100 protein-coding genes, 1 tRNA gene and 4 pseudogenes (1 of these 105 running past the window's edge) are annotated in these 114,449 nt (G+C 71.1%); 48 read left to right on the forward strand and 57 right to left on the reverse strand.

All coding sequences use genetic code 11. The features are described 5' to 3' along the window. Window positions 1-183 precede the first annotated feature (183 nt). Window positions 184-552: a hypothetical protein gene (locus tag LXN57_RS31095; protein ID WP_251801745.1), complete on the forward strand. Its 369-nt coding sequence runs from the start codon at window positions 184-186 to the stop codon at window positions 550-552. A gap of 93 nt (window positions 553-645) precedes the next feature. Here the strand turns inward: LXN57_RS31095 and LXN57_RS31100 are convergent, their stop codons facing one another. Next, entirely contained in the window at window positions 646-1,041 is a 396-nt protein-coding gene (locus LXN57_RS31100; RefSeq protein WP_251801746.1) for an ATP-binding protein, read from the reverse strand. Then, entirely contained in the window at window positions 1,038-1,370 is a 333-nt protein-coding gene (locus tag LXN57_RS31105) for an STAS domain-containing protein (RefSeq protein ID WP_251801747.1), read from the reverse strand. Before LXN57_RS31105 ends, LXN57_RS31100 begins: the two co-directional genes overlap by 4 nt. Before the next feature lie 165 nt (window positions 1,371-1,535). Here LXN57_RS31105 and LXN57_RS31110 point away from each other — a divergent pair, with 165 nt between their 5' ends. Both LXN57_RS31110 and LXN57_RS31115 read left to right on the forward strand, forming a co-directional pair. Next, complete coding sequence (locus tag LXN57_RS31110; protein WP_251801748.1) at window positions 1,536-2,255, forward strand: laminin G domain-containing protein; 720 nt, start codon at window positions 1,536-1,538, stop codon at window positions 2,253-2,255. Window positions 2,256-2,297: 42 nt separating this feature from the next. Then, a complete protein-coding gene (locus LXN57_RS31115) occupies window positions 2,298-3,872 on the forward strand; it encodes a serine/threonine-protein kinase (protein ID WP_251801749.1) in 1,575 nt (524 codons plus the stop codon). A 6-nt stretch (window positions 3,873-3,878) separates the two neighbouring features. On the opposite strand, the gene LXN57_RS31120 is transcribed toward LXN57_RS31115, so the two are convergent. From LXN57_RS31120 to LXN57_RS31145, 6 genes are all read right to left on the reverse strand, one after another. After that, window positions 3,879-4,295, reverse strand: a complete 417-nt coding sequence (locus tag LXN57_RS31120) for a hypothetical protein (RefSeq protein ID WP_251801750.1) — start codon at window positions 4,293-4,295, stop codon at window positions 3,879-3,881. 93 nt (window positions 4,296-4,388) lie between these two features. Beyond that, window positions 4,389-5,399 carry a LacI family DNA-binding transcriptional regulator gene (locus tag LXN57_RS31125; protein WP_221380020.1) on the reverse strand — a complete coding sequence of 337 codons (1,011 nt, stop codon included), beginning with the start codon at window positions 5,397-5,399 and terminating at the stop codon, window positions 4,389-4,391. 205 nt (window positions 5,400-5,604) lie between these two features. Beyond that, a complete protein-coding gene (locus LXN57_RS31130; protein ID WP_251801751.1) occupies window positions 5,605-6,822 on the reverse strand; it encodes an MFS transporter in 1,218 nt (405 codons plus the stop codon). Next, window positions 6,819-7,283, reverse strand: coding sequence for a MarR family winged helix-turn-helix transcriptional regulator (locus LXN57_RS31135; protein WP_251801752.1), 465 nt, complete (start codon window positions 7,281-7,283; stop codon window positions 6,819-6,821). Before LXN57_RS31135 ends, LXN57_RS31130 begins: the two co-directional genes overlap by 4 nt. A 19-nt stretch (window positions 7,284-7,302) precedes the next feature. Continuing rightward, window positions 7,303-8,526 (reverse strand): GAF domain-containing sensor histidine kinase, encoded by a 1,224-nt coding sequence (locus LXN57_RS31140; RefSeq protein WP_251801753.1) that lies wholly within the window; start codon window positions 8,524-8,526, stop codon window positions 7,303-7,305. 252 nt (window positions 8,527-8,778) lie between these two features. Further along, window positions 8,779-9,249 (reverse strand): Lrp/AsnC family transcriptional regulator, encoded by a 471-nt coding sequence (locus tag LXN57_RS31145; RefSeq protein WP_251801754.1) that lies wholly within the window; start codon window positions 9,247-9,249, stop codon window positions 8,779-8,781. 123 nt (window positions 9,250-9,372) lie between these two features. Between LXN57_RS31145 and ald the strand changes: the two genes are divergently transcribed. Beyond that, the gene (gene ald, locus LXN57_RS31150; protein ID WP_251801755.1) at window positions 9,373-10,488 is read left to right on the forward strand and encodes an alanine dehydrogenase; all 1,116 of its coding nucleotides are present in this window, start codon (window positions 9,373-9,375) and stop codon (window positions 10,486-10,488) included. A 52-nt stretch (window positions 10,489-10,540) separates the two neighbouring features. Here the strand turns inward: ald and LXN57_RS31155 are convergent, their stop codons facing one another. After that, a complete protein-coding gene (locus LXN57_RS31155; protein ID WP_251801756.1) occupies window positions 10,541-11,590 on the reverse strand; it encodes an aldo/keto reductase in 1,050 nt (349 codons plus the stop codon). Between the two features lie 319 nt (window positions 11,591-11,909). On the opposite strand from LXN57_RS31155, the gene LXN57_RS31160 reads away from it, so the two are divergent. After that, the gene (locus LXN57_RS31160; RefSeq protein WP_251801757.1) at window positions 11,910-12,206 is read left to right on the forward strand and encodes a hypothetical protein; all 297 of its coding nucleotides are present in this window, start codon (window positions 11,910-11,912) and stop codon (window positions 12,204-12,206) included. 67 nt (window positions 12,207-12,273) lie between these two features. Here LXN57_RS31160 and LXN57_RS48390 read toward each other — a convergent pair. From LXN57_RS48390 to LXN57_RS31185, 5 genes and pseudogenes are all read right to left on the reverse strand, one after another. Beyond that, window positions 12,274-13,071 (reverse strand): annotated as a pseudogene (locus LXN57_RS48390) (DUF6082 family protein); the annotation flags it as partial. 166 nt (window positions 13,072-13,237) lie between these two features. Beyond that, complete coding sequence (locus tag LXN57_RS31170; RefSeq protein WP_251801759.1) at window positions 13,238-13,441, reverse strand: hypothetical protein; 204 nt, start codon at window positions 13,439-13,441, stop codon at window positions 13,238-13,240. 2 nt (window positions 13,442-13,443) lie between these two features. After that, window positions 13,444-13,614 carry a hypothetical protein gene (locus LXN57_RS31175; RefSeq protein ID WP_251801760.1) on the reverse strand — a complete coding sequence of 57 codons (171 nt, stop codon included), beginning with the start codon at window positions 13,612-13,614 and terminating at the stop codon, window positions 13,444-13,446. Window positions 13,615-13,786: 172 nt separating this feature from the next. Further along, on the reverse strand, window positions 13,787-14,185 hold the full coding sequence (locus tag LXN57_RS31180; protein WP_251801761.1) for an SRPBCC family protein: 399 nt from the start codon (window positions 14,183-14,185) through the stop codon (window positions 13,787-13,789). 24 nt (window positions 14,186-14,209) lie between these two features. Then, the gene (locus tag LXN57_RS31185; RefSeq protein WP_251801762.1) at window positions 14,210-15,553 is read right to left on the reverse strand and encodes a ferredoxin reductase family protein; all 1,344 of its coding nucleotides are present in this window, start codon (window positions 15,551-15,553) and stop codon (window positions 14,210-14,212) included. A gap of 1,932 nt (window positions 15,554-17,485) precedes the next feature. Here LXN57_RS31185 and LXN57_RS31190 point away from each other — a divergent pair. Continuing rightward, complete coding sequence (locus tag LXN57_RS31190; RefSeq protein ID WP_251801763.1) at window positions 17,486-18,655, forward strand: D-alanyl-D-alanine carboxypeptidase family protein; 1,170 nt, start codon at window positions 17,486-17,488, stop codon at window positions 18,653-18,655. Here LXN57_RS31190 and LXN57_RS31195 read toward each other — a convergent pair. From LXN57_RS31195 to LXN57_RS31220, 7 genes are read right to left on the reverse strand one after another with little or no spacing between them, the layout of a single operon-like run. Continuing rightward, the gene (locus tag LXN57_RS31195; RefSeq protein ID WP_251801764.1) at window positions 18,652-19,065 is read right to left on the reverse strand and encodes an HIT family protein; all 414 of its coding nucleotides are present in this window, start codon (window positions 19,063-19,065) and stop codon (window positions 18,652-18,654) included. The two genes, LXN57_RS31190 and LXN57_RS31195, sit on opposite strands and share 4 nt — an antisense overlap. 4 nt (window positions 19,066-19,069) lie before the next feature. Then, window positions 19,070-19,531 (reverse strand): hypothetical protein, encoded by a 462-nt coding sequence (locus LXN57_RS31200; protein WP_251801765.1) that lies wholly within the window; start codon window positions 19,529-19,531, stop codon window positions 19,070-19,072. 35 nt (window positions 19,532-19,566) lie between these two features. Continuing rightward, window positions 19,567-20,757, reverse strand: coding sequence for an MFS transporter (locus LXN57_RS31205; protein WP_251801766.1), 1,191 nt, complete (start codon window positions 20,755-20,757; stop codon window positions 19,567-19,569). A gap of 45 nt (window positions 20,758-20,802) precedes the next feature. Then, the gene (locus LXN57_RS31210; protein ID WP_251801767.1) at window positions 20,803-21,465 is read right to left on the reverse strand and encodes a phosphoribosyltransferase; all 663 of its coding nucleotides are present in this window, start codon (window positions 21,463-21,465) and stop codon (window positions 20,803-20,805) included. Beyond that, window positions 21,444-22,070: a dienelactone hydrolase family protein gene (locus LXN57_RS31215; RefSeq protein ID WP_251801768.1), complete on the reverse strand. Its 627-nt coding sequence runs from the start codon at window positions 22,068-22,070 to the stop codon at window positions 21,444-21,446. Before LXN57_RS31215 ends, LXN57_RS31210 begins: the two co-directional genes overlap by 22 nt. A 45-nt stretch (window positions 22,071-22,115) precedes the next feature. Then, window positions 22,116-22,241 carry a hypothetical protein gene (locus LXN57_RS48025; RefSeq protein ID WP_285904695.1) on the reverse strand — a complete coding sequence of 42 codons (126 nt, stop codon included), beginning with the start codon at window positions 22,239-22,241 and terminating at the stop codon, window positions 22,116-22,118. Continuing rightward, window positions 22,234-24,960, reverse strand: coding sequence for an AfsR/SARP family transcriptional regulator (locus LXN57_RS31220; RefSeq protein WP_251801769.1), 2,727 nt, complete (start codon window positions 24,958-24,960; stop codon window positions 22,234-22,236). The genes LXN57_RS48025 and LXN57_RS31220 overlap by 8 nt, the downstream gene beginning before the upstream one ends. Window positions 24,961-25,128: 168 nt before the next feature. On the opposite strand from LXN57_RS31220, the pseudogene selA reads away from it, so the two are divergent. Continuing rightward, window positions 25,129-26,409: pseudogene (selA, locus tag LXN57_RS31225) on the forward strand (L-seryl-tRNA(Sec) selenium transferase); the annotation flags it as partial. Window positions 26,410-26,639: 230 nt separating this feature from the next. Further along, window positions 26,640-28,529, forward strand: a complete 1,890-nt coding sequence (selB, locus tag LXN57_RS31230; protein WP_251801891.1) for a selenocysteine-specific translation elongation factor — start codon at window positions 26,640-26,642, stop codon at window positions 28,527-28,529. Window positions 28,530-28,694: 165 nt separating this feature from the next. Here the strand turns inward: selB and LXN57_RS31235 are convergent, their stop codons facing one another. Then, entirely contained in the window at window positions 28,695-29,111 is a 417-nt protein-coding gene (locus tag LXN57_RS31235) for a RidA family protein (RefSeq protein WP_251801770.1), read from the reverse strand. Between the two features lie 71 nt (window positions 29,112-29,182). Between LXN57_RS31235 and LXN57_RS31240 the strand changes: the two genes are divergently transcribed. Continuing rightward, window positions 29,183-30,085, forward strand: a complete 903-nt coding sequence (locus LXN57_RS31240) for a LysR family transcriptional regulator (protein ID WP_251801771.1) — start codon at window positions 29,183-29,185, stop codon at window positions 30,083-30,085. Between the two features lie 220 nt (window positions 30,086-30,305). On the opposite strand, the gene LXN57_RS31245 is transcribed toward LXN57_RS31240, so the two are convergent. From LXN57_RS31245 to LXN57_RS31255, 3 genes are all read right to left on the reverse strand, one after another. Next, window positions 30,306-31,007 carry a hypothetical protein gene (locus LXN57_RS31245; RefSeq protein ID WP_251801772.1) on the reverse strand — a complete coding sequence of 234 codons (702 nt, stop codon included), beginning with the start codon at window positions 31,005-31,007 and terminating at the stop codon, window positions 30,306-30,308. A 34-nt stretch (window positions 31,008-31,041) separates the two neighbouring features. Beyond that, window positions 31,042-31,545, reverse strand: a complete 504-nt coding sequence (locus LXN57_RS31250; protein WP_251801773.1) for a sigma-70 family RNA polymerase sigma factor — start codon at window positions 31,543-31,545, stop codon at window positions 31,042-31,044. Window positions 31,546-32,192: 647 nt separating this feature from the next. Continuing rightward, window positions 32,193-32,285: transfer RNA gene (locus LXN57_RS31255), tRNA-Sec, on the reverse strand. Window positions 32,286-32,344: 59 nt separating this feature from the next. Between LXN57_RS31255 and selD the strand changes: the two genes are divergently transcribed. After that, window positions 32,345-33,355 carry a selenide, water dikinase SelD gene (selD, locus tag LXN57_RS31260; protein ID WP_251801774.1) on the forward strand — a complete coding sequence of 337 codons (1,011 nt, stop codon included), beginning with the start codon at window positions 32,345-32,347 and terminating at the stop codon, window positions 33,353-33,355. A gap of 33 nt (window positions 33,356-33,388) precedes the next feature. Then, window positions 33,389-33,916 carry a MerR family transcriptional regulator gene (locus LXN57_RS31265; protein WP_251801775.1) on the forward strand — a complete coding sequence of 176 codons (528 nt, stop codon included), beginning with the start codon at window positions 33,389-33,391 and terminating at the stop codon, window positions 33,914-33,916. 202 nt (window positions 33,917-34,118) lie between these two features. Here the strand turns inward: LXN57_RS31265 and nrfD are convergent, their stop codons facing one another. Together nrfD and LXN57_RS31275 are read right to left on the reverse strand one after the other, a co-directional pair. Further along, complete coding sequence (nrfD, locus tag LXN57_RS31270) at window positions 34,119-35,102, reverse strand: NrfD/PsrC family molybdoenzyme membrane anchor subunit (RefSeq protein ID WP_251801776.1); 984 nt, start codon at window positions 35,100-35,102, stop codon at window positions 34,119-34,121. Between the two features lie 326 nt (window positions 35,103-35,428). Continuing rightward, a pseudogene (locus LXN57_RS31275) lies at window positions 35,429-36,067 on the reverse strand (4Fe-4S dicluster domain-containing protein); the annotation flags it as partial. A gap of 253 nt (window positions 36,068-36,320) precedes the next feature. Here LXN57_RS31275 and LXN57_RS31280 point away from each other — a divergent pair. Continuing rightward, a complete protein-coding gene (locus LXN57_RS31280) occupies window positions 36,321-36,575 on the forward strand; it encodes a hypothetical protein (protein ID WP_251801778.1) in 255 nt (84 codons plus the stop codon). Window positions 36,576-36,743: 168 nt separating this feature from the next. Here the strand turns inward: LXN57_RS31280 and fdh are convergent. Next, window positions 36,744-40,004: pseudogene (gene fdh, locus LXN57_RS31285) on the reverse strand (formate dehydrogenase); the annotation flags it as partial. A gap of 126 nt (window positions 40,005-40,130) precedes the next feature. On the opposite strand from fdh, the gene LXN57_RS31290 reads away from it, so the two are divergent. From LXN57_RS31290 to LXN57_RS31305, 4 genes are all read left to right on the forward strand, one after another. Then, window positions 40,131-40,382 (forward strand): hypothetical protein, encoded by a 252-nt coding sequence (locus tag LXN57_RS31290; RefSeq protein ID WP_251801780.1) that lies wholly within the window; start codon window positions 40,131-40,133, stop codon window positions 40,380-40,382. 134 nt (window positions 40,383-40,516) lie between these two features. After that, the gene (locus tag LXN57_RS31295; protein ID WP_251801781.1) at window positions 40,517-42,169 is read left to right on the forward strand and encodes a VWA domain-containing protein; all 1,653 of its coding nucleotides are present in this window, start codon (window positions 40,517-40,519) and stop codon (window positions 42,167-42,169) included. 141 nt (window positions 42,170-42,310) lie between these two features. Further along, window positions 42,311-42,727: a superoxide dismutase, Ni gene (gene sodN, locus LXN57_RS31300; protein WP_251801782.1), complete on the forward strand. Its 417-nt coding sequence runs from the start codon at window positions 42,311-42,313 to the stop codon at window positions 42,725-42,727. A gap of 12 nt (window positions 42,728-42,739) precedes the next feature. Beyond that, window positions 42,740-44,089 carry an FAD-dependent oxidoreductase gene (locus tag LXN57_RS31305; protein WP_251801783.1) on the forward strand — a complete coding sequence of 450 codons (1,350 nt, stop codon included), beginning with the start codon at window positions 42,740-42,742 and terminating at the stop codon, window positions 44,087-44,089. 152 nt (window positions 44,090-44,241) lie between these two features. Here LXN57_RS31305 and LXN57_RS31310 read toward each other — a convergent pair whose 3' ends face one another. Then, window positions 44,242-44,706, reverse strand: coding sequence for a nitroreductase/quinone reductase family protein (locus LXN57_RS31310; RefSeq protein WP_251801784.1), 465 nt, complete (start codon window positions 44,704-44,706; stop codon window positions 44,242-44,244). A gap of 145 nt (window positions 44,707-44,851) precedes the next feature. Here LXN57_RS31310 and LXN57_RS31315 point away from each other — a divergent pair, with 145 nt between their 5' ends. After that, on the forward strand, window positions 44,852-45,139 hold the full coding sequence (locus LXN57_RS31315) for a DUF4287 domain-containing protein (protein ID WP_251801785.1): 288 nt from the start codon (window positions 44,852-44,854) through the stop codon (window positions 45,137-45,139). A gap of 5 nt (window positions 45,140-45,144) precedes the next feature. On the opposite strand, the gene LXN57_RS31320 is transcribed toward LXN57_RS31315, so the two are convergent. Continuing rightward, window positions 45,145-47,352 carry a beta-galactosidase gene (locus LXN57_RS31320; protein ID WP_251801786.1) on the reverse strand — a complete coding sequence of 736 codons (2,208 nt, stop codon included), beginning with the start codon at window positions 47,350-47,352 and terminating at the stop codon, window positions 45,145-45,147. Window positions 47,353-47,523: 171 nt separating this feature from the next. On the opposite strand from LXN57_RS31320, the gene LXN57_RS31325 reads away from it, so the two are divergent. From LXN57_RS31325 to LXN57_RS31355, 7 genes are all read left to right on the forward strand, one after another. After that, complete coding sequence (locus tag LXN57_RS31325; RefSeq protein ID WP_251801787.1) at window positions 47,524-48,834, forward strand: ABC transporter substrate-binding protein; 1,311 nt, start codon at window positions 47,524-47,526, stop codon at window positions 48,832-48,834. Continuing rightward, window positions 48,831-49,727, forward strand: coding sequence for a carbohydrate ABC transporter permease (locus LXN57_RS31330; RefSeq protein ID WP_251801788.1), 897 nt, complete (start codon window positions 48,831-48,833; stop codon window positions 49,725-49,727). The genes LXN57_RS31325 and LXN57_RS31330 overlap by 4 nt, the downstream gene beginning before the upstream one ends. A gap of 3 nt (window positions 49,728-49,730) precedes the next feature. After that, on the forward strand, window positions 49,731-50,615 hold the full coding sequence (locus LXN57_RS31335) for a carbohydrate ABC transporter permease (RefSeq protein WP_251801789.1): 885 nt from the start codon (window positions 49,731-49,733) through the stop codon (window positions 50,613-50,615). A gap of 103 nt (window positions 50,616-50,718) precedes the next feature. After that, entirely contained in the window at window positions 50,719-51,765 is a 1,047-nt protein-coding gene (locus LXN57_RS31340) for a LacI family DNA-binding transcriptional regulator (protein WP_438872934.1), read from the forward strand. A 59-nt stretch (window positions 51,766-51,824) separates the two neighbouring features. Then, the gene (locus tag LXN57_RS31345) at window positions 51,825-52,931 is read left to right on the forward strand and encodes a glycoside hydrolase family 53 protein (RefSeq protein WP_251801791.1); all 1,107 of its coding nucleotides are present in this window, start codon (window positions 51,825-51,827) and stop codon (window positions 52,929-52,931) included. 154 nt (window positions 52,932-53,085) lie between these two features. Further along, window positions 53,086-53,478 carry a type II toxin-antitoxin system RelE/ParE family toxin gene (locus tag LXN57_RS31350; protein WP_251801792.1) on the forward strand — a complete coding sequence of 131 codons (393 nt, stop codon included), beginning with the start codon at window positions 53,086-53,088 and terminating at the stop codon, window positions 53,476-53,478. Beyond that, window positions 53,475-53,789 (forward strand): transcriptional regulator, encoded by a 315-nt coding sequence (locus LXN57_RS31355; protein WP_251801793.1) that lies wholly within the window; start codon window positions 53,475-53,477, stop codon window positions 53,787-53,789. Before LXN57_RS31350 ends, LXN57_RS31355 begins: the two co-directional genes overlap by 4 nt. On the opposite strand, the gene LXN57_RS31360 is transcribed toward LXN57_RS31355, so the two are convergent. Then, window positions 53,749-54,057 (reverse strand): DUF899 family protein, encoded by a 309-nt coding sequence (locus LXN57_RS31360; RefSeq protein WP_251801794.1) that lies wholly within the window; start codon window positions 54,055-54,057, stop codon window positions 53,749-53,751. The genes LXN57_RS31355 and LXN57_RS31360 overlap by 41 nt on opposite strands. A gap of 20 nt (window positions 54,058-54,077) precedes the next feature. On the opposite strand from LXN57_RS31360, the gene LXN57_RS31365 reads away from it, so the two are divergent. Next, entirely contained in the window at window positions 54,078-54,551 is a 474-nt protein-coding gene (locus LXN57_RS31365) for an SRPBCC family protein (protein WP_251801795.1), read from the forward strand. A 103-nt stretch (window positions 54,552-54,654) separates the two neighbouring features. Here the strand turns inward: LXN57_RS31365 and LXN57_RS31370 are convergent, their stop codons facing one another. Beyond that, window positions 54,655-55,365, reverse strand: a complete 711-nt coding sequence (locus LXN57_RS31370; protein ID WP_251801796.1) for an SDR family oxidoreductase — start codon at window positions 55,363-55,365, stop codon at window positions 54,655-54,657. Between the two features lie 58 nt (window positions 55,366-55,423). On the opposite strand from LXN57_RS31370, the gene LXN57_RS31375 reads away from it, so the two are divergent. After that, entirely contained in the window at window positions 55,424-55,786 is a 363-nt protein-coding gene (locus LXN57_RS31375) for a MerR family transcriptional regulator (RefSeq protein WP_251801797.1), read from the forward strand. A 238-nt stretch (window positions 55,787-56,024) separates the two neighbouring features. Beyond that, entirely contained in the window at window positions 56,025-57,461 is a 1,437-nt protein-coding gene (locus LXN57_RS31380; RefSeq protein WP_251801798.1) for an NAD(P)/FAD-dependent oxidoreductase, read from the forward strand. Between the two features lie 4 nt (window positions 57,462-57,465). Here the strand turns inward: LXN57_RS31380 and LXN57_RS31385 are convergent, their stop codons facing one another. From LXN57_RS31385 to LXN57_RS31405, 5 genes are all read right to left on the reverse strand, one after another. Continuing rightward, a complete protein-coding gene (locus LXN57_RS31385; RefSeq protein ID WP_251801799.1) occupies window positions 57,466-58,287 on the reverse strand; it encodes an ATP-binding protein in 822 nt (273 codons plus the stop codon). Window positions 58,288-58,353: 66 nt separating this feature from the next. After that, the gene (locus LXN57_RS31390; RefSeq protein WP_251801800.1) at window positions 58,354-63,138 is read right to left on the reverse strand and encodes a PDDEXK-like endonuclease domain-containing protein; all 4,785 of its coding nucleotides are present in this window, start codon (window positions 63,136-63,138) and stop codon (window positions 58,354-58,356) included. A gap of 264 nt (window positions 63,139-63,402) precedes the next feature. After that, window positions 63,403-65,580 (reverse strand): MMPL family transporter, encoded by a 2,178-nt coding sequence (locus LXN57_RS31395; protein ID WP_251801801.1) that lies wholly within the window; start codon window positions 65,578-65,580, stop codon window positions 63,403-63,405. Window position 65,581: 1 nt separating this feature from the next. Further along, window positions 65,582-66,169, reverse strand: a complete 588-nt coding sequence (locus tag LXN57_RS31400) for a TetR/AcrR family transcriptional regulator (RefSeq protein WP_251801802.1) — start codon at window positions 66,167-66,169, stop codon at window positions 65,582-65,584. A gap of 148 nt (window positions 66,170-66,317) precedes the next feature. Then, window positions 66,318-67,085, reverse strand: coding sequence for a S1 family peptidase (locus LXN57_RS31405; protein ID WP_251801803.1), 768 nt, complete (start codon window positions 67,083-67,085; stop codon window positions 66,318-66,320). A 229-nt stretch (window positions 67,086-67,314) separates the two neighbouring features. On the opposite strand from LXN57_RS31405, the gene LXN57_RS31410 reads away from it, so the two are divergent. Then, complete coding sequence (locus LXN57_RS31410) at window positions 67,315-69,522, forward strand: MMPL family transporter (RefSeq protein ID WP_251801804.1); 2,208 nt, start codon at window positions 67,315-67,317, stop codon at window positions 69,520-69,522. A gap of 106 nt (window positions 69,523-69,628) precedes the next feature. On the opposite strand, the gene LXN57_RS31415 is transcribed toward LXN57_RS31410, so the two are convergent. From LXN57_RS31415 to LXN57_RS31435, 5 genes are all read right to left on the reverse strand, one after another. Next, entirely contained in the window at window positions 69,629-70,462 is an 834-nt protein-coding gene (locus tag LXN57_RS31415; RefSeq protein ID WP_251801805.1) for a PHP domain-containing protein, read from the reverse strand. Between the two features lie 136 nt (window positions 70,463-70,598). Next, on the reverse strand, window positions 70,599-71,162 hold the full coding sequence (locus LXN57_RS31420; protein WP_251801892.1) for a DUF1990 domain-containing protein: 564 nt from the start codon (window positions 71,160-71,162) through the stop codon (window positions 70,599-70,601). Between the two features lie 123 nt (window positions 71,163-71,285). Continuing rightward, window positions 71,286-73,346: an ATP-dependent zinc metalloprotease FtsH gene (gene ftsH, locus LXN57_RS31425; RefSeq protein WP_251801806.1), complete on the reverse strand. Its 2,061-nt coding sequence runs from the start codon at window positions 73,344-73,346 to the stop codon at window positions 71,286-71,288. Between the two features lie 197 nt (window positions 73,347-73,543). Next, window positions 73,544-74,752 (reverse strand): hypothetical protein, encoded by a 1,209-nt coding sequence (locus tag LXN57_RS31430; protein WP_251801807.1) that lies wholly within the window; start codon window positions 74,750-74,752, stop codon window positions 73,544-73,546. Between the two features lie 1,010 nt (window positions 74,753-75,762). Then, window positions 75,763-77,004, reverse strand: coding sequence for an FAD-binding protein (locus LXN57_RS31435; protein WP_251801808.1), 1,242 nt, complete (start codon window positions 77,002-77,004; stop codon window positions 75,763-75,765). A 250-nt stretch (window positions 77,005-77,254) separates the two neighbouring features. On the opposite strand from LXN57_RS31435, the gene LXN57_RS31440 reads away from it, so the two are divergent. Next, window positions 77,255-77,689, forward strand: a complete 435-nt coding sequence (locus tag LXN57_RS31440; protein ID WP_251801809.1) for an STAS domain-containing protein — start codon at window positions 77,255-77,257, stop codon at window positions 77,687-77,689. Here the strand turns inward: LXN57_RS31440 and LXN57_RS31445 are convergent. Next, on the reverse strand, window positions 77,600-78,574 hold the full coding sequence (locus tag LXN57_RS31445; RefSeq protein ID WP_251801810.1) for a sigma-70 family RNA polymerase sigma factor: 975 nt from the start codon (window positions 78,572-78,574) through the stop codon (window positions 77,600-77,602). The genes LXN57_RS31440 and LXN57_RS31445 overlap by 90 nt on opposite strands. 119 nt (window positions 78,575-78,693) lie before the next feature. Here LXN57_RS31445 and LXN57_RS31450 point away from each other — a divergent pair, with 119 nt between their 5' ends. The 3 genes from LXN57_RS31450 (at window position 78,694) to LXN57_RS31460 (ending at window position 81,718) form a co-directional block, all read left to right on the forward strand. Next, entirely contained in the window at window positions 78,694-79,518 is an 825-nt protein-coding gene (locus LXN57_RS31450; RefSeq protein WP_251801811.1) for an alpha/beta fold hydrolase, read from the forward strand. Window positions 79,519-79,598: 80 nt separating this feature from the next. Beyond that, a complete protein-coding gene (locus LXN57_RS31455; protein ID WP_251801893.1) occupies window positions 79,599-80,273 on the forward strand; it encodes a response regulator transcription factor in 675 nt (224 codons plus the stop codon). A gap of 74 nt (window positions 80,274-80,347) precedes the next feature. Next, on the forward strand, window positions 80,348-81,718 hold the full coding sequence (locus LXN57_RS31460) for a HAMP domain-containing sensor histidine kinase (RefSeq protein WP_251801812.1): 1,371 nt from the start codon (window positions 80,348-80,350) through the stop codon (window positions 81,716-81,718). Window positions 81,719-81,825: 107 nt separating this feature from the next. Here LXN57_RS31460 and LXN57_RS31465 read toward each other — a convergent pair whose 3' ends face one another. The 6 genes from LXN57_RS31465 to LXN57_RS31490 form a co-directional block, all read right to left on the reverse strand. Beyond that, window positions 81,826-83,976 (reverse strand): MMPL family transporter, encoded by a 2,151-nt coding sequence (locus tag LXN57_RS31465; RefSeq protein WP_251801813.1) that lies wholly within the window; start codon window positions 83,974-83,976, stop codon window positions 81,826-81,828. A gap of 152 nt (window positions 83,977-84,128) precedes the next feature. Next, window positions 84,129-84,710, reverse strand: a complete 582-nt coding sequence (locus tag LXN57_RS31470) for a hypothetical protein (protein ID WP_251801814.1) — start codon at window positions 84,708-84,710, stop codon at window positions 84,129-84,131. A 6-nt stretch (window positions 84,711-84,716) separates the two neighbouring features. Beyond that, complete coding sequence (locus tag LXN57_RS31475; RefSeq protein ID WP_221380086.1) at window positions 84,717-85,547, reverse strand: carbohydrate ABC transporter permease; 831 nt, start codon at window positions 85,545-85,547, stop codon at window positions 84,717-84,719. After that, on the reverse strand, window positions 85,547-86,497 hold the full coding sequence (locus LXN57_RS31480; RefSeq protein ID WP_438872935.1) for a carbohydrate ABC transporter permease: 951 nt from the start codon (window positions 86,495-86,497) through the stop codon (window positions 85,547-85,549). The genes LXN57_RS31475 and LXN57_RS31480 overlap by 1 nt, the downstream gene beginning before the upstream one ends. An 11-nt stretch (window positions 86,498-86,508) precedes the next feature. Then, entirely contained in the window at window positions 86,509-87,828 is a 1,320-nt protein-coding gene (locus tag LXN57_RS31485) for an ABC transporter substrate-binding protein (RefSeq protein WP_251801815.1), read from the reverse strand. 12 nt (window positions 87,829-87,840) lie between these two features. Continuing rightward, on the reverse strand, window positions 87,841-88,875 hold the full coding sequence (locus LXN57_RS31490) for a LacI family DNA-binding transcriptional regulator (protein ID WP_251801816.1): 1,035 nt from the start codon (window positions 88,873-88,875) through the stop codon (window positions 87,841-87,843). A 229-nt stretch (window positions 88,876-89,104) separates the two neighbouring features. On the opposite strand from LXN57_RS31490, the gene LXN57_RS31495 reads away from it, so the two are divergent. From LXN57_RS31495 to LXN57_RS31530, 8 genes are all read left to right on the forward strand, one after another. Then, complete coding sequence (locus LXN57_RS31495; RefSeq protein WP_251801817.1) at window positions 89,105-90,340, forward strand: Gfo/Idh/MocA family protein; 1,236 nt, start codon at window positions 89,105-89,107, stop codon at window positions 90,338-90,340. Next, complete coding sequence (gene uxaC / locus LXN57_RS31500) at window positions 90,337-91,737, forward strand: glucuronate isomerase (RefSeq protein ID WP_438872936.1); 1,401 nt, start codon at window positions 90,337-90,339, stop codon at window positions 91,735-91,737. The genes LXN57_RS31495 and uxaC overlap by 4 nt, the downstream gene beginning before the upstream one ends. Beyond that, complete coding sequence (locus LXN57_RS31505; protein ID WP_251801819.1) at window positions 91,734-93,011, forward strand: enolase C-terminal domain-like protein; 1,278 nt, start codon at window positions 91,734-91,736, stop codon at window positions 93,009-93,011. Before uxaC ends, LXN57_RS31505 begins: the two co-directional genes overlap by 4 nt. Beyond that, complete coding sequence (locus LXN57_RS31510) at window positions 93,002-94,450, forward strand: mannitol dehydrogenase family protein (RefSeq protein ID WP_251801820.1); 1,449 nt, start codon at window positions 93,002-93,004, stop codon at window positions 94,448-94,450. Before LXN57_RS31505 ends, LXN57_RS31510 begins: the two co-directional genes overlap by 10 nt. Before the next feature lie 76 nt (window positions 94,451-94,526). Further along, a complete protein-coding gene (locus LXN57_RS31515; RefSeq protein ID WP_251801821.1) occupies window positions 94,527-95,708 on the forward strand; it encodes a Gfo/Idh/MocA family protein in 1,182 nt (393 codons plus the stop codon). Between the two features lie 134 nt (window positions 95,709-95,842). Continuing rightward, entirely contained in the window at window positions 95,843-97,717 is a 1,875-nt protein-coding gene (locus tag LXN57_RS31520; RefSeq protein WP_251801822.1) for a S41 family peptidase, read from the forward strand. A 76-nt stretch (window positions 97,718-97,793) separates the two neighbouring features. Continuing rightward, window positions 97,794-98,675, forward strand: coding sequence for an endonuclease/exonuclease/phosphatase family protein (locus LXN57_RS31525; RefSeq protein ID WP_251801823.1), 882 nt, complete (start codon window positions 97,794-97,796; stop codon window positions 98,673-98,675). 81 nt (window positions 98,676-98,756) lie between these two features. After that, window positions 98,757-99,029, forward strand: coding sequence for a hypothetical protein (locus tag LXN57_RS31530; RefSeq protein ID WP_251801824.1), 273 nt, complete (start codon window positions 98,757-98,759; stop codon window positions 99,027-99,029). Here LXN57_RS31530 and LXN57_RS31535 read toward each other — a convergent pair. From LXN57_RS31535 to LXN57_RS31550, 4 genes are read right to left on the reverse strand one after another with little or no spacing between them, the layout of a single operon-like run. Next, window positions 98,987-99,745: a DUF6807 domain-containing protein gene (locus LXN57_RS31535; protein WP_251801895.1), complete on the reverse strand. Its 759-nt coding sequence runs from the start codon at window positions 99,743-99,745 to the stop codon at window positions 98,987-98,989. The genes LXN57_RS31530 and LXN57_RS31535 overlap by 43 nt on opposite strands. A gap of 2 nt (window positions 99,746-99,747) precedes the next feature. Further along, window positions 99,748-100,551 (reverse strand): sugar phosphate isomerase/epimerase family protein, encoded by an 804-nt coding sequence (locus LXN57_RS31540; RefSeq protein ID WP_251801825.1) that lies wholly within the window; start codon window positions 100,549-100,551, stop codon window positions 99,748-99,750. Continuing rightward, entirely contained in the window at window positions 100,548-101,645 is a 1,098-nt protein-coding gene (locus LXN57_RS31545) for a DUF993 family protein (RefSeq protein WP_251801826.1), read from the reverse strand. The genes LXN57_RS31540 and LXN57_RS31545 overlap by 4 nt, the downstream gene beginning before the upstream one ends. After that, window positions 101,642-102,793 carry a Gfo/Idh/MocA family protein gene (locus LXN57_RS31550; protein WP_251801827.1) on the reverse strand — a complete coding sequence of 384 codons (1,152 nt, stop codon included), beginning with the start codon at window positions 102,791-102,793 and terminating at the stop codon, window positions 101,642-101,644. Before LXN57_RS31550 ends, LXN57_RS31545 begins: the two co-directional genes overlap by 4 nt. A gap of 131 nt (window positions 102,794-102,924) precedes the next feature. Here LXN57_RS31550 and LXN57_RS31555 point away from each other — a divergent pair, with 131 nt between their 5' ends. Then, a complete protein-coding gene (locus LXN57_RS31555; protein WP_251801828.1) occupies window positions 102,925-103,923 on the forward strand; it encodes a LacI family DNA-binding transcriptional regulator in 999 nt (332 codons plus the stop codon). A 169-nt stretch (window positions 103,924-104,092) separates the two neighbouring features. Here the strand turns inward: LXN57_RS31555 and LXN57_RS31560 are convergent, their stop codons facing one another. Both LXN57_RS31560 and LXN57_RS31565 read right to left on the reverse strand, forming a co-directional pair. Further along, window positions 104,093-105,064, reverse strand: a complete 972-nt coding sequence (locus LXN57_RS31560) for a CPBP family intramembrane glutamic endopeptidase (protein ID WP_251801829.1) — start codon at window positions 105,062-105,064, stop codon at window positions 104,093-104,095. A gap of 85 nt (window positions 105,065-105,149) precedes the next feature. Next, window positions 105,150-105,830 carry a hypothetical protein gene (locus LXN57_RS31565; RefSeq protein ID WP_251801830.1) on the reverse strand — a complete coding sequence of 227 codons (681 nt, stop codon included), beginning with the start codon at window positions 105,828-105,830 and terminating at the stop codon, window positions 105,150-105,152. Window positions 105,831-105,898: 68 nt separating this feature from the next. On the opposite strand from LXN57_RS31565, the gene LXN57_RS31570 reads away from it, so the two are divergent. From LXN57_RS31570 to LXN57_RS31585, 4 genes are all read left to right on the forward strand, one after another. Beyond that, window positions 105,899-106,501 (forward strand): TetR/AcrR family transcriptional regulator, encoded by a 603-nt coding sequence (locus LXN57_RS31570; RefSeq protein ID WP_251801831.1) that lies wholly within the window; start codon window positions 105,899-105,901, stop codon window positions 106,499-106,501. Between the two features lie 399 nt (window positions 106,502-106,900). Next, complete coding sequence (locus LXN57_RS31575; RefSeq protein ID WP_251801832.1) at window positions 106,901-107,968, forward strand: pectinesterase family protein; 1,068 nt, start codon at window positions 106,901-106,903, stop codon at window positions 107,966-107,968. Between the two features lie 423 nt (window positions 107,969-108,391). After that, complete coding sequence (locus LXN57_RS31580; RefSeq protein WP_251801833.1) at window positions 108,392-109,714, forward strand: pectate lyase family protein; 1,323 nt, start codon at window positions 108,392-108,394, stop codon at window positions 109,712-109,714. 330 nt (window positions 109,715-110,044) lie between these two features. Next, window positions 110,045-110,662 carry an NADPH-dependent F420 reductase gene (locus LXN57_RS31585; RefSeq protein ID WP_251801834.1) on the forward strand — a complete coding sequence of 206 codons (618 nt, stop codon included), beginning with the start codon at window positions 110,045-110,047 and terminating at the stop codon, window positions 110,660-110,662. Between the two features lie 71 nt (window positions 110,663-110,733). Here the strand turns inward: LXN57_RS31585 and LXN57_RS31590 are convergent, their stop codons facing one another. Next, window positions 110,734-111,453 (reverse strand): anti-sigma factor family protein, encoded by a 720-nt coding sequence (locus LXN57_RS31590; protein ID WP_251801835.1) that lies wholly within the window; start codon window positions 111,451-111,453, stop codon window positions 110,734-110,736. Beyond that, window positions 111,450-111,983, reverse strand: coding sequence for a sigma-70 family RNA polymerase sigma factor (locus tag LXN57_RS31595; RefSeq protein ID WP_221380126.1), 534 nt, complete (start codon window positions 111,981-111,983; stop codon window positions 111,450-111,452). The genes LXN57_RS31590 and LXN57_RS31595 overlap by 4 nt, the downstream gene beginning before the upstream one ends. Window positions 111,984-112,207: 224 nt before the next feature. Between LXN57_RS31595 and LXN57_RS31600 the strand changes: the two genes are divergently transcribed. From LXN57_RS31600 to LXN57_RS31610, 3 genes are all read left to right on the forward strand, one after another. After that, window positions 112,208-112,978 (forward strand): COG4315 family predicted lipoprotein, encoded by a 771-nt coding sequence (locus tag LXN57_RS31600; protein ID WP_251801836.1) that lies wholly within the window; start codon window positions 112,208-112,210, stop codon window positions 112,976-112,978. Window positions 112,979-113,131: 153 nt separating this feature from the next. Then, entirely contained in the window at window positions 113,132-113,908 is a 777-nt protein-coding gene (locus LXN57_RS31605) for an inositol monophosphatase family protein (RefSeq protein ID WP_251801837.1), read from the forward strand. 277 nt (window positions 113,909-114,185) lie between these two features. Further along, a protein-coding gene (locus tag LXN57_RS31610; protein ID WP_251801838.1) for a SigB/SigF/SigG family RNA polymerase sigma factor crosses the window boundary here: on the forward strand, window positions 114,186-114,449 show its start. The gene runs 507 nt beyond the window's last position; the window shows 264 of its 771 coding nt (coding positions 1-264); it begins with the start codon at window positions 114,186-114,188; its stop codon lies beyond the right edge, outside the window.

Here is a 114,449-nt window from a genome sequence, read left to right on the forward strand (position 1 = left end):
TGCACGTCCGGCTCGATCATCGCCTCGAAGGCCCGCCGGGTGAGCGGCACGCCGGGGGGGGGGCGGGGGGGGGGCCGCCCGCGCGGGGGGGGGGGGGGGTGGGGGGGCGGGCGGGGGGGCGCGCGGCCGGCGGGGGCGGCCGCCCCGCGACCTCAGGAAGCGGCCCGGGTCGAGGACCTCGGCGTGGGCTCGATAGTGGCCGTCCGGGGCGAGGGTCCGGCGGTCACCGGCGCCGGGGACGCGGAAGGCGCCGGTTCCGCCGTCGCGGGCGCCTTGGACGAGGAGGGCGTCGGCTCGACCTTCACCGGCGCCCTGGACGCGGAAGGGGCGGGCTCGGCGGTCGCAACCGGCGACCTGGTCGCGGCCGGCGACGCGGTCCCAACCGGCGACGCGGTTGCGGCGGGCGACGCGGTTGCCGCGGGCGACGTGGTCGCAACTGGCGCGGGAGTCGCGTCGTCGGCGAAGGCCGCCGCGGCGGACACCCCGCCGATGACGACGACGACCACGGCTCCGGCGGCGACCGCGAGGGTCCGGGTGGATCTGCGCATCTAGGGCTCCAGCTGTCAGTCGGTGCACTGTCGCCTGAGAGGACGCGCGAACCCGGAAAAGGTTGGCGGCTCCGCGGTGATCCACGACACACCGACCTCAGTTGGGCGACTCCAGGTCGAGGAACAGGCGCACCCGGGTGCCGCCGGGGGCCGTGTCGACGCCGACCTCGTCGCAGACGCGTTCGACGATGGCCAGGCCTCGGCCCCGGAGGGCGTCGGCCGCGGGCATGGCTCGGCCCAGCGCCCGGACCGAGCCGCCGTCGATCACGTCGCAGACGATGCGGCCGCCGGCGCTGTGCAGGCGGACCAGGCCGCCCCCGGCGGTGTGCTGCAGGGTGTTGGTGGCCAGTTCGCTGACGGCCAGAGTGAGCAGCTCGGCTCGATGTTCGGGCAGGCCGAGGCGGGTGGCGCCGGTGCGGACGAACTCACGGACGTGGGCCAGGTCGCCGGGTTCGGCGTACGGGAATTCCGAGTCGGGAGTGTCGCCGTTCATCCGCCCGCCGTTTTTCCGTCGCTGACCGAACCCAGCAGGGTGCCGACGCCGGTGATGTCGAGGACAGCGGCGACGGCGCCACTCGGGTTGAGCAGCGCGACCCGGCCACCCCGGGACTGGGCCTCGAGGTGGGCGGCGACCAGGCCGTGAACGCCGCTGGAGTCGAGGAAGTCGAGCGCGCCGAGGTCGACGATCACCAGCGGGGCCGTGCGGACGGCGGTCTCGAGCACCGCGTGCAGCTCGTCGCGGACCGCCAGATCGCACTCGCCGGCCAGGGTCACCCGCACATGGCCGGCTTCCTGTCGCGTTGTCGCCTCGAAGTTCGGCATTGCCTCCCCTTGCGTGCCGGGTCACATCATGACATCCACGACGCGGGTTCCCAACGATGTCCGGCGGGCGGGCGAATCCCCGGCCGTTCTCTTGCGCGGGGAAAAGGCGCTCTGCGTAGGATTAAACCGTCAAATACGGCAATAAACCGCATACGGGGATGAACCATGCGAATGAAGCGTCTGTGGCTTGTCTCTGTCGCGGCGGCCGGCCTGCTCGCCTCCACGGGCGGCGCGGCCACCGCCTCCCCCGATCACGAGCTGGCGTACTGGACCATGAACGAATCGCCCGGCGCCCGTACGATGCGCGACGTCAGCGGGCACGGCTTCCACGGGCGGATCGGCCGGGAGGTCGCGGTCGGCATCCGGTCGGACGGCCGGACCGCGTACGGCTTCGAACGCCTCGAACCCGACACCCCGCCCACCCGGCCCGGGCACCTGGTGATCGTCCCCGACGACTCGCGGCTCGACCCCGGCAGCCGCGACTACGGCATCGAGATGCGGCTGCGCACCCGCGACCACTTCGGCAACGTCGTGCAGAAGGGGCAGGCCACGGTCCGCGGCGGCAGTTTCAAGCTGCAGATCCCCAACGGCCGGGTGCAGTGCTGGTTCCGGGGTTCGAACACGTCGCTGCTCGTGACGGCGCCCCAGCCCATCAACGACGGACGCTGGCACACCGTACGGTGTGAACGAACCGGCGACGGCGTGAGCCTGGCCATCGACGGGCGCACGGTGGCCGAGCGTTCCGGCTGGACCGGCCCGATCGCCAACTCGTGGCCCATCGCGATCGGCGGGAAGTCGGAGTGTGACCAGGTGGACGTGGGCTGTGACTACTTCGCCGGGGACATCGACTACATCGCGATCGACGTGGAAGATCCCGGCTGGTAACAGGTGTTGACACCCGTCCCGATCCTCCGCGATTGTTCCCTGGTGAGCGACGAGTGGCCGATTGCGGGAACCCTGCTGGCGGCAAGATACCGGCTGGTCACGCTCCTGGAGACGGGTGGCATGGCCCAGATCTGGCGGGCCGACGACGAGTTGCTGGCCCGCCCGGTCGCGGTCAAACTGCCCAAGGGCTCGCAGGTGGTCTGGCGCGAGGCGCGCATGGCCGCGAAGCTTCAGCACCCGAACATCGCGGCCGTCCACGACTACCGCGAGGCGGTCCGGGCCGACGGCACGGTGGCGCCGTTCGTGGTGATGGAGCTGCTGGCCGGCGAGAGCGTGGCGGCCCGGCTCGAACGGGAGCCGATCGAGCTGCCCGAGGCGGCCCGCATCGGCGCCGCGGTGGCCGACGCGCTGGCCGCGGCCCACGCCAACGGGGTCGTGCACCGCGACATCAAGCCCGGCAACGTCATGCTCACCCCGACCGGCGTGAAGATCCTCGACTTCGGCATCAGCGCCACAGCCGGCGAGCCGGACGACGACGACACCGGTTCGACGTTCGGCACGCCGGCCTACGTGGCGCCGGAACGGTTGGACGGCATGCCGGCCGAGCCGGCGACCGATGTGTACGGCCTCGGCGTGCTGCTGTTCGAGATGGTGACCGGGGATCCGCCGTACCCGGTGGACACGTGGGAGGAACTGGCGGAAGCACGGGCCACCGGGCCGAACGTGCTGCCGCCGGATCTGCCCGCCGCCTTCCGGTCGCTGGTCGACCGCTGCCTGGCCGACGACCCGGAGATGCGTCCCGGCGCCGAAGAGATCCGCTTCGACCTGACCGCCCTGTGGCTCAAGGTCGATGACCCGCCGGCCGCCGAGCCGCCGGCCGCATCCGCCGTGGGCGGCCGCGGCGGTGTCGGCGGCGGTGCCGCCCGCGCTGATTCCCGGGTGGCCGGCCCGGCGCGATCGAGGCCGGCGACGGGGCCGGGGGGCGAGCGTCCCGCCGACGGCCGGCCCGGCACCCACCCGGACGGTCGCGGCGGCACCCCGGCCGGCCGGTCGCCGCGGGGCGCCCGGCCCACCGCGCCGCAGCAGCGCGCGTACGCCGCCGGCCGGGCTCCCGCCGTGACCCTTGCCCTGACTCCGGCCCCGACCCGGCGCTGGGTGCTGGGCGTGACGGTGGTGGCGCTGCTGGCCGCGGTCGGTGGCGCCGTGCTCGCCGTCAACTGGCCGAGGCCGACCAACGAGGCCGCCCCCGAGTTGCCGCCCCCGCCCGTCGTCGTGTCGGAGTCTCCGGCGCCGTCCCGCACACCAGCAGGCACACCGCCGACGACCCCCCGCTACTCCCCCACGCCGAAGCGGGTGGCCCCCACGCTGACCTTCGACGACGCGGTGGGCCGCTTCCGCAACGCCGTGGAACAGGCCGACATCCGCTCCGATGTGGCTCTCGACCTGCTCAACCTGCTGCGCCCGCTGGCCAACGGCGACGGCGACAACGTCGGCGGCCAGGTCGACGCCCTGCGCCGCAAGATCAACGACCGGGCGGGCGAGGGCAGTGTGTCCCCGGCCCAGGCCACCCTGCTGCGTTCCCGCCTGGCCGACGTGAACCGGGCCGCGGGCACCTGACCACGGTCAGGCGTCCAGGCAGCGACCGTCCGGCAGCAGGCCCGCGTACCACTCGTGCCAGCGCTCGTCCGGGGGCGGAGTCACGTCGCCCAGCACGCAGACGTCGCCGACCCGCACGGCGTAGAGCAGCGCGCCCGGCACAGTGGAGTCGCTGTCGCGCGCGAGCCGCACGGTGACCTCGGCGTAGTCCCCGGCGGCCAGCGCCTGTCGCACCTTGGCCGCGTCGGCCTCGGTGGCCGACAGCTCACCCGCGCCGGCGTCGTGCACCCTGAGGTGCACGGCCACGGCGGCCTCGTCGAGCGCATCGTTCTCGCCGATGCGCGGCACACCCGTACGCCGATGGCTGTCCTTCAGCTCGAACGCGCAGTGCCCGTCCTCGTCGTTGACCGGATCCGAACAGGTCGCGGTGCTGGCAGCGCCCACGACCGGATCCTTTCCCGGCGCACCGCACGACGTGACCAGCGTCAGGGTCGCGGCCGACGCGACCAGTCCCCACCGAGATCTCACGCCGGTGGATCAGGCCGAGCCGCGGATCACGAGCCGCGTCGGCAGGACGATCTCGGCGTCACCCGGCTCGCTGCCGTCGATCTTGGCCAGGAGCAGGCGGACCATCTCGCGGCCCATCTCCGCGATGGGCTGGTCGACGCTGGTCAGCGGCGGATCGGTGTGGCGGGCGATCACCGAGTCGTCGAAGCCGATCACGGCCACGTCCTCGGGCGTCCGGCGGCCGTACCGGCGCAGCACCTGCAGGGCGCCCGCGGCCATCATGTCGGAGGCGGCGAACACCGCGTCCAGGTCGGGGAACTGCTCGAGGAGGCGGTGCATGGCGTCGGCGCCGCTCTCCTCGCTGAAGTCGCCGAAGGCCACGGGTCCGTCGCCGACCACGTCGCGGTAGCCCTCGAGGCGGGCGATGCCGGCTGCCATGTCGAGCGGGCCGGTGATGGCGGCGATGCGGCGGCGGCCCTGCGACCACAGGTACGACACGGCCTCGCGGGCGCCGGCCCGGTTGTCGGCATCGACGTAGGTGCCTCGTTCGGCGTACATGGGACGGCCGACCCGCACGGTCGCGACGCCCCTCTCCTCGAGGACGGAGGGCAGCGGGTCGTCGCCGTGCAGCGAGAGCAGCAGAGCGCCGTCGACGTGCTGCCGGGTCAGGTAGCCCTCGAGCCGGCGGCGTTCCTCGGGGGCCTGCGCGATCATCAGGACCATCTGGAGGTTGCGGGCGACCAGCACCGACGAGATCGACTGCACGATGCGCCCGAAGAACGGCTCGGCGAAGAACCGCTCGCCCGACTCGAAGATGACCAGGGCGATCGAATCGGTACGCTGGGTGACCAGCGTGCGGGCGGCGCGGTTGGGCACGTAGCCCAGTTCCTGGATCGCGTCCTCCACGGCCTGCCGCGCCCGCGGGCTGACCTGCTGCGACCCGTTCACCACGCGGGACACGGTGCCCCGGCCGACACCGGCGCGCACCGCGACCTCTTCCAAGGTCGGCCGGCCGCTCGCCCGGTTCCGCTCCGTCGTCATCGATGGCACCTCTCCGGCGCGCTCGACACAAGCACGCCCGACACCGGCGTGTCCCTGTTCGTCACGCCGGAAGGAGCGCAACCGGTGGTCGCGCCCGACACAAGGTACCTGCCCGGCGCTTGCGGCAACATGATCGTTACGGTCAATCCCGGGACGGAGTGTCGCCGAATTACCGCAACTGGGACATGAATCCCGGGATCCGGCGCTACGGAGCGTGGCGGAAGCGGCGGAGCTGAGGCGTGGACGCGGCGATGGTGGCCGTGGCGACGACGGCGGTGAGCCCACCCAGAGCGAGCGCGGCCCCGCCCGAGGTGCCGGCCGCCACCAGTCCCGCACGCAGGTTCCCGAGTTGGGGGCCGGCCGCGCCCGCGATGTGTTCCAGCGACGAGATCCGGCCGCGGAAGCCGGGTGGCGTCACCGTCTGGACGACCGTGCCGCGGGAGACGACCGCCCACGTGTCGGCGGCGCCCGCAACCGCGATCAGCGCCAGGAAGACCACCAGGCTGCCGGTCAGCCCAGCCAGCCCGAGGGCGACCGCCCACACCGCGCCGCAGATCAGCATCAGCCGGCCGGGACGCGGCTGCCGGGTGGCCGCTCCGGACAGGATCATCGCCAGCACGCCGCCCACGGCGAGCGCCGTCGTGAACAGGCCCAGCACCTCGGGCCGGCCCCCGAACTTCTCGTCGTTCACCACCGGGAACAGCGCCACGGGCATGGCCAGCAGGGTGGCGGCCAGATCGGCCAGCAGGGCACCGCGTACGGCGGGTGTTCTCCCCGCGTACGCCAGACCGGCCCGCACCGACCGCCAGCCGGGCGCCCCCTCGGCCGCCGGCACCCCGGACGGCAGCCCGGCCAGACCGATCAGCGCCGCCGCGAAGGTGAGCGTGTCGACGGCCAGGCACCAGCCCACCCCGGCCGCAGCCGTCAGCACACCCGCGGCGGCCGGGCCGAGCAGCATCGCCAGCTGGAACGAGAGGTGATTGAGGGCCAGGCCGGCGGCGAGCCTGTCCCCGCTCAGCAGCAGGGGCACGAACGTCTGGCGGGCCGGGCCGATCAGGCCGCCCAGAGCCGCCTGCGATGCCACCAGCAGCAGCATCGCGGGCACGCCGCCGACGTCGGTGAACGCCACGAAGGTCATCGCGGCCGACAGCACGATCTGGGCCACCGTGCAGCGCAGGGCCAGCCGGCGCCGGTCGACGTGGTCGGTGAACGCGCTGCCGGCCAGGGCGACGACGATCAGCGGCAGGCCGGTGGCCAGCCCGACCAGGCCGACCGCGGCGGCACTGTGCGTACGGTCCCAGACATAGAAGACGACGGCGAACGCGCCGAACTGACCGCCGAAACCGGACGCCGTCGTGCCCAGCCAGAGCCGCCGGAAGGCCGGGTTCTCGCGCAGCGGCCGCAGGTCGGTCAGGACCCTCATCGATCGACGGGGCGGAGCCGCTCCGCGAACGACCGGGCGGCCAGCAGGGCCCGCAGGTCGGCCACCACCTGGGTCATCGGGTAGGGCAGCTCCTCGTCGAGCTGCCGCACCGCCGCCTCGGTCGACCGCCACTCCGCGACCAGGAACGGCATGATCTCGCGCGACCGGGCGGTGAGGCCGATGGGCCGCGTACGCCCGTCGTCCCCCGCCGCGCTCTCGACGAACCCGGCCCGGGCCATCGCCGCCGCGGTCTGGCTCATCGCCGAGTGCGAGACCCCGCGCCGGGCCGCGAGCTCGCGGATCGTCATCGGGCCGAACCGGTGCAGGGCGATGAGCGGCCCCACGAACCGGGTGCGCATGCCGTCGATGCCGGCCTCGGTGTAGAGGGCGGCGATGTCGCGATCGAGATCCGCCAGCAGGGCGTGAAGGTCACTCCAGTGATTGCTGTCGAGCAGGTCCACCGGAGCAATGTAACAGCGCTTATATAATCCCGGAAACGCCCGGCAGGCTGACGATGATCGTCGCGCCCCGCCCGGGTTCACTCTCGATGCGCATCGAGCCGCCGTGCCCGTCGACGATGGCCTTGACGATGCTCAGGCCCAAGCCGGCCCCCTGCACCTCGGCCCGTTCGGCGTAGGCCGAGCGGCGGAACGGGGCGAGCACGCGTTCCCGGTCGCCCGGCTCGATCCCGACGCCGGTGTCACGTACCGTCAGTTCGACCTGGTCACCCCGGGCCGTGGCGCCGACCGTGATGCCACCACGGGGCGTGAACTTCACCGCGTTGAGCACCAGCCGTTCGATCACCTGGACGAGCCGGATCTCGTCGGCCTCGACCAGAACCGGCTCGGGGGCGTCGGCCCGGATCTCGAGCCCGCGACCGGCGGCGAGGACCTGATTGCGTACGACCGCCGCCCGCGAAAGCTCGGCCAGGTCGAGCCGGCGCTTGGTGAGCCGCAGCTGGTCCTGCCCGGCCTGGGCCGCCAGCAGCATGTCGTCGACGAGCGCCATCAGCCGGTCGGAGTTGCGCCGGATCCGGGTCAGGAAATCGATCCCCGTGGCCGGCTCCACGTCGTCGTCGGCCAGCATCTCGAGGTACCCGTTGATCGAGGTCAGCGGCGTCCGCAGCTCGTGCGTGACCCGCGACACGAACTCGTCCCTGATCTTGTCGGCCTCGCGCAGCCGCTCGTTGGCGGCGTCGACCCCGCGGGCGTACTGCCGCAGCTCGAGCTGGGCGATCACATGCCGGGCCAGCGTGCGCAGGCCTTGGCACTCGGCCGGGGTGAGCAGGCGCGGCTCGTGGTCCATGACGCACAGGCTGCCCAGCACCTCGCCGGTCGAGGTGACCAGCGGCGCGCCGGCGTAGAAGACGATGTTCGGCTCACCGGTGACCAGCGGGTTGTCCTGGAACCGCGGGTCGAGGCGGGCGTCGGGCACCTGCATGACGTCGACGGCGTACATGGCGTGCGCGCAGAACGAGTCCTCCCGGGCCGTCGCGCACAGCCGCAGGCCGACCCGGGCCTTGAACCACTGACGGTCGGCGTCGACCAGACTGACCAGGGCGATCGGCGCCCGGCACAACTGCGCGGCAAGCACCGCGATGTCGTCGAAATCGCTCTCGGGTGCTGTGTCCAGCACACCGTAGTCGCGCAACGCCGCGAGACGCCGCTGCTCGGCGGCGTCCGCGTGAACCAGGGTGACCGGCATGTCCCGCGCCCCTCGTCGATGTGCCTGGATTGCTCCCGTCGGCGGTTAACGGTCGGCGTCGGCCTCAGCGGCCTGAGCGGTCTTCCGGGTGCAGGGCGGTGATCAGGGTTGCCTCTGCGGTGCCTTTTCGGGGCGCCGTCTCTCGCCTTCTCGCGGCGCGGCTCCTCACGGCGCGGCTCCTCACGGCGCGGCTCCTCACGGCGCGGCTCCTCACAGCGCGGCTCCTCACGGCGCGGCTCCTCACGGCGCGGCTCAGGGGTTGCCGCGGCGGTGCTCGAAGATGAGGTACGTCTCGGTGCCGGCGATCAGGCGGGTGCCGCTGAGCCGCTCGGTGATCACCTCGCGCAGATCCTCGACGTCCGCCGTGGCCACGTGCAGCAGGAAGTCGTAGGAGCCGGAAACGAAATACACATCCCGTACGGCCGGGATGCCGGCCAGCGATTCGGCGAACTTGCCGATCGCGTCGCGCGACTCCGACCGGATCCGGACGGCGATCATGGCTTGGATGGGCCGCCCGATCCAGGCCGGGTCGACGTCGGCGTGGAAGCCACGGATCGCGCCCAGCTCACGCAGCCGGCGGATCCGCGTCAGGCAGGTCGACGGGGCGATGCCGACCCGCTCGGCCAGGGCGTTGTTCGGCATGCGGCCGTCGACCTCGAGCAGGGCCAGCAGGTCGCGGTCGATGTGATCCAGACCTCGAAGATCCTTCGGTACGTCGGTCATTTCCACCCCGCCTGTCGCAGCTTCTTCGGCCCAAGCCTCTGAATCAGAATCTTATGCGACGGTGTTGCGATCAAACTGCACATCGTTTCACGCTGTGCCGGACGCGTGACGAGAGGACCTGAGATGCACATCGGCGTGCCGGCTGAGATCAAGAACCACGAGTACCGGGTGGCGATCACCCCCGCGGGCGTCGCCGAGTTCGTGCGCCGCGGCCACAGCGTGCTCGTCGAGGCCGGCGCGGGCGCCGGCTCAGCCATCACCGACCAGGACTTCGTGGCCGCCGGCGCCGAAATCGCGCCCGACGCCGACACCGTGTGGCGGAGCGCCGACCTCCTGCTCAAGGTCAAGGAGCCGATCGCCGCCGAGTACCACCGCCTGCGAGCAGGCCAGGTCCTCTTCACCTACCTGCACCTGGCCGCCGACGCCGAGGGCACCAAGGCGCTGCTGGCCAGCGGCACCACCGCCGTCGCGTACGAGACGGTGCAGCTCACCGACGGCTCGCTGCCCCTGCTGGCCCCGATGAGCGAGGTCGCCGGCCGGCTCGCCCCGCAGGTAGGCGCGTACAGCCTGATGCGCAACTCGGGCGGCCGCGGCGTCCTGCCCGGCGGCGTGCCCGGCGTCAGCCCCGCCAAGGTGACCGTCATTGGCGGTGGCGTCTCCGGCGTCAACGCGGCGACGATCGCGCTGGGCATGGGGGCCGACGTCACCGTGCTGGACCTCAACATCTCCCGCCTGCGCCAGATCGACGCCCAGTTCGGCGGCCGGGTCAAGACGCTGGTCTCCTCGGCCTACGCGCTGGAGCAGTCCTGCATCGAGGCCGACATGGTGATCGGCGCGGTACTGGTGCCCGGAGCCAAGGCGCCCAAGCTGGTCTCGAACGACCTGGTGAAGCGGATGAAGCCCGGCTCGGTGCTGGTGGACATCGCCATCGACCAGGGCGGCTGCTTCGAGGACTCGCGGCCCACCACCCACGAGAACCCGGTCTACAAGGTGCACGAGTCGGTCTTCTACTGCGTAGCCAACATGCCGGGCGCGGTGCCCAACACCTCGACGTACGCCCTGACCAACGCCACCCTGCCGTACGCCCTGAAGCTCGCTGACCTGGGCTGGAAGGCCGCTCTGAAGGCCGACCCGGCACTCGCGATGGGCCTGAACGTGCACGACGGCAAGCTCACGAACGAGTCCGTCGGGACCGCGCTGGGCCTCCCCGCAGTCGAGATCGCAACTGTCTTGGCCTGACCCACCAAGCAGAACGGGCCGCCCTGCGGAAGGCGGCCCGTTTCGTTCCCGCTTACAGGTAGTTCGAGATGTGGGACAGGTCGGCCGCGCTCAGGCGGTCGGTGCTGGTGTTGCGCTGGTGCCAGTACGGGTAGCGCAGGTTGTCGCCGCTGGCGTCGTCGAGCGCCTTGACCTCGTCGGCGGTCAGCTCGAGGTTGGCCGCGGCCAGGTTGTCGCGCAGCTGCTCGGTGGTGCGGGCCCCGACGATCAGCGAGGTGATGCCCGGCTTCTGGGCGATGTAGGCCAGCGACACCTGCGCCGCCGACACGTTGTGCGACTCGCCGATCTTCACGGCGACCTCGATCGAGTCGTACAGCTTGTCCTCGTCGTAGATCGGCGGCTCGCTCCACTCGGAAAGGTGCCGGCTGCCCTCGGGCGCCGTCACCCCGCGCCGGTACTTGCCCGACACCAGGCCACCCGCGAGCGGGCTCCATACGAGGATGCCGACGCCCTGGTCGAGCGCGGCCGGCACGATCTCGGCCTCGATGTCACGGTTGGCCAGCGAGTAGAAGACCTGGGTGCTGGCGAACCGCTCGAGCTGCCGGGCGTCGGCGATGCCGAGCGCCTTGACCATGTGCCAGGCCGAGTAGTTGGAGCACCCGATGTAGCGGACCTTGCCGCTGCGCACCAGGTCGTCCAGCGCCGTCAGGGTCTCTTCGAGCGGGGTCTGCCCGTCCCACTCGTGCACCTGATAGAGGTCGATGTAGTCGGTGCCGAGCCGGCGCAGGCTCGCCTCGGCCCCGCGGATGATGTGATGCCGGGAGAGCCCGGCGTCGTTCGGCCCGTCCCCCATCGGCATCCGGACCTTGGTGGCGATCAGCACGTCGTCACGGCTGTCCCCGAGGGCCTCGCCGAGGATCTCCTCGCTGAGACCGTTCGAGTAGACGTCGGCCGTGTCGATGAGGTTGACGCCGGCGTCCCGGGCAATCGCGATCTGCTCGCGGGCCCCCGCCACGTCGATCTTGCCGACCGGAGACGCCCAGCCGGTGCCGCCGAAGCCCATCGTGCCCAGGGTGAACGTGGAGACCCTCAGACCCGTGCGGCCTAGCTGCCGGTACTGCATCCTGATTCCCTCTTCCTTACCGTCGGTAGTGCTCCGGACAGCCTTACCCGCCCACGGACGGCTGTCCACCGGAACGGGCTCCGGCCGCGTGTGATCTCCGGCAACGGCGACACTCCGAGGCGTGGAATCGAACTCCCCGCGATCGCGCGAACGGTTATAGTCTCATTCAGAGTCGGATATATCCGACTTCGCCCTTGCAAAGTACGCGTCCGAGCCACTAGGAATTACAGCCGTGTCATCTACGCCGCCGGCCGCTGGCGCCCTGCCCGCATCCCGCATCGACCGCCGCGTAGGACCGCCCCCGAAGTGCTCCACCAATGTGACCTGCCCAGCGATCTTCCAGCTGGCAGACGGCAACTTCGCCCTCATCGGCACCCACCACACCGATACGCTCCAGCCCCAACTGCCGGCCGACGCCGGAGTGGCCGACTACGAGCGCATCATCGTCGTCCCGAAGGCGGTCATGCTGGGGGCGACGAAGGTTCTGGTGCTGGCTCTGGCGGGGACGCTGGTGGGGTCCGTCGTGGCGGGGTTGCTGCTGGCCCTGACCCACGCCGGCCAGGCCTCGCTGTCCAACTGGAGCCATTTGGGTCTTCCCTCGAAGACCCGCGTCTAGCGCCGGCGTCCTTGGGCGGCTCGGCGGAACAGGCTAGGACGGCCTCGCACTGGCGCCAGATCTCGTCGGCCACGGCGATCAATTCTGACTGCTCCGTATTTTCCGCATAGATGCTGCGGCGACTGTTCTCGGTATCACTCCAGAACGCCCGCACGGCCGGGCTGGCCATCAGATACCGAACATTGTTGACCATTTGGTTCCGGGTCGTTTTGCCGCTGGAATACTCGAGCCAGACGTGCTGCAGGATCAGATTTGCATACATATGCTGCGATTCCACCAGCGCGTCGACGCCGGCGATCCGGGGCCACACTTCGGCCAGATGCGGCCGCTCGAGCGCCAATCGCATCAGGTCCACGTGCATCTTGCGGAGTTCGAGGTCGGCTCGGCGCTCCTCCATCACGCGCTGCTCGGCCCCTTCCGCGCGCTGCTCGCGGAGGAGCTTGTACTGCGACGTCCAGGTCACGACGACCGCTGCCACGGCAAGCACGGAGATCAGCGAGTTGACCACGCCGAACGACTCGCCGACGCTGCTCCACCGGCTCCACGTGACGTCGTCGCCGCGCCGCGCCAGAACCGCGACCAAGCCGATGCCGGCGAAAACCGCGCCCGCACTCACCAGCAGAACGAGGCCCAATATCCAGAGCGTGATTTTTGTGTACGCCAGGGATCTGCCACTGAGAGAGTCATCGCTCATCCCCGTAACCCCCTCGGCCGATCCGGAAACACCGATACCGCCCGCCTTGCGATCAAGGACTGGGCGGTGTCGAATTTTATGGCGCAAGACGATTGTGCCGCGACGACGCAATGTCCCGTCAAGCTCCCGGGCATGAGTGAGCGAATGCTCCCACCTCGCGATACGTGGCATTCGGCTAGGTGGCAAAAAGCTGAATAGCACAACGCAACTTGCTTTTCTCGAATATTACCGAGTATCCATCACAGTCATTCTGACGGTCGAGGCCCCGATCCTGCGAGCGGCCGCACGAACCGGGACGCCGAGCGCCGCTGTACCGGTTCCAGTTCCGGCCGACCGGTCAGCATGTGCCGCCTACGCTCACCTCGGCTCGTTGCTCGCGGCCGTCGGCCCGCACGGTCAGCGCGACGCAGGTCGGCTCGGTGACCGTGTAGCCACCGGCGAAGGCCAGCCAGCCGTTGGCGCTCGGGCAGGCCGGCACCCGGATCGTGGCGCCCTCGGGGCCGGGGCTGCCCCAGCCGATGGTCACGCCGGGTGTGGTCACCGTCAGCTCGACGGCGTGCCGGCCCGGACGAGCAGGCCTGCCTTGGCGAAGAGGCGACCGGGCCGGCCCGAGTCGTGCGACTCCAGCACCCCTGTGGGCAGGGCCACCGCATCGAGCACGAGGCGGAAGTTGTCGTCGGGCGGGCGGCCGCCGATGTCGTGGGCGCAATTCACGGAGTTCGGGCTGGGCGCTGCGGCTGACGCTTGTGCGGTGGGTCGCGCATGGGGTCGCTCGGCTGAGCAGGCGGCCAGGACGCACGCGAGCAGCGCGGCGCACCAGCTGAGGCGGCGATGGCGGGTCACACCCGGAAGACGCCTGAGCCGGGGTCCGGGTTCCCCGGGGGCCTCACTTCTCGAGGATCTGTTTGAGGCGGGCCAGATCGTCGGCGACCTTGCCGCTGTCGCGGGTGAAGTCGGCGTCCGACGTGCCGGGCGGGCGGCGTACGGAAAAAACGATCTCGGCGCCGTCGCCGTAGGGCACGACGCGGAGCGGGTTGAGGAACTGCTCACCCGATTCCAGGGTGACCACGTGGTCGAGCACGCCGAAACCGTTGGGCGGGGCGAACTCGACGCGCACCCGGCCCAGGTCGGGTGATTGCACGTACCAGTCGCCGTCGTGCTGCTCCACGGATTCGCCGAGGCCGGGGGCCCAGGCCGTCAGGTTCGCGGGGTTCGACACGTACGCGTAGACGTCGTTGACCGGGCGGTCGATGCGTTCGGCGACGTGTGCCGTATCGGTGCTCATGCCCTGATGATCCGCTGGTGTCACTCAACCGGCCAGCCGGAACACCTCGGCGTGGCGCTGCTGGGCGGGCACCCGCAACGCCCGCAGGCTGCGCAGCACCGCGTCGGTCATGGCGGCCGGGCCACACACGTACACGTCGCGCTCGGTGATGTCGGGGACGAGGCCGCGCAGGTTCTCGGGGCTGAACGGCTGGTTCCCCTCGACGGTGCGGCCGGTCAGCAGGTGCAGTCGCGCGCCGCGCAGCTGGGCCAGGTTGCGCAGTTCGCCCAGCAGGACAGCATCGGCGGGAGTGCGTACGCGGTAGAGAACCACGATGTCGCCGTCCAGCGTCTCGTCCTCGAGGAGCGCGCGGATCGGGGTCACGCCGATGCCCCCGGCGATCAGCAGGGTGTCCTGCCGGGTGCGGCCGGTCGCGGTGAAGGCGCCGTACGGGCCCTCGGCGAACACCCGCGTGCCGACCGGCAGGTCCCGGAGCCCGGCACTGGTCGTACCGATGGCCTTGGCCGTCAGTCGCAGGGAGTGACCGTCGGGCGCGGCCGAGAGCGACCACGGATTCACCTGCCACCAGCGATTGTGCCCGGGGAAGCGCCACAGGAAGAACTGCCCGGCGCGGGCGTGGAGCTTGTGCAGGTCACGGCCCGTCACATGGACGGAGACCACGTCGGGCGATTCGGCCACCACCGCCGCCACCCGCATCCGGTGCCGCAGGTTGCGGATCAGCGGCAGCACGAGGCGGCCGGTCAGCAGCGCGCCGATCGCGAAGGCCCACAACCCCCACCAGTACGCCTGGGTGAAGTTGTTGGTCTTGAAGGCGCTGCCCTCGTAGACCTGATGGATCACGCCGAGCACGATCACCGCGTAGACCAGCAGATGGATGGCATGCCAGGCCTCGTACGGAATCCGCCTGCGCACGGCCCGCACCGACGTCACCGCGATGACGCCGACGAGCCCGGCCGCGATCATCCCGAGGGCCACCGGCAACTGCTTGGCGAGGTTGGGGATCTCGCTCAGGAACGGGATCCGGTCGAGCTGGGAGTAGCCCAGCATCACGAATGTCGGATGCAGCAGCACCAGCCAGAAGATGGCGAACCCGGTCCAGCGGTGCCAGCCGGTCAGCCGGTCCATGCCGATCCGCCGGTCGAGGAACGGCAGGCGGGCGATCAACAGCAGTTGCAGGGCCAGCGCGAACCCGAGATGCAGGCCGAGAACGCGGCCGATCGTGGTCAGCGTGTTGTGGGCCGGGGTGTTCGGACGGGCCAGCATGAGCTCGACGATCAAGAGGTTGAACAGCAAAAACGCCCAGAGCAGCAGGAACGCCGTCCGGGCCGGAGCGATGCGCCGCAGCTGCGGCCGGGTTGCGGTGGTCATCCGAACCTCCCGGGGAGTGTGCATCGTCTTTAGCGGTGATCGCGCGGCGGCGCAATCACCCACACGACAGCCGCTGCCGGAAGGGTTCAGTAGGTCGTGATTCGTCCCGAGTGGCGCGCCCCGGCGATACTGGCCCCGGCGCCCGGGCGGACGGGCGGATAGGAGCAAGTAGTGACACAGCCGGCCAAGCCGACGGACGAGACCCAGCCGATCCCTTCGACGGCGGATGACCCCACCGAGGCCATCCCCGCACCGGACGCGGCCGCTTCGGCATCCGCCGGTCCCGGGAAGCCGGCCCCCTTCGTCGCCGCTCCTCAGACAGCGGCCGACCCACCGGCCGACATAGCGGCGGCAGGTTCCCCCGCGTCTGCCGGCTCATCGGCAGACTCCGCTCCGAAGCCCGACGCCGGCCGGCCCGCAGTCACAGCTCCATCGGTGGCCGCCCCATCGAGTGCCGCCCCAGCGGCTGCCGCCGGCCCCTCCGCGGGCCGCCAGGAATCCGACGCCGACTCGCCCACAGCCGCCGGCCGGCCCGCAGACGTCAGCCGTCCGGCAGCCGTCAGCCCACCCGCGGAAGTCAGCCCGCCCGCAGACGTCAGCCGGCTCGCAGAGGTCAGCCCACCCGCAGAAGTGAGGCCACCCGGAAACGCCGGCCCAGCCTCAGACGTCAGCCCACCCACTGTGGGAGGGGGAGGTGGCGGCCGATTTTACGCCGATCAGAGATCTTCGAGCGGGTTGTCCACAGGCGCCGCCGGTCACTCGGCGAACAATCCACAACCGGTCACCGAGCCGGCCCCTTCCGGGGCTGACTCCGATGCGACGGCGCGGCTCGAGGCGGTCCCGCCGGCGAGTCGGCCTGCGGACACGACTTCGGATCCGGACCGCACTACGGCCATCCCCCGATTCCCGGCCGCGACCGACCCGGACCGGACCGCGGCGATTCAGCCCTCCGAAGCGGGATCGTCCGGCCAGGCCACTGAAGTTCCGCGTACGCCGGCTGGCAGCTCCGCCCCGGCCGGACCACCGAGCGGCGCAAGCCCCACCGACCAAGCCGGCAGCGCAAGCCCCACCGACCAAGCCGGCAGCGCAAGCCCCACCGACCGAGCCGGCAGCGCGAGCCGCGCCGACCAGGCCGGCGGCGGGCGCGTCTCTCGGCCGGCCGGCTCCACGTCGGCCGGGGATGCGGACGCCACCGCGCTCATGCCACAGACGCCGGAACCCTCCCGTCAGGGGCCGAGTGCCGCCAGTTCGGTATCGGTCCCCGTCGCACCGCGCGATCGCCCGACCACACTGCGCGACTTCAACCGGGCCGCGCCCACGGCTCCGATCCCAGCACCCGCCACGAACCAGACTCAACCCCCGGAGCGGCCGTCCACCGCGAGCGCGGCGGCTATCCCCGCGGCCCGGCCCAAGCAGGAGACGGCCGCTCCCGTCCCCGTCACCCGCCCCGAGCAGAGAACCACCGCCCCTGATCCCGCGACCCGCCCCGAGCAAAGAACCGCCGTTCCCGCGCCGAGGCCCGCCCCAGCGACACCCCTCGCGGCGACCCCAACGCAACCGGGATCGGCCAAGGCGCCCGCATCGCGGCCAGCACCGGGCAACCTCTACGGCGGCTCACCCCAGCCCGGCACGGCCACTCCCAGCACCCCAACCGCTCCAACCCAATACGGTCGCCCGTCCACGCCCCCCGCCGAATACGGCCAACCAGCCACCCGGCCGGCCGAGCAGGGCCGCGCGTCCACGCCACCCGCTGAATACGGCCGCCCCAGCACCGAGCACGGCCGCGCGTCCACCGAATACGGCCGCCCAGCCACCCAGTCGTCCACCGAATACGGCCGCGCCGCAACGCCGCCTGCCGAATACGGCCGCCCGCCCGCCGAGTACGGAAACGCCCCGCGTAAACGGAGGCGGCTCCCCGCCGTACTCATAAGCGTGTTCCTCCTGGTGGCCCTGCTGGGAGCCGGCGCCACCGCCCAACTGACCCGCTCACTGCCCAAGGCGACCCTGGCCACCGACGTAGCCGCCACCATGAAGATCCCGGGCACCATCAAGCTGCCCTGGCCCGACGAGGGCTCGGCCGAACTCATGATCGAGGGACTGGGACGGCTCGGTGGATCCGGGCCCGACGAGGCGGCGCCCATCGGCAGTGTCGCGAAGGTCATGACCGCGTACGTCATCCTGCGGGACCACCCCCTCAGCGGCGACGAGGAGGGTCCCTCGCTGACCGTGACCGCGGCCGACGTGGCGGACTACCAGGCGCGGATCGCCAGTAACCAGTCGCTGGTGCCGGTGCGGGTCGGCGAGAAGCTGACCGAGCGGGACGCGATCGAGGCCCTGATGCTGCCGTCGGCCAACAACATCGCCCACCAGCTGGCGATCTGGGACGCCGGGTCGGAGAGCGCCTTCGTCGACAAGATGAACGCCGCCGCGGACGACCTGGGCATGGCCGAGACCCGCTACACCGATCCCAGCGGCTATCTGCCGACCACCGTCAGCACCGCGCCGGACCAGGTCAAGCTGGCCCGGGCCGCGCTGAAGTCGGAGGTCTTCGCCGAGATCGTCGCGCTGCCGAGCGCCACCATCCCGGTCGCCGGCAAGATCCGGAACTACAACGACCTGCTGGGCGTCCAGGGCGTCTTCGGCATCAAGACCGGGTCGACCGACGAGGCCGGCGGCTGTCTGCTGTTCGCCGCGCACCTGACGGTCGGCGGCCGCAAGCTGACCATCGTCGGCGCCGTCTTCAACCAGCCGGGGCTGAACACGCCGGAGCAGCTGGCCAACGTCAACCGGGAGATCAAGACGCTGCTGCGCGCGGTTCGCCAGACGGTGAAGCAGTACACCCTGCTCCCGGCCGATCCGGTGGGCGAGGTCCGTACGGCCTGGGGCGAAAGCACCCCGGTCCGCCCGGCCACCCCGCTCAAGGTGGTGGGCTGGCCCGGGCTGAGCGTCCCGGTCAAGGTCACCACGACGGCTCCGGGCGCCTCGGTGGCCGCGGGTCAGCCGGTCGGCACGGTTCAGGCTTCCGGCGTACGCGTGGACCTGCGGGCCGACGGCGCCACCGGCGACCCCTCGGTGTGGTGGCGCCTGACGCGAACGCCCTAGGCAAGCCGCTCCCGGATCTGGTCGGCGAGCAGGGCCAGCTCCGGGGCGTCGAGGACCTGTTGTTCCTTGCCGTAGAGCTCGCCGAAGTGCGGGTCGGTGAAGGTGTGGCCGCGCCACACGCGCCGTGACCGGTAGCGCGGCACCACATGCAGGTGGACCTGGGCGTCGGCGTTCATGAGGAAGGCGTGGTTGAACTGGTCGGGGGTGAACAGACTGCCCACGGCCGTGGTGAGGCGAGTGATCTGGCGGTGCAGGTCGGTCCACTCGTAGGGGGTCAGGGCGGTGACCGACTCGACGGGGCGGTTGGCGACCAGCATGGTCTTGCCGATGAGGTTCTGGTTCCGGTTGACGGACAGGGTCCACAGCGACTCGACGGCGATCACCGTGCCGGGGTCGAGCCTCAGGGCCATGCCGTCAACGGTGGAGCGAGCGCAGCACCGCGTCGGTGACCACGCCGTACAGCAGGTGGGGGACCGCGTCGGCCAGCCAGTCGGTGGCGGACCAGGTGCGGGGGTCGCTGACCTCGAGAGCGGCCATCGACAGGTTGGTCGACGCCATCGCCGTGACGCCGATCAGCGCGGCGCCGAGCGGGGCCGGTGGGCGTACGCCCGCCCGCCGCAGCAGACCGAAGGTGACGCCGAGGCCGACGCCCGTGACGATGCCGCTCAGGCTGGCCAGGCCGGTGAGCCGGTGCTCGCGCGTCTCGCCCTCCCCCGGGACGGAAACCGGCAGGTGCTCCTCGAGAGCCTCCACCGTCTGTTCGGGCGTCCGGCTGCCGGCCCGGCCGCGCACGGCCATGTCGAGGTAGGTGACGGCGTTGAGGGCCGCGGTGCCGGCAGCACCCGCAGCCGCGCCGGCCAGAATTCCCGTTCGCATGGGTCAGCCGTGCCCGCGCGGGCCGCCTTGGAAACCTAAGGGCGGTTGACCAGCACGCGGCCCAGGATCAGGGTGACCACGCCGGCCAGGACGACGCTCAGCAGGCCCACGCGCAGGCTGGACTGGTCGGCGACGAGGCCCACCAGCGGCGGCGAGAGCAGGAAGCCGCCACGCAGCAGCCAGCTCACGATCGTCAGGCCCGCGCCCGGCGAGAGGCCCGGCAACTCGTCGGCCGTGTGCATGGCCGCCGGCACCAGCGTTGCCACACCCAGGCCGGCCAGCGCGAAACCGGCCAGCGCGGCCGGCACCGACGGGAAGGCCAGGGCCGCGCCCATGCCGACCGCGGCCAGCGCCCCACCGGCCCGCACGACTGTGCGCTGGCCGAAGCGGTCCACCACCCGGTCGCCGGTCAGCCGCCCGACGGTCATCGCGACCTGCATGGCCACCACGGCCAGGCCGGCGGTGGCGGCCCCGGCGTTCAGGTCTTCGCTCAGGAACAACGCGCCCCAGGACGCGCCCGCGTCCTCGACCAGGGCGCCCGCGGCCGCGAGCAGACCGAGGGCAGCCAGCATCTTCACCGCGGCGCCGGTGAAAGCACGCCGCGGCGCCGCATCGGAAGCCGCAACCGGCGAGCGTTCGGCGTCCTCGGCGCCCGGCAGCAGGAAGCGGAAGGCGACCAGCGCGATGGTGCTGAACAGCACGGCCGAGATCGTCAGGTGCAGGCCGAGCGGCACCGAGAGGCCGGCGGCGGCCGAGCCCATCAGGCCGCCGAGCACGGCGCCGATGCTCCACACCCCGTGCAGCGAATTGAGGATGGACCGCCCGTAGAGGCGCTGCACGCGCAGGCCGTGGGCGTTCTGCGCGACGTCGATGATGGAGTCGAGCGCGCCGACGACGAACATCGCGCCCGCGAACACCGTCCAGTGCGGCGCGATCGGGAGGAGCAGCGTGGCCAGCGTCAGCAGGACGATGCCGAACGACGCCGTGCGGGCGGAGCCGAGCCGCCGGATCACCGCGCCCGCGAGCAGACCGGCCAGCAGCGCGCCGACCGGCATGGCGGCGATGGCCGTGCCGAAGAGGGCGTTGGAGACGCCCAGGTCGGCCTTGATCTGCGGATAGCGCGGCACCACGTTGAAGAACACCGCGCCGTTGGTGAGGAACAGCGCGGCGACCGCGGCGCGCGCGAGGCGGGCCTGCCGCGTGGGCGCGGCGGTCAGAGTCGTCATGCGTACGAGCGTACACACCATGTGTACGCTCGTACATAGCGGCTGTCAGCTGTGAGCGAAGCCTCTCAGCACCCGCTCGACGTCGGCGTCGGTCAGCTGGTCGAAGTTCGTGTACCACTGCCCGACGGCCTGGAACGAGGGCGGCTCGCTCAGGCAGATCACGGTATCCGCCCCCACTGACGCGCCGACCTGCGGTGCACAGACCGGCGCCGCGAAGACGAGGCGCGCCGGGTTCCGGCATCGCAGCCATCGCACCGCGGCCCGGGCCGTCACTCCGGTGGCGAGGCCGTCGTCGACGACCACGACTTCCCGGCCGGTGGGGTCCGGCGGCGGCCGGTCGCCACGATAGTTTCGTACGCGGCGACCCAGCTCGACACGTTGGCGGGCCACCGCCTCGGCGAGATCCGCCTCGTCCAAACCCAGTCGCGAAAGGATCCGCTCGTCGAAGACGGGCGGACCGTCCTCGGCTATCGCCCCTACACCGAACTCCTCCCGCCCCGGCGCCCCGATCTTGCGGGCGAGAACGATATCGAGCTCAGCGCCGATCCGCGCCGCCACCCGGACGGCGACCGGAACGCCCCCACGCGGCAGCGCCAGCACGAGCGGCGCCGGCCCGGGATGCTTGGGCACCTGGGCGGCGACCGCCTCGGCCAGCTGCCGCCCGGCGTCGTCCCGGTCGGCGAACATCAGAGATGCGTCGTGAACCACGTTCCCGCCTCCTCCGCGACCGTGTCGAGCGTGCCCGGCTCCTCGAACAGGTGGGTCGCGCCCGGCACCACGCTCAACTCGACCGTAGTCGTCATGACGCTGCGTGCCTGCTCGTTCAGCCGGAGAACCGCCTGGTCCTCGCCGCCGACCAGCATCAGGGTGGGCGCCTCGACCTGGCCCAGCGCCGGCCCCGCGAGGTCGGGCCGCCCGCCGCGGGACACCACCGCCCGTACATGATCGGGCCGCGAAGCCGCGCACACGAGCGCCGCCGCCGCGCCGGTGCTGGCGCCGAACAACCCGATCGGCAGCCGCGCGGTCTCGTCGTGGCCGGTCAGCCAGTCGGTGAGGCCGATCAGCCGGTCGGCCAGGAACCCGATGTCGAAGCGCAGCTCGCGGTCGATCGCGTCGCGCAGCTCCTCCTCGGGTGTGAGCAGATCGACCAGCAGAGTGCCGAGTCCGCGCGTCTGCAGCGCCTCGGCGACCATACGGTTGCGCGGGCTGCGTCGTGTGCTGCCGCTGCCGTGGGCGAAGAGCACCACACCCACGGGCTGTCCGGGCAGCGTGAGGTCGCCGTCAAGTTCGGTTCCCGCTATCGCCAGAGCCATGCGCGCGGGCGTACCCCGAAGGGCACGCCCTATACGTCCGACATGTCAACGGCGTGCGGCCAGCACCAGGTTGAAGCCGGTGTCGGCGGCCACGACGGGGTCCGCGAAGCCCGCGAGCAGTTGCCCGGCGAAGGCCTCGACCCGGGCCTCGTCGATCTGGGTGTCAGTCATGCCCCGAACGATGCGGGCCGTCGCTTGCGGCCTCCTTGCCCGTGCCTTGCCGCTCCAGCAAGGCGAGCGCGTACTGCGCGACGTCCTCCGGCGGTTCCCCGGTGACCTCCGCGCGCAGCCGGGCCAGGCGCTCGACGTCCGGCCCCATCACCACCGGCGCGTACGGGTCGTCGTCGGCCGCCGCCACCAGCACCGCCGCCGCTTCCGCCTCGCCCAGGTCGCCCAGCAGCTCGGCGGTCAGCCGCAGCATGGTCCAGAGCTGGGCCGTCATCCCGGCCACGCGCACCTGCACGATCGTCCGCCGGCAGGCCTCGACCGCCTCGTCGTGCCGCCCCAGCCGGATCAGCACCGCCGTACGGGCCACGCGCGCGATGTTCGCCGTGTAGCCCAGCCCCGCCCGTTCGGTCCGCCGCAGCGACTCGTCGTAGCAGCTCAGCGCGGCTTCGGGGTCCGTGCCGGCGAGCAGTTCGCCCCGGGTGAACGGCACGAACCCGTCCAGCCGGTCGGCGTTCAGCTCCTTCCCGTACGCCTCCAGCCACCGCAGACCCGCGGCCGCGTCCCCGCCGTAGGCGTCCATCAGGGCCGCGCAGCACAACCCGGTCGCCCGCGTCCAGGCCGGCGCCGCCCGGTTCTCGCGCAGCCGCAGCGCGTCGGCCCGCACCAGATCGGCCCGCCCGACGAACATCGAGTTCGAGATGCGCAGCAGCAGCGCCGACCCGGTCAGCGTATGCCCGTCCGGCAGCCGGTCGATCGCGGCGCTGAGCAGCCGGTTCCCCTCGTCGAGGCGGCCGTTGAGCCATTCGCCGGTGCCCGCCGCGAGCGCCCGCAACGCGTCGGCCTCGGTCTCGACCCGCTCGGGCTTGAAGCGGAGGAGCTGCGCGGTGAGCCCCGGGTCGGGCGCGTCGGACCCGGCGATCGCGGTCCACGCGGCCAGCCGCGCCCCCTCGTCCCGGTCCTCCAGCCAGGCCAGTGCCTCCTGGAGGTTGCCCCGCTCGCGGCGCAGGGCCGGGGTGGTGTCGGGGTTGCGGACGCGCTGGCGCCGCAGCAGGTCGGTGACGAAGTCGAGCATCCAGCGGGCGTGCGCGTCCCGGTCCTCGTTCCCGTGCGTCAGCGCGACGTGCCGCACCGTCTCCAGCAGCCGGTAGCGCGGCGGGTTCTGATCGACGTCGCAGACCACCAGGGAGGCGTCGACCAGTTCCGCCAGCACCGCGGCGTCCTGCGACAAATAAGGCAGGATGCTGATGTCGAAGCCGCCCCGGCACACCGCCAGCCGATCGAGCAGCGCTTGCGCCGAGGGGTCGAGCAGCCGGTACGACCATTCGACCGTCGCGCTCACCGCGGTCGCCCGGTCGCCGCCCCGGGCCGGGTCGAGCACCTGCAGCCCCGCGCCCAGCCGGTCCCGCAGGTGCGTGAGCCCGAAGACAGCCTCGCGCCGGGCCGCCAGCTCGACCGCCAGCGGCAACCCGTCGACCAGCCCGCACACCTCGGCCGCCAGCTCCCGGCTGCGGTCGTCCTGCGGGAAGCCGGCGCGCAGCAGGGCCGCCCGGTCGCAGAAGAGCGCCACCCGGTCGTCCTCGGGCAGCGGTCCCACCCGCAGCACACGCTCCCCGGCCACACCGAGCCGCTGCCGCGACGTCGCCAGCACACGCACCCGCGGACAGCGCACCAGGATCTCGTCGACCAGCTCCCGGACCGCATCCACGAGGTGCTCGCAGTTGTCCAGCACGAGCAGGGCCGGAGCCGCCCCGAGCAGGTCCGCGACGGCCACCGTGCCGCCGCGCGGCGCCGCCCGCAGACCCAGCGCCCCGGCCACCGCGGCCGCCACGTCGCCCGGCACCGACCGCTCGGCCAGCTCGACCACCAGCTCGCCGCCGGTCAGCGCCTCGGTCATCAGCCGCGTCTTGCCCACCCCACCCGGCCCGACCAGCGTGGTCACCCGGCCGGCAGCGAGCGCAGTACGCAGGGCGGTCAGCTCGTCGCGGCGCCCGAAGAACCGGTCGGCCGGCCGTCGCGGGGCCCGTGGCGTGCCCGGGCGCAGCGCGGGATCCTCGGCCAGGATGCGCCGCTGCAGGTCGTCCAGGGCGGGCGACGGGTCCACGCCGTGCCCGTCGACAACCCGTTCCCGGTACGCCCGCCCGACGGCCAGCGCTTCGGCCGTGCGCCCGCTCTGGTGCAGCGCCCGCATGTGCAGCAGGCAGGCCCGCTCCCGCATGGGCTCCGCGGTGGCGTACGCCTCGATCTCGGGCACCGCCTCGGCGGCCTTCCCCGCGCTCAGCCGCTGGTCGAACCACTCCTCACGCAGGTGCCGCTGCCACTCGCCCAGCCGCGCGACGTCGGGCGCGAAGGCCAGCCGGTCGGCCACGTCGGCCAGCGCCTCACCCCGCCACAAACTCAGCGCCTCGGCCAGCCGGCCCGCCGCGACCAGACGTTCCGCCCGGCCGAGGTCGAGATCCGCCTGATCGAGCCGGTACCCACCCGGTTCACGGAGGACCGCGGTGTGCCGCCGCAGCCGCGAGACATAGCTGTGCAGGTTGCCGACGGCGTTGCCGGGTGGGTCGTCGCCCCACAGCGCCTCGATCAGGTCGCCGACCGGCACCACGCGCCCCTCGGCCAGAGCGAGACGGGCCAGCACCACCCGTTGCGGCGCCCCGCTGAGCGCGACCGGCCGCCCGTCGAGTCGCAACTCGACCGGCCCCAGCACCCCCACCTCGACGTGCACGCCCCATTCTCGACACCGCGCGTCGTCCGGGGCCAGCCCTTATCGGACCGGAACCTCCACGCGCCATCCCACTCCATGATCGAAGTCGTGCGCAACGCCCGTCCGGTCGACGGGTAGCTTTCGAATGGCGTGCCCGGGGTAGACGACCGGCGGCGGAGGGAGACGGTGATGGATTCTCGGCGGCGCGTCCCGCGCACGGACGTCGTCCTGGCCGATCCCCGGCTGGTCACGGCCACCGCGACGGAGGGCCGCGCGGCCGTGAAGGCGGCCGTCGTGGCCACGCTTCAGCGCGTACGGGAAGGAAAGCTCGAGCCGGAGGCCGTGGTCGACGCCGCCCTGGCCGCCCTGCCCGGCGGCCTGCGCCCGGTGCTGAACGCGACAGGCGTCGTCCTGCACACCAACCTGGGCCGCGCCGCCCTCTCCCCCGCGGCTCGCGAGGCCGTGGCCGCCGCGGCCGGCCACACCGACGTCGAGCTCGACCTGGCCACCGGCCGCCGGGCCAAGCGCGGCCGCACCGCGCTGGCCGCCCTGCACCGGGCCGTCCCCGCCGCCGGCGACGTCCACGTGGTCAACAACGGCGCCGCCGCCCTGGTGCTGGCCGCGACCGCCCTGGCCCCCGCCGGCGGCGAGATCATCGTCAGCCGCGGCGAGATGGTCGAGATCGGCGACGGCTTCCGCCTCCCCGACCTGCTCGAGTCGACCGGCGCCCGCCTGCGCGAGGTAGGCACGACCAACCGCACGACCCGGGCCGACTACGAGCGGGCCATCGGCCCCCGAACCGGCTTCATCCTCAAGGTCCACCCCTCCAACTTCGTCGTACGGGGCTTCACCAGCGCCGCCTCCGTGCCGGAGCTGGCCACCCTGCCCGCCCCCGTGGTCGCCGACATCGGCTCCGGCCTGCTCACCCCCGACCCCCTGCTACCGGACGAGCCCGACGCCCACACCACCCTGTCCGAGGGCGCCGCCCTGGTCATCGCCAGCGGCGACAAGCTGCTCGGCGGCCCCCAGGCAGGCCTGCTGCTCGGCGCCGCCCCCCTGATCGAACGCCTCCGCCGCCATCCGCTGGCCCGCGCTCTGCGCGTGGACAAGCTCACCCTGGCCGCCCTGCAAGCCACCCTGACCGGCCCGGAGACACCCACGTGGGAAGCGCTACGCTTCTCGCCCGACGCTCTGCTGGCCCGCACCCGGCACGCCCAGACCCTGCTGGCCGAGGCCGGCGTCGAAGCCGACATCGTGCCTTCGGACGCCGTTGTGGGTGGGGGCGGCGCGCCCGAGCTGGCCCTCCCGTCGTGGTCCCTCGCGCTGCCACCCGCATACGCGTCCCCCTTGCGAGCCGCCCCCACGCCGGTAGTGGGCCGTCTCGAGCGCGACCGCCTGCTCCTCGACCTGCGGTGCGTCCCGCCGTCCGCCGACCCCGTCCTGGTGGCAATGGTCGTCTCCGTCGCCTCATCCCACACTCAGCCGCCCGGTACACAACCCACCCCAGCCGGGGCACAACCCGCCGACCCCTCCACGCCAGCCGGGGCACAACCCGCCGAACGATCGGCCCGCGCCGGAATGGACTTCGCCGAAGAACCGCCGACGCCACCCGGAACGGGCCTCGCTGAGCGATCGACGCCGCTCGGGTCAGATCCCGACGAACAGCCGGCCCGCACGCCGGCGGCGAAGGGTCGGTGACCATGCACGTCCTGGCCACCGCCGGCCACGTCGACCACGGCAAGTCGACGCTGGTGCGGGCTCTCACCGGCATGGAACCCGACCGCTGGGCCGAGGAACGCCGCCGCGGCATGACGATCGACCTCGGCTTCGCCTGGACCACCCTGCCCGCGGGCGACACGGTCGCGTTCGTCGACGTCCCCGGCCACGAACGCTTCGTCCCGAACATGCTGGCCGGCATCGGCCCCGTCCCCGCCGCCATGATCGTGGTGGCCGCCGACGAGGGCTGGAAACCCCAGTCGGCCGAGCATCTGGCGGCGCTGGCGGCCCTCGACGTACGCCATGGTCTGCTCGTCGTGACGCGTAGCGACCTCGCCGACCCCGCTCCCGCCACCGCCCAGGCCCGCGCCGAGATCGCCGGCACGCCGCTGGGCCACGTGCCCGCCGTAGCCGTGAGCGGCCTGACCGGCGCCGGCCTGGACGACCTGCGCGCCGCGATCGAGACGCTGGTGGCCGCCCTGCCCCCGCCGAAACTCGACGAGCCCGTACGGCTGTGGATCGACCGGGCGTTCACCGTCAAGGGCGCAGGCACAGTGGTCACCGGCACCCTGGGCGCAGGCACCCTGCGCGTAGGCGACGAACTGACCCTGGGCGACACCTTGGTACGCGTACGCGGCCTGCAGTCCCTGGGCCGCCCCGCCGATGCTGTGCCCGCCGTGGCCCGCGTAGCGGTGAACCTGCGCGGCACCCACCGAGACGACGTCAGCCGCGGCGACGCCCTCCTCGCCCCCGGCCGCTTCCGCCCCACCGATCTGATCGACGTGCGAGTGCACGGCGACCCCACCACCGTCCTGCCCAGCACAATGACCCTGCACGCCGGTTCGGCCGCCGTCCCCGTACGCGTACGCCCGCTGGGCCCCGACACAGCCCGCCTGCGCCTGTCCCGCCCCCTCCCCCTACGCATCGGCGACCGCGCCCTGCTGCGCAACCCCGGCCTGCACCACGTGGCAGGCGGCGTAACAGTCCTCGACGTCCTCCCACCCGGCCTCCAACGCCGAGGCGCCGCATCCGCCCGAGCCGAGGTCCTGGCCACCTTGGACGGCCGCCCCGACCTCGCCGGCGAGCTCGCCCGCCGCCACCTCATCCGAGCCACCACCCTGGCCGAGATGGGCATCCCCCTACCGCCGACGTCGCTTCCCCAGCCCGCCGCAGCGAAGACCGTTGACCCGGAGGCGCCCGCACGGGGAACGCGCCTGACGCAGGAGGTCGTCCGCCGTTCCGCGCCAACGCCGAACCGGCCAGACCCCAAGGCCGGCCCCGCACCCGGCCCGGTCTCCATCACCCCGGTGGCCGGCGAATGGTATGCCGACCCGTCCTACTGGGCTGCGCTCTTCGAACGGCTCCCCGCCGAGGTCACGGAGTACCAGAAGCAGCACCCCCTCGAGCCCGGCATGCCGCTCGAAGCACTCCGCCACCGCCTCGGCCTGCCCGACCGCACGCTGGTCACCGCCCTGATCCGCGCACCCCTGTCCATGCGGAACGGCCGGGTCGCAGCGGTGTCATCCGGCCCGCCCGACGAGCTGGTCGCCCTGGTCGAGAAGGCTTTCGACGGCCTGGGACCGTTCGCCGCCCCCGAGGCCCATGCCCTAGCCGATCTCGGGCTGGGCCCCCGTCAGCTCGCAGCCGCCGCCCGCACCGGCCTGGTCGTCCAGCTGACTCCCCAGGTGGTTCTCGCGGCCGGCGCGGTCGACGACGCGGCCGCAATCCTGGCCGGCCTCCCGCAGCCCTTCACGCTGAGCGAGGCCCGCCGAGCCCTGGACACCACCCGCCGCGTAGCAGTCCCCCTCCTCGAACTCCTCGACCGCCGAGCGATCACCCGGCGCCTCCCGGACGACCGCCGCCAAGTCCGCTGACCACCTCCGAACCCGCCCACCACCGCCCAGGTCCGGCCCCCCGTAAGCGGAGCCACCGCCCCGAGCCGGCAGCCGCGCCTGAGCGGAGCCACCGTCCTGAGCTTGGCTGCCGCCCCTGCGCTGGGTCTGCCCCCGTGGCGACCCAGCCGACGGGTGGCCGGTCGTTCAGCCGGCGACCGCCGTGACCTCGACCTCGAGCACCGCCCCCGCCAGAAAGAGGCCGCTCACCTCGACAGTCGTGCTGGCCGGCGGGTTCCGGCCCGGGGCCGGGAAGAGCCGCCGGCGAACGGCGCCATAGGCCGGCAGGTCACCGAGATCGGTCATGAACGTGCGGATGAACAGCACGTCGGCCAGGCTCGCGCCGTGGGCTTCCAGCAGGGCGCCGACGATCTCGAAGATCCGGGCGGCCTGAGCGCCCGCGTCGCCCGGCGCCACCACCTCGCCGGCGTCGTCGACGGCCACCTGTCCGGCCAGTTGCAGCAGAGCGCCGCCGCCGGGCAAGTCGATACGCGCCACGTGTGCGAAGCGGTCCCCGAACGGCGCGGCCACCGAGGCCGGATTGTCGAGCGTCATCTTCACCATGGCGACGACGCTAGACAGCGCCCTCCCATGCCACCAGCGAATGTCACGCATGGCTGCCATGCTTGCCAGTCATGGACACCGCCCTGCTGGAGGTCTTCCGCACCGTCGCCCACCTGGGCTCGATCACGGCCGCAGCGCAACGGCTGCGGTTCACCCAGTCCGCGGTCTCCCGCCAGATAGCCGCCCTCGAATCCGACCTGGGCGCCCCGGTCTTCGACCGCCTGCCCCGCGGCGTAGCCCTGACCGAAGAGGGCCGGGCCCTGCTCCCCCACGCCGAGGCCATCCTGGCCCGCCTGAAAACAGCCCGCCGAGCCGTGGACGACCTGCACACGCTCTCCACCGGCCGCCTACGGGTAGGCGCCTTCCCGACAGCAGTAGCCGCCCTGGTCCCGCGCGCCCTGGCCGCCTTCCGCACGGCGTACCCCGAAGTGACCGTCAGCCTCGTCGAAGGCCTGACCCCCACCCTGCTGACCCGCCTGACCACCGGCGACGCCGACGTGGCGGTGGTCAGCGAGTCCCCCGCCGGCCCGATCGACCCGGCTCGCTTCACCCTCCACCACATCCTCGACGAGCGCCTGCTGGTAGCCGTCCCCCGAACCCACCCCCTGGCCCGCCGCCGCACGGTCCACCTGGCCGAACTCGAATCCGACTCGTTCATAGCCGGCTCCGCCGACGCCGAGGAAACCCTGCTACGAGCCAGCCTCCCCACCGGCTTCCGCCCCAGCACAGACATCGTCGCCGCCGAGTGGACCGCCAAACTCGGCTGCGTGGCCGCCGGCCTGGGCGTGGCCCTGGTCCCCGCCCTGGCCATGCGCACCAAGCCCGCCGACGTCTCCCTGCTACGCCTGCACCACGACGACGAACCCACCCGCCGCATCTACGCGGCCACCCCAGCCGCCCGCACGCCGTCCCCCGCCGTCCGGTCCTTGCTGCCCTTGCTGACCGGCGCCGTCGACCCCTTGTGGACTCGCTGACCGGTGGGACCCGCTGAAGGAGGTCGACGTCTCTGCCAGCCGCAGCGAGCAACAGCGGGGCGGCGCCGTACCGGTCGGGCGCCACGGGCGGGGTGCCATCCCCGAGGACGGTCAGCCACACGTGGCCGCGACCGCGTCGGTGATGAAACGCCGGCTCAACAGAGCACTACGGAATCAGTTCCGGGCCGCTCCGAGGAACGGCCCGGAATCTGGTGTGGAGTCAGCCGCCGATCTCAACCGCCTCGCCGGTGACAGTGACGCCCTTGGCGAAATCGACGACCTGCTCGTCGCTGAGATTGACCTTCGCCGGAACCTGCACCTGCACCTGCCGGCCACTGGCGTCGGGGAAGAACAGCCAGCGGGTGTCGGAAAGTTTGCCCGGCGCGTCGAGGGGGTGGCCGATTTTACCGGCGCGTCCGTTGACGTCCACCTTCTTCACCGGCGATTCGGGCGGGAACTGGGACAGGCCCTGGAGAGAGACCATGATCCGGCCCTCGAGGCTGACGGCGCCCAGTTTGTCCTCGGGCAGTTCGCCACGGCTGGCCGGCTCCACGATAAACGCGGACGGGTCGGACGAGACGACCAGCCAGCCGTCCGGCACGGTGCTCACCTTGAAGCCGGTGGGCTGCTCACCGCGGTAGGCGACGAGCTGCAAGCGGGCCTGGCTGGAGCCGCTGGGGATGGGCTCTTGCGCCACCGATGTGCTTGCCCGGTCGGGGGTGCCGGCGGCCTGGCCGAACTGGCCTACACCCACCGCCGCTGCAGCGGCGACGGCGACGAACGCGCCCCCGACGGCGAACCGTTGACGGCGGCGGCGGATCTGGGCCTGCCGGCCGCGGGCGACGTCGGCGGCGACGACCGTTGGGTCAGTCTGATCGGGAGCGACAGAAAGGTTGCGCAGGATCTCCTGGGCGTCACGCATGGTGGTGTTTCCCTTCAATGGATCTAGTGGGGGTTCAGGCGATCCGGTGCAGGCGGGCAGGAAAGAGATCGCGGAGTCGTTGCAGGCCACGGGCGCTCTGGCTTTTGACGTTGCCCTCGCTGCACCGCATGATGTCGGCCACCTCGGCAATGCTCAGGCCCTCGACGTACCGCAGCACAACCGCGGCCCGCATGCCTGGCGACAGCGTCGCCAGCAACGACAGCATCGTCTGCTCGTCGTCGGCCCGAGGATCGACCGCTACCTCGGGAAGCTCCGCCCTCACCTGCTCCCGCCGGCGGAACACGCTGCGGTGCTCGTCGATGGCCGCGTTGACGACGCACCTTTTCGCGTACGCGCCCACGGTCTCCGGCCGCACCTTGCTCCAGGACAGGTAGAGCCTGGTCAGGGCGATCTGCACCACGTCTTCGGCCTTGGCCGTGTCGCCGGAGACCAGCAACCTTGCCGTACGCACCAGGCCGGCGCGTTGTGCCGTCACGAAGTCGGTGAACTCGCGATCTCGCTCGGAGGGCCGTCTCACAGGTCACCCGCCTTTCATCATCCCGTTGGGGGTTGGTCGCCCCTTCTACGGAATGACCCCCGGTCCGGGTTGCACGACCGTCCGGCCATCTCGAAATTGCCCGTTCTTCTACCCGTCGTGGCCGCAGTCTGCGACGTCCAGCGGTGCGCTCACATCGGCTACTTGTCGACTGGCAGCACGACCGCGGCCCGGCCAGGCTTGGTCGAGGTGACCGGCGGGGTAGCTCGCACATCGGCTGTGCGCCGCTTGTTGGTGTGTCTCAGATCTGGCATGCGTCCCGCCGGTCACCGTGGCGCGGAGAGGCTCAAGAGGGGACTGCCCAGCTCGAAGTAGCGCTGCCCTCCTCGCCGGATTCACCCCCGGTTCGATCGAGGGCTGCAACGGCATCGGCAAACACCTTGCCCAGCGCTTGGTCGCCGACGGCGAGATCATGATGGACGTGCCCGCGAAGTTGTCTGCCCGGGCGCGAGTATTCGACGCCGGCCAAGGGCGCAAGACCGATCCTGCCGACGCGCACCACATCACGGTCGCCGCGTTGCGCAGCAAGGGCTTACGGCAAGTGGGCGCTTGCCCCGGCCGTCGTGCCCGAATCCCTGTGACAACTGTCCTGCTGCGACCCCCGCGATCAAGGTGTTTGCGCTCTGTAGCGGAGGCGGACGGGAATCGAACCCGCCTGGCCCGGATGCCGGGCCACACCGGTTTTGAAGACCGGGAGGGGCACCAGCCACCTGAACGCCTCCAGACGTAACTCTAGACGCCTGGACGGGCGGTGTGATCACAGCCGTGCCAGAGTGGGGTTGTGACTGCTGTTGATGCGCCGCGACTCACCCAGTACGCCCACGGCGGAGGCTGCGCCTGCAAGATTCCGCCCGGGGAGCTGGAAGCCGTGGTGGCGGGGCTCGTCGGTACGGGTCTGCCCAAGGGGCCCGGCGAGTTGCTTGTCGGGCTTGACGACGGGGACGACGCGGCCGTGGTGAGCCTCGCCAACGGCACCGCGGTGGTGGCTACGGCCGACTTTTTCACGCCCGTGGTTGATGACGCCTACGACTGGGGGCGCATCGCGGCGGCCAATGCGCTGTCCGATGTGTACGCCATGGGTGGGACGCCGGTGGTTGCCGTGAACCTGCTGGCCTGGCCGCGGGATCTGCTTCCGATGGAACTGGCGGCCGAGGTGCTGGCGGGTGGGCTGGCCGTCGCCCGGGACGCGGGATGCCACCTTGCCGGTGGGCACAGCGTGGACGACCCGGAGCCCAAGTACGGCATGGCTGTCACCGGCATCGCCGATCCGCACCGACTCATGCGCAACGACGCCGGGGTGGCCGGAGTGCCGCTGACGCTGACCAAGCCGCTCGGCGTCGGCGTGCTCAACAGCCGGCACAAGGCCACCGGTGAGGTCTTCGCGCACGCCGTCAACGCCATGACCACGCTCAACCGGGCGGCCTCGGTCGAGGCGCTGAAGGCCGGCGCCGTGTGTGCCACCGACGTGACCGGCTTCGGGCTGCTCGGGCACCTGCACAAGCTGGCCCGGGCCAGCGGTGTCACCGCCCGCGTCGACGCGCGGGCCGTCCCGTACCTCGAAGGCGCTCGCGCGGCCCTGCGGGACGGGTACGTCAGTGGGGGTACCCGCCGCAACCTCGACTGGGTTCGGCCGCACCTCGACGGCAGCGTCAGCGAGGACGAATTGCTGCTGCTGGCCGACGCGCAGACCTCGGGCGGGCTGCTGGTAGCGGGCGAGGTGCCCGGCTTTCCGATCGTCGGCGAGCTGCTCCCGGCCCGGGCGGACGGCCGGACGCTGGAGGTTCGCGCTTGACTTCGAGTGCACTCGAACTGCGAGGCTGAACCCATGGCGAACGGACTCACCGTCGGCGAGGCGGCGGAAACGGTCGGGCTCACCGTGCACACCCTGCGCTGGTACGAGCAGGAGGGGCTGGTCGAGCCGATCGAGCGCGACACCGCGGGCCGTCGCCGCTACTGCGACCGCGACCTCGACTGGCTCCGGCTGCTGATCCGCCTGCGCGGCACCGGCATGCCCGTGCGCGACATGCGCCGGTACGCCGAGATGGTGCGCGCCGGCGACCACACCGTCGGCGACCGCCTGCGGCTGTTCGTCGAGCACCGCGAGCGTGTGCTCGCCCGCATCGAGGAGCTGCAGCAGGACGTCGCGATGCTGGACATCAAGATCGCCCTGTACGGCGAGATGGACCGGGCCCAGCAGGAGGAACAGGCCCAGCAGGAGGAGCAGGCCCAGCAGGACAGCGACTTCCAGCGCGCCCGGCACGAGCTGGGCCTGGACCGTCTCGACACCGAGGACCGTCTCGACACCGAGGACCGTCTCGACACCGAGGCGACAGCCACGGCGCCCGGCCGCTGATCCCGGACGCCGACCGCGGAACCAACAGCCAGGACGCATCATGCGGCAACGGCTGGCCCTGGCCCTACTCGGCGACCCGGCCGCGCGGGTCCAGACGGCGGCCGGAGTTCGCGCGTTGTTCGAGCGGCACCGACAGCCCGCCGGCAGTGCCCGGGGTTGGTCATCGTGGCGGCGACGCCCATGACCGCGCGGACGGTTCAGCTCACGCTGACGCCGGCCCGCCCGGAACGGACGGCGGGGACGCCGGACCGCCGCTGACCTTGACGCCGCCCGCCTTGTTCAGGCCCTCGCGCTGTGGGATGACCGTGTAGCGCGGATCCTTCGCCGACTCCACGCCGCCCTCGAACACCCCGAAGCGGGTCAGCACCGAGCCGGCCAGCAGCGAGGCGCCGGCCAGCGCCGACACGACCCGGCTGCGGTGCCCCACGACCGCGCCGACCGCTCCCACCGCGGTCAGCAAACGGGCGGCTCGCAGCAGTTTGCCCGGCCGGCCCTTCCGGTACGGCTCGCTCAGCAACCCGTGCCCGTGCTCGACCCGGTGCCCGGCCGCGAGCTCGACCGCCGCCCCGGCCACCGCCATGCGCCGCATCGCCCGGCCCGGAGCCGCGATCAGCCCGACACCGGCGCCACTGGCCAGCGCGCTTCCGGCGAACATGAAGGGCAGGTCCGGGTACGCGGCGTTCCAACTCGGCACGGCTGTGTCCGAGAAAAGCACTGCGGTGTACGTGGCCAGCCCCGGAGCAAGCAGTGCGGCCCCATATCCGGCGGCCGCACCGACCGGCGGCAGCACCTTGCGGGCCAATCCGAGCACACCCCTGTCGGGCAGGAACGGCGCCACCTCGGCCGCCGCCGCCAAGCCCGCCGCGCCACCGAAGAAGCTCAGCAGCCAGGTGCCCATGGACATCGGCGAGGTCGGCTTGGCCACCCGCAGCATGTGGTGGAACCGGTCCGGCCGCCCCAGATCCTTGATCAGGAAGAACGCGCTGGCCCCCAGCGCCCCCATGGCCGTGGCCCGCCCCGCGACGCGCAGCACCGGGTCGTTGGTGGCCTGCCCGCCCGCCGCGACCATCGCCGACCCCGCGGCCAGCCCACCGGTGAACAGGTAGATCGCGATGTCATGCGTCCACACCGGCGGCCGCACGATGGGCCGCCCGTAATAGGACTGAAAGTCGGCCTCGGGCACCATCGACCGGTCCCCGCCCCGGCCACGCTTTCCGCCGCGCCTGCCGCCGGACCGCTCGCCCGAGGACCGGCCGTCCGACGAACGGCCACCCCCGGACCGAACGCCCAACGAGCCGCTGTCCAAGGAGCCGCCGTCCGACGAGCCGCCATCCGACCAGCCGCTACCCGACGAGCCGCCGTCCGACGAGCCACTGTCCGACGAGCCGCCATCCGACCAGCCGCCATCCAAGGAGCCGCTGTGCAGCGAGCCGCTACCCGAGGCGCCGCGATCGGATGAGTGCTGGTCCGAGGAACGTTCGTCCGGGGAGGGCGTGCCGGAGGAAGTCGGGCTCACTTGCGCCTCCCGGCGAACGCCACAACCGCCGTGGCGGCCATCGTCAACGCGGCCAGCCCGGCCCGCTTCCACATCGACACGACGTCGCGGGTCGGCACGTGCGGGTCGGGTGGCAGCCCGTACACCTCGGGCTCGTCGAGCAGCAGGAAGAACGCACCGTCCCCGCCCACTCCGTCCGACGGGTCGTTGCCGTACAGCCGCGCCTCGGCCACCCCTTGCGACTGCAGCGTCTCGAGCCGGCGCGCGGCCCGCTCGCGCAGCTCGTCGAGCTCACCGAACTGGATCGACTCGGTCGGGCAGGCCTTCGCACAGGCCGGCTCGAGCCCGTCACCGATCCGGTCGTAGCAGAGGGTGCACTTCCAGGCCCGCCCATCGTCCTCACGCCGGTCGATCACGCCGTACGGGCACCCGGAAATGCAGTAACCGCAACCGTTGCAGATGTCATCCTGCACCACGACCGTGCCGAACTCGGTGCGGAACAGCGCCCCCGTCGGGCACACATCGAGGCAGCCCGCGTGCGTGCAGTGCTTGCACACGTTCGACATCATCAGCCAGCGGAAGTCGCTGCGCGGCGCCTCGTTCACCCGCCCGGGAAGATCAGTCATCGGCATGCCCAGGAACTCGCCGCCCCCAGAAGCGCCAAACCCAGAAGCGCCAAACCCAGAAGCGCGCCCGGAAGCGCTAACCGCAGGAACGCCGCCGTGCGACGAGCCGGCCCCACAAGCGCAGCCCCCGGAAGCACCGGCTCCGGAAGCACCAGCCCCGGAACCGCAACCCCCGGAGGAACCGGCCGCAGAAGCGCCACCGCCAGACGAGCCGGCCCCACAAGCACAGCCTCCAGAAGCGCCACCCCCGGAACCGCAGCCGCCGGAGGAAGGCGCCGCGCCGATGAACTCAGAACCGGCAGTGGCGGCCGCGGCCAGAGCGTCAACGGCCGGCGGAATCCCCGGCGACGTCCCGGTGGCAGGGGCGGACCGCGCAGCCACCACGTTGGTCGCCGGCAGGGAACTCGGCCCCACCGGCAGCCCCGCGAAGGCCCCCGGCGTGTCGGTGGCCGCCCCCGAGGACGACCGGGGCTGCTCGATGAACGCCACATGCCGCCACGAATTGGCCGTCAGACCGCCCGTGTTGTCGTACGACTGACCGAGCAAATCGAACCCGTCGTCCGGCACCGCGTTCCAGGTCTTGCAGGCCACCTCGCACGCCTTGCATCCGATGCACACCGAGGTGTCGGTGAAAAACCCCATCCGCGGTGGCGCATCGGTGTACCCGGCGTCCAGCGCGGGATCGAGCGGCCCGTACAGGCTATTGCTCCCCATCAGCGTCCCTCGGGGTCTCGATCGGCGTGCGGTGATCGGGCGTGAGGCCCGCCCGGTCACGGTAGCCCTGGACGTACGCCAGAAGTTCGCGCCCGGAGGGCCGGCGCCCGGGCTGGATGTCGCACGTGCCGACCTTGCTCTCCTGGATGAGCACGTTGGGGTCCAGCGTGATCCCGATCAGGTCGTTGGCCGAGTCGCCGGTGACCAGGCCCTCGCTGCCCCAGTGGTACGGCAGCCAAAGCTGGTGCACCACGCGCCCGTCGATACGCAGCGGGGCCAGCCGGTCGGTGACCATCACCTTGGCCTCGATCGCCGCGCGCGCCGTCACGATGTGCGCCCAGCCCATGTGCTGCAGGCCGCGCTCCCCCGCCAGTTCGGGCGATACCTCGACGAACATCTCGGGCTGCAACTCCGACAGGTACGCCAGCTGCCGGCTCATGCCACCGGCGGTGTGATGCTCGGTGAGGCGGCTGGTGCTGAAGACGTACGGGAAAACTTCGGCGTGCCTTTCCGGCGGGCTCGGGTTGGTCAAGTTGTCGGAGCGCTGATAGACCTTGCGCGTCGGGTTGGCCTGCTGGCCGTAGAGCGGGTTGCGCACGCTCGACTCGGCCGGCTCGTAGTGGGTCGGCATCGGCCCGTCGATGAGCCCGCTCGGCGCGTACAGCCAGCCCTTGCCGTCGCCCTGCATGATGAACGGGTCGTCGCCCGAGATGGCCTCGACGCCCGTCGCCCCGCCGGGCGGCCGGTACGAGGGCGGCTTGGTCTTCTCGAAGTCGGGCACGTCGTCGCCGACCCATTCGCCCTTGCCGGCGTCCCACCAGACATACTTCTTGCGCTCCGACCACGGATTGCCGTCGGGGTCGGCCGAGGCCCGGTTGTAGAGCGTGCGCCGGTTGGCCGGCCAGGCCCAGCCCCACTCGGGCGCGACGTAGTTCTGCTCCGAGCCGGGCTTGCGCCGGGCCGCCTGGTTGACGCCGTCCTTGTAGACGCCGGTGTAGATCCAGCAGCCGCCCGAGGTGCTGCCGTCCGGCTTCATCTCGGTGAAACCGCTCAACAGCTTGCCCGTCGTCAGGTCGTACCCGTTGATCTCTTTCAGGATGTCCTCGGCGCTGGGCTCCCGCAGCTCACCGTGCAGCTCGTAGTCCCACGTCAACCGCAGCACGCCTTCGTCGCGCGCCGAAGTGGACCCGGCCAGCTTCTCGCGGATGATGCGGCCCAGGTGGTAGAAGAACCACAGCTCGCTGCGGGCGTCGCCCGGCGGCTCGACCGCCTTCTCCCGCCACTGCAACATGCGCTGGGTCTGGGTGAAAGTTCCCTCCTTCTCGGCGTGCGAGGCGGCCGGCATGAAGAAGACCTCGGTCCTGCACTCCTCGGGAACGATCTCGCCGGTGCCGATCTCGGGGCCGTTCTTCCAGAACGTCGCGCTCTCGATCATGTAGAGGTCACGGACCACGAGCCAGTCGAGATTGGCCATGCCGAGCCGCTGAGCCTTGCCGTGCGCGGAGCCCACGGCCGGGTTCTGACCGAGCAGGAAATACCCCTTGATCTTCCCGTCGATCATGTCGAGCACCTGCTGGTACGTGCCGTGGTCGCCGGTCAGCCGGGGCATCCAGCGGTACCCGTAGTCGTTCTGCTCGGTCGCCGCGTCGCCCCAGTAGGACTTGAGCAGGCTCACCGCGTACGACTTGGCGTTGGACCAGAACCCCTTCTGCTCCGGGTGCCGGATCGCGTCGATCCACTGGTCGAACGTCTCGTGCTGCTGGAAGTGCGGCATGGGCAGGTAGCCCGGCAACAGGTTGAACAGCGTCGGGATGTCGGTCGAGCCCTGGATGCTGGCGTGCCCGCGCAGCGCCATCACACCGCCGCCGGGCCGGCCCATGTTGCCCAGCAGCAACTGGATGATCGCGCCGGTGCGGATGTACTGCACGCCCACGCTGTGCTGCGTCCAGCCCACGCTGTAGACGAGCGCGGTCGTCCGCTCCCGGCCCGAGTTCGCCGTCCAGGCCTCGCAGACCTCGAGGAACTTGTCCTGCGGGACGCCGCACAGCCGCTCCACGACCTCGGGCGTGTAGCGCGCGTAGTGCCGCTTGAGGATCTGGTAGACGCAGCGCGGGTCCTGCAGGGTCACGTCGCGCGGGACGTCGGCCGGGATCGGCGGGCCGTGCGACTCCTGCTCGAGGCCCGAGGCTGTCTCCCGGTCGATATCGGACTCCCCCTCCTCCTGCCCCTCGTCCTGCTGACCGGCGTACTGCCAGGAGCTCTGGTCGTACGTGTTGGTCTCGGAGTCGTAGCCGGAGAACAGGCCGTCCAGATCCTCGGTGTCCTGGAACTCCTCGCTGACGAGCATGGACGCGTTGGTGTACGCGAGCACGTACTCGCGGAAGTCCTTCTCATTGCTGAGGATGTAGTTGACCACGCCACCCAGGAACGCGATGTCGGCCCCGGCCCGCACCGGCAGGTAGGTGTGCGCGAGCGCGCTGGTGCGGGTGAAGCGCGGGTCGACGTGGATGACCTTGGCCCCGCGGTTCTTGGCCTCGACGACCCACTGGAAGCCCACCGGGTGTGCCTCGGCCATGTTGGAGCCCTGGATGACGATGCAGTCAGCGTTGGCCAGATCCTGGAGGAATCCGGTGGCCCCGCCACGGCCGAAGGAGGTCCCCAGACCGGGGACGGTGGCGGAGTGTCAAATACGGGCCTGGTTCTCGATCTGGATGGCGCCGATCGCGGTGAAGAGCTTCTTTATCAGATAGTTCTCTTCGTTGTCGAGCGTTGCCCCGCCGAGGCTGGAAATTCCGAGCGTACGGTTGAGGGGGCGCCCGTCGTCGTCCGAGTCCTGCCAGGTCGCGTCGCGCGCGGCCAGCACCCGGTCGGCGATCATGTGCATCGCCGTGTCGAGATCGAGCTCTTCCCAATCCTTGGAGTACGGCCTGCGGTAGAGCACCTTCTGTTGCCGGCGGTCGCTGGTGACCAGGCTCAGGCTGGCCGAACCCTTGGGGCACAGGCGGCCGTGCGAGATCGGGCTGTCGGGGTCGCCCTCGATCTGGACGACCTTCTCGTCCTTGACGAAGATGCGCTGCCCGCAGCCGACCGCGCAGTAGGGACAGACCGACTTGGCGACCCGATCGGCGGTCTCGGTGCGGGCGGTCAGCGCCTTCGACTTGGGCGATTGCGCGGCGGCGCCCCGGCCCAGGGGATCGGTGCCGGTGAGCTGCCGGTAGACCGGCCACCCCTCGATCCAGGTCTTGACTCCCACGATCAAAACCCTACGCCGGCCCCCGGCTCGCCGCACCCGGGGCGGAACTGGCCGATCTGCGACGCGCAGCACGGTTTACGACGCCAGATGGCGCCCGACCAGCACTCCGGCGTGATACTGGGGTGGATGGCTACTTCCCGGCGTCCCGTGCCCATGCGGCGGTGCCCCCGTTGCGGGCACCAGACGCGCGCCGACCGCATGGTGAAGGGCTTCGGCCGCGACTGCGCCGCCCAGCTGGGCCTGGTCGGGCGCTCGGTCGACACCGGCCACGACGGGCCCGACCTGCTCGACGAGCTGCGCGCCGTCACCGCCTCGTCCGAGGAGGAGGACTCCTGCGACGGCTGGGACCGGCCGGGCGACGGCCCGTACGGATGGTGAGCGGCAACGTCCGGAATGCATTCTGATCAGGCGGTATCCTCCTGCACCCCGGCGCGTCGGCGCGTGACCGATGGAGGTCAGAAGGTAGTTGCAGTGGTAGTGACAAATGTCGCCGTGACGTTCATCATGGCTCGATGCCTGGCCGTCACCGTCCGCTGCAGCGCACCGGACTGATCGTTACTGCCGCCGCCGTAGCCGTTGCTGTGGTCGCGGGCGGCGCGTATGCCGGTTATCAGGAGTGGTCCAGCGAGGGCTGCGCCACCACCGTGCAGCTTCAGGTGGCTGCCGCGCCCGAGATCGCGCCCGCCGTCCGGGCCGCGGCCGACGCGTGGAGCCGGCGAGAGGGCACCTGCGCCCAGGTTGCCGTGGCCGCCGTCCAGCCGGCTTCGGTCGCCGCCTCGGTGGGTGGCAAGCACGGCGTGAACCTGGCCGGCGTCGGCACGGGGGCCCAGTCCGAGGCGGACGGCGTCGACGCCTGGATTCCCGACTCGGGCACCTGGCTGGTGCGGATCTCGTCGGAGGCGCCCGGCTTCCGGCCGACGGTGCTCGGCTCGGTCGCCACGAGCCCGACCGTGCTGGCCGTGCCGGAGGCCTCAGCCGCGGCTCTCGCCCGTACGCCGAAAATGGCCGACCTCGTCAAGCGGCTCTACGCCGACAAGGCGCTGCGGCCCGGCCTGGTCGAACCGTCGCGCGACGCCACCGGGCTGGCCGGGCTGCTCACCGTGGCCGGCGCCACGGACTCGGCCGCGCTGCGGGTCGGTGTGATGCGGGCCCTCGCCGCCAACAGCTCCACCATCCGCGAGGACCTGCTGCTCAAGGTCGGCGACACGGTCGGGGTCGCGCTGCTGTCCGAGGCCGACGTCATCGCCCACAACGCCAAGACTCCGGGCAATCGGCTGGCCGCGGTCTATCCGAGCCCGGCCACGGCGGTGCTCGACTACCCGTACGCGATCATGCCGGGCGTCGACCCGGAGAAGGCCGCCGCGGCGACGCGGCTGCGCGAGGCGCTCGGCGGTCTCTCCGCCGATCTCGCGTGGGCCGGGCTGCGCGGCGCCGACGGTTCGGCCGGCACCGGCTTCCCGGCCCCGCAGGGCGCTCCGGCCAAGGTCGTACCGCCGCCCGCGCCCGGCGCTGCCGCCCTCACCCCACTGCTCGGCAGCTGGACAGCAATCACCCAGCCCGGCCGGATGCTGGCCGTGTTCGACGTCTCCGGCTCGATGAAGGCCAAGGTGCCCACGGCCGGCGGGCTGACCCGGGCCGAGGTCACCCAGCGCACCGCGCAGCAGGGCCTCGCGCTGCTCGACGGGCGTTGGTCGGTCGGCAACTGGACGTTCTCGACGAACATGGTCGGCACCCGCCCGTGGAAGGAGAACGTGCCGATCTCGTCGGTCGCCACCAACCTGCCCCAGCTGCGGGCAGCGATCGGCCGGATCACGCCGAAGGACGGCGGTGACACCGGCCTCTTCGACACCGCGCTGGCCGCGTACGCCGCGGTGAAGAAGGACTGGAAGCCCGGGGTCTCCAATTCGGTCGTCATCTACACCGACGGCAAGAACGACAACCCGGGCGGCCTGAAGATCGAGGAGCTGGTCGCGAAGATGACGAAACTCCGCGACCCCGGCAAGCCCGTCCGCATGATCATCATCGGCATGGGCACCGCGATCGACCGCGCCGAACTGGAGGCGATCGTCGAGGCCTCCGGCTCCGGCGGCGTCTTCGTCGCCACCGATCCCGCCAAGATCGGCGAGATCTTCCTGGAGGCGATCGCCAGCCGCCGCGGCGCCTGACGGGCCAGCGGCTCGCCGCGGTCGTGCGGACGAGGACCCAACAGAACGGGACAGCCTGTGACAGGGGTCTCGTGATCTTGCGTTGACTTGAAGTGGGGTTGAAGTTTTAGGTTTGGGGGCCAGTCACGAGAGAGGACCCCGATGCGACTGCCCCGGCTCTTCACGCCGCGCACCACGGTGAGCGCCCACTGCGACCTGCCCTGCGGTGTCTACGACCCCGCGCAGGCGCGGATCGAGGCGGAGTCGGTCAAGGCCATCTGCGAGAAATACCAGGCCAACGAAGACCCGGAGTTCCGTACGCGTGCCCTGATCGTCAAGGAGCAGCGGGCCGAGCTGGTCAAGCATCACCTGTGGGTGCTGTGGACCGACTATTTCAAGGCGCCGCACTTCGAGCAGTACCCCGAGCTGCACACCCTCTTCAACGAGGCCACCAAGCTGGCCGGTGGCGGCGGGTCCAAGGGCTCGGCCGATCCCGAGGTCGCGGGCCGGCTGCTCGCGAAGATCGAGGAGATCTCGACGATCTTCTGGGCCACCAAGAACGCGACCACGAAGGCCTGAGGAAACACATACATGGATCGCGCCCTGAGGGTCGCCGTCGTCGGTGCGGGCCCGGCCGGCATCTACGCGGCTGACATTCTGACCAAGGCGGCCCCGGCCGCCAGCGTTGACATCTTCGACCGGCTTCCCACGCCGTACGGTCTCATCCGGTACGGCGTCGCGCCGGACCACCCGCGCATCAAAGAGATCATCACGGCGCTGCACAACGTGCTGGACGATCCGCGCATCCGGTTCATCGGCAACGTCGACTACGGCGTCGACGTCAAGCCCGAGGAACTCGCCCCGTTCTACGACGCGGTCGTGCTCGCGACCGGCGCCGACAAGGACCGGGATCTCGACATCCCGGGGATCGACCTGCCGGGCAGCTACGGCGCGGCCGACTTCGTGTCGTGGTACGACGGTCACCCCGACGTACCCCGGGAATGGCCGCTGACCGCCACGAAGGTGGCCGTGCTGGGGGCCGGGAACGTGGCCGTCGACGTGGCCCGCATCCTCGCCAAGACCGCCGACGAGCTGCTCGAGACCGAGATCCCGCACAACGTGCACCAGGGGCTGCTGGCCAGCCCGGTGACCGACGTGCACCTGTTCTCGCGCCGCGGTCCGGGCCAGGTCAAGTTCACGCCGATGGAGCTGCGCGAGCTCGACGAGTCGCCCAACGTCGAGGTGATCGTGCACCCCGAGGGCATGGAGTTCGACGAGGGCAGCCTGGCCGCCATCCGGGCCAAGCGCTCGCTCAAGATGTGTGTCGACGTGCTGCAGAACTGGTGCGCCCGCGACCCCCGGGACCGTCCGCGCCGCCTGCACCTGCACTTCCTGCAGGCCCCGGCCGAGATCCTGGGCGATGCCGACGGCGTGACCGGGCTGCGCACCGAGACGCAGGAGCTCACCGGCGACGGCACGGTGCGCGGCACCGGCGAGTTCACCGACTGGGACGTGCAGGCCGTCTACCGGGCCATCGGCTACCTGAGCCGCCCGATCGCGGACCTGCCGTTCGACCACGCCACCGGCACGGTCCCGCACGACGCCGGCCGCGTGCTCGACCTCGACGGCGAGCACGTTCCCGGCCTGTACGCGACCGGCTGGATCAAGCGGGGCCCGGTCGGCCTGATCGGCCACACGAAGAAGGACGCCAACGAGACGATCACCAGCCTGCTGGCCGACGTCGACGCGCTGCCGCCGGCGGTCCACCGCGACCCGGCGGACGTGCTCGGCCACCTCGACCGGCGCGGTCTCGCGTACACCACGTGGTCCGGCTGGAAGCGCCTCGACGAGCACGAGGTCGGCCTGGGCAACCCGCACGGCCGCAAGCGGATCAAGGTCGTCCCGCGCCAGGAGATGATCGACATCAGCGGCGGCCGCTGAGAACGGCTCCGGCCTCGCCGGCCTCCCGCGGATCGGCGGAGGCCGGCGAGGCCGGCTGCAAGAAACCTGCAAGCAAAGCTTATTGACCTGCGTGGATGAACGGTGGGACATTGCTGACGTCGGGTGCCGGCGTGGGCTCCCGCCGGCACCCGCTACACGACCGGCCGGGGCTCGAGCACGACAACCACCGCTTCGGTCGACCGCAGGGACGCGTACGCGTCGAGGTCCTTGTCGAACGTGCGCCAGCGATCCCAGAGCCGCGCCCGCTCCTGCCCCTCGGCCGCCCGCGCGTGCACCGCCCGGTCGCTTCCGCCCAGCTCGACGGTCGCCTCGGGCGCCTCCCGCAGGTTGAGCCACCAGGCCGGATGCCCCTCGTGCCACCCGTTCATGGACAGCAGGACCAGGTCGGACCCGTCCTCGAAGTACGCGAGAATCACCCGGCGTTCCTGCCCGCTGAGCCGCCCCACGGTCGTCAGCCGCAGCGACCCCCACTTGCCCGGCCGCGGCCGCCTCAGGCCCAGCCGGCCGCCGCTGAACCGCAGGATCGCGCGGTGCACCGACCACGCCGCTCGCTCCACCCATCGGGGCGGAACCCGAACCTTCTTCTCACCCGGCATACCCGACCACGGTAACCAGGGGTCGCAATGCGACTACCGTGCGCGTCGTTACCTGTGTCACCTCGGACGGACCGATGACTCTTCTTCCCAGGGCCGGTCTGACGACACGCCAGGCACGAAACCCGGAGCAGAAGGCGCGACCACGATGAGCTTCCAGGCATACCTCGACAACATCGAGGCGAAGACCGGACTGACCCCTCGCCAGTTCATGGCGCTGGCCCACGAGCGCGGCCTCGACGAGCCGTCGACCAAGGCCGGCCAGATCGTCGAGTGGCTGAAGGAGGACCACGGCCTCGGCCGGGGCCACGCCATGGCCCTCGTCCACGTGATCAAGAACGGCCCCAAGATCGACGACAAGCACGTCGGGACGTCCGGATCCCATAGCGACGAATCGGACACCCTGTGGCTCGACGGCGTCGCCAACCGTCCCTGAGCCGCCTAGGAATCGGCCCGCTCGTGGAAGCTGCGACGGGTCACCAACTGCACTGCGTTCAGGTCGAGCAGTTGGCCGTCGACGGACAGCAGGCGCTCGCGGGCTTCCGCGGGGAGCGACACCGTCGAGCCGGCGGCCAGCGGGAGCAGGTGCAGCGTCACCTCCGCGCCGGGGCGCCAGCCGGCGTCGCGCAGGTTGACCGTCCAGGTCGAGCCGTCCCAGAAGCGGTCGGTGGCGGTGCGGCCGTCGATGCGGAGCTCGCCCACGTCGCCGGCCCAGTCGATGCGCAGGAAGGCATCGAGGCTGGTCGGCGGGACCGCGATGCGGTAGACGGCCGCCAGCTCGTCGAAGGCCTCGAAGCCGGGCGCCGACTGGCGACCGTCGAATTTGCCGTACGAGACCGGGACCGTCGCGCCGGGCGGGCACACCTGGTCGAAGGTGGCGGGCGTCGAGAAGCCCGTGCCGCCGGGGAGCAACGGCAGTGGCACGAACCGGCCCGCCTCGTACACCCGCACCGAGGGCGTGCCGACGGCCACCGCTTCGATCCGGCCGTCGGCGCCCCAGCGCAACTCGTCGTCGGAGAGCAGGAGCCGCCGCCGGGAATCGACCCAGACCGAGTCGGCCGCCGACGCCGGAAGCACCAGCAGGTCGAGTCCGGGCAGGCGGACGGGCTCGAAGCCGGGTGTGGCGGCGGCCGTCACGCCGTCGATCGAGTACCTGACCTCGATGCCCGCCGAGGCGACGAGCACGAGCGTAGGGGTCTCCCCCGGCAGCACCGTGAGGGCCGAGGCAGTGGCCCAGTCGAGCCGGACGTCGCCCAGCTCCAGGCGCACCGGCCAGCAGGCGAGCGTTCCGGGCGGGACGTCGACCGGCGGGAGGGTCAGCGAGACGGCGTCCAGCTCGATCCGGAACTGCGCCTGCCGGTGGGTGGGCAGCGGGAAATGCGGCTGGTGCCACGCGATGAACAGGAAACCGCTGTCGCCGTCGCTCCGCAGGGCGTAGCGGAGCGTTTCCGTGTCGCCGACTCCGTGCGGGCGTACGGAGGGAAGGGTTGACGGCATCTCGGCCAGCCGATCGCCGAAGGCAGCCAGGAAGATGTGCTGCCGCCGCAGCGCCGCGTGGCTGTCGCCCAGCAGACCCGCTTCGCCGATGGGGGCGTGGAAGTCGTAGCCCAGGCGCTGCATGTCGTTGGGGTAGCCCGTCGCGTGCGACTCCTGCGTGCCGGGCGGGTTCGTTCCCCCGGCGTACATGTAATAGCCCTGCCAGGCCGAACCGTTGCCGATCTTGCAATGGGCGATCGTCGCGACATCGAGCGCGCGGGGCCACGGCCGCCGGTGGTAGGCGGTGCCCATGCCGCCGCTCAGTTCGCACGTGGCCGGCGGGAACAGCGGCGACGGCGTACGCGGCTGAGGCGTGCCCAGCCGAGCCTCGTGCAGCCGCCGCACGTCGGCGCCGATGCCGGGATCGTCCCAGACGTGCGAGAAGAAGTAGTGGTCGCGGAACGTCGGGTCCCACGGCGCGTCGGCGTCCACCCAGAAGCCGTCGCCGTAGCCGCCGTACAGCGGCAGCACCTCGTTCTCGGGCAGGTCGGCGCCGCCCCACGCGGTCGCCGTCCACAGCGGCGCGGACATGCCGGCCGCCCGCGCCAGCCGCTTGAGCGTCACCAGGTGGCCGGGCTGGTCGTAGAGCTCGTTCTCGAGCTGGATCCCCAGCAGCTCCGGCTCGCCGATCGCCCCGGCGAGCTGCCCGAACCATTCCTCGACCAGCGCCAGGTAGGCCGGGTCGTCCGTGCGGTGGGCGACCGGCGCCCGCTGCACCCAGTCCGGGAAGCCGCCGTTGCGGGTCTCGCCGTGACACCACGGGCCGATGCGCAGCACCATCTCGAGCCCGGCCGCGCGGACCTCCTCGAGGAACGCCCCGACGTCGAGGTTGCCGTCGAAGCGGGGCTCCCCCCGAAGAGAAACGTGGTGGAGCCAGAACACGTAGCTGGCGACCACCGTGACGCCGCCGGCCCGCATCTGGCGCAGCCGTTCGGCCCAGCGGTTCCGCGGCACCCGGCTGTAGTGCAGCTCGCCCGAGACCGGGATGACCGGGCGCCCGCCGAGCGTGAGGTGCCGGCTGGTCAGGGCGGTTCCCGGCCGTACGTCCTCGTCGTTGCTCATCCGCGGCCGGCGCGGCGGCTCACTCCACGGACGGTGCGTGACAACGAGCACGGGGCCTCCCACGAAACAGTTCCTGTAACCGGTCACAGCTGGCTGAGCCCGCACGATACCGCGTCGTAACGGCCCGGACGCAAGTCCTTGACAAACCCGAAAACGAGCAGCACTGTAACCGGTCACAGGTCTGAACAAGTGACGTGCGTCTCCCTATACAGAGGAGCAGCGATGAAGAAGACATTCGCCGGGGTGCTCGCCGCGACGCTGATGCTGACGGCCACCGCCTGCAGCGGCGACGACGGCGGCGACAGCGCCGCGACGGCCGATCCCAACGAGAAGGTCGCGCTCACCTATTGGAGCTGGGCGCCGAACATGGACAAGGTCGTCGAGGGCTGGAACGCCTCCCACCCCAACATCCAGGTCACCGTCAACAAGCAGGACGGCGGCGACCCGGCGGTGGCCAAGCTGCTGACCGCGATCAAGGCCGGCAGTGGCGCCCCCGACGTCATGCAGGCCGAGTACCAGAAGATCCCGACGCTGGTGGCGGCCGACGCCGTCGCTGACATCGCCAAGGAGGCCGGCGACCTCAAGGCGAAGTTCCCGGAGTCCACCTGGAACGCGGTCACGCTGGGCTCCGAGGCGGTCTACGGCGTCCCGCAGGACTCCGGCCCGATGATGTTCTTCTACCGCGCCGACGTCTTCGACAAGGCCGGCGTCCAGGTGCCGACAACCTGGGACGAGTACGCCGAGGCCGCCCGGAAGATCCACGCGAACAACCCGAAGCAGTACCTCGGCACGTTCTCGTCCAACGACCCGGGCTGGTTCGCCGGGCTGTCACAGCAGGCCGGCGCCTCGTGGTGGGGCGTGCAGGGCGAATCGTGGACCGTCGCCGTCAACGACGCCAACACCAGGAAGGTCGCCGACTACTGGGGCGGCCTGGTGCAGGAGGGCGTCGTCGACAACAAGCCGATGTACACGCCCGAGTGGAACGCGGCCCTCAACGACGGCACCCAGGTGGGCTGGCTCGGCGCGGTCTGGGGTCCGGGCGTGCTGGAAGGAAACGCGGCCTCGACCAAGGGCAAGTGGAAGACCGCGCTGCTGCCGAACTGGGACGCCGCGGCGCCCGCCAACGGCAACTGGGGCGGCTCGGCCACCAGCGTCACCTCGCAGAGCAAGCACAAGGCGCAGGCCACCGAGTTCGTGAAGTGGCTGAACACCGACCCGGCCGCGATCAAGGCGCTCGCCGGGACGGCCAACGTCTACCCGGCAGCCACCGACGCCACCAGCGTGGCGCTGAACGAGCCGCCGGCGTTCTTCAGCAACCAGACCGACTTCTACGCCATCGCGGCCGAGGCCGGCAAGATCACCAGGCCCTTCACGTACGGTCCGAACGTCAACGTCGCCTACAGCGCCTACAACGACGCCTTCGGCAAGGCGGCCGAGTCGAAGCAGGCGGCCGGGTTCGGGGCCGCGCTCGACACCATCCAGCAGGCCACGGTCGGTGACCTGAAGAACGCCGGATTCACCGTCGCGGGATGAGGAAGAAGAGCGCGCCGTATCTGTTCCTGGCCCCGGCGCTGGTGCTGTTCGGCCTGTTCCTGGCGGCGCCCATCGCGTACGCCGGGTACCTGAGCCTGCGCCGGGTCAAGGTCAGCGGCCTCGGCCTGGGCGCCGGCGCCCGCACCGAGATCTGGGCCGGACTGAGCAACTACACCCGCTCGCTGACCGATCCGGAGTTCGTGCCGAGCGTGCTCCGCGTGGGGGCGTACGGGCTGATCGTGGTTCCCTGCATGCTGGGCCTGGCGCTGGTGCTGGCCCTGCTGCTCGACGCGGGACGGACCCGGGTCGGCGCCTTCACCCGCACCGCGATCTTCCTGCCGTACGCCGTGCCGGCCGTGATCGCCTCGCTGCTGTGGGGCTTCCTCTATCTGCCGCGGGTCAGCCCGATCGTGGACGTGCTGTCGGGCGTGGGGATCACCGCGCCCGACGCGCTGAGCTCGTCCTGGGTGCTGTACGCGGTCGCGAACATCGCAATCTGGGGCGGCACCGGCTTCAACATGATCGTGTTGTACACCGCGTTGCGGGCCATCCCGACCGACCTGTTCGAGGCGGCCCGCATCGACGGCGCCTCGGACATCCAGATCGCGCTGCGCATCAAGATCCCGGTGATCGGGCCGTCGCTGGTGATGACGTTCCTGTTCTCGCTCATCGCCACGCTCCAGGTCTTCGCCGAGCCGATGACGTTGCGGCCGCTCAGCAACACCATCTCGACCACCTGGACACCGCTGATGAAGGTCTACCGCGATGCCTTCGTCCGCAATGACATCTACTCCGCGGCGGCGACCTCGGTGATCATCGCGGCCGCCACGTTCGTCGTCTCCTACGGCTTCCTCAAGATCGTCGGCTCGCGGGCCTTCAGTCAGGAGAACTGAGTCATGGCCGTGACTTTGCTTCCCGCGCCGGTTTTGGAGAAGGCCGCGCCGACTCCGAAACGACGGACCAGCCCCACTGCCACTGTTTTGCTGCTGCTCGGGGCCGCGTACTGCCTGCTGCCCGTGCTGTGGGTGCTCGTGGCCTCGACCAAGAGCGCGAGCGAGCTGTTCAACACCTTCACCTTCCTGCCCAGCACCCACCTGTTCGACAACATCGCGTTCCTCAGCAGCTACCGCGACGGCCTGTACTGGCGCTGGATGGTCAACTCGGCCGTCTTCGCGGGCGGCGGCGCGGCCGTGTCGACGCTGGTCAGCGCGATGGCCGGGTTCGCCCTGGCCAAGTACGACTTCCGCGGCAAGTCGGTCGCCTTCAACCTGGTGCTGGCCGGCGTGCTGGTCCCCGCCGTGATCCTGGCCGTGCCGCAGTATCTGCTGCTGGCGAAGGTGGGCCTGACCAACACCTACTGGGCCGTGCTGCTGCCGAGCTTCATCAGCCCGTACGGCATCTATCTGTGCCGGATCTTCGCGGCCGCCACCGTGCCCAACGAGGTGCTCGAGGCGGCCCGGATGGACGGCGCCTCCGACTGGCGCGCCTTCGCCCGTGTGGCGCTGCCGATGATGCGCTCGGGGCTGGTGACCGTGTTCCTGTTCCAGTTCGTGGCCATCTGGAACAACTACATGCTGCCGTTCATCATGCTCGGCGACGACCGGCTGTTCCCGGTCACGGTCGGGCTCAGCGGCCTGCTCAACCAGGGCGCCACCCAGCCCGCCATGTACACGTCGGTCGTCACCGGCGCCCTGCTGTCGATCGTGCCGCTGGTGGTGCTGTTCCTGACGTTGCAGCGTTACTGGCGGGTCGACCTCGGCGCCGGCGCGGTGAAGGCATGACCGGAACCCTCGCCGTGCCCCGCGTGAATGCCTGTGAGCCCGGCATGACCGGAACCGTCGCCGGGCCACGAGGGCACGCCCACCGGGGGTCGGCATGACGACTATGATCCCCAGCGTGCCGACCCCGTCCGGACCAGGGCGTAAGCGCCCCACCATCCGCGACGTCGCGCGCGAGGCCGGGGTCTCCTACGCCACCGTCTCCCGCGTTCTCAACGGCCGCGAATGGGTCAGCCCCGAGGCGGTCCGCGCGGTGCGGGACGCCATATCCCGTACGGGATACACGGCCAACCCGCACGCGCGGTCTCTCGCCACGGGACGCTCCGGGTCGATAGCGTTCCTGCTCACCGAGCCGCAGCACCTGCTCTTCGAGGACCCGAACTTCTCGGTGCTGCTCCGCGGCGTGGCCCAGGCGCTCTCCGGCCGCGAGCTGACCCTGATCCTGATGATCGCGTCCACCCCGGAGGAACGGGCTCGTACCATCTCGTACCTCTCGGGCGGTCACGTCGACGGCGTGCTGCTGTTCTCGCCGCACTCGGGTGACCCGCTGCTGAGCCAGCTGGTGCGGGCCGAGGTGCCGATCGTGGCCTGCGGCCGGGTGCTCGGCTACGAACAGCTGATCAGCTCGGTGATGGCCGACGACCGCAACGGCGGCCGCTCGGCCGTCGAGCACCTGATCGCCGCCGGCTGCGCCCGCATCGCCACCATCACCGGCCCGCAGGACACGGCCGGCGGCGTCGACCGTCTGCAGGGCTACCACGACGCGCTGATCGCCCACGGCGTCACGATCGAGCCCGGCCGGGTCGCCCATGGCGACTGGAGCCGGACGTCCGGGGCGGCCGCCATGCGTACGCTGCTGGAACGCGAACCCGGCCTGGACGCCGTCTTCGCCGCGTCCGACTCGATGGCCGAGGGCGCTCTGCGGGTGCTCCGCGAGGCCGGGCGCCGGGTGCCGGCCGACGTGCGCGTGGTCGGCTTCGACGACTCCGGCCTGGCCGCGACCACCGAACCGCCCCTCACCACCGTGCGGCACCCGCTCGACCGGGTCGCCGACGAGATGGTCCGGTTGCTCACTGACGTGATCGCCGGGCGCACCCCGCTCTCCATCACCGTGCCGACCTCCCTGGTCGTCCGCGAATCCTCCCCTGCGTAACGGCTCCGCTCCGGCGTCTCCACCGTCGCCGGTACATCCCCCTTTTGTGAGGGAGCCATATGAAACCGTCCCTGCGCGCCGCCGTGGTCGCCGCCGTCCTGGCGATCCCGGCCGCGCTCGTGCCCACCGCCGCCTCCGCGGCCAACACGCTGAGCATGCGCGGCGCCGACGTCTCGTCGTTGCAGCGCACGCTCGACCTCGGCGGCAAGTACTACAACGCGTCCGGCAACGCCGCCGACCCGTACGACATCCTCAAGTCGGCCGGCGTCAACTACGCCCGGCTGCGCATCTGGAACAACCCGGCCAGCGGCTACAACAACAAGGCCAAGGTGCTCCAGCAGGCCCGGGCGATCAAGGCCAAGGGTCTCAAGCTGCTGATCGACTTCCACTACTCCGACACGTGGGCCGACCCCGGCAAGCAGTTCCCTCCCGCCGCCTGGGCCTCCCACTCGCTACCCCAGCTGCAGAACGACGTCTACAACTACACGTACGACGTCTGCACCGCCCTGAAGGCGCAGGGCACCACCCCCGACAGCGTCCAGGTCGGCAACGAGATCAACGTCGGCATGCTGTGGCCCCGCGGCCAGGTCACCAACAACAACTTCGCGCCCCTGGCCTCGCTGTTGAAGCAGGGCTACAACGCGACAAAGGCCTGCAGCAGCGCGACCCAGGTGTGGGTCCACGTGGCCGACGCCGACAGCATGGCCAACATGCGCTGGTTCTACGACGGCATCAAGGCCCAGAACGTCCCCTGGGACGTCACGGCGCTGTCCTACTACTGCATGTGGCACGGCACGCTGGCCAACCTCTACAACGTCATCACCGACGCCCGCACCCGCTACGGCAAGCCGGTGGTGATAGCCGAGACGGCCTACCAGTTCACCACGGCCGACGCCGACAACGAGCCCAACTCGATCCCCGGCACCGTGCTCTGCGACAACATCCCGGCCACCTGGGCCGGCCAGGCCCAGCAGTTCACCTGGGTCCAGAACACAGCCAGAAACGCGGGCGCCGTGGGCGTCTTCTACTGGGAACCCACCTGGTACGCCATCAAGGGCAACGGCTGGGACCCAGCAGACATCAACGGCACCGGCGACGGCTGGGACAACATGGCCGTCTTCGACTGGAACGGCCGCGTCAACCCGCATGTCCGCTGGACCCCCTGAGCTTTTCCGAACTGCTCGACGGCCGTCCCCACGAGGCCGTCGAGCAGGCCGGCGCCCAGCCCGCGCGGTCCCGTGCGGCAGACCGCCGCTCGCGCAAGGCAATGCGGCGATGGAACCGACCCACAGCGCGTTTAGCTCGGGCTATAGTTGACCGATGCCTCACGATGCTCGTCGCTGGTCGATAAAGACCACGTCTGACGTGCGTGCTTGGCTACGGGCGTTACGGCAGGACGACCCGGATGTGTACCGCTCGGTGAACGTCGCCATCGACATGCTGGCGGAAATCGGCCCGGCGCTCGGCCGCCCGATGGTCGACACGTTGCAGGGTTCGCCTATCCGCAACCTCAAGGAGTTAAGGCCTCGTTCGGGCCGGGACGTTGCGATCAGGGTGCTGTTTGTTTTCGACCCGTGGTCACAGGCGGTCCTCTTGGTGGCCGGGAACAAGGCCGGCGACTGGAGCCGGTGGTACAAGACAGCAATTCCGGTCGCCGAAGGCGCTTACGAGACCTGGCTGGCCGAAGAGAGAAAGCGCAGGGGCGACTCGTGAGTGAGTTCGAGGACTGGGAAGACCTCCGTGCGGAGTTGCACGACGGGGACGACGAAGCCCTGGCAGCCGAGCGTGCACGAACGGAAGCCTGGGTCAGCGCGTATCACCTCGCCGAGGAGCGCAAGCGGCTCGGCATGACGCAGCGGCAGGTCGCCGAGTTGATGGGCGTCTCGCCCGGGCGCGTTAGCCAGATCGAGAACGGCGAGCTCGACGCCAACGAGGTCGCGACCTTGAGCCGGTACGCGCGAGCGCTGGGCGCCCGCATGCGGATCATCTTCGACTACGGTAACGATCTTCGTCAGATCGCCTGACGGGCGCACCCCGCGAGTGCAGGTAGGACAACTCGAGAACCTGGCCGGTGAAGAAGGTGCAGCCCTCGCACTGATCGGCGGCGGACCGGCCGGTGTGCCACATGTGGTACGACGCGAACAGCTGCGTCCGGCCCTCGAAGACGTCGATCAAAGGAACCGGCCCGTCCAGTCCGTACGGTCGGTGAGAGCGGGTCCGGCGCGAACGGCGTGATCGCGTGTTTTGCTTGTGGCGGCCGGGCGGGTAACGCCGGCTGACCTCGAGCCTCACCCGAGTACAGGAGTCGCCGTATGGCCCGGTTTACCGTCACCCAGCAGGTGCGTGCGCCGGCCGACGCGGTGTGGACCGCGATGGTGGACTGGCCCCGGCACGGCGACTGGGCGCCGCTGACGGTGGTGCGGGTGACGACATCCCGGCCCGATGGTGTCGGCGCGGAGTTCGTCGCCCGGACGGGGATCGGTCCGCTGGCGTTCGACGACCCGATGACGGTGGAGTTGTGGCAGCCGCCGAGTGGAAACGCGCCGGGCGATCGGCCGGGTCGCTGCGAGGTGGTCAAGCGGGGCCGGGTGGTGGGCGGCCGGGCCGGGTTCTCGGTGGTGCCGTTGCCCGCGGGCCGGTGCCGCGTCGATTGGGACGAGGACGTGACCGTGACTCCTCATCGGGTCACCCGATTCGCCGGGCCGTTGTTGTCCTTCGCCGGCCGGATCGGCTTCGGCGCGACCCTGCGAGCGATGGCACGGGACGTGGAGCGTCAATTCCGCTGACGAGGCCGGGGACGGGTCGTCGTTCGGCCCACAAGCTTCGAGGACGGGCGGACGGTGACCGTCCCCGGCACGCGGAAACCGCGGCCGGGACGGACACGCGCTGTCAGCCGAACAGGGCGGCCGGGATGTCAGCGTAGAAGAGGGCGGGATCGCGGGAGAGGGACGCCTTGACGTTGGCGGTGGGAGCGTCCGCGATCACTTCGAGCTTGCCCGCCTCCAAGCCGTCCAGAGCCTGGGCGATCACCTCGCTGGGCGGAAGTTTGGGGATGTCGTAGGCGGCCATCATGTCGGTGTCGGCAATCGCCAGCGCCAAGGCGGTGACCTGCGTCTTCTGGTCGGCCAGCTCGAGCCTGACGCCGTTGGTGAGCGACCATTCCGCGGCCTTGGAGGCGGCGTAGCCGTTGCTGCTCGGGGCGAAGGCGTACCAGCTCAGTGCCGAAATGACGTTGAGGACGGCGCCACCGGCCAGCCTGGGGGCGAAGGCGCGGACGACGTTGAGCGTGCCCCAGAAGTTGGTGTCGAACTCGCGGCGGATGTTGTCCGTCGAGGGGCCCAGGAGCGGGGCGTCCGTGGAGATGCCGGCGTTGTTGATCAGGATGTCGAGGTCGCCCACCTCGGCCGCCGCGGCCTCGATGGACGCCGAGTCGGTGATGTCCAGCCGCAGCGGGACGACGCCCGGGATGTCGATGCGCTCGGGGTTGCGAGCGGTGGCGTAGACGGTGGTGGCGCCGCGGGCGACGAGGGCCTCGGCGAAGGCTTTGCCGAGGCCGCGGTTGGCGCCGGTCACGAGAGCTTTGGAGCCGTTGATCTGCATGCCGCTACGCTAAAACCTGACGTTGACGTCAGAAGCAAGTATTGCGAGGTTGGTCACTGTGCGGATCGGGGACCTGGCGACCAGAACACGGGTCAGTGTGCGGGCGTTGCGGTACTACGAGGAGCAGGGTCTGCTGGCTCCGGCGCGAAGTGGAAGCGGGCAGCGACACTACGCGGACGCGGCGGTCAACCGGGTGCGGCTCATTCAGCAGCTGTACGGCGCGGGCCTGTCCAGCAAGACAATTGCGGAGCTCATGCCGTGCGTGGACGCCAAGGTGAGCACGCCGGAGTCACGGGCACGGCTCGCGGCGGAGCGGGACCGGATCAACGCCCAGATCGCCGAGCTGACCCTCGCCCGCGACAGGCTCAACGACATCATCGACGTGACGTCGGGGCCGAACCCGCAGTGCGACTACGCCTGAGCGTGGGCCCGCGAACCGGCCCGTTCTGCCGTGCGGGGCGATCCACCCCACCGAACACGCACCAACCGCTGCCCGGTGCGGCATGATTGGGGTTTTCCCCTGGTCCCAATGGGCAAGTATGCCGTCGGAGGCACTGTGCGGTTTGCCCGCCGTGCCTCCACAGTGTCGATACTCACGGCATACTTGGCCTGGTCAGGGTGCTCTACTTAGTGAGACACCGAGCACCGAGGGAGTGGTAATGCAGCGGCATCGGGTGGCAGTGATCGGGGCCGGCTTCGGGGGTCTGTTCGCGATCAGGGCGCTGCGCAACGCACCGGTCGACATCACACTCATCAACGGCACGGCGTACCACCTGTTCCAGCCTCTGCTCTATCAGGTGGCCACGGGCGTTCTGTCCGAGGGCGAGATCGCCCCACCCATTCGTGAGGTGCTCAAGCGGCAGGACAACGTCGACGTCAAGCTCGGCTGGGCCCAGCATGTCGACACGGAGAAGAAGGTCGTCTCCGTGCACGGGCCGAGCATCGACTACACGGTCGAGTACGACACCCTGATCGTCGCCGCGGGGGCCTCGCAGTCCTACTTCGGCAACGACAAGTTCAGCGAGTACGCGCCCGGCATGAAGAGCATCGACGACGCTCTCGAGCTGCGGGCCCGCATCTTCGGCGCGTTCGAGATCGCCGACCTGCAGACCGATCCCGTGGCGCAGGAGCGCTGGCTCACCTTCGTGGTGGTCGGCGCCGGCCCGACCGGGGTCGAGATGGCCGGCCAGATCGCCGAGCTCGCCCACCGCAATCTGCCGGGGCAGTACAAGCACATCGACCCGCGCAAGGCGCGCATCATCCTGGTCGACGCGGTCGGGGCGGTGCTCAACACCTTCGGCGACCATCTCTCCACCCGGGCGCTGCGCCAGCTGCACCTGATGGGCGTCGAGGTCGAGCTCAACACGAAGGTGGTCGACGTCGACCTGACCGGCATCGAGGTCGAGAGCGAGCGCGGTCACCAGCGCATCCCCTCGATGACGAAGGTGTGGGCGGCCGGCGTCCAGGCCCCGGCGCTGGCCCGGCAGGTGGCCGAGGCAGCCGGTGCCGAGACCGACCGGGCGGGCCGCATCATGGTCAACCCCGACCTCACGGTCCCGGGTCACCCCGAGATCTTCGCGCTGGGCGACATGATGAACCTGGCCGGCCCCGACGGGCGCCCGCTGCCGGGTGTCGCCCAGGTCGCGATCCAGGGCGGCAGGTACGCGGCCGACGTCATCGAGCGCCGGCTGCGCCGCAAGCCCGAGCCCAAGCCGTTCAAGTACTTCGACAAGGGCAGCATGGCCACGATCTCGCGGTTCTCCGCGGTGGCCAGCGTCGGCAAGTTCCGGCTGTCCGGCTTCTTCGCCTGGGTGATGTGGCTGGTCGTGCACGTCTTCTACCTGGTCGGCTTCAAGAACAGGTTCACGACGGTGGTGCACTGGGCGGTCAGTTTCCTGGGCCGCGGCCGTTCCGAGCGGGTCGCGACCGAGCAGCAGGCCTTCGCCCGGCGGGCGATGAAGGAGTACGGCGACCCCTACCAGCTGGTACGTGCGGCTGAGGAGGCCGAGGCGCTCAAGGCGGCCGGCCCCGTGCCCACCGACAAGCACCCGTCCGAGCCGACGACGTACGCCGAGAAGGCCACCGCCGGGAAGTAACGACTCAGCGGGGGCGGACGGTCGCCCAGACCATCTTGCCCTCGCGGGTCGGCAGCGCGCCCCACGCCGTCGCGACCGCCTGAACGATGCGCAGCCCCTGGCCACGCATCTCCCACAGGTTGTCCGGCGGCTGCCGCGTCTGGTCGATCACCTGGGGCAGGCGCGGGTCGCCGTCGCAGACCGTCAGGTGGATGCCGACGCCCCGGCGAATCACGAACACGCCGATCGGTGTGCGCGCGTGCTCGACCGCGTTGCCGGCCAGTTCGCTCATCACCAGGCGGGCGGGATACAGCACCTCGGGCAGGTTCCACGCCCCGCACGCGTCGGTGACCAGGTTGCGGGCCAGCGCCGGGGCGTCCGGGTACGGCGGCAACGAGAGACGCAGCCGGTCGGTGACGGGTCCGCCGGCCGCGACCGCCGCTGTCGCCCCGGCCAGATCGCTGAAGAGCGGCAGGAAGTAGGGCGCCCCCATCCGTACGAGCCGCGCGTTGAGCGCGGACCGCGGCGGGAGGCAGGCGGCCACCCGGACAGGCGGTTCCATGGCGGCCGCCACCCGCGACACGGTCAGCCAGGTCGACGCGCCGGCCGCGTGCCGGTCGTTGAGCTCGCACAGGTCGAGGATGAGCGCCGCGGGGTGTTCGCCCAGCGCCTTGCGTACGGCCACGAAGGTGTCCCGGCGTAAGCCGATCCCCCAGACACCGCACACGGTGACGACCGTGACGGCGGTGTCCGTGTCCGCGGTGACGAGCACGCTGCCGAAATCGCGGGAAGCATGACGGCCGGACGCGTGGCGCGATCCCATGCCCGGCCAACGAGAAGTCTCCATGAGCGGGCACGGCTACCCGCCGAAGAGATCACCATGCGCGAATATCGGCGATTCACCCCTAAGTGGTTACTCGTGCGGAGTCGCGAGACGGGCCCCCGGCGGCAGCAGCTCCCCCGAGATCGCCCGGTAGGGCGGCCACTCCGGCACCGCCAGCTGGTCGACCCCGACCGGGTCGGCCAGCGCCCGGTCGATCGCGGCGCGCAGCCGGTTCTGCTCCTCGGCCGGGTTCTGATACCAGGCCACCGACCAGATCCGGTGCATGTGCCAGCCCAGGGCGCGCAGTTCCTCGTCGCGCAGGCGGTCGCGGTCGCGGGTGGACGGGATCGCCTGGTAGTCCGGGCCGTCGAACTCGATGCCGATGGCGAACACGTCGTCGTCCTGGTCGGGGTGCAACACCGCGAGGTCGATCCAGTGCCCGGCGGCGCCGACCCGCCGGCGTACGGAATAACCCCACGACGTCACGGCGGAGAGCACGGCGTCCTCGAAGGGGGTCACGTCGTCACGGTCGTCGCTCTCCCGGCCCAGGGTGGCCGCGGCCCTCTCGGCGTACTCCAGATAGGCCTTGAGATGCCGGACGCTCTCGTTGCCCATGTCGGGCACATCGCCGGAACGGATCGACGAGATCACCTCGACGCGTTGCCGGGCCCGGGTGATGGCGACGTTGAGCCGGCGCCAGCCCTGCGGACGGTTGAGCGCCCCGAAGTTGGTACTGATCTTGTCGTTCTCGTCGTAGCCGTACCCGATCGACAGCAGGATGACGTCGCGCACGTCGCCCTGCACGGCCTCCAGGCTCTTGCAGAAGAAGCCGGCGAGCCGGTTCCCGTCCTCCAGGTGGTGCTCGAGGTCGGGGCGCTCGGCCATCGCCCGGCGCACCGCCTCGTCGACCGCGTCCGCCTGCGCCACCGAGAGCGTGACCACGCCCAGCGTCTTACCGGGCCGGGTGGCGTAGTGGTGCAGCACGCGCTCGGCCACCGCGTCCGCCTCGATCGGGTTGTCCGACGTGGTCTGCCGCCGGTAGACGCCGTCCACCAGGAACATCTCGACGCCGTGGTCGGGCTCCTGCGGATAGCTGCGGGTCAGCGTGACCAGGCGGCCGTGGTAGTAGGCGAGGTCGGCGAACGCGAACAGCGCCTCGTGCCGGCTGCGGTGGTGCCAGCCCAGGTGCAGGATCGGGAACGTCTCGCGGGCCAGGTCGAGGATCGACGGGAGGTCGACGACATCGTCCTCGACGCGGTCGTAGAACGAGGTCGGCGGCAGCTGCCGGTCGTCGCCCACGACCACCAGCGCCTCGCCGCGGTAGATGCAGTTGATCGCGTCGGCCGTGGTGACCTGGGACGCCTCGTCGAAGATGACGGTGTCGAACTCCATCTCGGGCGGCAGGTAGCGGCTGACCGCCAGCGGGGACATCAGCAGGCACGGCTTGAGCCCCTGCACCGCGTGCCGGGCCTGGGCCAGCAGTTCCCGCACGGGCAGGTGGCCGGACTGCTTGTTGCCCTCGCGCCGGATCACGCCGGGCTCGCCGCTGGCCGAGGCCGACGGCCGCCGCGCCTCGACCGCGTAGACGATGTCGGCCAGCGCCGCCCCGCCCAGCTCGCGGTCCAGCAGCCGGTAGACCTCGACCAGGTGCGTACGGTCCTCGGCCGAAACCGGCTGCAGGCCGGGGTCGTCCCGGATGACCGCGTCGGCCCAGCCCCGCAGCAGCGCCCGCTCGAGTACCGGCCACACCTGCTCGACCGGGATCTCCTGTTCCGCGCAGAACTCCAGCGCGTCGTCCAGGCCGTGCTCGACCAGCACCCGCCGGGCGTCCTCGTGGCGGAACCACTCGTGCTGCCCCTCCGGGTCGTGCAGCAGCTCGACCAGCAGGTCCCGGGCGTTGTCGTAGTCGCCCAGCCGCTCGGTCAGCTCGTCGTGCCGGGCCGGGCCGAACGCGTCCAGCACCTGGGCCCGCGCCGTCTCCCAGCCGGCCACGGCCGCGCCGAGACCCTCGGTGGGCTGGGCCGTCATCAGCGCGTGCGCCTGCTCAGGCGTCATCGCCGCGTCCGCGCCGGTCATCAGCCGCCGGGCGTGCACCGTCCAGGCGACGACCTCGTTCATCGCCTCGTCGTCGGTCTTGGCGCCCCGGTAGACCGCGCCCAGCACGGCCGCGTGCGCCGCGGCCTCGGCCCAGATCGCCTCCTCGGCCTCGGTGGCCGCCCGCCGCTGCTCGGCGATCTCCTTGGTCTCGGCGAGCGTCAGGTCGCGGCCGGTGGGCGCGCTGTACGACCGGATCATCTCGGCCGCGGCGTGCAGCGGGGCGATGTGCGCGCGCAGCCAGGTGACCGCGTCGGCGATGGCGCCCTCGCCCAGTTCGGGTCGCGGCGCGCGGGCCGGCGCCGGGCGCAACGTGGTGCGGAAGCGGGTGAACTCGTCGCGGGCCTCGCTGACGATGCGCAGCAGGGCGCTGTTGGGCCGGGGCGCGCAGACGTGCACGGTCACCGCGGGCAGCGCGTCGGCCGGCACCTCGCGGATCACCTCGTCGGCGGTGTGCATCGCCTCCTGGATGGCGTGGAAGTCGGTGTCCATGCCCTTCCAGTGCCGGCCCAGCTGCTCGGCGTGCTCGGCCTCGACCTCCCTGAGTTCGTCGACCGCCAGCTTCCAGGCGGCCGCGTCCTCGACGTTGGCCACCGCCTCGGCCGGCTTCACATCGGGCAGCGCCGCCTCGACGGCCTTCTGCTTGTCCCGCCGGTAGGGGCGCAGCAGCTTACGGGGGCCGCGGTTGCGGTTGAGGCGGTCGGCCACCTCGGTGATCGGCTCCTCGAGCACGCCCTCGTCGAAGTGCCGGCGCGCCTGGGCCTCGGTTTCGCGTACTCGCTCGATGGCGAGACGCAGCGCGCGGACCGCCGCGTGGGCCGCCGGCATGCCACCGGTCTCGAACCAGGCCGGCTCGGGCTTGTGCTCCCGGTCGATCAGGTCGGCGACGGTGATGACCCGCGCCGAGTCGGCGAACGTGACCACATTGGGCAGCCCGAGCCGGGCAGTGACCCGGTCCAGGCTCTCCTGCCGGCCCTCGAGCCGGTCGGCCTCCTCGGCGAACTTGTTGGCCAGGTGATCCGCCTGCGCGGCGTTCAGCGGCGCGAGATCGATCGCCTCGGGAACCAGGTGCGAGAGGTCCGGCACGGCCGCGAGATCGTCGGCCGACGGCAGCTCGGCCCACGGGATGCCGCCGTAGCGCAGGGCGGCCAGGTGGTGGGTGAGGTCGGTGGCCGCCTTCTGCACCGGCTGGATGCTGTCGACGGTCATCCAGTCCTCCTCGACCTTCGGAGGACGCTTGCCCGCGTGGGCCGACAGCGCGGCCAGCCGGGCAGCGCCGGACGGCTCGTGCAGGTCGAAGGCGTCGGCCAGGGTCGAGTTGGCGATCACCGTCTCGGCCAGCTTGCCGAGCGCGGTCAGGGCCTGGCGCAGACGGGCGTCGAGCGGCTCGCGGTCGGTCGCGTGCTTCCACACGTACGTCTCACTGCGCACCCGCCCGAGCCGGGCCACCGCGTCCCGCAGCCGGTAGAGCGCGTCGCCGGTGAGCTCCTGCGGCGCGATGGCGGCGACCGGAGCGGCCGGCACGTCGAGCAGCCGGGCGCTGAGGCCGAGCACCTCGAACAGACTGCGGCCGAGCGGCTGCCGCACGCGGTTCAGAGCTTCGGCGTACGCGGTGAGGGTCTCCCGCCTCTCGCGGACCGCCCGGCGGTCGATCGGATCCATGGTCGCCAGCGGCACGGGGTCGGTGTCCAGCGCCGTGGCCAGCGCGTTCGCCACCTCCCGCCGCCCGACCAGGTCGCTGTGCAGGCCGAGCAGGTAGTTGCCGAGACCGGCGTCGGTGAGCCGGCGCTGCACGGTGTCGAGCGCGGCGGCCTTCTCCGAGACGACCAGCACCCGCTTGCCGGCGTGCAGGAGCCCGCCCACCATGTTGGCGATGGTCTGCGACTTGCCGGTGCCGGGCGGCCCGTCGAGCACGAAGCTGCGCCCGGCCACCGCGGCCGCGACCGCCACCCGCTGCGAGGCGTCGGCGTCCAGGATCAACGGCACGTCCTCGGGCGGCGCGACGACGTCGATGCGCTCGACCGGCGTGGGCTCGAAGGCGAACGCGCGATCGGCGTCCCGCGTGGCCAGCGCCCGGACGACCGGGTGCTCGACGATGTGCGGCTCGTTCTCGTAGAGGTCGTAGTACATGTCCTCGCGGTGCACGCTGAGGCAGGACAGGGTGACCGTCTCGTCGGCGTACCAGCCGCGCCGCTCGCCGATGGCCACGTCGACCTTGGCCCACAGCACGGTCACGTCGAGCTCGGCCAGCGAGTTGATCTCGGGGATGTCGATGTCGAGCTCGCCCATCCGCACGACCAGCGCCGGGTTGACGATCGGGTCCTCGGGCCGCGCGACCAGCCGCGGGCCCGCCGCCTCGATCTGCACCGGCACGAGCAGGATCGGGCTCTCGTACGGGGTCCCGTCGTCGTCCGACCAGTGCAGCATCCCCACGCCCAGATAGAGCGGCGACACCCCCCGGTCGAGGAACTCGAGGCGGCTGCGGCGCCAGAAGTGGTGCAGCAGGGCGCCCAGCTGCTCCTCGGGCAACTCGGTGCGTAGCACGTGGCCCAGCGAGTCGCCCTCGTCGTGGAAGGCGTAGCCGCCGCCCTCCTGCAGCACCTTCACGATCGCCTTGGGCGACGGGCCGGTGATCTCGATCGAGCCCGAGGAGGCGCGGGCGAAGTTCAGCAGCGGGTTGGTGCCGGTCAGATCGACCAGGCCGGAACGCCAGCTCTCCAGGGCCGACCGGACGTCGGCACCGGGGAGCTCGCTTGAATCCGCTTCATGATCCGGCCACATGCCTCAATTTCAGCAAGACGGACGCTGGTTACGCTGGGGATTCGGTTACGTGAGTCAGGATATTTACGGCATAACGGTCTCAGAGGCGCTTAAGACCGCTGCGGCGGACCCGGCAAGGCCCGCCGCAGCGGTCGGTCGTCCAGTCGCGGGTTATCCACAATTCCCGCCTGTCCACAGGGCGCCCAGCCAAGATCGGCCAAACCGACGACAATGGCCATCGGGGGCTTCCCCCTGGGAGGGTGGGCTCCGGCTGGTTGACGTTGATCAAGCGGCGTGCGCGTGTTCCTCCACGTCACGGGGCTGCTCGGGCGCGTGACGCTCCAGCGCCGCCCCCTCGACGTCGACCACCGGCAGCCACGAAAGCCACTTCGGCAGCCACCAGGCGGACCGGCCGAGCAGCGCGATCGCCGCCGGCACGATCACCATGCGGACCACGATGGCGTCGAACAGGATGCCGATGGCCAGGGCGAACGCGATCGGCTTGATCGTGTCGTTGCCCTCGGGCACGAAGCCGGCGAAGACCGAGAACATGATCGTCGCCGCCGCCACGACCACCGGGGCCGCCTGCTTGAAGCCGGTGACCACCGCGTCCATCGGCCGGGCGCCGTGGGCGTGCGCCTCGTGCATCCGCGAGACCAGGAAGACCTGGTAGTCCATGGCCAGGCCGAACAGGATGCCGACGATGATGATCGGCGCCAGGCTCAGCAGCGGGCCGGTGGTCTGCGCGTTGACCAGGTCGCTGAGCCAGCCCCACTGGAAGACCGCGGTGGTGGCGCCCAGCGCGGCGCCGATCGTGAGCAGGAAGCCGACAACGCCGACCACCGGCACCAGCAGCGACCGGAAGACCAGCACGAGCAGCACGAAGGCGAGGCCGACGACCAGGATCAGGTAGATCGGCAGCGCCTGGTCGAGCTTCTCGGACACGTCGATGCTGACCGCGGTCTGCCCGGTGACGTAGACCTGCGCGTCCGGGCCGTCCGCCACGTCGTCCCGGATGGCGTGCACGAGGTCGAGCGTGGCCTGGTCCTCCGGTCCGGAGCCCGGGATGATCGTGATCAGGGCCGCGTTCTGCGCCTGGTTCACCCGGGGCTCGGCGACGAACGCCACGTCCTGGAGGCCGGTGATCCTCTCCCGCACCGTGGCCGCGTACGCCGGGGAACCGGAACCATCGACCAGGACCAGCAGCGGGCCGGCGAAGCCGGGACCGAAGCGCTCGCTGATGATCGCGTCGGCCTTCTCCTGCGTGCTGCCCTCGGCCGTCCGCTGGATGAGCGTCGTCTGCATCGAGAAGAACGGAATCGCGATGACGGCCAGCGCGGCGACCGCGACGATCAGGCTCAGCACCCGCTGGTGGGTCACCATGTGGGCCCAGCCGCGGTAGAAGCCACGGTCCCTCTGTTCCTGGACGCCGCCGCCGCGCTCCTTCTTCGGGAGCGCCCGCATGCCGATCGCGCCCAGGAAGGCGGGCACGAGCGTGATCGCGACCAGCACGGCGAAGACGATGGTGGCCGCGGCGGCCAGGCCCATCTCGGTGAGGAACGGGATGCCGGCGACGCTCAGGCCGGCCAGCGCGATCACCACGGTCAGGCCGGCGGTGACCACGGCCGAGCCGGCGGTGCCGACGGCGAGCGCGACCGCCTCGGGCACCGGCAGGCCGCGGCGCAGCTCCTGACGGAACCGGGTGACGATGAACAGCGCGTAGTCGATGCCGACGGCCAGGCCCAGCATCACCGCCAGGATCGGGGTGGTCGACTGGAGCTCGGCGAAGCCGCTCAGCGTGGTGATGCCGAGCGCGCCGATGGCCACGCCGGCCAGGGCGGTCAGCAGGTTCATGCCGGCCAGCACCAGCGAGCCGTACGTGATGGCCAGCACCACCAGGGCCACGACCACACCGAGGATCTCGCCGGCGCCGCCGATGTCGGCGCCCGATTCCTGCGTCGCCTCACCGCGGGCCTCGACGACCAGGTTCGCGGAACGGGACTCGTCGACCACCGCCGTCAGCGCCTCGCGCTCCTCGACCGTGATCTCGGACGCCTGCACGCCGTAGGTCACCGTGCTGTACGCGGCCCGCTGGTCCTGCGAGACGGTGGGCGCCTTCGGGTCGAGCGGGTTGCTGGCCGCCACCACGCCGGGCAGCTTCTGCAGCTTGGCGACGACGGCGGCGACCTGGGCCGCACTGGCCTGGTCGGTGATCTTGCCGGTGCCCGGCGCCTCCATCACCACCTGGGCCGTGGCGCCGGCCGAGGCGGCGCCGAACCGCTCCTCCATCAGGTCGAGGGCCTTGGTCGATTCCTGCCCCGGGATGGAGAAGGAGTTGACCATCGTGCCCGAGAGGGTGGCCGCGCCGGCGCCGAGCGCGATGACGGCCACCAGCCAGGCCACCATGACCAGGGCCTTGTGGCGCACGGCGCCCAGGCCGAGGCGATGCAGCAACGTTGCCATGTCAGTCGTTCCCTCGCTCGGTGTCGTGCCCGGCCGCACTGCGGTGGCCGAGAGCGTCGTAGCTGACGTCGATCAGGTCGTCCTGGGTCACGGCCAGCGGCTTCTCGCGCAGCGCGACCCCGGCGACGGCCAGGGCGCCCAGCGCCCCGACGACCCGGATGGCCCGCAGCGGGTCGGTCTCGGGGTCGACCGCGAAGGCCTCGAAGACCGGCTCGCCGATGCGATCCATGGCCGCGCCGAACTCGCTCTCCTCCGAGCCGGCGAGGCCGGTGAGCAGCAGCGCGACCGTGCCGGGGCCGTCCATGGCCAACTGGGCGACAGCCGTGATGACCGCGCGGTCGCGAGCGGGCCCGGGCGGCCGGGAAGCCACCTGACCGGCGATCTCGCGAATGTCGCTCAGCACGCGGTCGAGCACCGCCTGCTGCAACGACTCCTTGGTCGGATAGCGGTGCAACAGGCCCGTCTTCGAATAGCCCACCGCGTCCGCGATGCGCTGGATGGACGTCTCCTTGAAGCCGTGCCGCGCGAAGAGCGTGGCGGCGGCTTCGAGGATCTCGTCGTCGATCTGCTGCTTGGTCGGCCGCGGCATGCGGACCACACTAGTCGGTTACGGACCAACCTGGTCGGCAGCCGACCGTGGCGGTCCTCACAATTGTTGATCTCATCTCTCTGGCCTACCGCAAACGAAACGGCCGGCCACGGGTTTCCCCGCAACCGGCCGTCGAACCCTTCGGGTTCTAGCTCACGGTGCTCTTGATCCAACTAGCGATGTTGTCGACCCGGGCCGCACTCTCGATCTGGGTGTGCGGGCAGGACGGCCCGTTGCTGACCACGGCGACCAGCGCCGGGCCCCGCTTGCCGCGCTCGAGGAAGAACGGGCCACCCGAGTCGTACGGGCACGGGGTTGTGTCCGCCTGGGGCGAGTTGCCCCTCAGCTGGGTCACCGTGTCGGTGAGCCCGGCCACCTCCATCTTCCCGGTGCGCAGCCAGGTGACCGGCGCCGGATTGGTGCTCGTGGTCGAGCCGTAGCCGGTGACCCGGACGAGGTCGCCCACCTCGGGCGCCGCACGGCTCACCTTGATCGGGCGCACGTCCCGGATCGGTTCGGCCAGTTTCGCCAGCGACACGTCAGCCGTCGCCGACTGCCGGACCGCGACGATCTCGACCTCGTGACCACCCTCGGTGTTCGTGAGGTCGGTGCGGCCGACGGTGGCGATCGTCGAGTCGGCCACCGGGCGCTCGACCCGGACGCCGTTCGCGTCCCGGAAGCAGTGCCCGGCCGTGATCACCCACTGTGGTGCGACGAGTGCGCCGGAGCAGGCGCTGTTGCGCCGGCCGCCGTCGGCCGTCGGGATGCCGGTCATGGTCAGCTTGACCGAGAAGGCATACCGTCCGGGCTTGACCTGCTCCCCGTTGGCGATCGCGTTCGCCGGGGCGGCGAACCCGAGGAGCCCGACGGCGACGGCGCCGGCCGCGGCGAGAATCGATCTCTTTCTCTGTCCCATTCGGACAACCTAGACCGCTCGATCAACCCCGGCGAATCCGGGAAGACCCCGGGTGATCCCTGAGTGTCGTGGTGGCATTTGGTGGCCTGCGGGGCTTTTACCGACGTGTTCCGGCCCACGGGTGCGGTTTTCCTCATCGGGGTCCGACCGGGGTTCGGCCCGGATGTTCCCAGCTCGCTACCTGCCTAGTTTCAGGTTCGACACAGGAATTTGGGGCTGGGGGGAACCGATGGGCAAGCGACCGGTGACGGTACGCATGGCGCGCTGGAGCGCCGAACATCCGTGGCGTGCCATCGCGCTGTGGGTGGTCTTCGTGGCGGTGTGCTTCGTGGGCGGCAACGCGGCCGGGCTCAAGGAAGCCACGGCTACCGATGACGCGATCGGTGAGGCCGGACGCGCGTACGTGATGATCGAGGAAGGTGGGTTCGCCGATGAGCCCGCCGAGGACAACGTCCTGATCACTGCCCGCTCGGGCAAGCTCGACAACGCGGCCGCCCAGCGCGCCGCCGACGACGCCACCACCCAGCTGCGCTCGGTCACCGGCGTCGCCTCGGTCGGCAAGCCGGTCCCGGCCAACGACGGCTCGGCCCTGCTCTTGTCCATCACCATGACCGGCGACCCCGACACCGCCTCCGACCGCGTCGAGCCGCTCCGCGCGGCGACCGCCGAGGTGCAGCGGGCCCACCCGGATCTGCGAGTGGAACAGGTCGGCGGCCCCTCCATCGGCAAGGCCCTCGACGACACCCTGGGCGACGACTTCAAGCGGGCCGAGATCCTCAGCCTGCCCGTCACGCTGGCCATCCTGATCCTGGTCTTCGGCGCGCTGATCGCCGCCGGTGTGCCGGTGCTGCTGGCGCTCTCGTCGGTGGCGGCCGCGATGGGCATCTCGACGCTGGCCTCGCACCTGATCCCGTCGACCGACGCCACCTCCAGCGTCATCCTGCTGATCGGCATGGCGGTCGGCGTCGACTACTCCCTCTTCTACGTACGCCGGGAACGTGAGGAACGGGCGAAGGGCCGCGGTCACGTGGACGCGGTCGAAATCGCCGCCGAGACGTCCGGGCACGCCGTGGTGGTCAGTGGCACGGCCGTCGTCATCGCGATGGCCGGGCTGTTCCTGGCCGGGGACTCCACGTTCTCGTCGCTCGCCGTCGGCTCGATCCTGGTCGTCACGGTAGCCGTGCTCGGCTCGCTGACCGTGCTGCCCGCCCTCCTGTCCAAGCTGGGTCGGTGGGTCGACCGGCCGCGCGTCCCGTTCGTGTGGCGCCTGACCGCCCGCAACTCAGGTTCCGGTTCCCGGTTCTGGCGGGCGGTCCTGCACCCGGCGCTGCGCTGGCCCGCGGCCACGCTGCTGGTGAGCGTGCTCGCGCTGCTCGCCCTGGCCGCCCCGGCGCTGAACATGAACCTCAAGTTCCCCGGTACGGAAGACCTGCCCCGCACGACGCCGGCCATGCAGGCGTACGACCGGCTGACCGCGGCCTACCCGAGCAACGGCACCACCCACATCGTCGCCGTGCGGGCTCCCGCCGCATCGGCCGGCGAGGTCAAGGCGGCGCTGACCAAGCTCACCGAGAGCACCCAGGGCAACCGCTTGTTCGCGCCGCCGGAGCAGACCGGCCCGGACATCGAGGTCTCCCCGGACAAGACGGTGACGGTGCTCGACCTGTCGACGCCGTACACGTCCCGCAGCGACGAGGCCGCGGACTCCCTGCACGAGTTGCGGACGACCCTGGCCCCGGCCGCGCTGGGCGGTCTCGACTACGCGGTCGGCGGCGACGTCGCCAACAACGAGGACTACGCGAAGCACATCTGGCGGACCCTGCCGATCGTGGCCGGGGTCGTGCTGCTGCTGACGTTCCTGATGATGGCCTGGACGTTCCGCTCGGTCGTGGTGGCGGCGACCTCGATCGTGCTCAACCTGCTCTCGGTCGGCGCCGCGTACGGCCTGCTGGTCCTGGTCTTCCAGGGCAGCTGGGCGCCCGACCTGCTCAACTTCACCTCGATGGACGCGATCGTCAGCTGGCTGCCGCTGTTCCTGTTCGTGGTGCTGTTCGGCCTGTCGATGGACTACCACGTGTTCGTCGTCTCCCGGATCCGCGAGGCCGTGCTGCGCGGCGTACCTACCCGCGAGGCCGTAGCCGAGGGCATCACCGGCTCCGCCGGCACGGTCAGCAGCGCCGCCCTGGTGATGGTCGCGGTGTTCTCGATCTTCGCCACCCTGTCCACCATCGACATGAAACAGCTCGGCATCGGCCTGGCCGCCGCCATCCTCCTGGACGCGACGCTCATCCGAGCCGTGGTGCTCCCCTCGGCCATGACCCTGCTGGGCAAGGCCAACTGGTGGGCTCCCCGCTTCATGCGTCCCCGGGGCCGCCACGCCGCTTCGCCCGCCGTGACCCCGCCCGCTCCCGAACCGGAACTGGTCGGCCGCCACTGACCCCGGACGGCACATCAGGAGGGGATGCCCACGCGGCGTCCCCTCCTCGGCGTGGCGTCCCGGCGATCCTTCGCGCGCCGGCCGCCATCCGCCACGCCGGCCCGCTTCAGCTGGTCCAGAAATCCCAGGGATGACGACCGGGCCGGAAGCCGTGCGCCTCAGCCGCGTGGGCAGCCTCCCGAAAACCGCCGGCCAGCCCCGCGGGATGGTGGGCGTCGCTGCCGAACGAGAGAGCCGTGCCACCCTCCTCACGCCACCAGCGAAGAATCTCGGGACACAGCGGCACGCGGGAGTTGAGCTCCAGCACCCGGCCACCGTCGGCCACGGCCCGCAGCGCGAGACGGAACTCCTCCTCGTACGCGAAAGGGTCGAACGGCGCAGCGCCGACCGGCCAGAACCGCAACGGGTAGTCGATGTGCGCGAAGACAGCAAACGCATCGCTCCCGGCGACGACCGCCGGAATCCGTCGCAGGTACAGCCGGAGCGCCCTTTCCCGTCCGAAGTGCTCGAACAACATCGGCGGCTCGTAGAACTCCGGCCCGACCGGCAGCCCGTGCAACGACCCGAGCACCCGATCGAACCGCCCCGCACTCAGCACGTCCGCGACTGCTTCGACATGCAGATGGGGCTCCCCGATCTCGAGCCCACTCAGAATGCGCAACCCCGGAAACCGATCCCGGCAGCGCTCCACGGCCGCCAGATACCCGGCAGCGTCGAACGCCGGCGCGGTCACCCTCCCCCGCCCGTCGGCGAAGGAGGCCAGATGCGGACTCTCCTCCAGGGTGCCCCGATCGGCCGTCCACACGACGTGGTCGAGGTGCTCGGTGAAGGCCACCGCGGGCACCCCGATGGCGACGGCCCGCGCGCAGGTCCCCTCCATGTCCCCGATGTTCGTGTCCCACGACCATTCGCTGTGCACATGACTGTCAGCCGGCAGCATCCGAGCACCCCCCATTCACCTGTTCCCGCCGACCGGCGACCCGACACGCAACCGACTCAGCGGACCGGAAGTTGCCCATCAACCGCAGGAACGGCGGCGGCACACGCACTCGGCGACCACCCGACACGCACGCAAATCAGCGGATCGGGAACCTCCCCATCGACCGCAGATAGCGGCGGCGGTACACGCGCTGGGCGACCAGCAGAGCCGGAAAGGCCCAGCGCCAGGCGCCGCAGGCGGGACGGGTCAGCGACCGGATCGTCAGCCAGACCAGGCCGTCGGCCGACCGGTGGGCGACGAAGGCCTCCTCACCGCTGACCGGATGCCCGGTCAGGGTCCCGTACGAAAAACCCCGCCGTTCCGCTCGGTCGACTGTCTCGATCACCCGGATCGGTTCGGTCACCGTCACCGGGCCCACCCGGGCGGTCAGCCGGTAGTCGTCGCCGCCGACCGGACTCACCGCGAACCCGCTACGGGTCTTCACCTGCCAGTCGAGAACGCCGGCCCCGATCCTCGCCCAGTCGGCCGCACCCCGCCCGACGCAGACCGTTCGCTCGTACCGCCGATAGCCGACGGGCCGCTCGTCCCAGACCTCCCGCTCCGGCCGGGTCGCGCCCACAACGTCATAGCTCAACTCCGGCACCACGTCATGATCCCAGCCCAGCACCCCGGCAGGCCTGCGTTCGCTGCGTCCGCGCATGGTCACCCTCGGCCCCGTCCGTCCCAGCGCGAGAGAGCCTCGGCCCGCAAGCCCCGATGCCCCGGCTCGCAAGCCCCGATGCCGCCGCTCGCGAGCTCCGATGCCGCGACTCGCAAGCCCTGATCAGGATGAGGTGGGCGTCGGAACGCCGTTGGAAGGGTTGCTGTCGGCGGACACCGGATGCGGGATGCCCGGGGCAGGAGTGGAGCCGGGGGCCTCCCCCCGGGCCACCGCGCCAGGCGCTTCGGCCGGGTTGATGCCCGCGGCGGCGTACGCGTCGGCTTCGTCCAGTGTTTCGGTCTGGAGCAGACGATGGGCCAGGCTGTCGAGCTGCGGCCGGTGCGATCGCAGCAGGGACAGCGCCTCGGCGTAGCACTCGTCGACAATCTTGCGGACCTCGGCGTCGATGAGTTCCTTGGTGGCCGGGGCGACGCCGTCGCCGAACGGGGATTCCTGGCCCGGGGGCGGCAGGACGGTGACCGGGCCGATCGCGTCGGACATGCCCCAGCGGCCGACCATCTGGCGGGCGATGTTGCTGACCTGGTCGAGGTCGCTCTCGGCGCCCGTCGTCTCGTCGCCGAAGACGACCTGTTCGGCGGCGCGCCCGCCCAGGGCTCCGATGATGCGGCCCATGAGGTATTGCTTCGAGTAGCCGTAGCGGTCGCTCGACGGGCTCTGGAACGTGACGCCCAGGGCCTGGCCGCGCGGGATGATCGAGATCTTGCGGACCGGATCGGCGCCCGGGGTCAGCATGCCCAGCAGCGCGTGGCCGGATTCGTGGAACGCCGTGCGCTCCTTCTCGTCGGGGGTCAGCATCAGGCCTCGTACGGTGCCCAGCACGATCTTTTCGAGGGCGTCGGTGAAGTCGTTGTTCCGCACCTGGTCGTGCCCGCGCCGGGCGGCCAGCAGCGCGGCCTCGTTGACGAGGTTCTTCAGGTCGGCGCCGACCATGCCGGGGGTGGACGCCGCGATGCCGTCCAGGTCGACGCCGGGCGCGACGGGGACGCCGCGGGTGTGCACGACCAGGATGGCGCGGCGGCCCGCGAGGTCGGGCGGGCTCACCACGACACGGCGGTCGAAGCGGCCGGGGCGCAGCAGGGCGGGGTCGAGGACCTCGGACCGGTTGGTGGCGGCCAGCACGACCACGCCCTCGCTGCCGGTGAAGCCGTCCATCTCGGTGAGGATCTGGTTGAGCGTCTGCTCGCGTTCGTCGTTGCCGCCGAGAGACTGGGCACTGCCGCGGGCGCGGCCGATGGCGTCCAGCTCGTCGATGAAGATGATCGAGGGTGCCACCTTCTTCGCCTGGTCGAACAGGTCGCGTACGCGGCTGGCGCCGACACCGACGATGGCTTCGATGAACTCGGAGGCCGAGATCGAGAAGAACGGCACCTGGGCCTCGCCGGCGACCGCGCGGGCCAGCAGCGTCTTGCCCGTGCCGGGCGGGCCGCTGAGCAGCACGCCGTGCGGGATCTGGGCGCCGAGCTTGCGGTACTTCCCGGGTTCGCGCAGGAAGTCGACGATCTCGGTGACCTCCTGCTCGACCTCCTGGATGCCGGCGACGTCGGCGAACGTGGTGCGCGGTCCCGATTCCGGCTGGTAGAGCTTGGCCCGCGACTTGCCGAAGCTGCCCAGCACGCCGCCACCACCGCCGCCGCCCGCCATGCGCCGGCTGATCCAGATGAACAGGGCGACCAGCAGGATGGTCGGGCCGAAGCCGATCAGCAGCTGCTGCCAGATGGGCGCCGGCGCGTCCGGCGGGTTGGCGTTGACCGGCACGTTGTCGGCCTGCAGCTGCGAGAAGAGGTCGTCGTCGGCGAACGAGGGCCGCTGGGTGGTGAACCGGTCGACCTGCTCGGACTTGGTGTCGCCGGTCGGCGTGTAGGCGACTTCCTTCTTGAACTGGCCCTCGATCGTGTCGGCGGTCGACGTGATCTCGGCGACGTTGTCGCCCTGGACCTGGGTCAGGAAGAACGTGTACGACACGGGCGCGCGCTCGGGCGGCGCCAGGAAGAACGACGAGATGATCCAGTTGAGGGCGAGCAGGACGACCAGCATGCCGCCGAAGCGGACCCAGGAGGAACGCGGCCTCTTCGGGCCACCGGGTGCGGGACTGGGCGGCACGCCTTCCACCTTCCAGGGGTGGGGGCGCTGCGGCGGCTTCGCGTCTGGGGCATCGGCGGGCATGGCGCGAAGCTACCCCTGATATGGAGCGGGAATGCGCAGTCGTGACGCGCGCTACGCATGCCCGTCGTCACCACAGTCCGCATGAACCGACAAAGGCCGGGGCGCGGCCCGCGTACGCAGAGACGCGCGCCCGGGTGGGGGTCCGGGCGCGCGTCTGGCGTGGCTGGGCTGACGTGGCGTTCAGCCCCGGGTGGTGCTCACTCGTTGAGGGCGCAGGGGGCGAGGCCCTCGGCGTTCAGGTTCGGCTTGACGGCGTTGCGGCCGATCGCCGTCTCGATCCGGTTGATGGTGGCGAAACGCTTGTCCTCCAGCGGGCCGAGGATCGCGTTCTGAACGAAGGCCGGGCCGCCCTGGCCGACCGAGGACGCGATGCGGGCGTTGGCCTCGGCGATCTGCGTGTTCAGCAGCTCAAGGTTGCGCTGCACCTCGGCCGCGGCCTGAGCCGGGATCTCGGGCAGGTTGTTGACCTGGGGGCAGTTGACCGTGGCCACGGCCGCGTTGCCACCACCGGCGTTGCCGTTGCCGGCGTTGCCGCCGTTACCGGCTGCGGGAACCTCGACCGGCTGCTCGGCCGAGTTGCCGCCGTTCTCGTTGAGCGAGCAGGTAGACAGTCCCTCGGCGTTCAGGTTCGGCTTGACGGCGTTGCGGCCGATCGCCGTCTCGATCCGGTTGATGGTGGCGAAACGCTTGTCCTCCAGCGGGCCAAGGATCGCGTTCTGGATGAAGGCGGGGCCGCCCTGGCCGACCGAGGACGCGATGCGGGCGTTGGCCTCGGCGATCTGCGTGTTCAGCAGCTCCAGATTGCGCTGCACCTCGGCCTGCGCCTGGGCCGGCACGGCAGGCAGGTTGTCGACCTGGGGGCAGTTGACCGTGGGAACGGCCGCCGCGCCGTCACCGCCGCCGGCGTTCGCACCGCCGCCGGCATTCGCGCCGCCGCCGTTGTTGCCCGCCGCCGGCACCTCGACCGGCTGTTCGGCCGAGTTGCCGCCGTCCTCGTTGAGCGAGCAGGTCGACAGGCCCTCGGCGTTCAGGTTCGGCTTGGCCGCGTTGCGACCGATCGCCGTCTCGATCCGGTTGATCACCGCGAAACGCTTGTCCTTCAATGGGCCCAGAACCGCGTTCTGGATGAAGGCCGGGCCACCCTGGCCGACCGAGGACGCGATCCGGGCGTTGGCCTCGGCGATCTGCGTGTTCAGCAGCTCCAGATTGCGCTGCACCTCGGCCTGCGCCTGGGCCGGCACGGCGGGCAGGTTGTTCACCTGGGGGCAGTTCACGGTGGGCACCGTCTCGGCGGCCGAGGCAACGCCGAGGCCTACACCGGCGAGGACCACGGCGACACCCGCGACCGCACCGATCTGCCAGCGGCGCGAATTCGTGCGGGACTTGTTGTACCGGGATCTGTACATTGGAGCTGCGCCTTCCGCCAGGGGGACCGTTTTTGGCTACGGCCATCCATACGGGAGCGCTCCCACGAGGGATTACCGCTTAAGGAACTCTTAAGACGATCTTTCTCGGCCACCCGCAGAACCGCAGGTCAGAGCCGCCCGGCTTCGGCAACCGCGTCCGCGCCGACAACGGCTTCCGCCCGCGTCACCCGCCGCGACCGCTACTGACTTCGGACCATCCCCTCGTCACCCCCGCCTCAGGCTGAACCCGCCACCCCGGGACCGGCCGCCCGGGTTCTGCACACGAAATGATCAAGCGGCAGATGGACGAGCGTGCCGGATTCGACGTGCCGCAAAGCGCGTTCTGCTGTCCGGCCGAGGGTCCGGCCAAGCGGACTGCTTCTGATCGGCCGGACGGAGCCCGCCACTCGTCGCCGGCCCCGCCCCGGTCACCAGGCAAATGGCGTCGCCTGACTCGACGGCCCGCAGTACGGTGGGCGGCACCCGATGAATGAGGTGAGTGCGGTGCATCCGATCTTGTGACAGCCCCAGAACGGGGCTGCGCGGAGCCGGAAGGTGACCGTTTCATGAGTCGGACCGACAAAACTCGGCCCTGGTGGGTGCAGCTGGTGGATGCGCCGGGGGTGAGTTGCAAGCCTGTGCACGACCATCGCTTCGGGCCGTGCACGCTGCCGAGCCGGGCTGTGCCCCAGCGGGCAAACCGCGGCCGGTGCCACTGGGTGGGCACGGCAGCCTTCAACATGCGGCGCTGTGAGAGCCACGGGCACGTCGAATCGAGCTTCTTCAACCGCCAGGAGCGGCGGCGTGACCGGCGCCAGACCCGCCGGTCGCTGCGTGCCTCGTACCCCGCAACGCGTTAGTCCGTCCGCCGGTCACACGGGCGGCGCCCCGCGTGACCGGCACAACAACACCCGCGCGACCGACACAACAACACGCCCAGCGCCCCGCGCGAGCAGCGAAGCATCTCCCCAGACGGCGCTGCGGGGTCGCGTGGTCGGCGGAGCTGTCGGTCAGAAGCCCAGGATGTCGGCCAGCCACGGGTTGCGGAACGTGCCGGCCGGGTCGTAGCGGCGCACGAGCTGCTCGAAGTCGGCGAAACGCTCGTACCCGGAACGGATCGTCGACGGCGTCTGGGTGAAGACCTTGCCCAGGTGAGGGCGCGGCGACAACGGGGCCAGGCGCTGTTCGAGCTCGGCCACCACGGGGGTCACGGCGTCGGCGTCGGCGATCCAGGTGAAGTGCAGGGCCATGCTGTCGCGGTGGTAGTTGGGGCTCAGCCACAGGTCGTCGGCCTTGATCGTGCGGATCTCGCACACCTGCAGCACCGGGGCCACCCGGTCGCGGATCGAGGCCACGGCGTCGATCGCGGCCAGGCCGTCCTCGCGGGCCACGTGGTATTCGGACTGGAGTTCCTCGCCGCTGGACGGAGTGAACTCCATGCGGAAGTGGGGCAGTCGCTGGTGCCACGGGCCGGGGACGCCGCCCTGCTCGGTGCTGTTGACCGCGGGCATGCCGGGCACCGGGTGGCGCGGACCGTCGGCCAGGCGGGCGCCGTACCAGTCGCCGTTCATCGGCTCGGTGCGCTTCAGCCAGGCGTGGCTGATGTCGAGGCTGGTCCAGTTGGTGAACAGGCTGACGCTGTAGCCGTCGGCCAGCATCTCGTGCAGGTGCTGCTCGACCGAGGCCCGGGGCACGTTGTCGTACACGTATTGGCGCAGTTCGAAGGCCGGCTGGACGTCGACCGTGAGGGCGACGACGACGCCGAGAGCGCCCAGGTTGACGACGGCGCCCGGGAAGTCGGCGTCGCCGCGGGCCAGCGTGACCAGTTTGCCGGAGCCGTCGACGAACTCGATCGACGAGACGGCGGCGGCCAGGTTCTGGTTCTTCTCGCCCGAGCCGTGCGTGGCCGTGGCGACCGCGCCGGCCACCGAGATGTGCGGCAGCGACGCCGTGTTGTGCAGGGCCAGCCCGTTGTCGTAGAGGTGGGCGGCCAGCACGCCGTAGCGGATGCCTCCGTCGACCCGCACCGATTTGCGGTCGGCGCTGATCTCGGCCAGGCGCGGCAGCTCGGCGAGCGAGACCAGCGTGCCGTCGGTGTCGGCCATGCGGTTGAAGGAGTGGCCGCTGCCCAGCACCTTGATCGGCCCACCACCGGCGACGATCTGCTGCACCTCGTCCACCGACGTGGGCCGGCGCACCTCCCGCGCACCGAAGACGACGTTGCCGGCCCAGTTGGTCACTTGCTCGCTCATGCGACCACCCTAAAACCCCTTCCCGTACACCGGGCGGCCGTGCCCGGTTGTCCGGACCGCCCGAATCGGAACCCACCGCGACAACCACCCAAAACACCCACGCGGCGGCCCTACCGCGCGAACAATACGGTCGATACAGCCGATGCCACGGTGAGCCGGACGGCCGAGGAGACCACCGCCCAAGGGCGTGAGCCGGAGACGGCCGGCTCGGCGACCGATGAGTCCGGCCGTTCCGGGCGGTCCTACAACCATGACGGTCGTGTTCGCCGTCGGCGCGGGGGTCACCCGTGCCGACATCCCGTGCCTGTGCGCGGCGCTGGCCGATCTGTTGCGTGGCCGCGCGGGACCGGGCCAGGTCGTCTGTGACGTCTCGGACGCACAGCCCGACGTGGTCACCATCGAGGCCCTGGCCCGGTTGCGCATGACCGCGGGCCGTTACGGCTGGCGCTTCAACACTCAGGGCGCCACCAGCGAGCTGCTGATGGTCTTCAGCCTGATGGGCCTGGGCGGCCTGTTCTTCTCGGGTCGCTACGCGCGCGGATATCCCCCACCGACCCCGGGGCGAACCGGGGTCGGTGGACGGGATCGGCGCGGTTCAGGCGGGCAGGCTTTCGGGCAGGCCGAAGAGCGGGAACAGGCGCTGGGTGTCGAGGAAGTTGTTGATCCCGGCGATCCGGCCGTCTGAGATCTCGAGGACTATCAGCGCCCACGGCACGTGGCCGGGGCCGTGCTCGTCGCGGCGGTATTGGGCGAAGGCGGGCAGGCCGTTGGCCACGAGCGGGATCAGGCGGGAGCCCTCGCAGCCGGCGCCGGTGCCGGACATCCAGGCCGTGATGTCGGCGTGGCCGCGCAGCCACAGCGGCAGCGGCGGCATCGACAGCGTCGCGTCCTCGTGGAGCAGGGCGGTGAGCGCGGTCAGGTCGTACGCCTCGAAGGCCTGCACGTAGCGGGCCAGCAGCTTCTTCTGCTCGTCGTCGGAGGGCTCGAGCACCTGGGCGCCCTTGTCGGCCGCGGCGATCGTGGCCCGGGCCCGCTGCAGGGCGCTGTTGACGCTGGGCACCGACGTGTCGAGCAGGTCGGCCACCTCTTGCGCCGACCAGGCCAGCACCTCGCGGAGGATGAGCACGGCACGTTGCTTGGGCGGCAGGTGTTGCAGCGCGGCGACGAAGGCGAGCCGGATCGACTCGCGGTCGGCGACCACCTGAGCCGGGTCGGCCACCGCGGCCAGCACCCGCCCGTCGGGCACCGGGCCGACCCAGATCTCGTCGGGCCGGGGCTCGCCCGGATGGGTGGCATGACCGTCGCCGGGGCCGCCGAGTTCCATCGGCCGGGCCCGCCGCTGGGCGCTGCCGAGCATGGTCAGGCAGACGTTCGTGGCGATGCGGTAGAGCCAGGACCGCAGGGCCGAACGGCCCTCGAAGCCCTCGTAACTCTTCCAGGCGCGCACGAGAGTGTCCTGGACAGCGTCCTCCGCCTCGAAGGCGGAACCGAGCATGCGGTAGCAGTAACCGGTCAGCTCGGGGCGGAACGTCTCCAGCTGGGACTCGATGGGGGTGGCCACGTCGCTCACGAGTCCGAACCTAGCCCAGGGGTACGACAAGAAAAACCTCTGCGCACACCGATGAGTACTCCGGACGTGCCAGGTCTTAGGGGTGTCGCACAGAGCACGAGACGCCCCGGAGGCACACAATGACGAACTGGACCCAGGACAACGCCGGCAACGGTCAGTACGCCGAGGTCAACGGGATCAACCTGTACTACGAGTCGCACGGCGCGGGCCGCCCGCTGATCCTGCTGCACGGCGGCCTCGGCTCGGGCGAGATGTTCGGGCCGATCATCGGTCAGTTCGCCGACGGCCACCGGGTGATCCTGGTCGACCTGCAGGGTCACGGCCGCACGGCCGACATCGACCGCCCGCTGCACATCACGTTCATGGCCGACGACGTGGCTGCCCTCATCGACCACCTCGGCCTCGAGAAGCCGGACGTGGTCGGCTACTCGCTGGGCGGCGGGGTGGCCCTGCAGCTCGCGATCCGCCACCCGGCCAAGGTCGGCCGGTTGGTCGCGGCCTCGGCCGGCATCCGGCGCAACGCCACCTACCCCGAGATCCTCGAGCAGCAGGGCCAGGTGGGTCCCGAGGCGGCCGAGTTCATGAAAGAGACCCCGATGTACGAGCTGTACTCGCGGGTGGCGCCCCGTCCGGAGGACTTCCCCCGCCTGCTCGGCAAGATCGGCGAGGCCATGGCGAAGGACTACGACTACACCGAGGAGGTGCGCAACCTCCAGGTGCCTACGCTGATCGTGGCGGCCGACGCCGACATGTGCCCGCCGAGCCACTTCGTCGAGGTGTTCGAGCTGCTCGACGGCGGCCTGCGCGACGGCGGCTGGATGGGCGAGGGCCGGCCCAAGGGCGGGCACGCGCTCGCCATCCTGCCCGGCCTGACCCACTACAACCTGTTCATGTCCCCGCTGTTCGCCGCGGCCGCCCTGGGCTTCGTCGACGCCACGGAGTGAGCCGACTCTAATCGTGGCCTCAGGTTGATCGGGGAGAATGAGCCGAAACATCAACTGGAGGAGCGGCCGGCGTGCGAATCATGATCGCGGATGACGAGGCGGCCATCCGTGAGTCGCTGGAGCGGGTGCTCCAGGTCGAGGGTTACGACACCAGCACCGTCGCCAACGGTCTCGCCGTCCTCGACGGGGTCGGTGGCGGGGCGCCGGATCTGCTGATCCTCGACGTGATGATGCCCCGCCTCGGCGGGTTGGAGACCTGCCGGCGGTTGCGAGCGGCGGGCCAGGATCTGCCGGTGCTGATGCTGACCGCTCGGGACCAGGTCTCCGACCGGGTCGCCGGGCTGGACGCGGGCGCCGACGACTATCTGCCCAAGCCGTTCGCCACCGAGGAGTTGCTGGCCCGCGTCCGTGCCCTGCTGCGCCGCCGCGCGCCGGGCGACGACGAGTCGCCGATCCTGTCGTACGCCGACGTCCGGCTCGATCCCGACAGGTTCGAGGCGTGGCGGGGCGGGCGGTCGCTGCACCTGACCCGGACCGAGTTCTCCCTCCTGCAGGTCCTCGTACGCAACGCGACCCGGGTCTTGACCCGCGACGCGCTGTTCGAGGCGATCTGGGGCTTCGACATGAGCACCACCGCCAACAACCTTCAGGTATACGTGAGCTATCTGCGCCGCAAGATGGAGGCCGGGGGCGAGCCGCGACTGATCTACACGCTGCGCGGCCTGGGATACACGTTGCGGGAGACTCCTCCGTGAGCGGGCCCGCCGGCCGGGCACCGCGCCGGCTGACCCGATGGTGGCGGCGGCGGTCGCTGCGGAGCAGGCTGACGATGATCGCGGCGACGGCCATCGCGGTCAGCGTGTTCGTGGCCTTCCAGGTGGCCAGCGAGCTGATGGACCGGAAGCTGCGGGACACCGCCGAGAATCAGCTGCGCGCCGACGCCCTAGTCCTGGCGACGAACGCGGAGCGCGCCGGTCCGGCGCAGGTCGAGCTACCGCCGTATCCCGGATCCGGTCGGCTGGTGCGGGTCATCCTGTCCGACGGCTCGACCCGGACGCCGGCCGGCCAACCCGCGCTGCCCCCCGTCAGCGAGCACGCCGGGCGCGTGGCGCAGGGCGCGTCGACCGACCTGCTGGAGTCGACCGACTGGGACGACGGCTACATCGTCTACACGCTGCGGGCGGGCGACGGCGCGGTCCAAGTGGCCCACCTCGCCGACGACAGCCCGATCAACCAGTTCGGGTTCGGCATGCTGCTGATCGGGCTGTTCTGCGTGGCCGGCGGCGCCCTTGTCGGGCGGGCCGTGGCGCGGACCGCGCTGGCACCGATCGACCGGCTGACCGCCGCCGCGGTCCGTGTCGCGCACACCCAGGACCTCGACGCCGACATCCCGGACGAGGGTGGCGGGGAGATCCGGCGGCTGATCCAGTCGATCAACGACATGCTCGCCGCGCTCCGGGACTCCCGGCGGTCCCAGCGGCTGCTCGCCGAGGACGCCGCCCACGAGCTCAAGACCCCGCTCACCAGCCTGCGCCTCAACATCGAGCTGCTGATCCGGCTCGATCGGCGCGGCACCCTGGACAGCGCACTGCCGGCGGAGAGCCGGACCCGGCTGCTCAACGATCTCGGCGCCCAGGTGGCCGAGTTGAGCACCCTTGCCGCCGAGCTGACCGACCTGGCCCGCGGTGACATCAACGACGAGAGCACCGAAGTGCTCGACCTCGCCGACGTGGCGGTGGCCGCCGCGACCCGGGCGCGTTCCCGCGTGCCCGACATCGAGATCGCGCTCGACCTGACCTCCGTGTGGGTGAGCGGGCGTCCCGCTGCGCTCCAACGGGCAGTGCTCAACCTCATCGACAACGCCGGCAAGTGGTCCCCCGCGGACCAGCCGGTCCAGGTCCGGCTCCGAACCGAGGGCGCCTCGGCCGTGCTCGAGGTCGACGACGCCGGGCCCGGCATCGACGCCGCCGACATGCCGCGGGTGTTCGACCGGTTCTACCGTGCCGGCAGCGCCCGGGCGCTGCCGGGATCCGGCCTGGGGCTGTCGATCGTGCAGCGGGTCGTCGACGCTCACGGCGGCCGGGCCGCCGTCGCCCGCTCCGCACGCGGTGGCGCGCTGCTTCGGGTCGACCTTCCGGCCGCGGCCCCGCCCGCCCCGATCGCGCGGCTCGCCGCCGGGGAGGACACCGCGGTGCGCTGACCGGCCCCGGCGCGTGGCGCAGGACCGAAGGGCGGCGACCGTCGGACCCATGAAGAAGATCCGGGACGGGCCTGAGCCCGTCCCGGATCTCGTCCGTGCCGCCGCGCTCACCGTTGCAGCGCGGGCTCCTCGTCGTCGGCGAGTGACCGGTGCCTGGCCGGTGGCTCCGCCGGTGGGCGGGATAGCCGGCTGGGTGCCCACATCCGCCGGCCGAGTAGCAGGGTGAGGGCGGGTACCAGGACCGACCGCACGAGCAGGGCGTCGAGCAGGACGCCGAAGGCGATGAGGAACCCGAGTTCGACCAGCATCACCAGCGGAAGTGAGACGAGGACCGCGAACGTGGCCGCCAGGACCAGGCCGGCCGAGGTGATCACGCCGCCGGTGGCCGAGAGGGCTTTGAGCATGCCGTCTCTGGTGCCGAGGCGCAGGGTCTCCTCCCGGGCCCGGTGGGTCAGGAAGATGTTGTAGTCGACGCCGAGCGCTACCAGGAACATGAAGGCCAGCAGCGGCACCGAATAGTCGATGCCTTTGAACCCGAGGATGGTGTCGAAGACGAAGACGCTGCCGCCGAAGGCCGCAGCGAAGGAGACGATCACGGTGGCCATCAGGATCAGCGGGGCCACGATGGCGCGTAGCAGCAGCCCGAGGATGATCAGGACGACGGCGAGTACCAGCGGGATCACCACCTTCTGGTCGCGTCTGGTGGTCACGTCGGTGTCGAGGTGCTCCGCACTCGGCCCGCCGACGATCGCTTCCGCCCCGTTGACCGTGTGTACGGCGGTGCGCACCCGTTTGATCGTGTCGTACTCCGCGGTGGTGTCCGGCGCGTCGGTCGGGTACACGGAGATGTCGACCCAGCCGCCCTTGGTCTCGCCCGTTTCGGCCTGGGCCACGCCGGGGACGCCCTTGACGACGTTGAGGACCCGCTCCTGGTACGCCGCCCGGGTGAAGACCGTCATCGGCTGGCCGCCGAGTTCCGGGAAGTGCTGACGCAGAACAGTGAAGCCGGCGACCGATTCCGGCGTGGACAGGAACTGGTCCTGCTCGCGCAGGACGTTGGTGTTGCCCGACAGGCCGACGGTGAGCACGCCGAGGACTCCGAGCGAAGCGAGCGTGGCCACCCACCGGCGGCGGTTGATCGCGGTGCCGAGCCGTCCCCACAGCCCCGGCTTCTGCTGCATTGCCGTGCCGAACCGGGGGATGGCCGGCCAGAAGATCCGCCTGCCGAGCACCACGAGCAGCGCCGGGAACAGCGTCAGCATGGCCACCAGCGCGCAGAGGATGCCGGCCGCACCGATCGGGCCCAGCCCGCGGGTTTCGTTCAGGTCCGCGGCGAGCAGGCAGAGCAGGCCGGCGACCACGGTGGCCGCGGATGCGACGATGGCCGGCGCCGCGCGGCGTAGTGCATGGAGCATCGCGACTCGGACGTTTTCGTAGTGGTGCAGTGCTTCCCGATATCGGGCGATGAGCAACAGCGCGTAGTCCGTGCCGACGCCGAACACCAGGATCGTCAGCAGCGCCGAGTTCTGGCTGTTGATCACGAGGCCGAAGCCCTTGACGAGCAGGTAGACGGTCGCCATCGAGGTCAGCGCGGCGACACCCACGGCCACCAGCGGGACGAACCACAACACCGGGCTGCGGTAGGTGAGGATGAGCAGGATGGTGACGACGATGATGGTGGTGAGGAAGACCTGCACGTCGATGCCGTCGAAGACAGCGTCCATGTCGGCGTCGATCCCTGCCGGGCCGGTCACCTTGAGGTCCAGGCCGGCGGGGCGGTCCTTCGCGGTGTCCCGCATCGGGCCGATGATGACCGCCGGTTCGCCGTAGGTCGTGCTCACGTTGAGGGTGAACACCATCGCCTTGCCGTCGTTGGAGCGCTGCGTCGCCGGGCCCTCGTCGTCCTCGCCGGCCGGCGGCGCCACCTTCGGCGGGTACCGCTTGGCCAAGGTGTCGTAATGACGCTCGACCGCCGCGCGGTCGGCAACGGTCAAGCCACCAGCACGGTGGTACACGAAGACAAACGTGTTGTCCTCACCACCGGGAAGCCTGTCCTCCAGCGCCGCCACCTTCGTGGACTCGGCACTGGCCGGCAGACCATCCACGGCCCTGTCCTTGGTGACCGAGCCCAACTTCCCGCTCAGCGGCACCATGACCACCGCCAGCGCCATCCACAACCCGATCACCAACCACGGCACCCACCGGCCGGCCAACCGACCGGCCGGCCCTTCCCCGGGCGGAGCTGCGTTGTCTGCCATCACTAGCCTCCTGCATTCGGATTCCACGCAGGTCTGGTGCCTGCTGCGTACTTCGTAGTCACCGAATCTGAGACGATGGTTAATGCGCCGCTCAAGCCGCGTCGCCGACCTCCGCGCGGTCGACAGCTGCGGACTGGTGCTCGCCGTCCTGGTTACCGACGGACACCTTCGAGCCGGTTGAGCCTGAAGAGCACGGCGTGCACGGCGAAAAGCGCGAAGCCGGCCAGCACGGGCAGCAGCACCGGATGGACGAATGCCGCCAGCGCCGCCACGACCAGCACCACGCCGGTCGTGGCGGCCAAGGCCTGCGGTCTGCCGGCCGCGAGCGCTCCCGCCCGCCGTACGGAATGAGGCGCCGGCGAACCGGCCAGCCCAACCACCAGAGCGGCGAAACCGGCGCCCAGCGCCGCCGCCAGCAACACGGCGGCGACCACAGCGGCCCCGCCCGGCACGTCACCGCGGCGCAGCGCCGCCACGTCGACGACCACCAGCCACCCGGCGGCCAGCACCAGCGGACCGGCGAACAGGCCGGGCACCAGCCGGGTACGGAAATCGACCCAGCACTCGGCGGCCGTCGGCCACCGGCCGATGCTGAGCAGCCGGTGGAGGGCAGCGCTCCCCGCGCCCAGTGCCGCCCCGGCCGTGACGACGGGCAGGCAGGCCAGCGTCACCAGGATGCCCAGCAACGCCAGGTCGGCGGCGAACCGCAGCGAGTCACGCCAGTCGTGCGGCACGAGTGATCACCCCTTGAGGCCGCTGGTGTTGATGCCCTCGACCAGCAGGCGCTGGAAGGCCACGAAGAACAGGAAGACCGGGACCAGCGACAGCAGGGACATGGCGAACATCGGGCCGACCGCGTTCTCGCTGCCGGAGTCGATGAACAGGGTCAGCGCGACCGGCGCCGTGTAGTCCTTGAGGTCGGACAGGAAGACCAGCTGGCGGAAGAAGTCGTTCCAGGTCCAGATGAACGAGAAGATCGCCGTGGTGACCAGGGCCGGCCGGGACAGCGGCAGGATCACGTGCCGGAAGATGCTGTAGGGCGAGGCGCCGTCGATCACCGCGGCCTCGTCGAGCTCACGCGGGATGCCCCGCATGAACTGGACCATGAGGAACACGAAGAACGCCTCGGTGGCCAGGAACTGCGGCAGCAGCAGCGGCAGGTAGGGCCAGTCGCCGCCGACCCAGCCGAGGCTGCGGAACAGGATGTACTGCGGGATGATCAGCACGTGCCCGGGCAGCAGCAGGGTGCCGATCATGACGCCGAACCAGATGCCGCGCAGCCGGAAACGCAGACGGCTGAACGCGTACGCCGCCAGCAGGCACGAGATCGTGTTGCCGGCCACCGTCAGGAGCGAGACGAGCGCGCTGTTGAGGAAGAAGCGCCCGAAGTTGACGTCGAACTTGTTCCAGCCGTCGGCGAAGTTGCCCGGCGTGAACTCGCGCGGGATCAGCCCGATGTTGTTGACGATCTCCTGCGGCGACTTGAACGACGTGCCCACCATCCACACCAGCGGGTAGAGCACGATGGCCAGGATCAGCAGGAGGGCCGCGAGGCGGAACGGAAACCGCATCACCGCTCCTCGTTGTCGGAGTAGTGGACCCAGAAGCGGCCCGTGTTGAACAGCAGCACCGTGATCGCGCCGATCACGATCAGGAAGACCCAGGCCATCGCCGACGCATAGCCCATGTTCAGGTCGACGAACCCGGCGATGTAGAGGTTGAGCGAATACATCAGCGTGGAGTCGACCGGGCCGCCGGTGCCGTTGGAGAGCACGAAGGCCGATGTGAAGCCCTGGAAGCCGTTGATGGTCTCCAGCACCAGGTTGAAGAAGATGACCGGCGACAGCATCGGCAGCGTGATGTGCACGAATTTGCGCCACGGGCTGGCGCCGTCGACCGACGCCGCCTCGTAGAGCTCGACCGGCACCTGCTTCAGCCCGGCCAGGAAGATCACCATCGGCGCGCCGAACTGCCAGACGGCCAGCAGGATCAGCGTGGACAGCGCCCAGTCGGGATCGTTGACCCAGGGCAGTCCCTCGATGCCGAAGATCGCCAGGAACGAGTTGAAGGCGCCGTCGCGGTTGAACATGCTGACCCACACGATGGCCAGCGCGACGCTGCCGCCGAGCAGCGACGGCAGATAGAACAGGCCCCGGAAGACCGAGATGCCGCGCATCGTGCGGTTGAGCAGCAGCGCCACGGCGAGCGCGGCAGCCAGCTTGAGGGGCACCGCCACCAGCGCGAACGTCACCGTGACCTGCACCGCGTGCCAGTAGGACTGGTCGGCCGTGAACATCCGCCGGTAGTTCTCGAGGCCGATCCAGTTCGCCTCGGTCAGCGGGATCAGCGGGCTGTAGTCGGTGAAGCTGAGATACAGCGAGATCAGCATCGGGATCGCCGTGATGCCGAGCAGGCCCAGCAGCCACGGCGAGAGGAACACGTAGCCGGCCAGGTTCTCCTGGCGGCGGCGGACCCGCCGCCCCGGCTGCGGGGCAGCCGGAGCGACGGGTGCTGGGGTCAGGGTGGAGGCGGTCACGAGGCGCCGATCGCCGCCTTGGCGGCGGTGACGTACGCCGCTGCGGCTTGCTCCGGGGTCTGCCGCCCGTAGATGACCTCTTCGGCCACCCGGACCAGCTCGGAGCGCACTTTGCTGTGGCCCTGCGGCGGCACGGTCGGCGGGTTCGGCCCGAATTTCGCTCCCAGCTCGTCCTGGACGGCGATCGTCTGTTTCATGTCGGCGTCGGTCACGGTGGCGGCGATCTGCTGACGGATTTCGGTGTTCGGCGGCAAGCCGCGGTCGGTGCCGAGGATCTTCGCCGCGTCCGGGTCGTTGGCCAGGAAGTTGATCACGTCGACCGCGATGTCCTTGTGCTTGCTGCCGCGGAACGCCGAGAAGTAGAGCGACGCACGCGCCCACTGCACGCTCGGGTCACCCGGGTAGGCCATTAGACCCAACTCGTCCTCGGTGTTCTTCTTCAGCTCGGGCATCTGGTTGGTCCAGACCCACGACGTGCCGGCCTTGCCCGTCACGACCAGCTGCTTGCTGACGTCGCTGGCGTTGCCCTCATGGATGACGTCCGGCGTCGGCGTGGCCCCCTTGGCGCGGGCGTCCTTCCAGAGCGTGAACCACTTGGTCATGTCGGCCTCGTCGAACCCGAGTTGCTTCCCCGCGTACAGGTCCTTGCCGTTCTGCCTCAGGTAGACCCAGAGCGCCTGGTAGACCGCGCTCGCGTCCTGGGTGCCGGGCAGCTTGGCCGTCGTGGAGACGCCTGCTGCCCAGTCGATGAACTCCTCCCAGCTCATGCCGGTCTTGGGCTCGGGCAGCTTGTGCTTGGCCAGCAACGTCTTGTTGTAGACCAGCCCCTGGGTGTTCTCCCCCATGGCGACGCCGACCAGCTTGCCGTCGACCTCGCCGTACTTGCGCAGGCTGGCCGGGAACTTGCTGACGTCGAGTTTGCCGTTCTGCGTGTAAGGCGTCAGGTCGAGCGTGACCCCGCGGCCCGCATACTCGGAGATGTAGTTGTCGTCGATCTGGAAGATGTCGGGTGCGTTGCCCCCGGCGGTGAGGGTGGCGAGCTTGTCGAAGTAGCCCTGGTTTCCCTGCCAGGTCTTCTTGAACGTGACGTCCGGGTGTTTCTGGGTGTAGAGCGCGAGCGCCTGGTCGGTCAGCTCGGCGCGCTTCTCGGCGCCCCACCAGAAGATCGACAGCTCGGTCTTGCCGTCGCTGCCACCTCCGTCGTCGCCGCCGCAGGCCGCGGCGCCCAGCAGGAGCGGAACTGTAAGGGCGGCGGCGAGTAACCGGCGCCGGGTAGTACGTTGAGCGGGCGTGACCGCCCGCGTGATGGGCTCCATGGCGCTTCTCCTTCAGGAAGCGACACCTTCCGGGGCGTTCACGTCGCCCGGGTCCGCAGGGCTGTGCGGACCCGGGCCCCGCCCCGTCGAGTCGCGGATGACCAGTTCGGTCTGCAGGTGGATGTGTGCGGTGGTGCGGCGGTCGTCGCCATGCGCGAGCAGCATGTCGACGGCCGCCCGACCAGCGGCGGCGGTGGGGGTCGCCACCGTGGTCAGCTTCGGGCGGGTCAGTCGGCTGAGCATGATGTCGTCGATCCCGACGACGCTGACGTCGGCGGGCACCCCGGCCCCGGCCGCCATCAGACCTTCGATGAGACCGATCGCCATGAGGTCGTTGTAGGCGAGCACGGCGGTGGCGCCGGCCCGCAGCACGTCCTGGGCGACCGTGAGCCCACCGAACTCGGTCGGCGCGTTGGGGCCGATGATGGTCAGCTCGGCCCCGGCGGCGCGGGCGGTGGCAGCGGCCGACCGCCGGATCTCGCGGCTGGTCCACGACCCGCGCGGGCCGCCGAGCAGGGCGAGGTGGCGGTGTCCGAGCGCGGTGAGGTGTTCGACCGCGGTGCGGGCGCCGCGGGCGACGTCCATCACGACGGCCGGGATGCCGGCGATCTGCCGGTTCACCACGACCAGCGGCACCTCGCGGCTGAGCCGTTCGATCAGCGTGTTGCTCATGCGCGGGCTGACCAGCAGCACGCCGTCGACCTGCTTGGCCAGGGCGCGCACCACCTCTTCCTCGAGCGCCGCGTCCTCGTTGGTGTCGGCGACGAAGATGTGGTGGTCGTGCTTGCGGGCCTGACTCTCGGCCGCCTTGATCAGCGGCGGGAAGAACGGGTTGGCGATGTCGGCCACGATCAGGCCGATGTTGTAGGTGCGGCCGGTGATGAGCGCGCGGGCGGCCCGGTTCGGGCGGTAGCCCAGCTCCTCGGCGTGAGCCAGGACGCGGCTGCGGGTGTTGGGGTTGACCAGATGCGGCGCCGAGAACGTGCGCGACACGGTCGAGATGTGCACTCCGGACGCCCGAGCGACGTCGCGAATGGTCACCGCCATGCCCCGGCCTCCTTTGTGGTTTGTGGCCCCGGTCACGTGATGACAGCCATTAATGCAAGCGGTTGCACAGCTGTCAATGGCGTTGTGTTGCATCCAGATGACAAACGGATGCTTCGGATGCGCTCTTAATCGGGCATATACCGCCGAAACCAGCGCGAGTCATTGACGCGGCGGGATCGATAGTCCTAACTTCGCTGCAAACCTTTGCCGTCGCAGAGCCGGAGTGATCATGGCTAGACGCAGAATCGCCGTCATCGGCACCGGCCATCGCGCCGGGATGTTCATCCGCGCAGTCACCGACGACCACGCCGGCACGGCCGAACTGGTCGCCCTGGCCGACGTCAACCAGGCCCGGATGGACGTCCACAACGGCTGGCTGACGAAACCCGTGCCCACCTACCAGGCGGCCGGCCTCGCCACCATGCTGGCCCGGGAACGGGTCGACGAGCTGATCGTGACCAGCGTGGACAGCACGCACGCCGGCCACATCGTGACCGCGCTGGAGGCCGGCTGCGACGTCATCACCGAGAAACCGATGACCGTGGACTCGCCGAGCTGCGACCGCATCCTGGACGCGGTCGAGCGCACCGGCCGCCGCGTGCAGGTCGCCTTCAACTACCGCTTCAACCCCGTGCACGAGGTGGTGCGCACGCTGCTGGCCGGCGGCGAGATCGGCGAGATCGGCTCGGTGCACTTCGAGTGGCTGCTCGACGTGCGGCACGGCGCCGACTACTTCCGCCGCTGGCACCGCGACAAGGCCAGTTCGGGCGGGCTGCTCGTGCACAAGTCGGGGCACCACTTCGACCTGGTCAACTGGTGGCTGAGCGCGGCGCCGGCCGAGGTCTACGCGTCCGGGCGGCTGTTCTTCTACGGCGATCAGGGACGCGGCCGCGGGCAGGCCGACGACCGGTTCGCGCTCGACCTCACCGCCGACCCGCGGCTGCGGGCGCTCTACGTCGAGCCGTCGGCCGAGGACGGCTACCACCGCGACCAGGACGTCTTCGCGCCCGGCGTCAGCATCGAGGACGACCTCGCCGTGCTGGTGCGCTACGACTCCGGCGCCACGATGAGCTACCACCTCACCGCGTACGCGCCGTGGGAGGGCTACCGGCTGATGGTCAACGGCAGCAAGGGCCGCCTCGAGCTCGAGGTGGTCGAGAGCGACCACGTCAGCCCGGCCGCGGCCGGCCAGGTCAAGCAGGGCGCCAGCCCCGAGTCCGGGTCGGTGACGCTGACCATCCGGCCGTTCTGGTCACCGCCGTACGCCGTGGAGCTGCAACCCGTGGACCGCGAGGGACACGGCGGCGCCGACAAACGGATGACCGCCGTGCTGCTCGGCGGCGAGACCGACCCCATGCACCGGTCGGCGACCGCCGACGACGGGGCCCTGGCCCTGCTCACCGGTCTGGCCGCGAACGAGAGCCTGGCCACGGGCCGGCCGGTGCACGTGAAGGAGACGAGATAGTGCCCGACCCGATTCTCACCACCGACCTGGCCCGCGAGCTGCACGCGGTGGCGCGCGACCTGCCGCTGATCAGCCCGCACGGCCACGTCGACCCGGCGCTGCTGGCCGACGACCAGCCCTTCGAGGACCCGGCCCGGCTGCTGATCGTGCCCGACCACTACGTCACGCGCATGCTGCTCAGCCAGGGCATCCCACCCGACCGGCTGGGCGTTCCGCGGCGCGACGGCGGCCCGGTCGAGACCGACCCGCGCACGATCTGGCGGCTGCTCGCGGCGAACTGGCACCTCTTCCGGGGCACGCCGTCCCGGCTGTGGCTCGAACAGACCTTCCGTACGGTGTTCGAGGTCGAGACCCCGTTGCGCCGGGACACCGCCGACGAGGTGTACGACGCGATCGCCGCCCGCCTGACCGAGCCGGCGTTCCGCCCGCGGGCGCTGTTCGAGCGCTTCGGCCTCGAGGTGCTGGCCACCACCGAGTCCCCGACCGACGACCTCGCCCGGCACGCCAAGCTGGCCGCCGACGGGTGGGAGGGCCGGGTCATCAGCACGTTCCGCCCGGACGACGTGGTCGACCTGGAACGCGAGGACTGGGCGGCCAACGTCGGGCGGATGGGCGAGCTGGCCGGGGAGGACACCGGCACGTACGCCGGATATCTGGCCGCGCTGCGCGTACGGCGGCAGGACTTCATCGCGATCGGCACCACGTCGTCCGATCACGGGCACCCGACGGCCCGCACGGTCGACCTCTCCCCCGCCGACGCGGCCAAGCTCTACGACCGGGCGCTGCGCGGCGAGACCTCGGCCGCCGACGCGGAGACGTTCCGCGGTCACATGATCCTCGAGTTCGCCCGGATGTCGATCGACGACGGCCTGGTGATGCAGCTGCACCCGGGCGCGTCGCGCGACCACAACCGGGCGCTGTTCGCCGCGCACGGCCGCGATGTGGGCGGCGACATCCCGCAGGCGACCGACTACGTCCACGCGCTGCGGCCGCTGCTGGAGGCGTACGGGATGGACCCCCGGCTGCGGGTGGTGCTCTACACGCTCGACGAGACAGCGTTCAGCCGGGAGCTGGCCCCGCTGGCCGGCGGTTATCCCGCGCTGTTCCTGGGCGCGCCGTGGTGGTTCCTGGACACGCCGGACGCGATGCGCCGCTTCCGCGAGGCGGTCACCGACGCGGCGGGCTTCTACAACACGGCCGGGTTCGTCGACGACACCCGGGCCTTCTGCTCGATTCCCGTACGCCATGACGTGGCCCGCCGGGTCGATGCCGCCTACCTGGCCACTCTGGTGGAGCAGGACCGCCTGCCGTTCGACGAGGCGGCCGAGACGATGGCCGACCTCGCCTACCACCTGCCCAAGCGGATCTTCAAGCTCGAGAAGGGTGCCGGCGCATGACCACCATCACCGGGTTCGAGGTGCACGACGTGCGCTTCCCCACCGCGGCGGTCGGCGACGGCTCCGACTCGATCAACCGCGGCGACTACTCGGCGACCTATGTCGAGCTGGCCACGGACGAGGGCGTGACGGGCACCGGTTTCACCTTCACCAACGGCCAGGGCAACGAGATCACCTGCGATTCCGTACGCGCCATGGCCCCGCTTCTGCTCGGGCGGAGTGTCACCGATCTGACCGCAGAGCCGCCCCGGTTGCTCACGGCCCACCCGCAGCTCCGCTGGATCGGCCCCGAGAAGGGCGCGATCCACATGGCGACCGGCGCCCTGGTCAACGCCGTCTGGGACGCGCGCGCCAAGGTGGCGGGCAAGCCGATGTGGCAGCTGCTGGCCGAGCTACCCACCGCCGAGCTGCTGTCGTGTGTGGACTTCCGGCACATCGACGACGCGCTCACGCCGGACGAGGCGGCCGCGATCCTCGACAAGGGCCGCGTGGGCCTCGAGGACCGGCTGGCCGTGTTGCGGAGTGACGGTTTCCCGTCGTACACCACAAGCGTCGGCTGGCTCGGTTACCCCGACGACAAGGTGCGCGCGCTGACCCGGCAGGCCTACGCCGAGGGCTGGCGGGCCATGAAGATGAAGGTCGGCGGCCCGATCGAGGACGACGTGCGGCGGGCCGGCATCATCCGCTCCGAGATCGGCCCGGACGCGCTGCTCATGATGGACGCCAACCAGATCTGGGGCGTCGGCGAGGCCATCGCCGCCATGGCCCGGCTGGCCGAGTTCGACCCGTACTGGATCGAGGAACCGACCCATCCCGACGACGTGCTCGGCCACGCGCGCATCCAGCGGGCGGTGAGCCCGATCCGGGTCGCCACCGGCGAGGTCGCGGCCAACCGGGTCGTCTTCAAGCAGCTGCTGCAGGCCGAGGCGATCGGCGTGATGCAGATCGACGCGTGCCGGGTCGCCGGCATCCCCGAGGTGCTGGCCGAACTGCTGCTGGCCGCGAAGTTCGGCGTGCCGGTGTGCCCGCACGCGGGCGGGGTCGGCCTGTGCGAACTGGTCCAGCACCTGGCGATCTTCGACTACCTGCGGGTCGGCACGTCGCTCGACGGCCGCATGATCGAGTACGTCGACCACCTGCACGAGCATTTCACCGACCCGGTGCGTACGCGTGACGGCCGCTACCTCGTGCCGGAGCAACCGGGTTACAGCTCCGATCTGCGCCCGGCCTCGATCGCCGAGTTCTCGTTCCCGGGCGGCCCGGCATGGAACTGAGCCGGGCGTCCCTGAGCAGCGTCCCGGCCGCGAGCCGCCCCCGGATCGCCGCGCCCGCGCCCGGCATCGTGCATCTCGGCGTGAGCGCCTTTCATCGGGCCCACCAGGCCGTCTTCACCGAGGACGCGATGGCCGCGGCCGGCGGCGACTGGGGCATCGTCCATGTGGCGCCCCGCTCGCCTCAGATCGTCGGCGCCATGCGCGACCAGGACGGGCTCTTCAGCGTCACCACGCTCGGCCCGGACGGCTCGAGCACCCGGGTGATCGGCTCGTCGGCCGGACAGATACTGGCCGCGGCCGACCCGGACGCGGTCGTGAAGCTGCTGGCCGACCCGGCCGTCAAGGTCGTGACGCTGACCGTGACCGAGAAGGGCTACCGGCTCGATCCGGCGACCGGGCGGCTACTGCTCGACGACGAGTTGCGGGCCGACCTCGAGACCGGACGGTCGCCGCGTACGGTCCCGGGACTGCTCATCCGCGGGCTGTGCGCCCGACGGCGGGCCGACGCGGGGCCGATCGCCCTGGTCAGCTGCGACAACCTGCCGGCCAACGGCCATCGGGTGCGCGGCCTGATCGACACGCTGGCCGTGGCCAAGGGGGTCAGCGAGTGGGTGCAGGAGAACGTGACCTGCCCCGGCACGATGGTCGACCGGATCGTGCCCGCCACCACGGCAGCCACCTTGGACCTGGCCGCGCGAACGTTGGGCGTGCGCGATCGGGCAGCCGTCAACGGCGAGCCGTACTCGGCCTGGGTGATCGAGGACGCTTTCCCGGCCGGGCGCCCGGCCTGGGACCAGGCCGGGGCGGTGCTCACCGACGACCCGCGGCCCTGGGAGACGCTGAAGCTGCGGTCGCTGAACGGCGTGCACTCGGCGATCGCGTACCTCGGCGCGGTGGCCGGCCGGGAGACCATCGCGGCCGCCCTCGAACTGCCGGGACTGGCCGGCGTGCTGCGGCGCCTCATCACCGAGGACATCGCGCCGAGCCTGGTGCCGCCGTCCGGTGTGGACACCGTCGCGTACGGCGAACAGGTGCTGACCCGGTTCGCCAATCCCGCCATCGAGTACCGGACCGTCCAGGTGGCGATGGACGGCTCACAGAAGCTGCCGCCCCGGGTGCTGCACACGATCCAGCAGCGACGCGAGGCCGGGGCCGTGCCCCGCTGGGCGGCCCTGGTGGTGGCGGCCTGGATGCGCTTCGTCCAGGGCGTCTCCGACGAGGGCCGCCCGCTGCCGCTCGACGACCCGCTGGCCGACCGGATCCGGGCCCGCCTGGCCGCCGGCCCGTCCACCCCGGACGGCGTGGTGGACGCGCTGCTGGGCCTGGACACGATCTTCAGCCCCGACCTGGCCGAGGACGCCGAGTTGCGCGTCGTCCTGGTGGAATGGCTGACCGCCCTGGACAAGCACGGCGTCGCCGCCACCCTGGCCGGCGCCTGATGGCTTCGCCGCTGAGCAGGTTTCCCACCGGCCGCCCACCCGGGACGAGACGTCTCGTCTCGGATGGGGCACCGCGGTGACGCCGCGGGTGGCGCTGATCGGCGCCAACGGCCACGGGCGGTGGCATCGGCGCCGTATCGCCGAGTTGCGGGCCGGCGGCATCGTCTCGCTCGTCGGGCTGGCCGACGTGCAGCCGATCGACCCGGCGCCGGACGTGCCGGCCTTCACCGACCACCGCGAGCTGCTGGCCGCGACCCAGCCGGACGTGGTGGTGATCTGCACGCCGCCGCACACCCACCTGCCGATCGCGCTGGACGCGCTCCGAGCCGGCTGCGACCTGTTGCTGGAGAAGCCACCGGTCACCTCGCCGGCCGACCACGAGACCCTGCTGACCGCCCTTCGATCGACCGGCCGGTCGTGCCAGGTCGGGTTCCAGGCGCTGGGGTCGGTGGCGTGGTCCCGTTTCCGCGACGCGCTGTCGCCCAGGACCACCGGGCTGACCGCGGTGGCGTCGTGGAAGCGCGACGACACCTACTACGCCCGTTCGCCGTGGGCGGGACGGCGGGTGGTCGGCGGCCGGCCGGTGGTGGACGGGGCGCTGGTCAACCCGCTCGCCCACGCTGTCATGCAGGCGCTTGCGGCGGGCGCCGCGGCTGGGGCGGGGCGGCCGCGGCAGCTGGAGGCCGAGCGTTACCGGGTGCGGCCGATCGAGGTGGAGGACACCGCGTTCGCCCGCATCACGTTCGAGAGCGGGCTGCCGCTGCTGGTTGCGGTCACGCTCGCGGGCGAGGATTTCATCGCGGGCGAGATCGAAGCGCGCGGCCCGGACGGCACGGCGGTCCTCGAATATCCGACCGACCGGCTGGCCCTCCCCGGCTCCGGCCTCACCGACTCCGCTCGGCTCGGCTCCGACCTGCCCGGCTCCAAAACGCCCGGCGCCGGACTGATCGAGGTACCGGGCCGCACCGACCTGCTCACGGACCTGGTGCGGCATCGCGCCGAGGGCACCCCGCTGCTGGTGCCGCTGGAGGCTACGGCCGCCTTCACCACCGTACTGGAAGCCTTGACGATGCCCGAAGCGCCCGAGCCGCGGCTGCTGAACTCGAGCACGGTCGCCATCGAGGGCCCGAACCGCACGATCCCGGGAATCAACGCGCTGCTGCGCCGGGCCGCCGCCGAGCTGAAACTGCCGTCGGAGCTGGACGTGCCCTGGTCCGCTGAGCCTTTCCGGCGGCGTCTGCCGGTGACATGGCCGTAGTTGGCCCCCCGCAGCGCCGTGGGCCGGCGCCTCGCCCGCTATCACGTGTCGCCGCGCCCGTGAGTCAGAGGTAGCCGCGCGGCCGTCGTGGATCGGACAGGGCCACCGCTCGCCGGTGGCCCTACGCTGCGAAGATGACGCAGGCGGTGGCACTCACGGACTTTCTCGGCACGACCGAGGCCGGCCGGCTGAACCCGGCCCAGCGGCGGCTGATCGTCGAGCAGGCGCTGCTGCTGCTCGAGCAGAACTACGCCTTGCTGCCGTTCAAGGTGGCCCGCTACGGCATCAATCCGTTGCAGCGCCTGCGTCTGCTGCTGCAACGGCTGGGCCGCGACGGCGACCCGGAACTCGAATGGCGGATGCACCGCGAACTGCTCGACGTCTTCAACTCGCTGCGTGACCTGCACACCCGCTACACGTTGCCGCAGCCGTTCAACGGCGTCGCCGTGTTCCTGCCGTTCCTGCTCAAGGAGTTCACCGAGGACGGCCGCCGCCGCTACCTGGTCAGCCGGCGCCAGGCGGAGCAGGCCGAACTGGACGACCCGAGTTTCGGATTCGGCGTCGAGGTGACGTACTGGAACGGCGTGCCCATCGCGCGCGCCATCGAGCGGTTCGGCGAGGGGCTCCCGGGGGCCAACGCCGATGCGCGTCATGCCCGGGCGGTGCAGATGTTCACCGTACGGTCGCTGGCCTTCGCCGCCCCACCCGACGAAGAGTGGATCACCCTGGGCTACCTGGACGCCGCCGGCCAGGCCCGCGAGATCCGGCTGACGTGGAGCGCGACGCCGATCGAGACCGCGGCCGCGTCGTCGGCCGACACACCGCTCGGCGTCGACGTCGAGGGAGCCCAGCTCGCCCGGCTGCGGGCCGAGCTGTTCGCCCCGCAGGCGCTGGCCGGCCTCCCGGTCGCCCGAAGTCCCGAGACGGTGCCGGTCACCCCCGAGCTGACCACGGTGTTCGAGGCGCGCCGGGTCACCGTGGGCGGCCGCACCGTCGGGCATCTGCGCATCCGCACGTTCATGCCGACCGGCAGCGGGATCGTCGGCTTCGTCCAGGAGTTCGCCCGGCTGCTGTCGGCGCTGCCGCCGGACGGGCTCGTGCTGGATGTGCGCGGCAACGGCGGCGGCGCGGTCGTCGCCTCGGAGCTCTGCCTGCAGGCGCTGACCGCGCGTCCCGTCGAGCCGGAGCCCGCCCAGTTCGCGGCAACCGCGCTCAACCTTCGGCTGTGCCGCACCAACGACACCCTGCAGCCGTGGCTCCGATCGATGGAGCAGTCGCTGGAATGCGGCGCGCCCTACTCGGCCGGCGTCGCCTTCACCGAGCGCGAATGGTTCGAGGCCGTGCCCCAGTCCTACTTCGGGCCGGTAGTGCTGCTGACCGACGCCCGCTGCTACTCGGCCACCGACATCTTCGCGGCCGGCTTTCAGGACAACGGCATCGGACGGGTGCTGGGGGCCGACGGCAACACCGGCGCCGGCGGTGGCAACGTCTGGCAGCTGGGCGACCTCATCGGCGCGCTGGCCGGGCAGAAGGAGATCCCGTTCCGGGCGCTGCCGCTGGGCGCCGGACTGTCGCTGGTCATCCGGCGGGTGCTGCGGGTCGGCGCCAACGCGGGCACGCCGCTCGAGGACTACGGCGTCGTGCCCGACGAACGCCACCACTCGACGCGGCGCGACATCCTGGAGGACGACGCCGACCTCATGGCGGCCGCCGTCAAGCTGCTCGGGAAGTCACCGCAGCGCCGGTTCGACCTCGAGTTGTCGGAGGCCGGCGGCTCGCTCACCGCCGTCTTCGCGGTGCTGGGCCTCGACCGGGCCGACTTCGAGGTGGACGGGCGTCCACGCTTCAGCGCCGACCTGGGCGGCAATCCCGGGCCGGTCGAGGTGGCCGGTTGCGCCGGCGCCCAATTGGTGAGGGTGCGGGGCTTCGACGCCGGCGAACTGGTCGCGCTGCGCACCTTCGTCCGCCGCGGCGAGACGTTGCAGCCGCTCGAGACGCTGGCCGACTAACTCCAGCCCGCCGGGGCGCCTGCCGGCGAGGCCAGCGGGAAGCCGGCCTCTTGCCTACGCATGCGAGTATCCAGCGGTGCTCGTTGTCGTTCTGGCCGTTCTGGTGGCGGTCGCGCTGGCCGGGCATCGGCTGATCCCGGGCGGCGGCATCATCGAGACGTTTCTGCCGTGGCTGGGGCTGTGCATTCCGATGCTGGCCCTGCTCGCTTGGCGGCGGCGACCCGCGGTCACGGTGCCGGCTGTGCTGCTGCCGTTGATCGCCTGGTCCGTCCTGTTCGCCCCGGCGTTGCTGCCGGCAGACGAGGGTCACGACCTGATCGCCGTGCAGCACAACGCGAGCGACGTGAACCCTGACCCGGCCGGCACGGTCCGTGAGCTGCTTCGTGTCTCCCCCGACCTGGTAGCGCTCACCGAGGTGCTGCCATCAGCCCTTCCCACGTACGACGCCGCGTTCGGCCCGGCCTACCCGTACCGAGCCGCGCACGGAACCGTGGCCCTCTGGTCCCGGCACCCCCTCACCGAGGACAGCCCGCTCGACATCCGCCCCAGCGCCTTCGGACCCGGCTGGAACCGAGGACTGCGCGCAGTGGCCAAGACCCCGCACGGCGACGTAGCGGTCCATGTCGCGCACCTGCCTTCCGTACGCATGGGTTTGTCGGGTTTCGCGACCGGCCCCCGGGACGAGAGCGCCGTAAAGCTGGGCGCGGCCCTGAAGTCCGAGCCGCTCTCGCGGGTGCTGCTGCTGGGCGACCTCAACGCCACCGTCCACGACCGCGGCCTGCGCCCGATCACCAGCCGGCTCAGCACCGCTCCGGCGTTCGCCTTCAGCTGGCCGGCGCGGGCCCCCGTCGCCCGGATCGACCAGATTCTCGGCCGCGGCCTGACCGTGACGGCGCTGTGGTCGCTCCCCCGCACCGGCAGCGACCACCTGCCGATCGCCGCCCGGGTCCGGTTCTAGGCGGAGGAATCCTCACCTCACGGACGCGGCGGCCGAATGAGGGCGACTGAGTTCAGGCGCGTCGTCGGAGGGTGGGCTGTTGTGACAGCGCATGTGGTGGGAAGCCGGTTCGGGCTGGGTGTCGAGGTTCGGGTGAGTCCGGCCGTCGCCGCGCTGCTGCCCGGGTCGTACGGGCGGATCTGCGACATTCGCTATGACGCGACGCGCGGCGAACTGGAGTACGAGGTTCGCTTCGCGCCGGCCGCCCTCGAACGCTTCTACATCCCCGCGGGCGAGGACCGGTTCTGGTACCGCCCGAACCAGCTCGAGTATCACTCCGGCATCACCGTGTTCAACGACGATGAGGCGGCCTGAGCGGCTCCTCCGACGTCCTGGACGAGCACGGTCAACGCGCGGCTGAGTGTGTCGCCCGGCGGGAGGATCAGCGGTTTCTCCCAAGCGAGGGCCGCGCAGACACCTACGTAGCCGTCGGTTCGGACGAACCAGCGGTCGTCGCCGGCCAGGCCGCGGAACGTCAGCGAATACTTGTCGTCGACGGTCAGGGTCAGTTCGGGGGCGTCGCTGCCGTGTTCGACGCTCGAGACCGCCTTCTCGGCGGGCGGGCAGCGCCAGAAGAAGCCGCCGTAGCCGGCTCCTCCGGTGCGGCCGTTGGTGGCGGGGCTGCCGATGGTCACCGGCTGGTCCGGGGGCGCTGTCAAGGCGTACCGGAAGGAGAGTTCCCACCCGCCGGCTGCGGGCGCGGCGGTGATGTGGCGCTGTTCCGTCAGGACCGTGTGGCCGTTGCCGTCACGCCAGCGCAGACGCTCGGGGGACTCGTGGCGGATGGTGCCGTGGTCGTCGAGCCAGGTGTATCCCCGGTCGCGGACGTAGGTGCGGCCGCCCCAGAAGTTCCAGCCGTTGACGTCGGCCAGCGTGACGGAGGCGCCCAGGTGCCACGGATGGTCGAAGCAGAGCTCATCCGTGACGACTGTGCCGCCCAAGGTGCGTACGGGATGCAGATAGGGCCTCGGGGCCAGCCGGATGTCGAGCTGGGGGTCGGCGACGTAGGTGGCCACCTCGGTGTCGCCCATCTTCACGCGACGGTCGCCTCGTAGCCGGCGATCGCTTCGGCCAGGACGTCGGGGCCGGGCCGCGACCACACCTCTTCGTGGAAGACCTCGACCTCGACGTAGCCGGCGTAGCCCGTTTCGCGGACCGCCCGGGCGAACCGTCTCATGTCGACGGAGCCGGTGCCGGGGAGGCCACGTCCGAGCAGCACGCCGGACGGGAGCGGGGTGATCCAGTCGGCCAGCTGGAACGACGCCAGGCGGCCCTCGCGGCCGGCGCGGGCGATGCCGTCCCACACCCTGTCGTCCCACCACAGGTGGTAGGTGTCGATGACCACGCCCACCGCTTCCGGCGGGTAGGGACCGGCCAGTTCCAGCGCCTGGTCGAGCGTGGCCACCACGCAGCGGTCGGAGCAGAACATCGGGTGCAGCGGTTCGATCGCCAGGCGTACGCCGGCCGCCAGCGCGTCGGGCACCAGCGCGCCGATCGCGTCGCCGACGTGGCGGCGGGCGCCGTCGATGTCGCGGCTCGTGCCGGGCAGGCCGCCGCTGACGAGCACAAGCGTGTCGGTGCCGAGGGCGGCCGCCTGGTCGATCGCGCGCCGGTTCTCGTCGTACCAGTGGGCCTCGTGGAAGAAGCCGCCCCGGCACAACGACGAGACCGTCAGGCCGGCGTCGCGGACGAGGGCGGCCGCCTTCTCCGTTCCGTACTCGGTGACCTCCTCGCGCCAGAGGCCGACCGCCTCGACACCGGCCGCGGCGCAGCCCGCCACCAGGTCGTCGAGCGGCCAGCGCTTGGTGGTCGCCTGATTCAGCGAGAAGCCCTTCATGCCAGGCCCACCGTCGTCAGCCACGCGTCGGCGCGGTGCTCGGCCAGCGCGGCGTCCGGCAGCAGCCCGGCCTCGTCGGCCAATCTCATGAGCGTCAGCAGGTGCTGCGGCGACCGGCCGGACTGGGCGCCGTTCACCATCGTCAGGTGGTCCTGGTGGCCGGCCAGCCAGTTGAGGAAGACGATGCCGGTCTTGTAGTGGTAGGTCGGCGCGGCGAACAGGTGCCGGGCCAGCGGCAGGGTCGGGCCGAGAATTGCTTCGTACGCCGTGATGTCGCCCTCATCGAGCGCCCGGAGCGCCGCCGCGGCGGGCGGGGCGATGACCGCCAGCACGCCGAGCAGCGCCTCCGAGTGGCCCTGGTCGTCGCCCCGGATCAGCGCCGGATAGTTGAAGTCGTCGCCGGTGTACATGCGCACGCCCGCGGGCAGCCGGCGCCGCATCGCGATCTCGTAGTCCGCGTCGAGCAGCGACAGCTTGATGCCGTCGACCCTGTCCCGGTGTTCCTCGATGATCTCGAGCACGGTCTCGCGCCGCCCCCAGTAGCCGGCCAGTGCGGGGTCGAACGCCTCGCCCAGCCAGTGCAGCAGCACCGGCTTGTCCGACTGGGACAGCAGTTCGCCGTACACCCGCTTGTAGTCGTCGGCGTCGCGCGCTGCCGCGGCCAGATGCCGGCTGCACATGAGCACGGGGGTCGCGCCGGCATCGCGTACGTCGTGCAGCTGTTCCAGGTAGGCCTTGGTGATCTCGTCGATGGTCGCCGGTCCCGGGGGCAGCTGGTCGGTGGCCACGCCGGCCACGATCGCGCCGCCGACCGACCGGGCCTCGGCCGCGCTGCGCCGGATCAGCTCGCGAGTGGCCGGGTAGTCGAGCCCGGCGCCGCGCTGGGCAGTGTCCATGGCCTCGGCCACCCCGAAGCCGTACGACCACAGGTGGTGCCGGAACCGCAGCGTGGTCTCCCAGTCGAGGGCGGCCGGGGCGCCCGGGATGTTCTCGGCGCGCTGGTCGGCCGTGACCGGCGCGGCGGCGTACGCGATGCGGCTCGTGAACGGGCCCTTCGCCTGGAACTCGGCGCCGTGGCCGCTGAACCGCGTCATCGGCCGAGCTCCGGGATCTCGAGGCGGCGGCCCTCGCGCGACGACTGCAGGCCCAGTTCGGCCACCTGCACGCCGCGCGCGCCCGCCCACAGGTCGCCGGTGTAGGGGCCGTCCTCGGCGACGTAGCGCAGGAACTGTTCCCACTGCGCGCGGAAGCCGTTGACGAAGACCTCGTTGTCGGGCACCTCCTGCCACTGCTCGCGGAAGCGCTGCGCGGTCGGCACGTCCGGGTCCCACACCGGTTTCGGCGTGCCCGCGCGGGGCTGGATGCGGCAGTGGTGCAGGCCGGCCACCGCGCTGCCGTGCGTGCCGTCGACCTGGAACTCGACCAGCTCGTCGCGGTTGACCCGGACCGCCCACGACGAGTTGATCTGCGCGATGACCCCGCCGTCCAGCTCGAACAGGCCGTACACCGCGTCGTCGGCGGTGGCCGCGTAGGGCTCGCCGGACTCGTCCCAGCGCCGGTCGATGTGGGTGACCGAGCGCGCGGTGACCGCGTTGACCGGCCCGAAGATCTGCTCGAGCACGTAGTGCCAGTGCGGGAACATGTCGAGCGTGATGCCGCCGCCGTCGGCCGACCGGTAGTTCCACGACGGCCGCTGCGCGCCCTGCCAGTCGCCCTCGAAGACCCAGTAACCGAATTCCCCGCGTACGGACAGCACGCGCCCGAAGAAGCCGCCCCGCACCAGCCGGTGCAGTTTCTGCAGGCCCGGCAGGAAGAGCTTGTCCTGCACCACGCCGTGCTTGATGCCGGCGGCGTCCGCCTTGCGGGCGAGCTCGACGGCCTCGGCCAGGCTCTCGGCCACCGGCTTCTCGGTGTAGATGTGCTTGCCCGCCTCGATCGCCGCGTGCAGCGCCTTGACCCGGGCCGAGGTGACCTGGGCGTCGAAGTAGATCCGCACGTCGGGCCGGGCCAGCGCGCCGGCCAGATCGGTGGTCCAGTCGGTGAGGCCGTGCTGCTCGGCCAGCGTGCGCAGCTTGGCCTCGCTGCGACCGACCAGCACCGGCTCGGGCCACAGCACAGTTCCGTCGCGCAGCGGCAGGCCGCCGTCGGAGCGGATGGCCAGGATCGAGCGGATCAGGTGTTGTCGCAGGCCCATCCGGCCGGTGACGCCGTTGAGGACGATGCCCAGGGGGGTGCGATCCATGTCTTCGTTGCCTCCGGCCGAGTTGAACACCTTTAGGTAAGCGCTTTCCTGATACCGTACGGGGCGTGCCGCCGGGCGGGCAAGACCGGCGGCGGTATCCTCCTTTTCTTTGGATCTCGGCGGGGGTGCACGTGGCGACCTTGGCGGACGTGGCGCGCCGGGCCGGGGTGTCCACCGCGACGGCATCGCGGATCATCAATGGCAGCTCGAAGCCGGTGACCGACGAGCTGCGCACCCGGGTGCTGGCGGCGGTGGCCGAGCTGCGCTACGTGCCCAACGCGCACGCCCAGATGCTGGCCCGCTCCAACCGCAACGCGGTCGGCGTGCTGGTCCACGACGTGTCCGACCCGTACTTCGCCGAGATCACCCGCGGCCTGCAGCGGGTCGCCACCGCTCACGGCCGCCTCGTCATCATCTGCAACACATTCCGCGAACCCGCCCGCGAACTCGAGTACATCGACCTGCTGCACGCCCATCAGGTCGCCGCGATCGTGGTCGCCGGCTCCGGCTATCTCTCCTCGGACGCCGAAACCGAACTGCACGAGCGGATGGCCGCCTTCGAGACCACGGGCGGGCGCATCGCCGTGATCGGCCGCCACTCCCACACGTCCGACGCGGTGCTGCCGGCCAACGAGGAGGGCGGCTTCCTGGCCGGCGAGCACCTGTTCGAGCTGGGTCACACCGCGGTCGGCGTGATCGCCGGCCCGGCCGCCCTCACCACCACCGCCGACCGCCTGGCCGGCCTGCACCGGGCGGCCGAGGCCCACGGCCGCACGCTGCGCGTGGTCCACGCCGACTTCACCCGCGACGGCGGCGAGGCGGCCGCGACCAGGCTGCTGGCCGACGAGCCGGACCTGACCGCCGTGGCCGCCCTCAACGACTCGATGGCAGTCGGCGCGCTCTCGGCCATGCGCACGTGCGGCCGCAACCTGAGCGTGGCCGGCTTCGACGACATGCCGATCGCCCGCGACGTCACGCCGGCGCTGACCTCGGTGCGACTGCCGCTGACCGAACTGGGCGAACGAGCCATGCAGCTGGCGCTCGATCCCCCGCCACCGGGCTCGCCGCCGCGGGTCGAGCACATCCGCGCCGAGCTGATCCGCCGCGAAAGCACCTGGCCCGTCGCTTGAAGTCCTGAAAGGCGTGGTCGAACTGCCGATCCTCCTCGGCGGCCTCCGCCGGAGTGGAACGCGCCCGCGTTGATCGCCGTCCGCAAGGCGGGGAACCGCCGCGCGCACGATGCGGACAGGCTCACGCCCTGCCGCGGCGCCGGCTCGGCCGTGAAGAGCACGCTCGAGATCAGCCCGGCTGCGGCGCCACACTACGGCCGGCGGTAAGTGCTGGTCCCGACTTTCGGGTGCACCACCAGACGATCGCGGTCATGACGATGACCATGAAGGTGGGGACGAGCTGGTACGGCGAGCCGACTCCGGCCGAGCGGTCCTGCGTCGCGCTTCCGAGGTCTACCCGCAGGGCCGTGGCCACGAGGAAGGTGAACGTGTTGAGCACGGCGTGGAGCATGACCGCGACCTCGAGCCCGCCCGTGCGCCAGGTGATGATGGCCAACCCGGTCCAGAGCACGAAATACCAGACGATGATGTACGGATCCGTCGCGCCGTGGACGGCCGTGAAGAGCACGCTCGAGCCCAGCACCCCGGCGACCAGCCCGGCTCGTGGGCTGCGTGTCCAGCTTCCGATGACGCGGAACATGAGCCCCCGCACGCCGTATTCCTCGCCCGCGGATTGCAGCGGGGTGAGGAGCACCGTGGCGATGAAGAGGGCGACGAGGTCGGTCTGCGACCAGGGCGACTCCTCAACCGGCGTGAGAGCTCCGAGGACGTTGACGACCAGCCAGGCGGGGCCGAGGACGAGGAGCGATTTGCCCAGCAGGTCGAAGCGGAACCGCGACGTCACGGAGTGCAGGGACGCACCGGGCACGCCGTAGAGCCACCGCTGGATGAGCATGCTCCACGGTATGAGCAGGCCCAGGGCGATCATGGAACTGGCATGGGAGAGCGGCGTGTAGTCGGTGCCGCCCAGGATCGGTGGGGTCTTACCCATCTGAGCGTCGAGGAGCGCGGCGGCCCGGCCGATGACCGTCGGGAAGATGACGAGCCCTGCCAGCAGGAGCAGGATCGCGAGGATGCCGCGGCCGATCCGGCGCTTGTCCCCCGCGAGCACCCGGTGGTATTCCACTGCGGCTGGAACTGACGGGCCGTTGCGGGGTTCGCCCGGAGTGAGTAGCCAGGTCGGCCTGGTTGTCGTGGTCATGGTTTCCTCTGATCGGTCGTTGTTCCCCGGCCGGGTCGAGCACGGTGTGCCGTTACTTCCCGGCTTGGTCGAGCACGGTGTGCCGTTACTTCCCGGCTTGGTCGAGCACGGAGTAACGCAGGCGGAGTGCCCGCTCGGCGCTGGCGAGAGCGGCCCCGACGGCGAGGGCGAAGTTGAGCCAGACATGGAGGTGGACCGGCGATTCGAAGCGTCCGACGCTTTCGGCGATCGCGGGGATCCGTGAGAGCGGTTCGGCCAGCTGCAGCAGGTTCAACCCCACGCCGATGAGCAGCATCAGCACCGAGAGAAAGCCGATCGAGTGACTCAGCGCCGGATGCTCGCGTTCGACGCGGGCACGGCGCCCCTCGGCGGACTTCGGGTCGGGTACGAGCTGGTGCTCCGCGCCGGCGGCGGTGATGTAGTGACTGCGTTTGACCCCGAAGGCGCTGATCGCCACCTCGATGGTGCCGCCCTCGACGGGGAACGCAGCCGGCAGCTTCGACTCGGCGTGGTGTCTGCCGTCGAGATACAGGTGCGCTCGCGCCTTGCCGCTGCCCGTGTCAGCCCGGTACGGCAGGTCGACGGCATACACCGTCCGCCGGCCATCCGGGTGGGTCAGCGGCAGGTAGAGCAGTGCGCGGGTGACCAACTGCCACCAGCGGAGGGGTTTCAACGCCCGCCCGTCGCCGCCCTTGATGCGCCTGACTGCCCGCCGTTGCTGCCATTCCTTGATCACGTTCCTCGCCCACTCCCCGATCACCGCCATCGCACTAACACGCTGTACTAGTGCGAAGCTAGCACGGCGTACTAGTACGATGTAATAGGAGGTGGCACATGGCACAGGGCGACAAGAGCACCGGCTCGCGGGAACGAATCCTCACGGCTGCGGCGGCCATGCTTGCGGAGAACCTGGGGGCGCGGCTGAGCGTGCGCGCGGTCGCGGCACGCGCCGGGGTGAGCACGGGCTCGCTCAGGTTCCACTTCCCGACCCAACGCGCGCTGCAGGACGCCGTCCTCGCCAGGATCTACGGCCACCTGCTCCAGGACGACCCGATCCACGACCGATCGCTGCCCGCCCGGGATCGGCTGGTCAACTGTCTCCGGCAAGTGCTCGCGCCGGCCGGCGTCGGCGAGCAGGCGCGTGCGGCGTGGACCACGGCTTACCGGGCATATATCGCGTCCGAACCCACCGAGGAGGCGCGTGCGGCGTATCTCGCCCTGGAGCGGGGCGGTTGGGGGCGCATCGAGTACTGGCTGACGGTCCTCGCCGATGAAGGCGCGCTGCCCCGGGAGGATCACGCCCGCCGAGTGAAGTTCCTCCTGACCGTCCTCAACGGACTATCGATCGAACGAGCCCTGCCCGCCGAGGACTCGATCCTGAAGTCCGAGACCGAAACCCTCTACATGGCCGTCGACTGCGTCCTCAGAGAGCTATGAGCACGTCTTCGGCAGGTTCGTGTTTTCGGCAGGTTCATATTGAGGTGACGTCAGGGCTGCCAGCACCTCGGGCCGCGGCAGCCGCGCCTTCGAACCCCGCAATTGCAGCCGGCTCGGCGGGGACGGAGCCGGAGATCGCGAGTCCTGGAGCACCTTCGCCGAGCGCGGTGCCGTCGGCGGCGCTCAACCACCTCGCCCGCTGGGCGCCGCCTCGGTACAAGGGATTTTCGGCTGGGGTCGTTTGCAGATCATGGTGATGGGCTGGGGTTACTCCCCAAGGCTTCGGCGGAAGTTTGCAGTGGCCGTCCGGTGCCATTGACGTAAGACGATGGAGCGACCTACCGTGCCGCAGGAAAGGCCTTACCTGAAGGCTTTTCGTTTGCTCGGAGGGGATGCGGCATGCGCAGACGGACGTTTCTGGGGATCACCACCGGGGCCGTCGCGGCCACGTCGACCCTCGCCGGGCGGGGCGCTTCGGCGTCGCCCGCACGGCCGGGCAGCTTTGCTCCGCATGTCGTGGTGGCGGCCGACGGCAGCGGGGACTTCGCCGGGATCCAGGAGGCGGTGAACGCCGCGCCCGCGGGGAACGCGTCGGCCTTCGTCATCGGGGTCCGGCCCGGCACGTACGCGGGAAGGGTTGTCATCGGGGCCGACCGGCCGCTCGTCACGATCGCCGGGCTCGGGCGGCGGCCGCAGGACGTGGTGATCGCGGACGACCGGGCGAACGGGACGCCCAACCCGGCCGGTGGCACCTGGGGAACCACCGGCAGCGCCTCGGTCACTGTGGACGGATCCGGATTCCGGGCGCACAACCTGACTTTCGCCAACCTCTTCGACGAGGCGGCCCATCCGGAGATCACGAACCGGCAGGCCGTCGCCGTGCTGACCCGGGCCGATCGGGTGGCGTTCTCACGGGTGCGCTTCCTCGGGAATCAGGACACCCTGTACGTCAACAGTCCGGCCGCCACGACCGTCGCCCGCGCCTACTTCCGGGATTGCCACGTCGAGGGCGATGTCGACTTCATCTTCGGACGGGCCACGGCCGTCTTCGACCGGTGCCGGGTGCATTCGCTCCATCGCGGAACCACGCCCAACGGCTATGTCACGGCCCCGAGCACCGACATTTCGAACCCGCACGGCTTCCTGTTCACGCGGTGCGCTCTCACCTCTGACACCGCGCCCGCAACCGTGTTCCTGGGCCGGCCCTGGCATCCCAGCCAGGACCCCGACGCGATCGGCCAGACGGTCATCCGCGACTCACGCATCGAAGCCCACATCGGATCGACGCCCTGGAGCGACTTCGGCACCTGGCCGTGGCGGGAGGCCCGCTTCGCCGAATACCGCAACTTCGGACCCGGCGCCTCGGTGACGCCCGACCGGCCCCAGCTGACCCCGGCCGAAGCCGCCACTCAGACCGTCCCCGCCTTCCTGCGCGGCACCGACGGCTGGTCCCCCGACCGCCACTGACGACCCAGCATCCACCACCGTCCCGCGCAGCGAGCACCCCCCGACCGGCGCCCCCGACCGGCCCCCTGCGACCCGCCTCCTCCGACCCACGACTCGCGACCTGCGACCAGCGACCAGCAACCGCGCCCTCCGACCCGCCACCTGCGCCCCCGACCCCACCCGCACCCTCCGACCCACAACCTGCGCCCCCGACCCCACCCGCACCCTCCGACTCGCGACCTTCGGCCCGCGACTCGCGACCCGCGGCCGGCGAGCAGGGCCCTGCGATCGGCGCCGCCGAGGTCTTCGAGCTGCCGGCCGGCGGCCGCTGCAAATTTCCTGCGTTGTTCATTTCATTGACGAGCATGGGCGGTCGTGTGACCGTGGCGGCAAGCGCTTTCCCGCATGTCACAGCGGTGTCACCGATCGCCGGAAGGAACTGCCATGCCTCTCTTCCCTGTGGCCTCGCTGGCTGCCGCGGTGCTGTTCGCGTTCGCTCCGCCGGCTGCCGGGCCGCCGACGACGATCGCTGGGGCTGCGTCCGGCGGGCCGCCTCCGGCCGCTGTGCAGCTCGCCCGGCAGGGCATCGGCGCCGGTGACGGGTGGGCGTCGGCGGGGGCGGGCACGACGGGCGGCTCGGCCGCGGACGACGCGCACGTCTTCGTGGTGCGCAGCCGGGACGAGCTGGTCGCGGCCGTCGCCGGGGACACGCCGAAGATCGTCCTCGTCTCGGGTCGGATCGACCTGCGGGCGGGCCGGACGTGCGACGACTTCGCCGATCCGGATTACTCGCTGGACGCTTTCCTGGCCGCGTACGACCCGGCCGTCTGGGGTCGGGCGGCCAAACCGACCGGTCCGCTCGAGGACGCCCGAGTCCGGTCGGCGCGCGCCCAGGGCGACCAGATCCGCGCGGTCGTCGGCAGCAACACGACAATCGTCGGGATCAACGGCGGGCGGCTCGAGCACGGCAGCCTGGTGCTCACCAACGTCAGCAACGTGATCGTGCGAAATCTCGAGGTCACCGACGCTGCGGACTGCTTCCCGGGGTGGGATCCGACCGACGGTGCGGCCGGCAACTGGAACTCGCTCTACGACCTGGTCTCGCTCAGCGGCGCGACCAACGTGTGGCTCGACCACAACACGTTCAGCGACGGCAACAACCACGACGCCGACCAGCCGCTGCGCTTCGGCCGGCCCTACCAGGTGCACGACGGCGCGACCGACTTCATCCGCGGCTCGGACCTGATCACGGTCTCCTGGAACGACTACTACGACCACGACAAGACCATGCTGATCGGCTCGACCGACACACCCGGCGTGGACGTGGGCAAGCTGCGCGTCACCGTGCACCACAACCGCTTCGGCAACGTCGTCCAGCGGGCCCCGCGAGTGCGGTTCGGCCAGGTCGATGTCTACAACAACCTGTACGTGGCCACCGACGAGGAGTACGGCTACTCCCTCGGTGTGGGCGTCGAGTCGAGCATCTACGCCGAGAACAACTACTTCCGGCTGAGCGCTGACGTGCCCGCCTCCGACGTCATCGCGTACTGGAAGGGCACCCGGATCACCGCGACCGGGTCGCTGGTGCAGATCTCGGGGCGCGCACCCCGGCCGGTCGACCTGGTCGCCGCCTACAACGCCGCCCACGACCCCGACCTCGCCCCGGACGCCGGCTGGACGCCCACCCTGCGCACGCGGGTACACCCCACGGCCGCCGTCCCGGCCGTCGTCAGTGCCGGGGTGGGCATCCGCCGCGTCCTGCGCTGAGGCGGCGCGGACCGCCCACCACACAGCATGAACCGGGCAGCACCGCCGCACACACCGCCCAGTCCTGCCGCGCGAACCGAGCGCCGCCGTCACGAACCGAGCACCACCGACGCGCAAACCGAGCGTCGCCGCCGCACGAACCGAGCGCCACCGCCGCACGAACCGAGCGCCGCCGCCGCACGGACGGGGCGCCGCTGCGGCGGTGGGCGGCAATCGACGCGGCGTGGCCGAGAAATTTAGCAAAACGACGCAGGTCAGGGGCCGGATTGCGCGAGGGCGAAAATGGCTGTTCGCCACTCGGACGAGGTGGTGAACAGGCACCCTGAGGGCATGCAGATCGGCGTGATCGGGGCAGGACAGCTCGGCGCAACCCTCGCCGAGTGGTGCGTGGAGGGTGGCCACGATGTGGCCGTGACGTCGCGGCATCCGGAGCGGCTCGGCGCGGTGGTCACCCATCTCGGCGGCCACGGTACGGCGCTGCCGGTGGCCGAGGCGGTCGACTTCGCCGACGTCGTGTTGTTCGCGCCGAATTGGGAGTCCGCGCCCGAGGCGATCGAGCTGGCCGGCACCGCCCTCAACGGCAAGATCGTCATCGACGCGACCAACCCGGTCGGGCCGCTGCCCGGCGGGGCCGCCAGTGGGTTCGAGTCGCTGATGCAGCTGGCGCCCCAGGCGCACTGGGCGAAGGCGCTGAACACGCTGCCCGCCAACGTGCTGCAGCACCGCCGCGGGCACGACCCGCTGCTGGCCGAGTTCGTCTGCACCGACCTGCGCGACGCCCGCCAGGCCGCAGCCACGATCATCCGCGACATGGGCTTCGCGCCCTACTACGTGGGCGGCGCCGAGGCGGCCCGGCTCCTCGAGCCCGGCGGCCCGCTGCAGCAGAACGAGGTCGACGTCTTCCACGCGAAGGACGTTCTGGCCGAGGCGCTCACGCTGCGACCGTGACGACCGCCGAGACGCCCACTCCCAGAGCGTGACGAACACCCAGGCGACGAATCCCGGACTGTGACGAAAGGTCACACGTCGACGGTGACGAAGGCCTTTCCGCTGGTGTTCACCACGCGTACGGCTTGGACCTGCGCGGGGTCGATGAGGGCGCTCCCGTTGAGCGTCGTGCCGCCCGACTCGCCGGCCGGTGAGACCAGCCAGCTGCCGGCGAAGGCCGTCGAACCGTCGCGGCCGACCACTTCGAGCACGCACTTCTCACCCGCCGGGATGCCGCCGACGGTGGCCGTCACCCGTACCCAGCCGGCCGCGGGCGTCACCACGACCTGCATCCGGGCGCCGGTGGCCGCGTCGGTGCCCGACCCGAGCTGGGCGCCGGCCGGTACCGACAGGGTCGCGGAGGGCTGGGCGACCGGTGTCGACTCGGGGGCCGTGCCCCGCCCGACCAGCACGCCGCCGCCGATGGCGAGCACGACGGCCGCGGCGGCGATGGACGTGACCGTGGCCAGCCGGCGGTAGCGGCGACCGGACGATTCGCGGCGCACCTGGCGCAGCGTGCGTTGCAGCAGCAGGTCGGCGTCGTCGGGCGGGCCGTCGAGCAGCATCTCCTCGGGGACGCCGCCGAGTTGGTCGGACCACTGGCGCAGCGAGTCACGCTCGGCGCGGCACTCGGCGCAGCCGGCCAGGTGCTCGTCGGCCTCGGCCTTCTCGTCCTCGGAGAGCATTTCCAGCAGGTAGCCGGCCAGGTCGACGTGGTCGTTGGTCGGGTTCGCCCTTTCCGGCGTAGTCATGATGCCAACCGTTCCGTGCCGGCCTCGCGCAAGGCCCGCAACGCATAGAAGGACCGCGATTTCACTGTGCCCGGCGGGATGCCGAGCACCTCGGCCGCCTCGGCCACCGTGTTGCCTTTCAGATACACCTGCTCGAGCACTTCACGGTGCTCGGTGGAGAGCCGGCTGAGCGCGTCGACGACGACCATCGACGTGACCACCTGGTCGGAGTGGTCCTGCTCCACAGCGGCGTCGGGCGGGCTCTCGGCCACCTCGGGGGGCCGGCGGTTCCGGGCGCGGATCTGATCCAGGACGATGTTGCGGCAGACCGTGAGCAGCCAGCCCCGTACGGACCCCTTGCCGTTGTTGAGGCTGTCGGGGTGCCGCCAGGCGCGGACCAGCGCCTCCTGGACCACGTCCTCGGCGGCGGCGCGGTCGCGGGTCAGCTGCGTGGCGTACGCGAGCATGGCTCGTCCGTGTTCCTGGAACAACGATCTGACCAGCGCCTCATCGGCCACCTCCCGGTGCGGTCTCTGTCTGCTCGACGGCATCCGTCTCTCTCCCCGCGGCACTCTTTCCCGTGCCGTCTCCTTCGCAGGCTTGTGACGACATCGATGAAAGTACTGTGCTGCGGCTACCGGGAATACGTGCCCCCGGGCCTCCGCGGATCAGATTCCCGAGAAAGTGGCACATCCCGGTGAACCGCCGCGTGGGGCCCGGCGTGTGGAGGTCATCCCCTTCGGACGGGCACGACCGGCACGAGATGGAGCTAGCCATGATCAAGCGGAGCAGGACGATCTACGCCGTAACCATGCTGGCCGCTCTGGCGAGTGTCGCAGCGTGCGGCAGCCAGGCCGCACCGACCGACGCGGCGGCCGACCTGCCGGTGCCGGTGGCGGTGCAGCAGTCCGCAGCCCCGCTCAACCCCCAGGGCCCGGGTGAGCTGCCCGAACTGGCGGGCGCCGAGCCGCCGGTGGCCGAGGAGACCCTCCCGGCCACCGAAGAGGCACAGGCGCAGGAGGACGAGCAGGCCGCTCCGGAGCCCGCGGCGTCGCCCACGGTCGCCAAGAAGCAGCGGTGGGTCAAGATCTTCAGCGGCCCCTCGCAGCAGGACATCACCCCGCCGAAGTCGCGGACGGCCGGCAGCAAGACGGTCGAGCTGAACACCACCGACAACGAGCAGATCGGCACGTACGTGACCGACGGGGCCGGCCGGACGCTCTACCGGTTCGACAACGACACGAACAAGCCGCCGAAGACCAACTGCAAGGGTGACTGCGCGACCGCCTGGCCGCCGCTGCTCATCCGCTCCCCCGGCAAGATCTTCCCGGACGGCGTCGACCCCGAGATCGTCGGCTTCGTCGAGCGCGGCGACGGGACGTGCCAGGTGACGATCAACGGCTGGCCGGTCTACTACTTCGTCGCCGACGCCAAGGCCGGCGACATCAGCGGCCAGGGCCTGAACGGCAAGTGGTTCGCCATCAAGCCGGACGGCGGCAAGACCGCGGCGACGCCCGGCCCACTCGCCTCGAGCGGCGCCAAATAGAGCCGACAGAGCCAGCAACGCACATCGGGGGCGCGCCCGGCGGTCAGCAACCGCCGGGCGCGTTTTTGCCCGCGCGCCGGAACTCCGGCCCAGATGAAGCGCGCGCCGCGACTCCGTCCCGGATGGAGAAGGTAACCCGATAACGTGGCCCGAATGGATCGAGATCTTTCCGGCGTACGCGATCTCGCCGCCGAGCTGGCCGTGCGGGCCGGCCGGTTGCAGCTCGAGCGGCGCGACACCCTGCGCGTAGGGGCACCCAAGGCACACGCCAACGACGTCGTCAGCGATGTCGACATCGCCAGCGAGCGGCTGATCGTCGAGGCGCTCCACGCGGCCTGGCCCGACGACGCCGTGCAGGCCGAGGAGGGCAACGGCCGGGCCGGCAGCAGCGGCTGGAACTGGGTGATCGATCCGCTCGACGGCACCCGGAACTACATCAGCCGTACGGGACCCTGGTCGGTCTGCATCGCGCTGTACGAAGGTGACGAGCCGCGGGTGGCTGTCGTGCACGAGCCCGTCGCGAACGAGACGTTCAGCGCGATCGACGGCGGCGGAGCCTCTCTGAACGGCGAGAAGATCACCGTGTCGGGCGGGCCGCCGCTGGCCGAGGCGCTGGTGGGCGTCAGCTTCCAGCCCAACCCGGCCACCAAGGAACGCGCGGGCAAGGTGATCCGGGAGCTGCTGCCGGTCTGCGGCGACATCCGCCGGCTGCCGGCCGCGCTGAACCTGGTCTACCTGGCGGCCGGACGGCTGGACGCCGGTCTGGCCCTCGACACGAACCTGTGGGACATCGCCGCCGGCGCGCTGATCGCGCGCGAGGCGGGCGTCGTCCTCGGCGGCCGGGGCGACGACTTCACGACCGACCTCACCGTAGGCGCCGCTCCGGCGCTGTGGCCGGCGTTGTCGGAGCAGGTACGCGCGGCGGCATAGGGCCAACCGGCGGCCCCGATGACGGCGACTGCTGTTGCCGGCGACGTCTTCCTCGACTGCCCACCCTTCCGAGGCGCCGGCGGAACCGACTCGCCGCGGCCCGGCGCATCTCTCTGGACGTCACTTGGGTTATGGGGTGTTCGGATGATCGGCAGTGGGACGGTTTTCGTGATCTCCCACCCGTTCGGATGAGTTTGGACAAGGGAGTGGCTGGGGCAAGTGAGGCGGGCGTTGCCGGTGGCCTGGGATGGTCGCCCGTGGAGAAGGAGCCTCGTACATGTCTGTCCTCACCGCTTCAGCCGACACGGACACCGCGAGTGAGCTGATCACCGCGATGGCCGCGCTGCCTGCCGGGCATCCGTCGCGGGCCGAGCTGCGGGACCGGGCGATCGAGGCCTGGCTGCCGCTGGGGCGTCATCTCGCGCAGCGGTACGCCGGGCGCGGTGAGCCCGCGGACGACCTGTTCCAGGTGGCCGTGGTCGGCCTGATCAAGGCGGTCGACCGGTGGGACGCCGACCGCGGGGTCGACTTCGCGGGGTAC

The organism is Paractinoplanes hotanensis, assembly GCF_023717965.1.
GTDB lineage: Bacteria > Actinomycetota > Actinomycetes > Mycobacteriales > Micromonosporaceae > Actinoplanes > Actinoplanes polyasparticus.

Bases quoted from the DNA above. Each gene is read 5' to 3' on its own strand.
- LXN57_RS31100 (WP_251801746.1), bottom strand. From the start codon at position 1,041: ATGAACGGCGACACTCCCGACTCGGAATTCCCGTACGCCGAACCCGGC.
- LXN57_RS31105 (WP_251801747.1), bottom strand. From the start codon at position 1,370: ATGCCGAACTTCGAGGCGACAACGCGACAGGAAGCCGGCCATGTGCGG.
- LXN57_RS31110 (WP_251801748.1), top strand. From the start codon at position 1,536: ATGCGAATGAAGCGTCTGTGGCTTGTCTCTGTCGCGGCGGCCGGCCTG.
- LXN57_RS31125 (WP_221380020.1), bottom strand. From the start codon at position 5,399: ATGACGACGGAGCGGAACCGGGCGAGCGGCCGGCCGACCTTGGAAGAG.
- LXN57_RS31130 (WP_251801751.1), bottom strand. From the start codon at position 6,822: ATGAGGGTCCTGACCGACCTGCGGCCGCTGCGCGAGAACCCGGCCTTC.
- LXN57_RS31140 (WP_251801753.1), bottom strand. From the start codon at position 8,526: ATGCCGGTCACCCTGGTTCACGCGGACGCCGCCGAGCAGCGGCGTCTC.
- LXN57_RS31145 (WP_251801754.1), bottom strand. From the start codon at position 9,249: ATGACCGACGTACCGAAGGATCTTCGAGGTCTGGATCACATCGACCGC.
- ald (WP_251801755.1), top strand. From the start codon at position 9,373: ATGCACATCGGCGTGCCGGCTGAGATCAAGAACCACGAGTACCGGGTG.
- LXN57_RS31155 (WP_251801756.1), bottom strand. From the start codon at position 11,590: ATGCAGTACCGGCAGCTAGGCCGCACGGGTCTGAGGGTCTCCACGTTC.
- LXN57_RS31180 (WP_251801761.1), bottom strand. From the start codon at position 14,185: ATGAGCACCGATACGGCACACGTCGCCGAACGCATCGACCGCCCGGTC.
- LXN57_RS31185 (WP_251801762.1), bottom strand. From the start codon at position 15,553: ATGACCACCGCAACCCGGCCGCAGCTGCGGCGCATCGCTCCGGCCCGG.
- LXN57_RS31195 (WP_251801764.1), bottom strand. From the start codon at position 19,065: ATGGCCCTGAGGCTCGACCCCGGCACGGTGATCGCCGTCGAGTCGCTG.
- LXN57_RS31200 (WP_251801765.1), bottom strand. From the start codon at position 19,531: ATGCGAACGGGAATTCTGGCCGGCGCGGCTGCGGGTGCTGCCGGCACC.
- LXN57_RS31205 (WP_251801766.1), bottom strand. From the start codon at position 20,757: ATGACGACTCTGACCGCCGCGCCCACGCGGCAGGCCCGCCTCGCGCGC.
- LXN57_RS31215 (WP_251801768.1), bottom strand. From the start codon at position 22,070: ATGGCTCTGGCGATAGCGGGAACCGAACTTGACGGCGACCTCACGCTG.
- LXN57_RS48025 (WP_285904695.1), bottom strand. From the start codon at position 22,241: ATGACTGACACCCAGATCGACGAGGCCCGGGTCGAGGCCTTCGCCGGG.
- selB (WP_251801891.1), top strand. From the start codon at position 26,640: ATGCACGTCCTGGCCACCGCCGGCCACGTCGACCACGGCAAGTCGACG.
- LXN57_RS31235 (WP_251801770.1), bottom strand. From the start codon at position 29,111: ATGGTGAAGATGACGCTCGACAATCCGGCCTCGGTGGCCGCGCCGTTC.
- LXN57_RS31240 (WP_251801771.1), top strand. From the start codon at position 29,183: ATGGACACCGCCCTGCTGGAGGTCTTCCGCACCGTCGCCCACCTGGGC.
- LXN57_RS31245 (WP_251801772.1), bottom strand. From the start codon at position 31,007: ATGCGTGACGCCCAGGAGATCCTGCGCAACCTTTCTGTCGCTCCCGAT.
- LXN57_RS31265 (WP_251801775.1), top strand. From the start codon at position 33,389: ATGGCGAACGGACTCACCGTCGGCGAGGCGGCGGAAACGGTCGGGCTC.
- nrfD (WP_251801776.1), bottom strand. From the start codon at position 35,102: ATGGTGCCCGAGGCCGACTTTCAGTCCTATTACGGGCGGCCCATCGTG.
- LXN57_RS31280 (WP_251801778.1), top strand. From the start codon at position 36,321: ATGAACTCAGAACCGGCAGTGGCGGCCGCGGCCAGAGCGTCAACGGCC.
- LXN57_RS31290 (WP_251801780.1), top strand. From the start codon at position 40,131: ATGGCTACTTCCCGGCGTCCCGTGCCCATGCGGCGGTGCCCCCGTTGC.
- LXN57_RS31295 (WP_251801781.1), top strand. From the start codon at position 40,517: ATGCCTGGCCGTCACCGTCCGCTGCAGCGCACCGGACTGATCGTTACT.
- sodN (WP_251801782.1), top strand. From the start codon at position 42,311: ATGCGACTGCCCCGGCTCTTCACGCCGCGCACCACGGTGAGCGCCCAC.
- LXN57_RS31305 (WP_251801783.1), top strand. From the start codon at position 42,740: ATGGATCGCGCCCTGAGGGTCGCCGTCGTCGGTGCGGGCCCGGCCGGC.
- LXN57_RS31310 (WP_251801784.1), bottom strand. From the start codon at position 44,706: ATGCCGGGTGAGAAGAAGGTTCGGGTTCCGCCCCGATGGGTGGAGCGA.
- LXN57_RS31315 (WP_251801785.1), top strand. From the start codon at position 44,852: ATGAGCTTCCAGGCATACCTCGACAACATCGAGGCGAAGACCGGACTG.
- LXN57_RS31325 (WP_251801787.1), top strand. From the start codon at position 47,524: ATGAAGAAGACATTCGCCGGGGTGCTCGCCGCGACGCTGATGCTGACG.
- LXN57_RS31330 (WP_251801788.1), top strand. From the start codon at position 48,831: ATGAGGAAGAAGAGCGCGCCGTATCTGTTCCTGGCCCCGGCGCTGGTG.
- LXN57_RS31335 (WP_251801789.1), top strand. From the start codon at position 49,731: ATGGCCGTGACTTTGCTTCCCGCGCCGGTTTTGGAGAAGGCCGCGCCG.
- LXN57_RS31340 (WP_438872934.1), top strand. From the start codon at position 50,719: ATGATCCCCAGCGTGCCGACCCCGTCCGGACCAGGGCGTAAGCGCCCC.
- LXN57_RS31345 (WP_251801791.1), top strand. From the start codon at position 51,825: ATGAAACCGTCCCTGCGCGCCGCCGTGGTCGCCGCCGTCCTGGCGATC.
- LXN57_RS31350 (WP_251801792.1), top strand. From the start codon at position 53,086: ATGCCTCACGATGCTCGTCGCTGGTCGATAAAGACCACGTCTGACGTG.
- LXN57_RS31365 (WP_251801795.1), top strand. From the start codon at position 54,078: ATGGCCCGGTTTACCGTCACCCAGCAGGTGCGTGCGCCGGCCGACGCG.
- LXN57_RS31370 (WP_251801796.1), bottom strand. From the start codon at position 55,365: ATGCAGATCAACGGCTCCAAAGCTCTCGTGACCGGCGCCAACCGCGGC.
- LXN57_RS31380 (WP_251801798.1), top strand. From the start codon at position 56,025: ATGCAGCGGCATCGGGTGGCAGTGATCGGGGCCGGCTTCGGGGGTCTG.
- LXN57_RS31385 (WP_251801799.1), bottom strand. From the start codon at position 58,287: ATGGAGACTTCTCGTTGGCCGGGCATGGGATCGCGCCACGCGTCCGGC.
- LXN57_RS31390 (WP_251801800.1), bottom strand. From the start codon at position 63,138: ATGTGGCCGGATCATGAAGCGGATTCAAGCGAGCTCCCCGGTGCCGAC.
- LXN57_RS31395 (WP_251801801.1), bottom strand. From the start codon at position 65,580: ATGGCAACGTTGCTGCATCGCCTCGGCCTGGGCGCCGTGCGCCACAAG.
- LXN57_RS31400 (WP_251801802.1), bottom strand. From the start codon at position 66,169: ATGCCGCGGCCGACCAAGCAGCAGATCGACGACGAGATCCTCGAAGCC.
- LXN57_RS31405 (WP_251801803.1), bottom strand. From the start codon at position 67,085: ATGGGACAGAGAAAGAGATCGATTCTCGCCGCGGCCGGCGCCGTCGCC.
- LXN57_RS31410 (WP_251801804.1), top strand. From the start codon at position 67,315: ATGGGCAAGCGACCGGTGACGGTACGCATGGCGCGCTGGAGCGCCGAA.
- LXN57_RS31415 (WP_251801805.1), bottom strand. From the start codon at position 70,462: ATGCTGCCGGCTGACAGTCATGTGCACAGCGAATGGTCGTGGGACACG.
- LXN57_RS31420 (WP_251801892.1), bottom strand. From the start codon at position 71,162: ATGCGCGGACGCAGCGAACGCAGGCCTGCCGGGGTGCTGGGCTGGGAT.
- ftsH (WP_251801806.1), bottom strand. From the start codon at position 73,346: ATGCCCGCCGATGCCCCAGACGCGAAGCCGCCGCAGCGCCCCCACCCC.
- LXN57_RS31430 (WP_251801807.1), bottom strand. From the start codon at position 74,752: ATGTACAGATCCCGGTACAACAAGTCCCGCACGAATTCGCGCCGCTGG.
- LXN57_RS31435 (WP_251801808.1), bottom strand. From the start codon at position 77,004: ATGAGCGAGCAAGTGACCAACTGGGCCGGCAACGTCGTCTTCGGTGCG.
- LXN57_RS31440 (WP_251801809.1), top strand. From the start codon at position 77,255: ATGACGGTCGTGTTCGCCGTCGGCGCGGGGGTCACCCGTGCCGACATC.
- LXN57_RS31450 (WP_251801811.1), top strand. From the start codon at position 78,694: ATGACGAACTGGACCCAGGACAACGCCGGCAACGGTCAGTACGCCGAG.
- LXN57_RS31455 (WP_251801893.1), top strand. From the start codon at position 79,599: ATGATCGCGGATGACGAGGCGGCCATCCGTGAGTCGCTGGAGCGGGTG.
- LXN57_RS31460 (WP_251801812.1), top strand. From the start codon at position 80,348: ATGATCGCGGCGACGGCCATCGCGGTCAGCGTGTTCGTGGCCTTCCAG.
- LXN57_RS31465 (WP_251801813.1), bottom strand. From the start codon at position 83,976: ATGGCAGACAACGCAGCTCCGCCCGGGGAAGGGCCGGCCGGTCGGTTG.
- LXN57_RS31475 (WP_221380086.1), bottom strand. From the start codon at position 85,547: ATGCGGTTTCCGTTCCGCCTCGCGGCCCTCCTGCTGATCCTGGCCATC.
- LXN57_RS31485 (WP_251801815.1), bottom strand. From the start codon at position 87,828: ATGGAGCCCATCACGCGGGCGGTCACGCCCGCTCAACGTACTACCCGG.
- LXN57_RS31490 (WP_251801816.1), bottom strand. From the start codon at position 88,875: ATGGCGGTGACCATTCGCGACGTCGCTCGGGCGTCCGGAGTGCACATC.
- LXN57_RS31495 (WP_251801817.1), top strand. From the start codon at position 89,105: ATGGCTAGACGCAGAATCGCCGTCATCGGCACCGGCCATCGCGCCGGG.
- LXN57_RS31505 (WP_251801819.1), top strand. From the start codon at position 91,734: ATGACCACCATCACCGGGTTCGAGGTGCACGACGTGCGCTTCCCCACC.
- LXN57_RS31510 (WP_251801820.1), top strand. From the start codon at position 93,002: ATGGAACTGAGCCGGGCGTCCCTGAGCAGCGTCCCGGCCGCGAGCCGC.
- LXN57_RS31520 (WP_251801822.1), top strand. From the start codon at position 95,843: ATGACGCAGGCGGTGGCACTCACGGACTTTCTCGGCACGACCGAGGCC.
- LXN57_RS31535 (WP_251801895.1), bottom strand. From the start codon at position 99,745: ATGGGCGACACCGAGGTGGCCACCTACGTCGCCGACCCCCAGCTCGAC.
- LXN57_RS31540 (WP_251801825.1), bottom strand. From the start codon at position 100,551: ATGAAGGGCTTCTCGCTGAATCAGGCGACCACCAAGCGCTGGCCGCTC.
- LXN57_RS31545 (WP_251801826.1), bottom strand. From the start codon at position 101,645: ATGACGCGGTTCAGCGGCCACGGCGCCGAGTTCCAGGCGAAGGGCCCG.
- LXN57_RS31550 (WP_251801827.1), bottom strand. From the start codon at position 102,793: ATGGATCGCACCCCCCTGGGCATCGTCCTCAACGGCGTCACCGGCCGG.
- LXN57_RS31560 (WP_251801829.1), bottom strand. From the start codon at position 105,064: ATGACCACGACAACCAGGCCGACCTGGCTACTCACTCCGGGCGAACCC.
- LXN57_RS31565 (WP_251801830.1), bottom strand. From the start codon at position 105,830: ATGGCGGTGATCGGGGAGTGGGCGAGGAACGTGATCAAGGAATGGCAG.
- LXN57_RS31570 (WP_251801831.1), top strand. From the start codon at position 105,899: ATGGCACAGGGCGACAAGAGCACCGGCTCGCGGGAACGAATCCTCACG.
- LXN57_RS31575 (WP_251801832.1), top strand. From the start codon at position 106,901: ATGCGCAGACGGACGTTTCTGGGGATCACCACCGGGGCCGTCGCGGCC.
- LXN57_RS31580 (WP_251801833.1), top strand. From the start codon at position 108,392: ATGCCTCTCTTCCCTGTGGCCTCGCTGGCTGCCGCGGTGCTGTTCGCG.
- LXN57_RS31585 (WP_251801834.1), top strand. From the start codon at position 110,045: ATGCAGATCGGCGTGATCGGGGCAGGACAGCTCGGCGCAACCCTCGCC.
- LXN57_RS31590 (WP_251801835.1), bottom strand. From the start codon at position 111,453: ATGACTACGCCGGAAAGGGCGAACCCGACCAACGACCACGTCGACCTG.
- LXN57_RS31595 (WP_221380126.1), bottom strand. From the start codon at position 111,983: ATGCCGTCGAGCAGACAGAGACCGCACCGGGAGGTGGCCGATGAGGCG.
- LXN57_RS31600 (WP_251801836.1), top strand. From the start codon at position 112,208: ATGATCAAGCGGAGCAGGACGATCTACGCCGTAACCATGCTGGCCGCT.
- LXN57_RS31605 (WP_251801837.1), top strand. From the start codon at position 113,132: ATGGATCGAGATCTTTCCGGCGTACGCGATCTCGCCGCCGAGCTGGCC.